Source organism: Chryseosolibacter histidinae, from assembly GCF_018598225.1.
Lineage (GTDB): Bacteria > Bacteroidota > Bacteroidia > Cytophagales > Cyclobacteriaceae > Chryseosolibacter > Chryseosolibacter histidini.
This window is the reverse complement of sequence record NZ_JAHESF010000004.1, coordinates 172,612-287,954: the sequence shown is the minus strand read 5'-3', so window position 1 is coordinate 287,954 and position 115,343 is coordinate 172,612. Positions and strand designations below refer to the sequence as shown.

Below are 115,343 nucleotides of genomic sequence, written 5' to 3'. Positions count from 1 at the left end.
CGCCACGATGATCCTCACCATCTCGAGCATGATCAGCGGGCCTCGGTTGATCTTGCGGTTGAGCCAGAGGCTGGCATAGGCTTCGCGCTGGATCCTGCGGATGGCCAACGCCCATATGAACGGAGTCATCAGCATGAGAATAATGGCAACGGCAATGCTCATGGCGCCGACATCGTGGCCGAAGGTGCTCAGGATGAACGGCAGCAGGAAATTACGCGACAGGATGATGATGGCGATCAAAATAACGGAGTGGATCACCAGGTTGATGGTGTAAGCGCGGAGCAGGATCTTCCAGTCGCTGTAACCGGAAAGCTGCTGCGTGCTGGAGCTGTAACGATTGAGGCTTGTGACCCATTTTTGCGGGAGGCGTTTCTCCAGGAAATTGTAAAACGAGCCGGAGAACCTGATGAGGTAAGGCGTGGTGAAAGTCGTGAACGCAGAGGCTGCTACCGCGATGGGGTAAAGAAAATCGCTGGTCACTTTAAGTGACACACCCAGCGAAGCAATGATAAACGAGAACTCCCCTATTTGCGCCAGGCTCATACCTGCCTGAACAGCATGCTTCAGTGATTGCCCCGACAACAATGCGCCGATGGCAGACGTTGCAAACTTGCCGAAGATGGTAACCAGTGTCACCACCAGGATCGGGAACCAGTATGCTGCAATGATCTGCGGATCGATCATCATGCCGACTGAAACAAAGAAGACCGCCGCGAAAAGGTCTTTGACGGATTTTACAAGGTGCTCGATGCGTTCGGCCTGTGTTGTTTCGGCGAGGATCGATCCCATGATGAAAGCACCCAGCGCCGCTGAAAACCCGACCTCCACAGCCAGCATTACCATGAGCAGGCACATGCCGATGGAAATGATCAGCAACGTTTCGTCATTGAGCAACTTAGTAGTGCGTTTCAGGAAGGTGGGCACGAAGAAGATGCCGGCCAGGAACCACAGGATGAGGAAAAAGACCAGCTTCACGATCTGCCTTACCAGCTCACCGCCGGCAAACTGCTGGCTCACGGCAATGGTGGTGAGCAAGACCATCAGCAAAATAGCCACAAGGTCTTCTACAATGAGGATGCCGAAAACGAGGCTTGCAAATTTTTTCGTCTTCGCGCCTACTTCGTCGAACGCCCTGATGATGATGGTGGTAGACGACATGGAAAGAATGGCGCCCAGGAAAATACAGTCCATCGCCGACCATCCGAGAAACTGGCCCACAACATAACCCACAACGATCATGAGGATGATCTCCACGAGCGCTGTGATGGACGCGGAGCCGCCCACCTTCACAAGTTTTTTAAAGCTGAACTCTAAGCCCAGGCTGAACAGCAGAAAGATGACACCGATCTCGGACCATGTGCTGACAGCTTCGTTGTCTACAACGGTTGGGATAAGCGTAACATGCGGGCCTACCAGGAGGCCTGCCAGGATATACCCGAGCACCACCGGCTGCCTGATCTTTTTAAAGACCAGGGTTGTTAATCCGGCCACGGCCAGAATAAGCCCAAGATCGGCAACAATGTGTGGTAGATGTGTCATCCTGAATTCACGGGAGTAGATCCCTTCTTTAATTTACAATGCAAAAATGGCATACCCAACGACAGCGACGTGAGCAAGGCCAATCAACTGGCGTATTCAAAGGCAAAAAGCTTAAAGATCAAAAAATTCCCGGGAGCAGAACCCGGGATCTTTTAATTTTAATGCCGTTTTAATCTGCTTTTCGACAAACCTTCACCTCGCCGGTCTACCTTTGTGCACGTAAAATGGTTAATTAGTTTTACAGGTTACTTTTTCATTATAGAAGCCCACCTGCGGCCATGCCGGTGGGTTTTTATATTTTCACCTGTGTTAAGATTCGCACTTTTAAGTGAAAAAAGCCGTTTACCTGGAGGAACACCCTTATGAAGATCCTTGTAATTGAAGACGAACAAAAGGTTGCATCCTTCATCAAAAGAGGGCTGGAAGAATTGTCGTATGAAGTTGAGCTGGCGTATGACGGCTTTACCGGAGAAAGGCTCGCGCTGTCCAGGCCTTATGACGTGATCTTGCTGGATATTATCATACCGGCCGTTAATGGCATTGAGCTTTGCAAGGTGATCAAACAAAAGCGGCCCGACATGCCTGTGCTGATGCTGACCGCGTTGGGCACCACTGAAGATAAGGTCATGGGGTTTGAAGCCGGTGCCGACGATTATCTACTAAAGCCCTTCGAGTTCGCCGAGCTCGTGGCCCGCATCAAGGCGTTGTCTCGCAGATCGAAAGCGGCAGGTACATCTGGCACCACGGTGTTAAAGCTTGCAGACCTGCAGCTCGACATCGACAAAAAAATTGCCGTTCGCTCGGGTAAGGAGATCAACCTCACCGCCAAAGAATTTATGCTGCTGGAATATTTCATGCGCAACAAGGGGCGTGTGATCGCGCGCGCGGAGCTTGCCGAAAAAGTATGGGACGTTACGTTCGACACCGGCACCAACGTGGTGGAGGTGTACATCAACATCCTGCGAAAGAAGATCGACCGTGAGTTCGAGCCCAAGCTGTTGCATACCCGCATCGGCCTGGGATACATTCTGAGTCAGCAAACATGAAGATCCGCACCAAGCTTACGCTGATATTTGTGATGATCGTGATGGTCATACTCACAGCGGTGTCGCTGGCCATCTATTTTTTCTCTGCCGATTACCGGGAGCACGACTTCTACATGCGCCTGCGGAACAAAGCCGAGAACACAGCCAAGCTGCTCATTGAAGTAGACGAGGTAGACCTTGCGCTGCTGAAAAGGATCGAAAGGGATAACCCCATCAACCTGCCGAACGAACGCATCCGGATCTTCAACTTCAAAAACGAGGAGCTCTACAGCTCGGATCAGAATGGCGAGCTGCCTGTAGACAGCACACTGCTGAACCAGATCCGTCTTGAAGATGATATACGTTTTACTTACAAGAACTTCGAAGTGCTTGGGTTCATGTTTGCGTACAAGTACGATCGCTTTACGGTGATAGCCGCTGCCACCGACACCAATGGTTTTAGAAAACTGGAGAATCTCAGGCAGATCCTCATTGTTGTTTTCGCTGTGAGCCTGATCATGATCTCTGTTGCGGGATGGATCTATGCCGGAAAGGTGTTGAGTCCCATTTCCAACATTGTGAACGAAGTTGATAACATCTCGGCGGCGAGTCTCAACCTCCGGCTCAGGGAAGGCAATGGTAAAGACGAGCTGGCAAAGCTGGCACAGACCTTCAACCTGATGCTCAACAGGCTCGAGGCCGCGTTCATGGCGCAGAAGAACTTCATCGCCAATGCTTCGCATGAGCTGCGGACACCGATCACTGCCATTGCCGGAGAAATTGAAGTGACCCTGCTGCAACCGCGCGAACGGGAAGATTATATCAAAGTGCTCAAGTCGCTGCTGGAAGACGCCAAAAGTCTGAGTCAACTTTCCACGCAGCTGCTACTGCTGGCACAGGCAAGCTCGGACAATCCGCAACAGCGCCGTAACCCATTGCGCATCGACGAAATACTCTGGGAAGCGAAGGAAGACCTGTTGAAAGCACATCCGCAATACAACATTCACATTGCGTTCGATATCACGCTGAGCGACGAATCGCTTGTGATCCATGGTGATGCACAGCTGATCAAGGTTGTTTTTTCGAACCTGATGGATAACGGTTGCAAATACTCCACTGACAATAAAGTAGTGGTAACGCTGCGCTCGCACGGCACGTCACACATCCTGGTGGAGTTTGCAAACAAAGGTGTTGGCATGAGTGCCGAAGACGCTGCCGGCATTTTCGAACCGTTCTACAGAAGCAAAAGTACGTCGCACATCAAAGGACACGGCATCGGCTTGTCGCTGGCAGGACGCATCATGAAACTGCACAACGGCAGCATCACCCTCGATGAAAGATCGGGCGAGCTAACGCGGTTTACGGTGAGATTCCCAACCACCCTTTGAGGGTTTTTAATTTCCTTTTAATGCTGGATTAATTCCGCCCTTATATCTCACCCGTTCATTTGTATCATTAAACGATGATATGATGAGCACATGGAGTAGTTCCAAAACACAGGCGGTGGTAACTACCGCGCTATTGGTGGCAAGCCTTTTCTGGCTATTGAACACAAAACGGGTAAACCGTTCCCTGGAAGGAGGGTTGAACAACGAACGTTTGAGATCTGAAGCGCTTTTATCTGAAAAGCTCTTGCTTGAAAAAGACCTCGACAAATTCAAAAACCAATTGTTCGCATTAAAAGATAAAAATGATGCACTCAACAACGTTGTGCAGGCAACAGAAGCCCGCCTGAAAGCCCGCGAATCGGAATACGATCGTATGAAAAGGCAGAATCTTTCGCTGCAGCAGGTGAAAAAGCAGCGAGAGGAGCTCATCGCGCTGCAAAAAGACCTCGAGCGCCAGCTGGAAGACATGAAGCTTTCTTACACAACGCTTCAGGCACAGCACCAGGAACTGAACAACACGGTGGCGCTGCTGCAGGAACGTAACAGGCTCCTGAACGACGAGCTGAACAAAGCGATGCTTGCGGCCATCGATCAATCGCAGCTTCAGGCAGTGAAAGGCAAACATGAAAGACTAACGGTAAGCGCGCGCCGAACGAAAAAGCTCATCGCGAACTTCGAAGTGCCGGCCGGTCTCAGAAATCTGAGCTTCCGGGTGGTCGATCCCCAGGGCAGGCCACTGGATGCCGACGAAGGGACCATTGCATCCAACGTGCTCAATACCGATGAGAATTATGTTGCATCCACTGACGGCTCAGGCACATCCGCCAAACCACAGAAAGTGCAGGTGGTCTATATTCCCAAAAGAAAACTGAAAGCAGGTGTTTACAGGGTTGAAATTTTAAGTGAGAACCTGTATGCAGGAAGTTTGAATGTGAAGCTCAGGTAAAACTTCCCTGCATTTTTTTCAGGAGGCCAATCTTCAGTTGAAGGTTGGCCTTATTTCTTTATGAGGAGAAAAAGGAGTAAGGAGTAAGAATTAAGGAGTAAGGAGAAGTGCTTCGAAGATCAAAGCATTGAGTTTAACAAGGTTCTTCTCCTTACTACTTACTACTTGCTCTTACTCCTTTTCAAACTCGAACGTAGATCTTCTTCTTATCCAGGAACCATCCTACTAGCAGGAACAACGCCACATGCGCCAGGGCGAAGAGCAGGGAGCCGAAGTAGTCGCCGCCGATGGGTTGGAATACGTAGCGGTATATGGCGCCGTAGGCACCGCCGTCGTCAATACGGATCAAACCATAGATCTTGACGATGATGCCTGACAGTGCATAGATCAGCAGCGGATTTTTTCCGAAGAGCACAAAAGCGTTGGTCCAGTTACGGCGTCCTTTCATTTCAACCACAAACAGGATGAACGATAACACCATCATGGCCAGTCCTGTGGTATAAAAAACATAAGAGCTGCTCCAGATCGGTTTGTTGATGGGGAACGCCAGGTCCCAGCAGAGACTCACAAACAGAGAGAGCATCGCAGCCACCAGCAGGTGTGTGATCATCTCGTAAGAGCTTCCTTTCTCTTTGATGAATTTTCCTACCAGGAAACCGAAGACCACGGATGCCATGGCTGGAATAGTGCTCAGCAATCCTTCGGGGTCAAAGGCGATATTCTCGTTCAGCACCTTGCTGAAGTATCCATGATACATGTGGGCTTCACCGATGAGCCAGCGGTCGAGCTTCAATACAGCATTGCCTTCCAGCGTGAGGTCGCCAAACGTCACCAGAATGATACAATAGAGCACGAGCAACGAGAGGGCTGCGATGAATGCTTTCAGCGGTTTGAAAAAATGTACGATCAACGCACCACCCATGTATGCCAGCGCGATGCGTTGCAGCACACCAAAAATGCGAAGGCTCTCGAACTGTTTAAAAACGTAGGCGTCGTCCTGGAAGCGAACAAACGGGAACCAGTTCAGGAACAAACCAATGGCAAAGATCAGGGCCGTGCGGGTGAAGATCTTCTGAAGCACCTTGCCGGTTCCCTGGGCCTCGTACTTCGACATGGAGAAGCTCAGCGCATTACCCACTGCAAATAGAAAGAACGGGAACACCAGGTCCGTGGGGGTGCATCCGTCCCAGGGCGCGTGCCGGAGCGGCGCATACACGTACGACCAGCTTCCGGGCGTATTCACCATGATCATCCCGGCAACGGTCATCCCCCTGAAAACATCGAGGGAAAGAAAACGGGTTGCCTTGGTCTGTAACCCAGACCCGGGACTTTGTATTTCGGCAAGGGCTTGCATAACGCGAAGGAAGTTTAAAGTTTAAAATTTAAAGTTCGAAGTTTAAAGTTTTGAGTTTCAGGTTAGGCAAGATACGGTTACTGTTTCCAGGGTGCAAATGCACACTCGCACACTTTTCGAATCAGCTCAACCTGAAACTTTAAACCTTTAACCTGAAACTTCAAACCTTCGGAATATCCACCAGTACCATGGTACCCTTGCCGGGTTGGCTTTCTATGGAGAATGTGCCCTTGAATAATTTTACTTTCGATTCAATGGTGGTGAAGCCGAGGCCGGCGTTGATCTCATCACAGACCATACCCTGGCCATTGTCTTCCACGATCAGGTTGATGACATCCTCGTGATCGATGATCTGAATGCGTACCGTGGTTGCCGCTGCGTGTTTGATCACGTTCTGCACCAGCTCCTGGCAGATCCGGTAAATGCTTACCTCCAGCTCTTCGTCGAGGCGTTGCTCGAGGCCCAGGATCTGCAGGTCGGCAACCAGGCGCTTGTCCACGTTCACCTGGTCGACAAACGTCTGCAGGGAAGGCTTCAATCCGAAACGGCTCAGGGAAACGGGCAACATATTGTGTGTGATTCTCCTGAGCTCGTGCACGGCGTCATCAAGCAGCTTGATGGTATCGTTGAACCGAACAGCCTTGTCGGGCAGGTTCTTCACAAAATCATCCTGCAAGCTATTGAACCTGAGCTTCACGCTAGACAGCATGGAGCCGAGGCTGTCGTGGAGGTCGCCTGCTATTCGCTTACGTTCGTTGTTCTGGGTCTGCACCAGCGCCTTGAGGTGGAGGTCTCGCTGACTCTGGATCTCGCTGGCAAGGCGTTCTTTCTCCGACATTTTTTCGCGGATCTCTTCATTCAGCTTGAGTGTCACTTCATGGATGCGCGCGTTCTCGATGATCACGGCGCCCTGGTTGGCGGTGATCCTGATCCACTTGATGATCTCCTCGGTGTACCAGTTGGCGGCGAAAACATTTTCGAGGTAAATGATCAGTGTATGGTGGTCGCGGATGGTCACGGGCAAAATGATACACGACTGCACATCCCGGCCACGGTGCAGCTGATCGTTCCTGAACGATTCATCGGCCTGCACATTGTTGATCACCACAAGCTTCTGCGACCTGTAGGCCTGCAGCAGCTTGTTGCGGCGGATGAACCCGATCTCTTCGTTGCTGCCCCTGCCCTCGATCGGCAGCAGTGAAAAATCTCCCAGTCTTTTGAAGTCGCCATTCATTTCCACCGACTCGATCACCACGGCGGTAGACCCTGAGATCCGCAGCAGCAACACCATCAGTTTTTTCACAAGCGACTCTATCTCGAGGTCGCCGCTCAGCTCATGCTGGATCATCTCGATGCTGATGTCGGGCGCAACGGTATGCTGCCTGGGCATCATCGCCCTGTACTGTTGTGCCAGTTGGTTCACCTTGGCTACTGCTCCCCACTGTCTATAGAGGTCCTGCGCCTGAAGCAACGCTGACTGGGCTTCCTTGCGCCTGCCCGGATTGGTGAGCAGGTACTTGAACCTGAACTCGGCGATCATGGCGCTCTGGTAGATGTTCGAGCCTGCCGTATTCATCGCATCGTTATAATGCTGCAAGGCCTGCTCCTGCTTGTTTTCGATCCGCATCAGCTCGGCGTTCAGCAGCCACCAGTAGGAGCTGTAATTTTCAGGAGCATGGGTGCGCCACAGGTCCATCTTCGCCAGTATTACACCGAGCACGGGGCGCAACGCCTTCTGCCTGTCAGCCTTATAGTTGAACCAGTGCTGGGTGATGGCCAGGAACCAGATCATATAGTTGGCCGGAAGCATCGGCGACCCCTCCTGCAATTTCCGGTTCGCGTCGGCTTCACGCGCAGCATTCTCTGCAAGTCCATAATAGCCGAACAGCAGGTAGTAGCGTGCCCACACGTGGTTCCGGTAAAATTTTTCTTCTTGTATGGTGAACTTGGCCGCGAGCCATGAGGGCTGAAGCCGTGGTATGGAGAAGATGGTGCTTTCGCCGATGAGGAACTTGATGAGGTTTTTCTGGTAGTGGGTGATATAATACGTAAGCTCTACTTCGGGGTGGGTCTCTTCGAGCTCCAGCTTCATGATGTCGTGCAGCGGCAGGCCCGACAGGATGTGCAGGTTCAGCTGGTGTGTGTTGAGGATGTAGCTGCCGATAAAATCTCCCGCCTTTTTTCCAGCTTCACGTCCCTGCCTGATGTACTCCATGCTGGCATGAAAAGCTTTCTTCCACGGCTGAATGTAAAATGCATAAACACCGTATACCCTGCAGCGCAGCGAGATGTCGCCCAGTGTATTGTTGATCTCCAATGCCTTTAAACCGAACTCATAACCTTTGTCGATCTGGTCTGCGATGATCTGCATGCGGCCATAGGAAACATAACCGATCGCCTTTTCTTCGGAGATCACTGTTTTGCCAGACCGGTGTATGATCTGCAACGCGGCCCACGTCATGAGCACGTCTGATGTATGGTGCAGACTCATGCCACCCACATAAAGCAGCTTGAGGATGGCCTTCTGGTCTTTGGAGTTCTCTTCTGTGGCCAGCATGTTGCCAGCGCCCGATCCGTTGTCGACCAGAAATTTTTTCAGCTGCTCTACTTCGCGGTGCAGCAGGTCGTCTTCGAGGGGAAGGTCCAGGCTAAGCTCGTGAAGGCCTTCTTTCAGGATCTGCACGGCCTTGCGGTAACGGCCCAGGTGGTTGTTGATGATGATCTTCAGCTCGAACGCCTTGGCGCGTTTGTGAATGTCTTTGATGTGCTCGATCAGGTAATCGAGGTGGATCTCCGCAAGGTCGAACTCTCCCAGCTGATATTCGAGCTTGGCGCGCTCCATGTAAACGAGGTAGATCTGTTCGGCGGTCTGATCCCACTTACATTCTTTCAGCAGATCGGCGCTCAGCTTGAAGAAGTACTGCGCCTGGGCAAGGGCCCCCACCTGCTTGGAATAATTGCCTGCCAGGTAATTCAGGTCCGCACAAAGCTGCTGCTCGTTGTTCTTCCGTACCAGTCCCAGCGCCAGATCGAACTGCTGGGTCATCAGTATGAACTCATCGGGAGTCAGTTTCTGCGTGATCCGGTTATAGAGTAATTTGGCGATGCTGTAGTGGATGGCCGTTTTCCGTTCGGGGTGGATGTTCTTATAGATGACTTCCGCCGAAAAAGCTTCAGCGAGCCGGTAGCTGTTACCCTCGCCCGCCAGCAGTCCCGATTGTTCCGCTTCTGTGAACAACTCGTTGAGCTTTGTATGATCACCGCCCAGCCAGTCTGTAAGCACCGCTATGTGAACGGCTTTCATACACGACACCACCAGCAGCATCTCGCGGGTGATGGCCGATACTTCGCTAAGCCTGTCGAGAATATTTTTATCTGTCCTCCTGACATTGTACCGGAGCTTCACGGCCTCCTTGTTACATTTCCATTCGGCTTGCTCGAGCCAGATGAGGTCTGTGGTCTTCAAACTCTCCAGCAGCGCGTGCAGGTGCGAGGGGTTGCCGTCGCTCACCTCGAAGCAGACGTCCACCAGCTCGTGGTGACAGGTGTTACCGAGAATATCTTCCATCGCCGTGCGCACCTCATCTTGTGTAAAATATTTGATGAGGATACCCTCCACGTGCTTTTTCTCCAGCCGCAGCTCCTCCACCATGTGGTAGAGCGGATTCATGTTGCTGTGGTGTTCCTGGTAGGCACCGATCCAGATGATACGGTCGGCCGGCAGCTGCAGCAGCAAATGTTTGAGCAGGTTGATACCAGACGCATCCATCCACTGCACATCGTCTGTGAAGAGGAAGACGGGGTTTTTAAAATAGTCGGCCAGGAAACTGAAGAGTGATTGCATGAGCGAGAAAAGCTGGTTCTCGATCTTCAGTGTATAACGTTGGCCGGTGTGATGGTCTTCGCCTGTGAGAATGGTGACCTCGGGGATGTATTCGAGGAGCAGTGGAAAAGCGGGACCGAAATATTCCTTGAGGCTTGCGGTAAAGCTGTCGATCTCGTTGCGCGACGACCTGTTGCAGATATTAAAAAGGAAATCGGAGATGGCGAGCTTGAAACCGAAGTAAGGGATGGCGGCATTCTGCTCGCGGTGTCTTGCGATGAGCACCGGATGTGTGAGCTCATACCGCTTCAGGTAGTTCTCGATGAAGTACGTTTTGCCGATGCCGGCATACCCTGACAATAAAACACCACACAGATCCTGCTCATGGTTGGTCAGCATCTTGTCTACGAAGCTTTCCAGCCTGATCCATCGCCCATCTTTGGTGAAGTCGGCAGCCAGGCGGGGTGTAATACCGGTGATCTTGTCAGACAGCATTCGGGGAATAGCTCAAAAGGGGCATAAGTTACTGAATTCAGTGCGCATTGTGAAGGCCTGGTCGGGCGATCGATTTTCGCGCCAGACGAAAAACAGTGACATGCCAAATCACCGTTTTCGGGGATGCAACTCCGTCTTTAATTCTGAAATTTTAAAACCGATAATCTTATCACTGGCTTTAACGCAAAATGGACTTCAAAACTCATTTTGTTTTCTCCGAATCGCACTACCCCTTGCCCGAACGACCCACGGCAGCAGGTTTTCGCACCCTCGCGAAATCAGGTTTTGAGTGAGCCAGCCTGCTAAGATTTCTTTTCCTCTGACGTACGGAACTCATTAACCTAAACTTTATAAACGCTTAACAAACCTTTCATAAACTAAACCATTTAATCATGAAACTTTTTTTACGAAGTTCTTTGTGGGTGATAGGGTTTCTCCTATTCCATTTTCAGGGTATTGCCCAGTCGCGGGCGGTAACCGGAACTGTCACCGCGGTGAGTGACAATTCGGCACTGCCAGGCGTAACGGTTGCCATCAAAGGCCAGTCCAAAGGAACCGTGACTGATGGCGATGGCAAATTCGCCATAGAAGCAGAGTCAGGCGATGTGCTGGTGTTCAGCTTCATCGGTATGGAAACGCTCGAGCAGCAGGTAGGCGAATCTTCTGTTGTGAATGTTGCCCTCACAGAATCCATTGCCAGCCTTGCCGAAGTGGTTGTGGTAGGATATGGAAGCCAAAAGAAAACAAATCTTACCGGCGCGGTAGCAACTGTGGATACAAAGGTGCTGGAGTCCAGGCCGATCGCCGATGCAGGCCGTGGTCTTCAGGGCACAACGCCCGGACTGAATATCGTTATCCCCAGCGGTGAAGTAGGATCAGATCCCCGTATCCGCATCAGGGGCCAGTTCAGCTCCATGGAAGGAGGTTCTGCACCTTTGATCCTGCTGGACAACGTGGAGATCCCTTCTATTCAGTTGGTAAACCCTGCGGACATCGAGTCTATCTCGGTGCTGAAAGACGCGGCGTCTGCTTCTATTTATGGAGCGAAAGCTGCGTTCGGTGTGATCCTCATCACGTCAAAGAAAGGCGCTAAAAAAGAAGGCGTAACAGTTTCTTACCAGGGAAACCTTTCTTTCCAGAACATATCCAAGGATATGAAAATGGCCGGGCTAGACGGTATGGAATACACGCTTCTTGCCACTGAACGTATCAACGGTACAGTAGCAGGTGCATTCTATTATGTAACCCGCGAAGGATATGAAAGGGCGAAACAATACCAGGAGCAGTGGGGCAGCGTTGTTAAACCCAACGATCCTACGTTGTATGGCCGCGACTGGTATGTAGATGCCAATAACCGTAAGATCGGCTTGCGGATGTACGATCCATATGAATACATGATCAGAGAGTGGGCACCTACTCAGATCCACAATTTATCGATCAATGGATTGAGCGGAAAAACCAATTATAATATCGGTTTAGGTCTCACTGACCAGACTGGTCTGATCAAACCCGCCAAGCAGGATGACTTCCAGCGCTACAATGCTTCTATTCAGTTGGGTACGGAGATCAACAGGTGGCTGAAGATCAACTACGGAGCACTTTACTCAAAGCGGATCAAGAACTATCCGTACGCCACCAACTCAACCACTGCCGATCCCTGGTTGTACCTCTATCGCTGGGCCGCCACGTATCCTATTGGAACAGAAGATGGCCAGCCGATCCGGAGCCCCTATTCCGAGATGAAAGCTGCTAACACCGCATTCCAGGAAACCAATTATGGAAACTTCAACGGAGGCTTCACGCTCACACCGACGAAGAACTGGACGATCAAATTCGATTACAACCACGCCAACGAAGAATATATCACCAAGAGGCCCGGTACCCGCTTTACGGGCAGAGACTCATGGAGCGCAGCGGTACCCAAGCTCGATGCAAACGGGAACAGGATCTATGTGAACAGTGCCGGTCAGGAAGTACCTTCTACCGATCCGGATGCAGTTCCTGCTTTCCAACTGAATCAGACTACTTATACTGCTGCTGGCTCGAACCCCGACCACGTTTACCGTTATTCGGCCAACAGCCAGCGGAACACCGTCAACCTGTACTCTACCTACGATCTGAATCTTAACGAGGTCCAGAACATCAAATTCATGGTGGGTATGAACAGGGTAGGATATAAAACCGCCTACAACTGGTCACAGGTTACAGCACTGGCAGACTACACCAATCCACAGTTCGATCTGGCCGGCGGAACACAAACGTCCAGCGGCGGCGAAGCATGGGATTCTCAATTGGGATTCTTTGGCCGTGTTAACTACAACTTCAAAGAAAAATACCTGCTGGAAGCCAACCTCAGGTACGATGGAACTTCGAAATTCCCGACAGACCTCCGTTGGAGAACATTCCCTTCGTTCTCTGCGGGCTGGCGTGTTAACGAAGAATCATTCATGGATTTTGCAGATTCTTTCCTCGATGAGTTCAAAGTGCGTGCATCGTGGGGTACCATCGGTGATCAGTCGGTGCCCAACAACCTGTACATGCCCACCATCAATGGTGGCCTGAACAACTGGATCATCAACGGTGCCAAACTGTTCCAGTTCGGTTCTCCTTCATCAGGATACAGCACGCCTCAGGCGGTGTCGCCGTCAGTTACCTGGCAGGATATCACAACACTCGACCTCGGCGCTGATGTGCGTGTGATGAACGGTGCTTTAGGCCTGGCCTTCGATTGGTTCCGGCGCGACACTGAAAATATGATCGTTCCTCAGGAAGGTATTCCGGCAACTTTTGGAAACCTTGCACCGCAGAGCAATTTCGGTTCACTGAGAACAAAAGGTATCGAGCTCCAGCTTGACTACACTCACCAGTTTGACAACGGCCTGCGTCTGAATTTTGTAGCAACGCTTGCTGATGCGGTGACCACCATCACCAAATACGGCAGCACCACCAGCATCGGTACCGTTACCAGCCCGTCATGGTATGTTGGCAGAACGTATGGCGAGATCTGGGGATATGAAACCGACCGCCTGTACCAGAAGGAAGACTTCATCTATGGCTCGGACGGTAAACTCGTTACAGTGGTTTCTTCTGACGGCTTTAATGTTTACCAGCTCGCCGATGAGAACGGTGCAACGCAGGGTAAGCTCCAGTCGGGTAACTTCGTATTCGGACCTGGCGACGTGAAGTTCAAAGACCTGAACGGAGACGGTGTGATCAACGATGGCAAGAGAACACTTGACGATCATGGTGACCTGAAAGTGATCGGCAACTCGACACCACGTTACGAATACAGCTTCCGTGCCGGAGCAGACTTCAAAGGTGTTGATTTCAGCATCTTCCTGCAGGGCATCGGTAAGCGGGAGATCTGGGGCGAAGGCTTCCTGGCCATTCCCGGATTTAACGCAGCAGACGGTGCTATGCCACAGGCGATCGCCGGCAACTTCTGGCGCGAAGACCGCACAGACGCTTTCTATCCGAGGCCTTATAACCTCGCCGGCAGCAGCACTACTTTGAACATGCAACCTCAGTCACGGTACCTGCTCAACATGGCTTACCTGAGGATCAAGAACATCACCCTGGGATACACTTTACCCCAGCCCCTGGCGCAAAGAGTTCACCTGAACAAAGTGCGTGTTTACGGATCGCTGGAGAACTTCTTCACCTTCGATCACCTGAGAGATCTTCCGATCGATCCCGAAGTAATTTCCGGAGTGTCCATGTGGAGGGATGACACCAGCTACAACGGTGGTCGTACCGGCGTGGGTGTGCCCGCTTTCAAGAGCGCGTCAATGGGACTTCAGTTGACCTTCTAAAAACATTAAGCATTAAAGAATCATGAAAAAATATTCGATCATACTGTTTATCGCTTTCGCTCTTGGTAGCTGCGAGGATTTTCTTGACAGGCCACCATTGACACAGATGAATGATGAGACCTTATGGGTAAATGAAAACAACGTAAGGCTTTACGTTAACGGTTTCTATCCGAACTACTTTGTAGGATACAACAGCGGCTTTGGTGTTGATTACGCTCCGCTCCGTGGTTATACCTTCAACGATGACCTCACTTCTTCCGGAAAACAAAGCGGATTTGAAACGCAGGCACCTGCTTCAAGGAACTCTCTTTTGGAAACAGCTGCCTGGCTTGGCACTTATAGCGGTCCTACCTGGGATTTTGCATGGGTACGGAAATCAAACCTCCTGCTCGAACGGGTGGAAAAAATGAAAGACACCTATCTGCAGGAAGAGCCCTATAAGCATTGGAGCGCTGTAGCCCGGTTCTTCAGGGGCTTTGAATACAGCAGGCTGGTAAGCGTGTTTGGAAACGTACCTTATTATGACCACGTACTAATAGAGACCGAGCTGGATCAGTTGTACAAAGACCGTGACGACCGGACCGTGGTGATGGATCATGTGTATGATGATTTTGAATACGTGATGACGAACATGCGCGAGTCAGACGGCAACATTCAGTATCTGAACCGTTACATCGCTGCAGGTTTCATTTCAAGGTTTATGTTGTTTGAAGGCACTTATCAGAAGTATCACTTCGGAAATACTGAGAAGGCGAAAAAATACCTCGACCAGGCCGTAAGGGCAGCAGACATGGTGATCAAATCAGGCAAATGGTCTTTCACCTCTGATTTCCGCTCGCTGTTCGGATCAGAAAGCCTTGCCACCAACAAGGAGGTACTGCTGTACAGAACGTACGATGCTGCGCTGGGTGTAACACACGCCATCGCTTCGTATTCAAACACTACTGAAAGCCAGGGCCCGGCGGCGAATCTCGATCTTATCAGATCATTTATTGCCAGAGACGGTCAGCCTTACAAGTTATCGGCGGTACCGAATGCAGATAAGTTAGATGTGCTTACGCTGCAGACAACCCGCGACCCGCGCTTTGAAGCAACTTTCTGGGATGCTGTAAGGACTACCTCCGCTACCTTGTTGTATGCTGATAAATTCATCGACAGAACAGGACCGACGTTTGCCGGTTCCACCTATCCTCCGCAATACGGCTCAAGCACCAATACAAACGATGCACCGGTGTTGCGCCTCGCAGAAGTAGCGCTGAATTTGGTTGAAGCAAAAGCAGAGCTCGAAACCATGGGCGGTACTGCGCTGACACAAGCAGACATCGATGTAACGATCAATGCCATCCGCAACCGTCCGCTGGATCAGGCCGCGATCGGTAAAGGTGTTCAGAAGACGGCTCCGTTGCTGCTTTCTGCCGTACCTAACGATCCGGACCGCGATGCCACCGTTTCTCCGATCCTCTGGGAGATCAGGAGAGAACGCAGGATGGAGTTTGTGTATGAGCACACACGCCTGCTCGACCTGAAACGCTGGAAGAAGCTTGACTATATGAACGCTGCCACCAACCCTGACCTTCTGCGCGGACCATGGGTCGATTTCAATACTGAGCTCCCTTCATTCCTGACTGGAACTGCCAAAGTAAATATCCTCAAAGTTGAAAAAGCAGACGGAACCGTTGTTACTTTCAACGGAACCAATAAGGCTGAGATGGTAGGTTACTACGTTCCTGAGAACGTTTCTAACCGCGACGCTTTCAATGACAGGGTTTATCTGGCACCCCTGGGCAACAACGAGATCAACCAGTACGAAGAGAAAGGTTATCACCTTACTCAGAACCCAGGCTGGAATTAATTTGATTAAGAACCAAATAATAGTAAGGCCTTCTTCAATTGCTTTTGGAGAAGGCCTTATTCTTTTAAAAAGCTTTTCAGCTTATTACATTAATGGTTGAAGAGCATCCACCATGAATTCGTTACTTTAATCATGAAAAGATCATTTTATTATTTCAGTACGGCGCTCCTTTTTTTCTTCTGCTGCACAGCAAGCGCCCAGCATGCACCACCTTTTCTCAACTACATGAACAGCCCCTGGGTTGATTCCGTGATGAAGACACTCACCCCCGATGAACGCATCGCGCAGCTCATGGTGGCGGCCGCATACTCCAACCGTGGGCCGGAGCACCAGCAGGAGATGCTGAAGCTTATCCAGGAACACAAAGTAGGTGGCCTGATCTTCTTCCAGGGCGGCCCTGGCCGGGAAGCAAGCCTCACCAACGAATACCAGGCTGCATCAAAAGTACCCCTGATCATCGCCATGGATGCAGAGTGGGGCCTCGGCATGCGCCTCGACAGCACCATCAGCTATCCTTACCAGATGACCCTGGGCGCCATCCAGGATAACAACCTGCTCTATGAGATGGGCACAGAAGTAGCACGGCAGGCGCGGCGCGCAGGTATTCACGTGAACTTTGCACCGGTGGTGGATGTGAACAACAATCCCAATAATCCTGTCATTAACTATCGCTCATTCGGCGAGAACAAAAAGAACGTAGCACAAAAAGGCATCGCCTACATGAAAGGCATGCAGGACCACGGTGTGCTTACCACTGCTAAACATTTTCCCGGCCACGGCGACACCGGCACCGACTCGCATTACGCACTGCCACAGATCAGCCATCCGCGTGAGCGCCTCGACACGCTGGAGCTGTATCCCTTCCGCGAGCTGATCAACGCCGGCATCGGCGGCATCATGGTAGCCCATTTAAATATTCCCGCGCTCGACACTTCCAGGGTACCCTCCACGTTATCGAAGAACATCATCACCAGCCTCCTCAAAAAAGAGCTGAAGTTCGAAGGACTTACGGTTACCGACGCCATGAACATGAAAGGTGTTACCGCGGGCAATGAACCCGGTGTGGTAGACCGCAATGCGCTTGTGGCAGGCAACGATGTGCTGGAGTTCACTGAAAATATTCCGCTGGCCATCGCCGAGATCCGCAAGGCAGTGAAACAAGGCCTTATTACGCAGCAGGAGATCGACAACCGCTGCCGTAAGATGCTGGCCGTGAAACAATGGGTAGGATTGAACCGCTATCGTCCTGTTCAGATCGCCCGCATCGCTGAAGAGCTGAATACGCCCCAGGCAAAACTGCTGAGCCGCAAGCTGACCGAAGCATCGCTCACAGTACTGAACAACGAGCGCAACCTCATGCCGCTGCAGGCACTGGATACGCTTCGCATCGCTGCTGTTTCTTTCGGTACTGACAAGGCAACACCTTTTCAGCAAACGCTGAGCCTGTATACAGATGTAAAATATTTCACTGTTTCCAAAGACGCCACTACCGCACAACTCGACGAGCTGAGAACACAATTGGCAAAATACAACCTGGTGATCGGCGCCGTGCATGACGATGGCATCCGGCCCACGAACAGACTGACCCTTTCTGCCCAGGTGCAAGAGTTTGTCAGCGTGCTCGCCGCGAAGCCGAACGTGATCATGGCGGTATTTAAAAATCCTTATGTGCTGGACAAGCTGAAAGACATCGAGCTCGCTGACGGGCTTGTTGTTACTTACCAGGATAATGTCAATGCACAGGAGCTTGCCGCACAGCTCATCTTTGGCGGCATCTCTGCAAACGGGCGCATGCCGGTGAGTGTTGGCACCAAATACATGGCAGGTTACGGCCTTGATGTGCAAGGCGGGATCCGCTTCAAGTACACCCTTCCTGAAGATGCAGGCATGCGCTCAGACATCCTTTTCGGGCGTATCGATTCGCTGGTAGCACAGGCGCTCAACGCCAAGGCTATCCCTGGCTGCGAAGTGTTTGTGGCCAAAGACAAAAAAGTGGTGATGTACAAGGCTTATGGTTATCAGGACTACAGCGATACCGTGAAAGTAAAACGCACCGACCTTTACGACCTCGCCTCCGTTACCAAGGTCTCAACCGGTCTTCCGGCGTTGATGAAGCTGTACGATGAAAAGAAGTACACCCTCGATAATACGCTGGCCGATTACCTGCCTAAATTCAAAGGCTCGAACAAGGCGGACCTTCCCCTGAAAGACATTCTCACGCACCAGGCGCGTTTTCAGCCCTGGATCGCTTTCTGGAAGAACACGCTGCGGAAAAATGGCAGCTACCGGTGGCACACCATCAAAGGCGATTCTTCGAAAAATTACCCGATCAAGCTGAAGCAGAACATGTACCTGCATCACAAATATCCTGATAAGATCGTGAAGGCTATCCGCAAATCGCCGCTGCTGAAAGAGAAGAAGTATGTGTATTCAGATTTCTTCTTCATTCTTGCGCCGCGGGTGGTGGAGAGCATGATCAAGGAAGATTTTTATCCGTACATCCAGCGGAATTTCTACGCACCGCTGGGAGCCACTACCGTGACCTACAACCCTTTTCAGAAGTTCCCCAAGAGCAGGATCGTTCCCACAGAGCATGACTTTGCGTTCAGGCATGAGCCGATCCACGGCCGCGTGCACGACGAAGGCGCTGTAATGATGGGCGGCATCTCAGGTCACGCAGGTTTGTTTGCCAACGCCAACGACCTGGCCAAGCTGATGCAGATGTATCTCAACATGGGTGAGTACGGTGGCAAACGTTATATCAGCGCTGAAACATTAAAGGAGTTCAGCCGCACGCAGTTTCCGGAGCTCAACAACCGCCGGGCGCTGGGCTTCGATAAACCCAACCTCGAATACGCGGGTGAGAATAACAACACCGCGAAGGGTGCCAGCGCTGACAGCTTCGGGCACACCGGTTTCACGGGCACGTTCGTATGGATGGACCCTCAAACCGGACTGGTATATATTTTCCTGTCGAACCGTGTAAACCCAACGCGCGACAACACACGCTTGTACAGACTCAACACCCGCACCAAGATCCAGCAGGTGATGTATGATGCGTTGATCAAATCGCCGTTGTAGGGAAGTGAATAGTCGTCGGACCACTCCGCGCAAGCCTTTCGCACCAGCAGTGGTCTGACGACTTAATAGATCAGGTATTTTTTTCTTGTCTTCTTGAAATTCGTGAGGCCTTTATCCCACTGCTTCACGATCTCTTGCGGAGACTTTCCCGCTTTCAGCTGCTCGCGTACTTTGGAGGTGCCGAGAAGGTTATCGAGGCGTTTGTCGCGAAGCTCTACTTTATCTGGATACAACGTAAGCAATGCATGCAGGATATAAACGCCGGCGCGCGCCGATTCGAAGGCGTTCCTGTCGGTGATCGTCATGCGGGCACTTTCACACTGCTGCCCTACGAACTTGGGTGGATAGATCCTGACACCATCCACAACACTGTCAGGCTTCACGGTAGCCTTTTGGAATGTAACGCCACGGAGCTTGTAGCCGTTCAGTTGTTTCGCCAGCGCTTCACCGTTGATCCAGGGCGCTGCAATGTGCTCGAAGGGATGCAATGTGCCGCGGGCTTCTGATACGTTTGTTCCCTCCAGCAGGCATGTGGCGGGATACACGGCGGCCGTTGTCAGGGTAAGCATGTTGGGCGATGGTTTGATCCACGGAAGTCCTGTCTCGTCGTACCACTGCTTGCGTTTATAATTCGTTACCGGAATTACGGTGAGCTTCGCCTGGGGAAGTTGTTTCAGCTTGCGCTCACCATTGAACATCAGGGCCAATTCGCCCACACTCATCCCATGAACAACAGGCAGCTGCCCCACGCCTGTCACGGGAACTGCGCTCTCATCGTCAAGAGGACCATCTACGTAGACACCTCCGATGGCGTTGGGCCTGTCGAGCACGATGTACGGTATGTTGTTCTCGGCTGCAGCTTCCAGCACATGGTTCATGGTGGCGATGTAGGTGTAGAACCGCGCGCCGATATCCTGGATATCAAAGATCAGCACGTCTACCGCTTTCAGCATTTCTGCCGTGGGTTTGCGCACTTTTCCATACAAGGAAACGACCGGCAAACCCGTAACCTGGTCTTTGCCATCGGCCACATGGTCATCGGCATCGCCCCTGATACCGTGCTCCGGTCCGAAGAGCATCGTCAGTTTTACTTCCGGGTTTTTGAAGAGCACGTCCACCAGGTGACGGCCGTCAGGCAACAACCCGGTGTGGTTGGTGACCAGTCCGATACGTTTGCCTTTGATAAGGGAAAAATATTCCGGTGTGAATAACCGTTCTGCGCCGATGATCACCCGCGGATCAGCGGAAGGTTTGTGATCTGAAAAAGCAGTGCTGCTAAGCAGGAACGCCAGCAGCAGCGGACGATGTAAAAAGGAGATGTTCTTCATTTGAAAAAAGGGGGGGTGGCCTCCACAGCCACCCATTTTAATCCCCTAACCCAATTCTTAGACTAGATATGAGATGAGATTTGAGACTTGGAGCCACCTTGCATTTGTCTCATATCTCACATCCCATGTCTCGCATCTATTTCCTAGCAGTCTCTTCTTCAAGAAGCTCAGCCTGCTTTTTTTCAAATGCCTCGTACTCGGCTATCTTTTGACGCTCGAGTGTATCTTCTGGTTCGAGATGATGCTGCCACTCGAATGTTTTGCGTTCCCAGCGCAGGGTTTCTCCTGCGGTATGGAATACGGTATAGCCGGGCATAAATCCTTTCCAGTTGCCTCCCCACCATGCCGCGCTCACAGACTGGCTTGTGATATACCAGACGCCGTTGTAATAAAAATCTTCGGGCACGTGACTATGTCCCTGCAACACCGCCTTTACATTGTGCCGTTCTATGATCTGGCGGAACTTCACGGTGTCTTCCACCACCATGTGACCGATGGCGTTGAATTTTCCGTCGCCATTCATCTGTGCGATGTGGCAGAAGGCCGCGATGTGCGTCATGACCACCGTAGGCATCTTGTAATGTTTGCCCAGGTCAAAACGCAACCACTCCAGCTGCTGCTCGCCGAAAGCACCTTTATACCCTATTCCATGGTCGGCCTCTACGGGAAAAATGGAATCCATCACCACAAAGTGCCAGCCCTTGTGATCGAAGCTGTAGTAGCTGTTCGGCATCTTCAGCTTGTCCATGATCAGCTTCTTGCCCAGGTCCGGATCATCGAGTGATACTTTCCTGCGTGCGTTCCAGCCGAGCACATCGTGATTGCCGATCGAATTATAGTACGGCATCTTCAGCTTATCGGATGCGCCTTTAAAAAGATCGATCTGGTCAATGAACTCTTCTTTGGCTGTGTAGTTGCCATCAAAGGCACCATCTCCACCCATGAGCACAAAGTCTGCAGTGCGGTCAAATTTATTCACCGCGTCGATACAGGCCTGATAACCGATATGTCCCTGCCGCTTTCTGCGCACGTGCATGTCTGTCAGGTGCAGGAACGAAAATCCGTCCTTACTTTTTGCAGACCATTCCGCCGCAGAAGATGTTGCGGGCTTTAATAAGCCCAAGCTCGCTCCTGCCAGCGACAATGTTTTAATAAAGCTGCGCCTGTTGCTCACAAACTGTGTTGTTTTACGGTCAGGAAAATGTTACGAAAACATTATCGCGTTCAGCGTACTAAATTCCCGAAAGCCAGGGCAAATGTTGGTATTAAGTTGATCAATCCACTCCCTGAAAATAGGGATTTACACGAGTGGAAAATGGCGGTATTTCTCTCAGCGTGCTGTTACACTTCTGATCTTTCCCTTCCTGCCTTTTGTCTTCACCGTATAAGCGCTGCCGCCTTCGCTTTCATTGTGAAGCCTGTCTGCCGCCGTGATCACATACGTGTAAATGGTGCGTCTTTCTGCTTTCGTATCCATCCAGGTTTGTACTGCTGCCGGCTGCCGCGGAACAATGGCAACGATGTTCGTAGGATCGTCAAGGCCTCCGGGAGCTGCGCCTTTGTAACGATAGATGATGTAGTAGCTGGTGGCGCTGTTCTGCGCATCTTTCCATGCAAGCTTCAGTCCACTTGCCGGCGTACCTGCAATGGTATCGAGCTGCGGCGCATACACGGGCTGCCCTTTCATCCACGACATCACGGGCACCAGCGCATGATGCGGATACAAACGTTTTACTTTATCGTTGATGCCCGATTTGTTCTGCATGAAAGTTTTGGTGCTGAAATACATGCTGCCCTGAATGCCCGCAACGGACCGGTTATAGGCGATCTGGTTGTTGATCTCCTCCGGATTCTCCCAACCCTTCTCTCCTACCCTGTAAGCACCCTGGCCGATGTAAACGTGTTTGCCGAAAGCATTTTTGCTCCACCAGTCCACAAGCGTTTTATACTCTGCTTTTTCAAATCCGATCTGCCAGTAGAGCTGCGGCGTCACATAATCGATCCAACCTTCTTTCAGCCATTTCAGCACATCGGCATACAGGTCGTCATAGTTGGTCACACCCGCTCTTGTGTTGGAGCCAAGGGAATCTTTTTCGATGTTCCGCCACACACCGAATGGGCTGATGCCAAACTTCACGTGTGGTTTCTCCTTCCTGATTCTACCGGCAAGCTCTTTTACAAAGAAGTCGACATTATCTCTTCGCCAGTCGTCTTTATGTTCGAACCTGCTCTTGCCATAGTCTGCGTAAGAGCAGCTGTCGGGAAATTCTTCGTTGGCTACACGGTAGGGATAGAAGTAATCATCGAAGTGTACGGCGTCGAGGTCGTAGTGCTTCACGGTCTCCATAATGGATTGCAGCACAAATTCACGCGCTTCCGGGTGACCGGGATCGTAATACATCTTGCCACCATAACGGAGGAACCACTCCGGATGCAGTGTTACCGGGTGACCGGCTGCATGAACAAAATCGGCCTTCATGCTGGCGCGGTAGGGATTGAACCATGCATGGAACTCAAGTCCCCTCAGCCTGGCCTGCTCGATCATGAAGGTGAGCGGATTATAATAAGGTTCGGGGTGCTGACCCTGTGTTCCGGATAAATATTCAGACCACGGCTCGAACGACGACGGATATAACGCGTCGGCTACCGGCCTGACCTGCACGATCACGGCATTCATGCCTATCGATTTGAGGTGATCGAGTATGGCAACAAATTCAGCCTGTTGCTGCTGTGAGGTAAGTCCCTTCTGGGAGGGCCAGTCGATGTTGGCCACGGTAGCGATCCAGGCAGCGCGCAGCTCCCGCTTAGCATTGTACTGGGCGCTGGCGGTGAAGCCACACACCAAAAGGCATAGAAAAAGTATATAACGAATGTTCATCAGTAGCATGTCAGAAAATATACAGAGGCCGTAAGCCTGCTTATCAGTGGCTCACAGACAGGGCACTCTTGTGGTAGCCGATCAGTCCTTCCATGGGATGTTTCAGGATCTTTGCCACTTTGATATCGAGCTCGTTGGCAACTTCCACCAGGTAGGTGTTGAAATGATAAGCCACGGATCCGATGACGCTGACCGTTCTGTTCTTTTGTGATTCCTTGTACCGGAGCACATAGTACTCATAAAAGTTCCTGAAGTTGGAAAGGATGATCTCCTTTACACAATCTTCTTCGGCGTACTTGAGCAGGAAAGGTGTGAATGAAGCCATGAAACGGTTGGCCATTGGCTTGTTGTATACGCTTTCCATGATCTGCATGCGGTTGAGCTGGTACACATCTTCGAAATCTTTCGAGATATGCTGGGGCAATCTGCCTTGCAGCAGCAGCGACAGAAAATCTTTTCCCATCACTGTTCCGCTTCCCCAGTCGGAAAACATATAACCCAGCGACGGCACTCCTTCCTGGATCTCCCTGCCGTTGTAAACACATGAGTTGGCACCGGTACCGAGAATGCAGGCCACGCCCGACTCATGCTGCAGCAGGCTTCGTGCAGCGGCCAGGATATCGCCAGATACTTCAGCACCTGACGCAGTGGGAATGACACGATCGATAGCCCGTTTTACCTGCGCTGCTTTCTGGGGCATGCCACAACCTGCGCCGTAGAAGAAAACGGTTTCAACCTGAGATACTTTCGGGAGAACTTTATTGCTGATGACAACGGCGATCTCGTCTTCGGAGAGGAAGTAAGGATTCAATCCTTCGCTCGTTATGCTGACAGATATTTTTCCAGCTTCATCAATTAAATTCCATTCTGTTTTGGTAGAACCGCTATCGGCGATAAGTATCATCGGTACAAATTAAGGTAGATCACAAAGAAGCACCTCGGTGCTCCTATACCTTACAAATCTGTCATTAATCGATCATAATTAAATCCCTGAAAATAGGGTATAACACAATCCCTGAAAATAGGGATTATAAAAGGCGGTGTTACTGGAAAAGTCTACGCTTATAAGCGTTGGTGATCAGCTCGGCTGTATTGCGGGCTTCCAGCTTGTAGAGCAGGTTTTTGCGATGGGTCTCGACGGTGTTCTTGCTGATAAATAATTTTTTGGCGATTTCCTGCGTCGTCAACCCTGTGGCTATGCATCCGAGCACTTCCATCTCGCGCTCGGAGAGCTTTTCGATGACGTGGGGTGCATTGGTCTTCTTCAGGAAGCTGCCCAGCAAGGTGTTGCTTACTTCTACGCCGAGATAAGAACCGCCCGTTTGCAGGGTTGAGAGGGCATGCACCAGCTCTTCCTTGCCTGTGTTCTTCAGGATGTATCCGTTGGCGCCTGTTTTCAGAATGTCGGCAATAAAATTCCTGTCGTTGTACATAGACAGGCCCAGCACTTTGATATCGGGATGGTTATTCTTGATCACCCTGGTGGCCTCAATACCGTCCATCACAGGCATGCTGATATCCATGATCACGATATCCACATCTCCCTTGTCACAGAGCTCCACTGCCTCCTTGCCATTCCTGGCTTCTCCCACCACCTCGATGCCATCTATTTCTTCGAGCATCGATTTCAGGCCATCAATGAACATCTGATGGTCGTCTGCGATTATAACTTTTGTCATCCCCTTGTCTTTCAGGTATTTCAGGGTAACAAGATAGGGGTTTAAAATGAAAAGTCCACGGTCCACGGTCAACAGTCCACGGACGTGGGATGTTAGGAAGCAGATTTCGCGCTTTTTGTTGTTTTTCCCCAGTAGCCAGCGGCCTAACAGCCTCTATTCCCGGTTTCCTTGAACACGCTAACGAAGCATGCGAGTGTCCTATACACTCACTGCTGTGGACTGTGGACCGTCGACTGCGGACTCAAAACCATTCAGGCCTCAACGGTATTGTTCTCCAAAATATACGGCAAACACGCTTTTGCCACCCGCTCGCAGGCGCTCGCGCACTGTTCGCAGATCTCGTAGCCATAATTGCTGCACTCCCAGGCGCATTCAAGGGAGAGCTCTTCACATACTTCCAGAAAGTCAAAGATGATATGCGATTTGCGTTCTATGAGGATCACCGCCAGATCGCAGGTTGCGGCACAGTCGTTCAGCAGCTGCACAAATTTCGGGATGCGTGAAAATGAAAAACTTCGTACCGCCGGGTTGGTAAGACTTCTGCACGCTTTCGCACATTCTGTTAGCACATTGACGATGTGGTTAACATCCGATGTTGAGGTATAGGCTATCATAACACACGGTAATTAGTTGATTGTGAAACTATGGCCGCTGCGGTCATTCCTCAATGTATTTACGATCAATGGCCGCACGGGCGGTTGAATATCTTTATGCGTCTTTATCACTGCCAGGGCGTAAAATCATAAATTTCTCCTGACAACACCCCGGCTATGGGCCCCCAAAAGCTCACGTGCTGCCAGTCGATCTATGCTGCCATTCAACGGTGATTCGAACGGTGCGCGATCAATTTGCCGGCTAACAACATTGTAGAGACATGAACACTTTCCGTGAAGGAAGATTAGTGCTCGTGGGCAATATGAGTGTTAGCAGGTACGAGATACGAGGTACGAGGTACGGAGAGTCTCGTATAAAAAAGCACGTTTGAACATGCAATTACGGAATAAAAAAGCCGGCAACATTTTTACCGGCTTTCAAACCAACTAATGAAAAAAATAACAAACTCCAATCACAGGTTTGCCGTCATTTTTCCTGTTTTTTTCTCCACCTGAAAACCTGTTTGCCTGAGCTCTTCCTGGATCATGTTCAGGCGATTGCGGTAATAGAAGAACACACCCAAAGCCATCGCCAAAAAAACCAGGATGATGAGTATGGTAACATAATCAACCTGCGGCAGCGATCGTTTTCCCTGGTTCATGATCTTCTTCATGGATCGCCAAAGATGCCACGCCGACCGGTCTTCACGTCATGACGCGGGGGGACAAATAGGGGACAAAGCTCGCTGGTTTAAAGTTTCAGGTTTAAAGTTTAAAGTTGAGGGGGTGCTTCGGCTAAGAAGGGAGCGCTATGGATCGTAGCACAACTTGAAACTTTAAATCTGAAACTTGAAACTGTCCTAGATCGTTGCAACAACCTCCTCCAAACTCTCACCTTCCGGGAGGTTGATCTTTTTGCGCAGCCGTTGCCGTGATTTTTTGATGGCCTCAGTGGTCACGCCCAGCATGTTTGACATTTCACGGTTGTTCAGTCCCAGCTTCAGGAGGGTCAGGAGCCTGATATCGGTTTCCGTTACCTGAATAAACCGCTCGCGCAGGCGCACCAGGAAACCTGCATGAACTTTGTCGAACAATTTTTTGAACTCATCCCAGGTCTCATCGGTCATGATGTTTGCACTCATGAGCTTTTGCAACACGCCGATCCGCTCCTCATCAGGGCCGGCATGCTGCAGCTGCAGGTTTTCAATTTCAGTCTTGAATTCTTCAATGAGCGCATTTTTCTGCCGCAGGTTCTCGGTATAACGGTCGAGCATTTGGGTGGCGTGCTGAAGCTCTTCCATCGTTCTCGCCTTTTCCGATTGCAGCAGGGCTTCCTGTTTTTCAAACAGCTCTCTCTCCTTTTTCCTTTTCAGTACCTGGCGGTTGTAGGTAAGCACCGAGATCACCATCAGCAACAGCAGCATGGCGATAAGCGAATTGCGCTTGTAAACTTCCATGGTCGCCTCCGTTTTAAGCTTGTCTACTTCAGCCTTGTGCCTGTCCATTTCCCACTTGAGCTTGAACCGGTTCACGGCCGCCAGGTCATTAACCACCTGAAGGCTGTCTTTGGCGGCATTGTACTGTTTCCTGTAGGTCAGTGCTACATCAACCTGCCCTCTCTTTTCCGAGAGCAGGGCCATGGTATCGTAGTACGAGATCCACAGCTCCAGTTCATCCACCCGCTCCAGCAACGGCACCGATAGCCTGAGCAACGAATCGGCTTTCGCCATGTTTCCCATGGACAGATGGCATTGGATCATGGTAAGCATTGCCGCGGCAGCACTGCGCCACTGATCGTATCTCAGTGAGAGCTTACAGTCGAGCGCAAGGTCTTTGATGGCTTTGTCGTACTCACCTCTCCTATAATGGATCGCCCCGATGTTGCCGGAGAGGATGCCGATCCAGGCGGAGTCACCCGCGGCACGTGCCACCGCCAGCGCCCTGTTAAAATAGGTAAGGGCACCCTGGTCATCGCCCAGCTTCTGGTAAGTGAGCGCCAGCGTGTTGGTCATATTGGCTTCTTCGGTCGGCGACGACGCTTTGTACTGGATGGCCTCGGAGAGCAGCAAACGGGTATTTTCGAAGTCTTCTATATGATAATAGAAATTGGCCATGGTATGCAGGTGCGTGGTGATCTCGGGCACGTGCTCGAAACCCACCGCCTTGAAGAGGTCGTACGCTTCCAGGATGTAGCGGTATGCCTCAACGTAATGCTTAAAGGTATTGTAAAAGAGTCCTTTCTTGAGGGTGTAGAGGGCGGTTTCCATGGGAAGATCGTACCGGATGGCGAGGTCTATGGCCTGCTGATGGTATACGGGGCTCAGTTTGTTGAAGCCCCTGTTCACGGAGAAATAGTCGGCCTGCAGATCGGGGATGGAACATTCGAGCTGCCGGTCTTTGAGCTTTTGGGCAAGCTTGAAGAGGGTTTCAAATGCCTGGAAGGCCCTTACCGAGTCCACCCTCCGGAATTCTTTTTTGTAGATGATCCGGGCCAGGGCGACACGTTTTTCGGGGGCCACGGTGCTCAGGGTGTCAAAATCGCCGGCCTGACCGGCAAACTGTGCTAACAGCAGTAAGGGCAACAGGAGCGGTCTGCACAGGCTCATCATACTGGCAATATAGAACAGAAATCATCAGGCAGGTGAACCGGGATAAACATTTGTGGACCGTTGCCATCACCGGCGTCAGGGCCTGCGGTGATCAAAGGAATTCTGGCTACCAGGGTAACGTCAGGCGCCCGTCTCGCCCATGGTGGACCGGTTGAAAATGATTTTTGCATTACCTGCACTTATTTCTATTTTTGCAGCTTATCCGGCTCCGTATTTCAATGGATAGAATTTCAGATTCCGATTCTGAAGATGCAGGTTCGATTCCTGCCGGGGCTACAACAGAGCAATCAAAAGAAATCAAAACCGCTTAATCTGAAAGGATGGGCGGTTTTTGTTTTTGTGACCTACAAAAGATTCATCAAAAGTCAATTCATTGGTGAGCGATCAGGTGAATGAAAATAATTTTTAAAATTCATTCACCGGATATCGTCTAACTCGATGAGAATCAAACCTGTCCACTAAATGGACATCTTGATTTGAAGTAATCATTCACCGTAACTTAAACCACGTGGAGGTGACGATGAAGAAGACATTCAATCAAAATTTCCAAGTCTTTCTCGTTGAAAAGAAAATGCGTTGTCGTATTTGGGTTGGATTATGACTTGACCAGTCCTGTCAATAAAGCCATACTTCTTACCGATTTTGACTGGTGCTAGTCCATATTCAAAATAACCAGCATCTGCATAAGCAGGTTTGATAACAATACTTCCGGTCGTATCAATGTAGCCGTAGCGGAAAGACTCCCCACTCTTCACTCCTACAATCGCTAAGCCATCGGAGAAATCTTTGACATCATCATATTTCGCTTCAATGACTTGTTTTCCCTTTCGATCGATGAAGCCCCATTTGCCGTTGATCTCAACAGCCGCATAGCCCTCCGAAAAAGGCCTGATAAACCCGAAAATCCTGTCGAACACAAAGCGACCTGTCGTATCAATGAAGGCAGATTTTACACCTACTTCATCGCTTTCGATCTGTACAGCTGCGAACCCTTCAGAAAAAGGGTCAATGCCATTGTATTTAGGCTCCAAGAGAATTTCACCAGTCCTTTTCATCAAACCAGCGCGACCGTCATTTCCGTGGATAATCGCATGGTTACGGCTTAAGTAAATTGATTGAACAACTTCTGGAAATTGTTGCACGATATTGCCCACGGTATCAATCAAGACGAGTCGACCATCTTTTCTCGCGGTGGCAATTCCATCTTCAAAATATGATATGAAATCAAAGGTTGCAGGAACCACCAACTCACCCTTGGTATTCAAACATCCTGATTTTCCGTTTTGTATCTCTTCTTCATTGTCTGCCACGATGACGGAAATTCGGTTGTTAACGAAAAATGGATAGTCAGGCGTGGTGTTCCATAGTCTTGCCCAATGGTATTTAAAAGGTATTACCAGCTTGCCGGTAGTATCAACAAAACCAATGCGATTGTCTTTCAGTAGACCGGCTAATCCTTCGGGACCGAAGCCACCAGCATAATCGTAAACTGGTTCAATTATAAACTTCCCTTTTCGGTTAATAATGCCCCACTTATCGCCAACTGCAACAGGTGCATACCCGAAAACAAAACAATGTGCGCCATCAAATTTGTTTTGAATAACCTGATTGCCTTTGAAGTCTGTGAAGCCAACCTTGTTGTCCGCGATCGACATAGCCAGGTTGTCTGTAAAACACAAGTTTTGATACATCCCTACTCGATAGCCCTGGTTTAAAATGAAATTGCCCCGCTTGTCAATGATATGCCAGGCATTCTTGTAGTAAACCTGAGCAAACTCGAGGGAATCCTGGGCGCGGCTGATAAAACCTGCAAGAGTCAACGCGAGGATCAGAACAGTCTTCAGCATGTGAATATTACGTTCAAACAGTCTGACCAAAGTTAGCATTAAAATGATTTAATAAAGCTCAAAGTTTGCCATGCTATTGCTGACAGTGGCACTTTAGTTCCAATCTTTATTATCAGGAACAAATAAATTCTCATAAACATCAGCCCAGTCTCTATACGTCTTTGTCATTGGATAGCAGTTGTCGACCAGCTTTGACTGAGACCATGTCAGGTGCACTTTGGCGTACTTAAAGCCAGCGTCAAAAACCGCAAACAAAACATCGTCGTTGTCTTGTCGCCTCGCTATAGTCTTGACATCCCTTCCGTAAAGAACGTGTCCCCTGCCGATTTCTTTTTCAAGTTGATTATTCAATCCGCTGTCAACGAAATGCCAGGGCGGTAAACATGGCAGATTACCAGGAACCAGCTCGACAATAGTATCTTCTTTTAATCTAAAAACTTCGTGATCGTTTTTTAACTTAACTGAATACAAGTCAACATCAGGATCACCGTTTTCCTTTATTTTTCCCGGAATGTCCAGGTGCTTGTCAAGCTCAACGTTGCCCAGGTATGTCTTTTCAGATATCGTGAATTCTTGTCCCGAAACAGTTGGCCGCACAAGTATGTATTGTCCCTGTCCTGCAACGGGCAATATTCTTTCTATTTTCAGTTTAGTTGTCATTGTTCAAAGGGCTGCTCTACTATAAAGAACAATCTGTCCACACGGAATTGATGTTGAGTCAAGCTTTTGGGTACGCCTCTAATATTATAAAAAAAGTTATGTTCTCTTAAGAGGAGTCCTCTCCGCACAACACCGCCCACCCGACAAAACGCACTCCGATATAGAAAAGAACCTCCTCCTTAGGATTAATAGCAGCTTGATTAATTATACGGGTCCATAATATCCTATCAAAGTTTTTTCCGGTAACGTACCCTACACCTTTCGGTAAGCTGTTTTGTATTATTACGTCTAGCCCAGTGGAATCAGTGAACCTGATTCAGCATCAATATACGTGTAAGAATAGTCGGTCAGTGGCGCTTTTCTCGTGTTCTTTTTGTCGGAAATTTCTGTCCGGTTGCAGCTAATTAAAATCAACAGTATGAACGGAGCCGATATTCTCATAAATCTGCAATTAATTGTTATAAAGGCTGCTACACAACGTGGGATGTACAAGATACTAATGTCCCACTTCTTGGCTACGTTATTCAAATAAAAAGATACAACTTTTAAGCCTTTCATGGCTCTATACAAGCCAATTTAAGTCGGTGAAATATAGCTCCATCAAAAGAGGAAGTCTGACAGAAGGGCAAGTTCCCATATGTATGCTCTATATTCTTCTGCGTATGTTGTCCTCATTTTAAAAGATGAGGTATAAATAGGTGCGATACGAATGACCACCTTTTTGCTAACGCGCAATACTTCTTTTGGAGTATTTTATTGCCATGCAGCCTTGCGCAATACTTACTAAGAAGTATTGCCTGAAGGCCCCCAGGAACATACGTTTGTGCATACACAAAAAACAAAATTGTATGATCAAGAAAATCCTTTATGTCGCAGTGATAGCAACTGCGACAGCCTCGTGCAGCGAGCCGGTGGCACCCACCGCACATCGTGATGTCAGTGTCGTAGATGGTCGCCTTGTATTTCGCGACAATGAAAGTTTCAACAACTTATTGGACGGGCTTCAGTCTGCTAACGCGGCAGAGGTAATCCAAAAACTAAATGGCTTTGATTACGTATCGCTTGAACAAACCGTTTCGCCACTTTATGGTAGCAAAGACATGCCGGTTACACTTCAGCGATATAATGATCAACTGCCACAAGTCTATCGCAGGTTACTTAACAGTGAAGGCATTATACAGATTGGCGATGATGTTATCAAATTTCTCGATGGCATCAAATACTATCAAAACGTAAATGAGTTTGGCAAGGCTGAGATAACAAGTTCGAAGAACATCGGTCACTATGGAATGAAATCCCTGGAGAGCGCATCAGGAAATTCCGGTCGCAAAGTATCCGGTTGGCTGAACGGAACGCTCGATTATGGCGGAGATCAGTATGAATTTCTCCTCGGAGATTATAGTCGACGCAAGTATGTAAACGAATGGAATGTTTCGTATGAAACCGGTGCGCACGCCATAGGCTCTTGCGATCCATACTCCACAACGGTAAAACTATGGACCAAAATCAAATTGGAAGGAAGGCCAAACCTGCACACGTCATGGGTGCTTGCCCCTGAGGCACGAACAGTTTCGTGGAGCCTTCAAATCAGCAATGCGTATGTATATTACTACAAGGGTTGCAACGGGGATACGAATAATCCTAATACACACTATTTTACAAATTACAACACCGGGGGCTCGCGGGTGTATACAACAAACGACCCAGGTACGGGCAGTCACGAATTTTATACTCTGTCATTTACGGATGATATGGATTGGCCATTCGCCTTCGACAAGGGAATTCTCCAGGCCTGCGTTGTTGGAAGCATAACGCAAGATTATACAAACCTACCTGCGGGAAACATTGCAAGAAATAAGAAGTTTACTTACGACACCTTTTGTAATTAACATAACCTGGAAGCTGGGGGAGGGTAGTTATTCTAAATCAATCCCTCCGCTTTCTTCGCCGTCACAATCTCCGTATTCATCGCTGCAAATACAAGGTCCAGATATATAGCAACCTCGATCTTCACACATTTGTCCGTGATAACGGTTCATTGGATAGCAGTTGTCGACCAGCTTTGACTGAGACCATGTCAGGTGCACTTTGGCGTACTTAAAGTCAGCGTCAAAAACCGCAAACAAAACATCGTCGTTGTCTTGTCGCCTCGCTATAGTCTTGACATCCCTTCCGTAAAGAACGTGTCCCCTGCCGATTTCTTTTTCAAGTTGATTATTCAATCCGCTGTCAACGAAATGCCAGGGCGGTAAACATGGCAGATTACCAGGAACCAGCTCGACAATAGTATCTTCTTTTAATCTAAAAACTTCGTGATCGTTTTTTAACTTAACTGAATACAAGTCAACATCAGGATCACCGTTTTCCTTTATTTTTCCCGGAATGTCCAGGTGCTTGTCAAGCTCAACGTTGCCCAGGTATGTCTTTTCAGATATCGTGAATTCTTGTCCCGAAACAGTTGGCCGCACAAGTATGTATTGTCCCTGTCCTGCAACGGGCAATATTCTTTCTATTTTCAGTTTAGTTGTCATTGTTCAAAGGGATGCTGCCGGAGTCGGGATATCCGACACAAATGTACCATGGCCTTCATTAATGAATGAGAAAAGAGGCAATTTTAAAACTTTCACCGCTATTGACAGGGTTGCTAAATATACAAGCCTGTTAAGCCATTTCCTTTATCGGATATGCCCTAACAAAACGGTTTCAGGTTGAAATAACGCCGTCCAACAAAAAGGCGCGTTCAACTTAAACTATATTTAATATATTGAGATATAAAATTTTAATAAAATGAATAATCTGAGGGTTTTATTGCTTGCAGGAGTTTCATTGTTTATAAACTTAAATTTATCAGCACAAAAACTGCCACTGCGTTTTGGAATAAAGGCTGGTCTGAATTTGTCAAATGCAATAGTTAATGATGCCGCTGGTACTACTTCAAAATTAGGGTGTCGTATTGGAGGTACCCTTGAATATTCATTGTCAGAAAAGTTCTTAATTCAATCAGGATTATACTACGCTACCAAAAATGCCGAAGTACATGCTCTCAACGGAAGCAAATACATACCATCACCACCGGATGATACGCACACGTTCAATGCGTCATACTTAACTGTGCCCGTATATGGAGCATTCAAGGTAAGCGTTACAAACGGTTTTAACATTGTATTGGGAGTTGGACCTTACGTTGGATATGGTATCGGAGGAAAAACAAGGCAAAAATTAAATAGCGGTACCTGGGGTGACGGCGCCACAGAAACAGACTGGGAAACATTTGGAAATGGTGTTTTTGACGAAAACAGAAGCTGGCTGCGTGGCACAACATTAAAGCGATTAGACATTGGAGTCGGAACCAACATCGACTTCGCGTATCATAACTGTATTTTAAGTGTTGGATATGAACAAGGTTTGAGAAATAGTGCGGCACAAGATTACCATCAGGGCTTACAATATAGAAACAGCGTGATGCAGGTGTCTGTTGGATACAAGTTATAAGAGATAGAACACTGAAGATAGGGAATATTCTTATCATGAAAAGATACCTGATCCTTATTGGCTTTTTAGCTTTCACTTTCTCCGGAACCGCCCAGAACATCAGCAAAAAAGAAAAGCAGATCCTCTCATTCGTAGAGAAGAACCACACCGAGTTCCTGAAGCTCCTTGAGCAAACGGTGAACATCAACAGCGGCACCAACAACCTGGCGGGTGTGAGAGAAGTGGGAAAGATCATGGATGATGCATTCAAAGGGATCGGGTTCGAAACACGCTGGATCGACATGCCGGAAGAGATGAAGAGAGCCGGGCACCTTTTTGCTGAACATAAAGGCAAGAAAGGAAAGCGATTGCTCATGATCGGCCACCTCGATACTGTCTTTGAACCGGATAGTCAGTTCAAAGAATGGAAATTTCAGGACTCGATAGCTTCCGGTCCGGGTGTTAATGACATGAAGGGGGGAAATGTTCTCATGCTTTTTGCACTGAAGGCGTTGATGCAGGCGCATGCTATCGATGACGCACAGATCATTGTAGCCCTGCATGGTGATGAAGAGAGCAGTGGAAATCCGAAATCGATCAGCCGAAAAGATATAATTGATGCCGCTATGCGCAGTGATTATGCACTGGCCTTTGAAACGGCAACAGGCTTCAATTACGGAACCGTTGCACGCCGCGGTTCAAGTGGATGGACGTTGACCGTTACAGGCAAACGCGCTCACTCTTCAGGTATTTTTTCACCCAGTGTCGGCGCCGGGGCAATCTATGAAGCCTCTCGTATCCTTCAGGAGTTTTATACGCAGTTGCCTGAGCAGTATCTTACGTTTAATCCGGGAATGATTGTTGGCGGCTCAACGGCGGAGATAAGCCCTAACGAAGGAAAGGCTTCCGGCAAATCTAACGTGGTGGCAGAAACGGCCATCGTGCAAGGTGATCTCCGCTTCATCTCGGAAGCGCAAAAGATCAATGCACGAAAGAAGATGGAAGCGATCGTGGCGAGGCATCTACCGCAGACTGATGCAACCATTACATTTGAAGACGGTATCCCAGCTATGCCGCCTACAGAAGGAAACTATAAGTTATTAGCCACGCTCAGCAAAGCCAGCGTCGATATGGGACTTGGTGAAGTGAAGCCATGGGATCCAGGATTGCGCGGTGCGGGCGATATATCCTACGTAGCTTCTTATCTCAGTGGCATAGATGGTCTCGGTGTCAATGGCGGCGGAGCGCACAGCCTGACAGAGTCTATTGATCTGCGTACACTGAAAGATCTGACCAAACGCACAGCGCTTTACATCTACCGGCTCACCCAGGAGAAAAATATGGAAGTTCAGGTCCCAGCCAAATAACTTTATTGCCTCTCAAATCCATCTGACTCCCCTAATCCATTCTCAAACTATTCACCGGATTCATCTTCGCTGCCCTGATCGACTGGTAGCTCACCGTGAGCAACGTGACCACAACCGCCAGCAAACAAGTGATGACGAACACCCACCAGGAGATCTCCGTGCGGTACTCGAATTTGGCGAGCCACATCTTGGTGAAGTGCCACGCTACCGGCATGGCGACAAGGCACGAAATAATGGCGAGCACAACGAAATCCATTGACAACATGCGCCACAACGTGGTGACGCTTGCGCCCATCACTTTACGGATGCCGATCTCCTTCGTGCGACGCTCGGCCACATAAGAAGCGAGGCCAAACAAGCCGAGGCATGAGATAAAAATAGCCAGCACTGCAAAGATGCCTGCCAATGTACCCACACGTTCCTCCTGGCTGAACTTGGCAGCATACTCGTCATCGACAAACTTGTAGGTGAAAAGCGCAGCGGGCACGATCGACTTTACGACGCGTTCGATCCGGGGAAGTGCATCGACCGCGCTCACAGCAGGATCGATCCTGATATTCATCAGCGCCGCCGACTGACTCTTGAAGTAGAAAATAGTTGGGCTTACAGGTTCATAGGGCGACTCCATCACCATGTCCTCCACCACGCCGATAATGGTCTTTGACCACCTGACGGCACCATCCTCGGCGTTGATGTCGACGAGGGTCTCTCCCACGGCATGTTGCCACCCCATATATTTCACCGCCGCCTGGTTAAGGATCACGGCGTCTATCGTGTCGGTTGCAAGGTCAGCGGAAAAGTCGCGGCCCTCCACCACCTTCCAGCCAAGTGTTTTACCAAACTCGGGCGTGACCTGACAAACCGCAAACTCTGCATCGAAGTTCGGGTCTCTTCCTTTCCAATCATAACCACCCGTCGAGCTCCAGATCGCCGTCACCGGACTGGAAGAAAATGAGACCGCACGCACTACACCAGAAGCCAGCAGTTCGTTACGCAACACATGCTGCTTGCCCTTATACTCCTGGTCACTCAGGTCGATGGAGATCAAGCCCTGACGGTCATAACCAACGGGGCGATTTCGCGCATACTGAACCTGTTGATAAACCACCAGTGTACCAATGATCAGCGTTGTCGAGACGGCGAACTGCACAACGACCAGCACCTTTCGCGGCCACGAGGCGAACCGCCCCGCATTGACAGCTCCCTTGACCACTTTTGCCGGCCGGAAAGAAGACAGGTAAAAAGCCGGGTATATTCCCGCCAGCAACGTTGTCACTACCAGGAACACCAATCCAATACCCCAAAACACCGGGTTGTCGAACGGCAATGCGATCTTTTTCCCCGAGACAGTGTTGAAAAGATCTTTTGAAAAAGTTACCAACGTAAGCCCTATCACGAAGGCAAGAACGGTGACAACGAAGGACTCACTCAGGAACTGTGCCACGAGCTGCCCGCGCATCGAGCCGACAGTTTTTCGGACACCAACCTCACGTGCCCGCTTTTCCGAACGCGCCGTGCTCAGGTTGGTGAAGTTGATGCAAGCCAGTAAAAGTACAAATGCACCGATGATGCCAAAGAGCCAGACAAAGACGATTCGTCCTCCGGCAGGTTTTCCATTTTCGAACTCCGAATAGAGATGCCATGTGCTCATGGGCACGACCTGGAGAAAGGGCGCATACTTATCACGGTAAGCTCTCAGATCGTCAGGAAGATACTTCAGGTACACGTCCTTAACCCCTGCGTTGACGGATTCCACTGTCACATTCGGCTGAAGTTGTGCGTACAATTGCAGATAGGTGTTTTCCCAGTCCGACGGGTCTTTGCCAATCCATGGCTTGAGTTGCTGGATCTGCGCAAACGTGCCGATGAACTGCACATCGCCGAACGTACTATTCGCCGGAATATCATCGTACACACCGGTAACATGCACGTCAATGTTGTTGTCTATCCTGAGCGTTTTGCCGATGGGATCTTCCGGACCAAAAATAGCCGCTGCCGTTGATGCTGAAAGTATGAATCCTTTGGGATCGCTTAAGCTTGCGTTAGATCCCTTTTGCATGCGGAGCGATAAAACCCCGATGGCGGCTGGCTCCATGAACTTGCCTTTTCGCCGGAATTTCTTGTCAGCAGTCGCCAGGGTATAGTCGCCGGTCCACCACGATCTGACAACATGCCTGAAGTAGTGCTGATAGTCGTCTTTGAGAACACCCGCGGGCGCAAACTGCATCGCCAGCCCACCGGAGATTTCCTGCGTATCAGGATTTGTTTCACCATGCCACAACTGTACAATGCTGTTGTAGTTGCTATGGTACCTGTTGAACGACAGCTCATCGTGCACCCATAAGCCTATGAGAGTCGCAACCGCCATGCCGATCGCCAGACCGCCTACGTTGATAGCAGAATACCCTTTTGTACGGAGCAGCATCCGCCACCCAACTTTGATGTGATTCAGGATCATTGTTTAACTGGTTTGCGTTTCTGATTTTTTTTGGCGGTCGCTCGATTCCAGGCCACGACAGCAGCAGGACATCGATATGCCAATTCATTATTTAAGTACTCACGTTTTGGGCGAAGGTTTCGGGGCAGGAGAAAGAAATTGCCGAACCCTTACTCCTGACCGTTGAGCTCCTGAATGGCTTTCCGCGCCTGCTCGTCGGAGGCTCTTAAGCGCAACACTTTCCTGTACGACTCAAGCGCCATGGCCTTGTCTCCCTTTGCCTGATAGGCTTGTCCTAAACTGGAGTGGATAGCGGGTGAGTTGGGGTAATAAATGGCATCCATCTGCAACAGGTCAATCGCTTTATCCACCTGTTTCTCGTTGTTGAGCAAAAAAAGTCCCACCTGGTGAATGACCTTGCCCGGAGGCAATAGATCAACCTGCCATTGATCAAATAATTTCTGATAATGCCTGATCACGCCATTGCTTCCATTGGCAAAAAAAATCTGAAAGGGAAATTGATAGTTCTCAAACACGGACAAGAGGCCGTCACGAAGACTTTCGAAAGGCACAGAAAAATGTGTTTCGTCTTCATAATATGCATAACGGTAGAAGACCTGCTGCGACCTGCTGTTCGCCAACGCTTCGCGGAAAGTATCAAAAGCTTTTCCTCTTGTTCCCGCATGCTGGCCGGGCTCAAAGGGGTTACTGGCCTGGCTTAGATAGAGTCTGCCACGAAACGAGAGGTTTCCTTTCAAAACAGAATCTGCTTTTTTAAGTATGAAATCATTATTCCACCGCAAGGTAGGGTCAATAGCAATGCAGGCGTTAAATTTATTTTGATCCAGAAAACAGTTCAGCGCAAATAATCCGGCCAGAGAGTGCCCTACCAGCACCCGGTAAGGAGCAGTGCGATAATGCTGGTCGATGTAGGGCAATAATTCCTTCACAAGAAAATCCAGGAAATGGTCGGTCTTGTTCGCCAGGCCCGATGTCATGTCACGTGTACGGTTTGTATTCCGCACGGCGACCACGATCATCTCCGGAATTTGTTCGTTTGATCCGTCACTCATGAAGTGGACCATGCCGCTGGCGTATTCAAAATGCGTATCGGCATCCAACAGGACCATCACAGGATAACGCTTCCCTCCATAGAATTCATCGTGCTCATACGAAGCGGGAAGGGTTATGAAAAAGGATCTCTTCTCGGATAGGATCTCCGAATACAGCGTGTGCTCTTTTCTGAGTATGGTCTCTTCAGATTGACCCCTGCCCTGCTGTGCCACGTTCAGGAAAACGACAAATAAACACAGGCGGTAAAGGTATTGTCGAAGCTTTATGTGTACCATGATTCCAAAGTATTGACCTGCTACGTCATGTGTCGCCGGGACGAAACTTTATTCTAAACCAAGCTACAAAATTTAAACCGAACCGTTGACAACCAAATATCTCGCCTTAATAATGTCAGTCGGATATTGCATTAGATCATGGCCGACTGATAAGCCAGGTCACAAGACCTCCGATAATCCATTCCTGCAGATTGAGAATTGTAGCAACGTGTGGCCAGATCAGCTTACCCGTTCTTCAAAGGACTCAGGCATGTTTTTACCGTCTGGAAAGTATCCATTGAGTCCGCTGATGATCAACAGGCTCGAATTTCCCTTCACTTCCACTGTATGACTGTAGCTGAGACAGGCGGGAATAACGGCCACGTTACTGTAACCAGAACCCTGCGGCATTCAACAGTGGAATATTGTGCACTGAAAGAACGCTTCTGAAACCAACCTTATGCAATTAGCCGGCGCCCGCCCATAGCCGTCTGAGGTAGGAATTATATTTGTAGCCTCACTGTTCAACAGTTTTATGGTGTTTTGACTGACCACCAGGACGGCCGTTAATCGCCGCCTGAATTATAAGTGTGAATAAAAGATGAGGAGAACAGCCGATGACCATATAGCTTATGAAAAGATCAGCCGTAATGAAGTAATTTTAGAGGGACAGAAACGGGCGCTTGAGCTTGCAGTCAATGGCAGCCGGCTCTCTGATGTGCTGGACGTCCTGACCTTATGTGTGGAACGGCAATCTGAAGATCAGATCTTTGCTTCCATTCTTCTGATAGACCAGGACGGAAAGCGACTTCTCCATGGCTCTGCGCCCAATCTCCCCTTAGCATACAACCAGGCAATCACCGGATCTGAAATTGAAAGTAATGCCGGGTCATGCGGAACAGCAGCGTTTACAAAAAAAGAAGTTGTTGTAAGCGATATTTCCACCGACCCATTGTGGCAAAAATATAAACATCTCGCGCTTCAGCATGGGCTCGCAGCATGCTGGTCAACACCCATTCTGTCACGATCAAATGATCTTTTAGCAACTTTTGCGCTATACTATACAAAACGCCGAAGGCCTTCTGAAGCGGATCGAAACGCCGTGGAATTGCTTTCACGCACAGCCGGAATTGTAATAGAATGGTTTTCCGATATCGCAAAAAAACGCGAAGCGGAAAACGCGTTGAAAAAAACCGATCAGCATTTGCGGGCACTCATGACTGCCACATCGGATGTTATCTACAGGATGAGCGCCGACTGGAAAACGATGTGGACGCTTTACGGACAAAATTTCCTGGAAGACACCAGCAATGCCATTGACGAATGGCAAAGCAAATATCTGTTGCCTGAAGACAGAAAACCCATCGAGGCCGTCATCAATCATGCGATTAAAACCAAAGGAACTTTTCAGCTGGAACACCGGGTGATCCAGGCGGATGGCTTCATCGGGTGGACTTTTTCACGGGCCATCCCAATCCTGGATGATTCAGGAAACATCGTGGAGTGGTACGGCGTGGCCACCGATGTCACTAACCGAAAACGCAATGAAGCCTCCCTGGTAGAGAGTGAAAAACAATTCAGGGATTTCAGCAACAGTATTAAAAACCTCGCATGGATGGCGCACGGCGACGGATGGATCTACTGGTACAATCAGCGATGGTACGATTATACGGGAACAACCCTCGAAGACATGCAGGGATGGGGTTGGGCATCGGTTCATCATCCGGATCATGTGGCACGGACTACTGAATTTATCCGCACGGCGTGGCAAACCGGCAAGGAGTGGGAACTTACCTTCCCCTTAAAATCGAAGGATGGAACTTATCGCTGGTTCCTGACCCGTGCCTATCCGATCAAAGATGACCAGGGCAAAGTCATCAAGTGGATTGGTACCAATACCGATGTTAACGAAAAACTGAGGATCCAGGAAGAGCTCAGACAAAGCGAAGACAGGCTGCGCCAGATCTCCGACTTCATGCCACAGATCGTCTGGTCAACAGATGCACACGGCGATCACGATTTTTTCAACAAACGCTGGTACGAGTTCAGCGGACTTACCTTTGAGGAATCAAAAGGTGAACAGTGGAGCCGGATCGTTCACCCGGATGATGTTGAAAGAATAACCAGCACCTGGCAACGAAGTTTACAAACGGGGCAACTGTACGAGGTAGAATTTCGCTTTAGAAGATACGATGGCGAGTACCGGTGGATCCTGGCCCGTGCTATGCCGTTAAGACAGGCGAATGGCACCATTGAACGGTGGTTCGGAACCTCTACTGACATCCATGATCAAAAAACAATGTCTCAGAAACTTGAAACGCTGGTCTACGAAAGAACAAAAGAACTGAAAAGATCAAACGAAGACCTTCAGCAATTTGCCCATGTTTCGAGTCACGACTTGAAGGAACCGGTTCGAAAGATCCAGGTCTTTTCCAATATGATCAGTGACCGGTTTCAACAACATCTCCCCCAGCAAGTCAATGTCAATATCGAACGCATAAAAAAATCCGCTAACAGAATTGCCTCTATGATCGAAGGAGTGTTGTTATACTCGTCACTTGAAGGCTCTTCCATGATGTTCGAAGACATCGATCTGGCGCACATCATTTCGGAGGTGGCAACCGAGCTGGAGCTGGTCATCGCCGAAAAGAATGCAAAGATCAACTATGCTGACCTGCCCATCATTCAGGGTGTTCCGACAATGATCTATCAGCTATTTTATAACCTGATCAACAACGCTATTAAGTTCTCTAAATCCGGAAGACAACCCATTGTAACGATCACATCCCAGCTTACCGTCCGTAACGGAAGATCGTTTCATCAGATCATCATAGAGGACAATGGAATTGGATTTAGCAATATTTATTCGGAAGCGATCTTCACCACTTTCACCCGTCTGCACTCAAAAGACGATTACGAGGGCACCGGCCTGGGCCTCGCGCTCTGTAAAAAAATTGTAGAACGCCACGGCGGCACCATTTCCGCAACCGGCGTCGATGGCGAGGGTGCGAAGTTTATGATACAGTTGCCTGTTGATAAGTAATGATGTTCTTAAGACTCATTCCCCTTCATCAAAGGCCGCGCTGCCAGCAACGCTGCAATGCTGATGAAGGCGCCATACGATAAATAGTAACCCACATAAGAAAGACCGTAGCTCGTTGCCAGCGTGGTGGCCAGGTAAGGCGTGAGCGATGCCCCCAGGATACCGGCCAGTGTAAAACACAACGATGCTCCGGTGTAACGAACTTCAGCGGGAAAGATCTCGGCGAGGGCAGTACCCACTGGACCATAATTCAACCCCATTAACAACATGCCGATCGATTGAAACGCAACCGTAATGATCAGGCTGCCGGTGCTGAAGAATGGCGCGAAAAACAAACCGAAAATGAAAATACCCACGCTAGAGGCGATGAGCATGTTGCTTCTGCCCTTCCGATCTGCAAACACCGCTGAGAAGGGAATGCCCAACGCGAAAAACAACATGGAGATCATTTGAGCGATCAGAAAACTTTCTCTCGGATAATGCAAAGCAGAGGTTCCCCAGCTCAGGGTAAAAACTGTCATGATGTAAAACAGCAGGAAGGTTGTGATGGTGGCCACCGTACCCAGGAGAATAGCTTTCGGATGTTTAGCAAAGACGGCAACAACCGGTACTTTCACACGCGCCTGACTGTTCATTATTTTTATAAAATCAGGTGTCTCCGTTATTTTCAGGCGTATATAAAGCCCCACCCAAACGAGCAGCGCGCTGGCTATAAAAGGAATGCGCCAGCCATAGTCTAAGAACTGTTCATCGCGCATCGTTTTGCTGAGGATATAAAACGTACCGCTCGACAACAAAAAACCAATGGGTGCACCCAGCTGAGGGAACATGCCATACCAGGCTTTTTTATTCTTCGGCGCATTTTCCGTGGCCAGCAAAACGGCACCACCCCATTCACCACCAAGCCCTAAGCCCTGACCAAAGCGAAACACCGCCAGCAGGATCGGCGCTATAATGCCGATGGTTTGGTACGAGGGCAGAAGTCCGATGGCAACGGTTGATGGACCCATCGTCATCAGGGCAGCTACCAGCGTGGCTTTACGTCCTTTCCGGTCGCCGAAGTGCCCGAAGAGCGCGGCACCCAGTGGTCTTGCGAAAAAGGCCAACGCAAATGTTGCGAGCGATGCCAGTGTCGATGCCACGGGATCATCCGCCGGAAAGAACAGCTTGGGAAAAACCAGCACGGCTGCAGTGGCGTAAATATAAAAATCAAAAAATTCGATGGTGGTTCCGATCAGGCTGGCTGCCAGTATGCGTGTTGCCGGATTTGCTACACTGTGTTGTTGGGTCATACGGGAAAGTGGGTATATAAAATTGTCTGTAAGATCACATTTTATATTAAAATTTTAAGCAGCGCGGGAATGAAAAAAGAGCGGTTAATTCCTGTACAGCTCCCACGCCGACAGCTGGAATAATGCTGGGAAACTATTCCCGGAGATTCAGTACGTTTCTGTTAGGTGGTAGAGCGGATGCGTCATATAGACACTTCCATTTGGATCCCTGCTCCACGCCCTCCACTGTTTCTCCATTGAGGATCACAGAACCGTATCCAAAAATATAATGACCATAGGAGCTCAACAATCCCGCTATCGTGCTGGGATCATGGTCTTTGAACTGGAATTGAAAGTCGGGCAGGCCAAATGCATGCAACCCTACGGTGTCCATCAGCATCGACTGATCGGGAAGGTTGAACAGACGAACGTTCAGAAGTCCGTAGAGGTACTCCACACCATCAAGGGCCATCATCGAAAGATAAGTACTGGTCTCTACAACCTTTTCACTCGTGGGGAAATAAATGGCCTTCGGCTGCATCGCGGTAGCCACAGCAATGACAAATTTCTGAAACAACTCGTTTCGCTGCTTATACGGCAATGTTCGCGACATCAGGTCAGACACAACAAGCTCATACCTGCAATTGGCGGTCGCCTCTTTTGCTTCCCTCCAATGCCACAACTGCTGATACGCTTTCTCCAGGCTTTTCTGAATATCGGAAGCCGCGGGCCTGAAGATAGTACATTGCGCCGGCAACGATCCTTCCTTGAAGCTCGCCATATAGTCGCGGAAAAAATATTGCCGCGCGTCGTCACGATCGTTGGGAGCAGGCTCGACCTGAGCGAACTGCTTGCTTATCTCCTGGAGCAGGATCTTATCATCGAATTGAGGATTTGTCTCAAACAACAATCTTGCAAAAAGCATCTCATCGTTGTTGTAGAGACGCTCGGGCTCAGGCGCCGGTTCCTCTTTCTTTTTCCAGTTGAATAAAGACATAAGCGGGGCTTTTATCAAACCCCTAAAATAAAATGTTTATTTTGATTTCGCTTTGTCACACGCAAATGTTGTCCATAATTGATGAAGGTCTTTCCAAACGTTGCTTGTCAGCGGTTGGGGTGAGATTTCATAAAACACAAAAGTGTGGTTCTTGTCGGGGCACGCTTTTACGTGGACGATACAATGGAGGGTCATCGGCTTCTGCTCCATGTAATCGAGCATGTAAACTGTTCCGGAAAAGGTCTTCAGATCGCCTTCAACCGTATTCGTTTCCCTGATGGTGGCCTTCAGGGGTACCAGTTTCTCGGCGGGTATTTTTCGTTGTTCGATATTCCTACCCACCAGTCCTGTGTAATAATCCGCCAAATTTTTTTCCGTGATCTTCGGGTCGATCTCAGGTTTGCCTTCCAGGTACCATAAGAAAGCGTAGGCCCAGTATTCATTGCTCCTGGGATCAGACCAACCCGGCGCAAACCGCAGGTCTTCCACACCCTTATAAGGAATGGAAGGAGCAAATTCGATGGGAATGGCAAAACGTTCAACGCCCCATCCCTGGGGAACAGCAAGGTCATAAGGCGGGTTGTATTTTTCTGCGCCAAATTCTGTGGCGGCAGTTTGCGCCCGGGTAGTTACTGACACGAGCAACAGGATACCTATGGAAAAGAGATTAATTTGCGCGTTTGATTTCATATTGACTATATTATTTATAAATGTATATAATATATTCAGCTTCCACAAGCGACTCCGTCTAGAGCACCTTTTCGTGCAGTTTGTTGGGTAGGCACCGGACTATTCATAATTTCAGGGCCTGAAACCGGTATGCTGCCGCTGAGTCGATTCGAAACAGGGAACATATGCACAACCATTCATGTAAACGGGCGCTAACCCATGAACTTTAAAATACATTCAACGCTTACAATGGATCTGAATATCAAACCAATATCAACACTATAAATATGGAATATCGACTTTTGGGAAGCTCAGGATTAAGGGTTCCTGTCTTAAGTTTTGGAACCGCCACCTTCGGCGGTGGAAACGATTTTTTTAAAGCGTGGGGCAATACGCAGGTAGACGAGGCGAGGCGGTTGGTAGACCTGTGCCTGGACGCCGGTATTAATCTTTTCGATACGGCAAATGTCTATTCCCGTGGCGCAGCGGAAGAAATTCTTGGCAAGGCGCTGGCCGGTAAAAGAGACAAAGTGCTCATCTCCACCAAAGCCACGTTTCCGATGAGCGACGGAATAAATGATCACGGATCATCACGCGATCACCTCATCAGGGCGTGCGACGACAGCCTGAAACGATTGGGCACGGACTATATCGACATCTATCACATGCACGGTTTTGATGGCAACACCCCGATCCAAGAAACGTTAAGAACCCTGGAGTACCTGGTCACAACGGGCAGGGTACGCTACATCGCCTGTTCTAATTTTTCAGGCTGGCACCTGATGAAGGCCTTATCCATTTCAGAACGTTATGGCTGGTCCAGGTACATTGCCCACCAGGCATACTATTCATTGCTCAACCGCGACTTCGAATGGGAATTGATGCCGCTGGCCATCGAAGAGAATGTAGGTACCATTGTATGGAGTCCACTCTCGGCAGGAAAGCTCAGTGGCAAGTACCGCCGCAGCAAAGAAGCGCCCAAAGATGCCCGCGTAGCCCAGGGAGGAAGTCCGGTGAGACACGCACCCACCGATGACGAACGTCTTTATAAGATCGTAGATGTTCTCGATGAGATCGCGAAAGAAACGGGCAAGACGGTCACGCAAATATCACTGAACTGGGTATTGCAACGCCCCACGGTCTCTAATATCATTATCGGTGCCAGAAATGAGGAACAACTGAAAGAGAACTTCGGCGCCACGGGCTGGAACCTGACTCTTGAACAAATAAAAAGGCTGGATGCCGTAAGCGATATACTGCCTTCTTATCCATACTGGCATCAACGGCAGTTTCCGATGCTGAACACCGATCCGGACTTGTATGGCGAAAGAAAGTAAAATTTATTGTCCCCGTCCCGGGCTTTCAGTCGTTATGGGGATGAAACATAAATTTTACAGTATATGAAAGAGTTCGTATTGATCTTCAGGGTCAACGGTAATTCAGATGTGAAGCCGTCGCCGGAGCAGATGCAGGAAAGGATGAACTGGATGGCCGGTATTGCTGCCCAAAACAAACTCGTCGATAAGGGAAATTCCTTATCTCCCGTGAGCGCCAAAACCGTGAAGCCCGGCAACGTGGTCACAGACGGTCCCTACACAGAGATCAAGGAGTTTATCGCCGGTTACATCATCGTAAAAACCGCCACCATCGACGAGGCCGTTGAGCTGGCAAAAGCCAATCCCATCTTCAAAACAGGTGGCAACATAGAGGTAAGAGAAGTGATCAAACGTGACTAACGGCCTGGTGCCATGGCAGCGCAGGGTAATTCATACCGGGAGCTTTTACCGCATCTGTTCAGGCTGGAGTATTCCAAAATGACGGCAGTATTATGTCGTCATTTTGGTCTGCAGCACATTGAAGTGGCCGAAGACATTGCCAGTGAGACATTCTTAAGAGCAACGGAGGTCTGGGGCATCGATGGAATACCTGAAAATCCAACGGCCTGGCTGTATACAGTGGCCAAGAACAAAACCAAAGATTATCTCAAACACGTCACGGTCTTTGAGACACAGGTGAAGGACAAAATCAAACCGGACACGTTAACAACGGAGGAGGATTTCGATTTTACCCAGCAGGCCATTACCGACAGCCAGCTGGCGATGATCTTTGCCGTTTGTAATCCGGCCAACGTTGCTGAAGCGCAGATCTGCCTGGCCCTTCAGATCCTTTGCGGGTTCAGTTTACAAGAAATTGCCGATGCGTTTCTCACAAAAACCGAGACCATTAAAAAACGGCTGCACCGGGCAAGGGTCAATCTTCGCAATGATACTTTTCAGATCCGGCTTCCCGACGAAGAAAGCATACGTTCGAGGCTCGACGCCGTGTTGAGCACACTGTACCTGTTGTTCAACGAAGGGTATTTCTCACGATCCAACAATCATTTGGTCCGGAAGGACCTTTGCTCAGAGGCCATCAGGCTTGCCGTTGTTCTGACCGGGAGCCCCTTGACAAATACAACCCAGGTCAATGCCCTGCTTGCGCTCATGTGCTATCAGAGCTCACGGCTCAATGCACGGGCGAACGACGAAGGTGAAGTGATCCTGTTTGAACAGCAGGATAAAAGTTTGTGGAGTCAACCGCTGATCGACAAAGGCAATTACTACCTGGTGAATGCCTGTTCCGGAAACGAAATTTCGAGATACCACCTGGAAGCCGGTATCGCTTACTGGCATACAACTCCGGCCGACGCAAGTAAGTGGCAGCACATTTTACAGTTGTATAATCAGCTTATTATCATGGCTTACTCTCCCGTCACAGCCCTGAACCGGACCTTTGCTTTTGCCAAAGTTTATGGGAACGAAAAAGGAATAATGGAAGCGGAGAAGCTTGGCCTGAGTGGCATCACCTATTACCATTCTTTGCTCGGTTACCTGTATGCAGACACGAACGCTGAGAAAGCCATCGCCCACTATACACAGGCAATTCATTTGACAAAATCAGCTTCGGAGAAAAGAACGCTGACGAAGGAGATCGAACGCCTCCGCCGCGCCTTTCCCTCACCTGGAAGCGGTTGTGACCAACTCGTTGTTTAAAGCCTATTTGGTCATCGCTTCCGGCGGCGTTTATTCTGATGGTCCCATGAAATCGCGTGACTTTACGGAAAGCTATTTGCGCACAGTGCTCGGGTTTATGGGAATGACCGATATTACCGTGATCCGGGTAGAAGGTGTTGCCATGCCCGAGGTACGGGAGAACGCGTTATCAAAAGCGATTCAAAGCATCGGTGTATAACACGCTCACCCATTACCGTTGAACCCTATGACCAGATGGTCAGGATGGTTGCTACCACCAGCGAACCCAGTGCCCGTTCGGATACATCTATAAAAAACAATTTTCTCTTTCCTGTGAAGAAAAGATGTCCCGAGTGAATGGGCGCGATGAAAAGCACGGTTATGATCATGCCGACGGCTGCGGCTCCGGCTATCCCGCCTGTCCCGGTTATTTTCAAAAGAACAGCAATCCCGAACGTATAAAGCCATGTTGAGATAAACTGCCCAATGAGTGAGCTGGCCTTCGGTTTGGATCCAGGCTCAGCAGGCAACCCGTTTGCTGGCGCCAGACCGTGCCAAAAAGTTTGGTATACCAGAAAAATCCGATCATGTAATAAACCACCGTTGCCACTACGACAGCCAGGTAGTTGATGTTTGTAAAAGAGCTCATAATGATATTTTTCACCTACTACGATCAGCCCTGGTGGTATTGGACAAGGGTTGAATAAAAAAATTGCGCGCTAATCCTGCCTAACTCACTCATTATCAAGTGAGATCTCTGATGTATGCGGATGAGATCTCACCCAATCATGGCTAAAGAACAAGAACGGCCGCTTTTTACTGTAAATGAAGGAAGAAGATTGTATGTAACTTGATACTTTTGATCTCCGATTCATAGCAGGTTAACAAAGGATGGCCGAACTTAAACTTTTGAAAGTAGAGCGATCTCCTTCCGAAGAGATCCTGAACATACTCACCAACAACATCATCGGTACCCCGGGCCACGGAATGCTGTATCAGCACATGGGCGTGCATGATAAGATCCACAAGATACAGGCACCTTATTACATCAACCTGTCGAAAGGAAACAAGGTGATCGGAACCTGTTGTTTTTGCAGCAGGATAATAACCAATGCCGGTGAAGCGATCCGTTCGTTTTACGTGCGTTATTTTTCGTTCAGGAATTCCTATCGGCGAAAGAACATCAATCCCAGGCAATCCGCCGGAAGCAGCGTGGTACGAGAAGAAGTAAAAAGTGTTCTCAATGGCCAATCCCTCGACGTAAAGCCCCAGGAGAAATTCTTCCACTACGCCTATGTCGATCCGCGCAATCTCCGGTCAGTGATGCTGTGTGACCAATTCGGGTTTGAGACCGTGCGGGAATATACCACTGTCATATTCAACAGGATCAAACCCGTTGAAGACGTTGAAAAGAAAGTTGCTGAAGTATCGCCCTCCGAAATAACGGAGATCAAACAATTGCTTTCCGGGTTCTATCATGACTTCAATATGTTCTCCTTCGACAACCTGTTCAACGGAGCCAAATACTACATTATCAGAAGCGCCGAAGGAAAGATCGTGGCGGGAGCCCAGGCCAACCCAGACCGGTGGACAATATCTTCCTTACCGGGATTTTCCGGAAAGATCATCCTGAATACATTTTCACATCTTCCGTTCCTGAACAGGCTGTTCAATAAAGACTACAGGTTTCTGACACTGGAAGGCATTTACTGTGCTGCGGGATATGAACATTACCTCGAATCGCTTTTTGAATCACTGCTGGCGCGTTACAACCTGAATTCGGCCATTACAGTCGTTGATGCCGATACACCCTTGTACAAAACCTTACGATCGCTGAAGCTCGGATGGGTTGACAAGCTCAACAAGGAAGTGAGGGGCAATGTGATCTGTAAATTCATCAATTTTTCGGCCGCGGAAAAAGCGTTGTTCAAAAAACATCCGGCGTATATTTCCGGTATTGACGTAACTTAAGACCCATGTTCTCAAAATCTTCTCTATGAAACAGTTACTGGAACAGTCAAAAAAGCAGCTGTTGACTCCGCTGGGAAATGCACGAAGGAAGCTTCTGATCATCCTCAATATTGTTTATTGCATTTTAGCCCCGTCTTTTCTCATCTCTGAAAAGATAGCGACCGGAAATTTTGTTAACGATTCGATCATGTGGCTGGTCTACGGCACCGCCATACTGTTCAACGCGCTGTCTGCCGTTTATAACATTCTCATTTTTTCAGAAGCCAAAATAGACCTGAAGAATTCCTCCTCCCGGATCATCAGGTTTCTCTATGACCGGCAAAAGAATCTCGACGTCTTCTTCGGTTATGCCAGCATCATACCGGTGTTGTTCATGAGCTTCTGCAACATGATGGGATTGGGAAACCCTTTCAACGATTCCATTATTACAGACTTTGCACTGGCGCAATCGTTAATGATCGTTGTGGTGATCATCACAGGGCGGCTCCCTGTACTGGTCTGGTTCCTGATAGTGGTTGCCGCCTTGTTCTGGAATGTTTCAAAACGTGGGTGGGACTATGAATACCATTACTCCACACCCACCGAAGTAGCGACCTACAAAAAAGCGCTGGATAATAAAGAAGCATGGGCGTTGAAAAGACAGGCAGAGCTTGCGGACAACAATCTCAATCCCCCGAAGGTCACACGGTACTTCAATATCTGGATGGTCTTTATCATCGTATCGTTTCTGGTGGCGTACTTCTATTCCGGCATCACCAACGATATCTTCAAGATCGTGCCCGCGGTAGTGCACAACATAGAGCAGGTTTCAGAAGAGAGCACGCGAATGGAGCTGGCACAAAAAACCAATGAAGAAAAAGCGAACACCTTCATCAACCTGGCGCATGAAACCAAAACGCCGTTGACCCTCATCAATAATTATCTCGATGAGTATATCAAAAAACATGGCAAGACCGAGGAGATAGAGATCATCAAATGGAACGTACAAAGACTCACAACCGATATCATTAACTTTTTTGATCTCGAACGATTCAACCGGGGCATCAACATCTATGATCACAGCCAGGCGTCTGATTTCGGACTGATCGTATCCAGGAAGCTTCCGCTTTTCAAAAGCCTTGCGCACACGAAGGAGGTCGAGATCCGCGAAAAAATTCAGGGCAGCTGTTTTGTTCTCGCGCATCCCTCCGCCATCGAGCGCATCGTCAATAACCTGTTAGAAAACTCTATCAAATACACGGAACGGGGAACGATCAATGTAGCCCTGTTCGCGCAAGCCGATCAGATCTGTTTTTCAGTAACTGATACCGGCATAGGAATTCCCCCCAGCCTGCACTCCAGGGTATTTGAGCCTTATATCCAGTTGGAGAAAAGTTTAAAATTCAACCAGGGCATGGGCATGGGCCTTTCCATCGTGAAGAAGATCGTCAACGATCTGAAGGGAACGATCAAGCTCGAAAGTGAGCCGGGGCATGGCACCACCATCTCCGTCTATCTTCAAAGGCATGTTTTAACAGATGGTGAGCAGCCCGTTCAGCATGATGTTACGATCGATGAGGTGAGTCCTATCATATTGACGGAAACCCTGGATAAGGTCTCAGACTCGTCGCGCCCCGTCATTATGGTGGTTGAAGATAACCAGGAGATGCTGAGTTATCTGGTGAAGAACCTGGAAGAAAAATACAACGTGTATGTAGCGGCAAGCGGCGCGGAAGCGTTGGAGAAACTAAAATTCATCGCGCATATCGATCTGATCGTGTCAGACGTAATGATGAACGGTATGGACGGGATGGAGTTTTGCAGGGTATTGTCGATGAGCGAATTTTACCGACACATTCCTTTCATTTTCTTAACGGCTAAAACCACGGCCACCGACAAGCTCACGGCCCTGAGGCTCGGCGCCATCGATTATATCGAGAAGCCTTTTATCGTCGATCATCTCATGCTGAAGATCGAGTCGTTGTTAAGCAACATCCGGAAACAAAAGGCGGCGGTTATTCAGGCTTACCACCTGTTCCTGCAGGATCCGGCCACACCTGTCTCAGGACCGGGATCGCGCGAGTTCGAAATGAACTGCAAGAAATACGACCTCACGCAACGGGAGATCGAGATCATCAGCCTGTTGATGAAAGGCCAGCCCTACAAGGTTATCGGAAGCAGCCTGGCCATTTCAAGCAAGACAGTTGCCCGCCACGTGGCCACTATTTTTGCCAAGCTGGATGTCAACAACAAAATCGAGCTGATCAACAAACTGATGCCCGGGAAGTCTCCGGCCGTGAGTGATGAAGTTTAGAGTCGTGGCCCTCTACATCGCAGCCTTCAGCTCCCATTTTTTACGCAGATCATATTTTGTCTTTCTGGTACCGACAAAAATGGGTGGGCCGGCAATCCCAAGTAATATTCCTTCGAACTCGGCCCAGTTTTTAACACCCTCCTTTCCGTCATCAATTGCAGCTGCCGGAAGCAGAGCAACACCTACGACAGGCCCTATTAATATCCATCCAAATGGCTGAAGCCACTGCCTGTTTTTGAACCAGTCTTTTTTGATCATTTGGATCTCAGAAAAAGCGATGGCCGTTGTGTCGTCGCGATAGAGTGGCGCCACGGTCTTTAGCGTGATCGTAGTGTCTTTCGCATGGCCTACCGGGAAGAACCTGCTCTTCGGATATACCTTCTGTGTGTAAGTGTAACTGTAAACCGTGTCCTTGCCTGTTTTTATTCTGACCGGGATCATCACTATTGAACCTGTAAATCCAATGATCGTTGTAGAATACGTGGTGTCAATGGTCCGGATCTGATACGCTTTGCTCAGGTCGAGCGCTTCACCCTAGTGGGATTTCCTTTTATGCTGCAAAAGCAATTTAGTTTGTGCCTTGACAGCAACAGCCTGCAAAAGAAAAAGTAGTGTTATTAAAAACAAACGCTTAGTGATCATGGTAACAATGATGATGCTGCAGGGTTAGCGGGCAAGAAATGACATCGAAGAAGCCAGGACATCAAAACAATGATATAAAAAATTCACTGGATCATTTTTAGAAACAACACAATATGGTAGCGCTATTTTTTCTACGGTATGTGCAATAAAAAATCCCGGGCTGGAGACTGGCAACAATCCGGGATTTCATTCCTCATCTTAAATATCAGTGTTCTCGGTTCACCTTAATTTCCTGCTTCTCTTCTCTTTTCGGAAGACGTTTTTTCATCAACAGGATCTGGCCCAGGTGACTGGACTGGTGCTCCATCACATGGAACCAGCAAAAATGATTGTTGATGTCAGAGCCGGGAACTACCTGTGCAAGCCACTCGTCATTTCGTTTTGCCAGTTCCGCGATCGTCTTCTTCCGCACTTCCCTGTAAGCGTTCAGGTAATACTCGATATCGTGTCCCTTGAGCTCCGTGCGTCCCTCTTCCCCAAGGTCGAGCGCAGCGCCCCATTTTTTCTTTTCCTCTTCATTGAACTCCCGGTTCTCAAAAGTAAAAACCTGGTAATACGCTTCGGCGGCGGCCAGGTGCATGACCAGCGCCCCGATGCCGTTAGCTTTATCATCCATCAGGTGATCTGTTTCCTTCTGGTTCAACATGCTCACGGCAGACTCCACCCGGTTGCTCAGATTGTTGAGCATGGTGATCAGCGTTCCGATCTGCGGTGTATAACCTTTTACAGGGCCGATGAGATAACTCGTATCTCTTGCGATGCCCTTGCCCTCCACCATGAGGGAAAGATTGCCGTGTGCTTTGTCGCTGGAAGAAGTGAATGTGAATTCCCTGATCCGTACCGGGTTCAGTGGTTTTGTGCCCTCCGACCATTTGGAAATGGTATTTTTTTCCACGGCCACTTCAAAGCTTGGGTTATCGACATTGGCCTTCTGAAATTTGCCCTTGTCATTTTCAACGTAGAACTCAAAGTTGTCGAAAAAGAACCTGCCATTGTTCATGCACAGCCCGCCGAAATTGATCTTGTCAGCGTTCTCATCCATAACACCTTCTACAGTGTAAGATTTCCATTCATTGCTGCGAATGGGGCGCTGGCCCATATTCTCAAAAAAACCCGTTTCTCCGTTCTTGTTATCTACCCGTACCCAGATGCCGGCCCAGGCTGTTGAGTCAACCAGGTCTGCCTTGGCGAAAGCAGTAACTTTGAACTTTACTTTTTTCTTCAGGAACGAAGCATCGGCCGTTTGAACAAAAGAGGTCCAGTTGCGTGAGATCTCTTTCGTTTGACAGATAGCGTGGAGGTTGATTGCCAGCGCAAAGAGCAGCAGAACATTTTTTTTCATGGTCTTTATCAAATGGTGAGGAAACAAATTTACATCCTGTCTTCAACGAAAAACAATAACCGGTGTTGCTTTTCTTTGTCACCTATTCCGTTGCGTTTTAAATCCCGGTACGCCTGGGCGCAGCATCCGACAAGAATTTACAAGGCCCACAGATTTTCCAAACGCTCAGGAAGCGGGCTGGCATCAATTCCTTACAAGAGATACGCTCCGATAGCTTCTGCAGCAACACACCTGAAATCAGCCGCAGTTGGCCTTGGTTTTTGTCGTAAACACACCCTGCCCATAACAAATTACTATAACACCTTTGTATCAAAACAAACACAAGAAATCATGAGAAAAGTAATCCTTGCTATGCAAATGACCCTGGATGGGTTTGTCTGCGGACCGAACGATGAAATGGATTGGCTCATCGGAAGTGATGAAGAATGGGCGGAGATGTCTAAAGACCTCGAGTCGGTGGATACATGCCTGCTGGGAAGCAAAATGTATCCCGGATATGCTGCCTACTGGCGATCGGTGCTCACCAACCCGAATGCGCACCCAGGGGTTAAAGGTTTCAGGTTTAAAGTTTCAGGTTTCAAGTTCAAAAGTCCAGATCTATGGTTAAGAATTCAAACCGTATGCCTCAACGCTCTCCAACTTTAAACTTTAAACTTCTAACTTTAAACTCACTTGTTGTTCTTGTTCGCAGATTCATTTAGTTTTAGCCATGATCTATCAACAGCGCCAGCCGCCTCCAGCGTTAGCACCGTACATCGATGCTTTTTGGATCTCGGCGGGCGACTCCGGTGAGACAGAACGTGTGAAGATCCTGCCCGATGGCTGCGTTGACATCATCATGAATTTCGGTGAAGACAGTAAAACCGATAACGGAGCCACATCGATCAGGCATGGAAAAACCTACCTCGTTGGCACCATGTCTCAGTACATTGTGGCGGACGTCCATCCCGAAACAAGGCTGTTGGGGATCCGCTTCAAACCAGGTGCGTTCTCTGCTTTTTATCCATCCACATCGCTGCACGAAATTGTCAATCGAACGGTAGAGATCCCGGGAAGTTTTTTGCCTGATCACGGTAAGCTCATCACCGATCCCGTTAGCCATCTTTCAAAGTTCTTTCTTGACAAGCTTGAGCAGCCCAGGCATCGTTTATTACACATCATTGCCGACATCAAACATCACAAAGGCCTGATCAGTGTAACCGAATTGACAAAGCGGCATTGTACCACCGCCCGGCAACTGGAACGGGCCTTCAAGCAGCACGTGGGCATCACACCCAAAGAGTTCACCAATTTCGTACGGTACCAATCCGTGCTTCCGGCCATCAAGCATAAGCCTTCAGAAAAAACGCTGGCCGACATCGCCTTCGACTACGGCTATTACGATCATGCCCACCTGGCCAATGAGATCAAGCGGTATACGGGTACTGTCCCTTCGCAGCTCTGATTTTGTCGTTTTTTTCCAAACACGGAAGCGCGCTGCCTCGTAAGTTTGCAAAAAGTATAAACACATGGCAGATACGCAATCACAAAAAAAATTAAAGCACGAGCAGGTCCAGTATATCGAATTCCTGTCGAAGGATGTTCGCAAAGCCAAAGCGTTCTACACTAAAAGTTTTGGCTGGAAGTTCACCGACTATGGACCGGACTACACGGCCTTTGAAGGCGATTATGTAGACGGTGGATTTACAACGGGGAAACCGGTAAAAGGCACCGCGCTGGTCATTCTTTATTCAGATGATCTTGAAGGCACCCAAAAAAAGATCGTCAAAGCTGGTGGAACCATCGTAAAAGAGATCTTTAGTTTTCCCGGCGGAAGACGTTTCCACTTCACAGATCCTGACGGTTACGAGCTGGCGGTCTGGTCTCTGTAAACATCAGCGCCATGAATCATGCAGTAATACACATAACGTGGATCATGTTGATCCTGGCGGGCTGTGAACACCCATCTGCCGATCAAAAGAAAATAACAACAGGCACCATGACTTACCCCGTAAAGAACATCAGTGTGTCGATCAACAGGCCCGCGGATGAAGTTTATCAGTTCGCTTCCCGGGCTGAAAATTTCCCGAAGTGGGTGGCCTTCGTTCGTTCCATCAGCAAACAGGGAGACCTGTGGATAGGCAAAACCGACCAGGGCGACATCCAGATAAAATGGCCGGCCCCCAATGCGTTCGGCATTCTGGACCATGAAGTAACATTGGCAAACGGGCAAACCGTGAACAACCCCATGCGGGTGATCGCCAACAACAAAGGCTGCGAATTTGTGTTTACTCTCTTCTGGATGCCGGGCAGAACGCAGGCGGAATTTGAGGAGGATGCAAAACTTGTAGCCGCAGACCTGCAAACCTTAAAAGAGACGATGGAAAGATCAGAATAAAAAATAGCAACAAAGAACGGGGCACAACAACGTCTGCCGGGTCACAACGGAATTTGATCAAATTCAATCGATTGAATTTGATTTTTATTTGTACATTCCATTGAATCCGGACGACCAATGAGTAAAGGGCAGATCGACAGCACCATGGTTAAATTTTGCACGCTGTCTGTTTTAAAATACCGCTGTTTATTATCTGTTCTTTTTGTATCCATTACCCTGCACGCCCAGTTTCCGGAGTATTCGTTCAGGCACATCAACAGGCAAGAGGGGCTTTCTCAAAGTAACGTCACCTGCATCGTACAGGATGAAAAAGGGTTCATGTGGTTTGGAACGCGTGACGGCCTCAACAAATACGATGGTTACGAGATCACGGTGTATAAAAATGATGCAGCGAACGAGCGCAGCTTATGCCACAATTACATCCGATCTGTTTTTGAGGATAGCAAGGCAAGACTGTGGGTAGGCACAGAAGACGGTGTGAACCTGTACAACCGTGATACGGATTCCTTTTCCAGGTTCAGGCAGGATCCGAAGTCCGGCGTGAGTGCCAATAAAATAAAAGTGATCCGCGAAGATAGCCGGGGACGGATCTGGATCGGGACAGGAAGCGGACTGAATGTACTACACCCGGAAACAAAAACTTTTTTGAGATATGACTTTCCCGGTGTCGCGGACGATGAGCGTGATATAGAAGACATTCTCGAAGATCAGGAAGGAAATATCTGGGTGGCTACCTGGAATGCGGGCCTGATCTCATTTCATCCGGAAAAAAATAAATTCGAACGGTACCGGTACAACAAAAATGACCCGCATTCTTTAGGATCTGATTTTTTAAAGAAACTTTTTATCGATCGCGATCATACGCTGTGGATCGGCACCACGGAAGGTGGACTGAACCGCTATGACAGAAGTTCCGGCACGTTTACGCGATATCAGTACACTCACGGCAAAGAGGACGGGATCAACAACAACGATGTTTTGTCCATAGCGGAAGATGGTAAGGGATATCTGTGGGTGGGAACACAGAACGGCGGCATCAATATTTTAAACCGGCACGCCAACAAATTTTCTCACATCGTTCATGAAGAAGCCAACCCTGACGGCCTGAACAGTGGATCGATCTACACCATTTACAAAGACCGGCAGGCCAATATGTGGGTGGGAACCTTTAGTGGCGGCGTAAATTTCTGGAGCAGTGTGACCACTAAATTCCATGTATTAAAAAAGGAGGCGAACCATCCATCGCTTAACAACAACAATGTGCTGTCGGTTTATGAAGACGAAGAAGGCGATCTGTTCATAGGTACTGATGGAGGCGGACTGAATCTTTACAATAAGAATAGCCAGACTATAAAATATTTGCTCCCGGATGCCACCGACAAAACCAGCGCCCGCGGCAGTTATCCGCTCTGCATTTATCATGACAGGAGAGGCAACCTTTGGGTGGGTGGTTTCTACGGAGGTGCTTCTGTTTATGACAAGCAAAAAAACAAATTCTATCCGCTTCAATTTGATACCGACATCAATCACGTGGCGGCTATCCGTGAAGATTCTCAGGGTCTGCTCTGGATGGGCACGTGGGGCCAGGGTCTTGTTGCTTACAATCCCACTAACAAATCGTTCAAACATTATCTGCCCTCGACAAATGATGGCAGCATCAGCCACACGATCATTTTTGCGATCTATGAAGACCGCAGCGGCAATCTCTGGGTAGGCACAGAAGGAAGTGGATTGAATTTGTACGATCGCGCAAAAGACAATTTTTCGCGGTTCACCTCCGATCAGACACCCGGCTGCATCAGCAACAATATTGTCAACTGTATTTTTGAAGACTCAAATGGAGATCTATGGATCGGCACGAGTGGAGGATTGAACCAATTTCACCGGAAGGAAAAAAAGTTTACGGTCTACTCCCTGAAAGATGGAATGCCTAGCGATGTTGTGCAGGCCATTGCCGAAGACAAAGCAGGCAACCTTTGGATCAGCACCAACAATGGTGTTGCGAAGTTTGACGTGCGTAAAAAAACTTTCCGGAATTACGGGGTGTCTGATGGTCTTCAAAGCAACTCCTTTAACCGTTTGTCATGTTACACCAACAACAAAGGCGAGATCTATTTTGGCGGGGTAGACGGATTGAATTTTTTTCATCCCGATAGCATGAAAGATAACGCGGTGGTGCCTCCGGTTTACTTTACGGAACTGCAGATCTTCAACAAACCGGTGCATGCAGCACAGGAGAATTCCCCGCTCAATAAAAACATCACCGAGGTTCGTGAGCTCACCTTGTCTCACCGTCAATCGGTTTTCTCTTTTGAGTTTGTGGCGTTGAACTACACTTTCCCTGAGAAGAATCAGTATGCCTACAAATTGGAAGGCTTCGATCAAGACTGGAATTATATCGGATCACAGCGGAGGGCAACGTATACCAACCTCGATGCCGGCACCTATGTGCTGAAGGTGAAAGCGGCCAACAATGATGGCGTGTGGAACGAAGAAGGTGCTTCCATGACATTGATCATCACGCCGCCGTTCTGGAAAACCTGGTGGGCCAAAACGTGTTATGCGCTTGTCGCGATAGCCCTGCTTTTTATACTTCGGAGAGTATTGGTGCAGCGTATGAAGATCCGGAACCGCCTGGAGATGGATGAGATGAAGCTTCGGTTTTATGCCAATATCTCCCATGAATTCAGGACACCGCTGACGCTTATACTGGGTCCGCTGAACCAGCTCAACACCGCTTCAGAAACATGGCAGGGTGAGAACAGAAACCTGCTGGGGCTGATGTATAAAAATGGCCAACGCCTGCTGAAGCTCATTGACCAGCTCATGCACATTTACGAGCTGGATGCCGGTTTCACAAAACTGAAAGTGGCCGAAGGAGACCTCGTGGCATTTTGTAAAGTGCTGAAAGATGCGTTTCAATATCACGCCGAAAGGAAAGCGATCCGGTATTCTCTCGATGCCGCGGAGCCAGAGACAAAAGTTTTTTTTGATCATGACAAGCTGGAGAAAATACTGCTCAACCTGCTTTCCAACGCATTTAAATATACCGGCGAGCGCGGAGTCATCCATGTGAAGATCGAGTGGCATGCTGGTGATCTCTCGCGGGTGCCGCGTCACCTCCAAAAAAAGAAAAAAGGCAACATTGTTTTTGCCGCCATCAGTGTTCAGGATAGCGGCCTCGGCATCCCTAAAGAGCTGCAGGCAAAAATATTCGACAGGTTTTACCGCATCGAAAGTAAACAATGGCCGAAAGATGGCTCAGGCATAGGTTTGTCTCTTGCCCGGCAACTTGCACTATCGCATTATGGTGACATTGTTCTGGAAAGCGAAGCCGGCAGAGGCAGTACGTTTACAGTCTGGTTGCCCGTGAACAATGACTTTTTTCAGGCGCATGAGATCCAGCGCGGTGAGTACGACCTCCCGGTTAAATTTTCCGGATTGCACGTCCCGCACGACATCGATGCTGAAAACCATATACCACAAGCTTCGGAACAGAGAGCAGAAAAATTGCCCGTGTTATTGATCGTGGAGGATAACGCAGACATACGCGGTTATCTGCGGCAAAACCTGGAGCCATTTTTTCAGATAGCGGAAGCAGAGAACGGAAGAAGAGGATTGGAACAAGCGCTTGATCTTTTCCCCGATATCGTGATCAGCGACGTGATGATGCCAGACATGGACGGCGTGGAAATGACACGGGCATTGAAGAATGATATCCGCACCAGCCATATCGCCGTGATCCTGTTAACCGCACGGGCCGATGAGCATTTTCAGCTGAATGCGTTTGAACATTCGCTGGCCGATGATTACATCACCAAACCTTTCAGTGTTGCCATTCTGCTCGCCAAGCTCAGGAACATGGTGGTGTTGCGGGAGAATCTCAAACGCAAGCTGTATAACAACTTCATCACCAGTCCGGCGGCTCCTGCCGTGCCTTCCATGGATGAGATCTTTCTGAAAAAGGCGGTGGAGGTTGTTGAAGACAATATGGATAACTGCCAGTTTAACATAGAACGGTTTTGCCGGGAGATGGGTATGAGTCAAACCAATCTTTACCGGAAGCTGCAGGGTTTGCTCGGGATCTCCGGCAATCAGTTCATCCGCGACATTCGTATGAAACGGGCCGCGCAGCTTTTATCCGCCAGGCAATACCCGGTAAGCGAAGTGGCCATGATGGTAGGTTTTGCGGACCCCAAATATTTCAGCCAGGCTTTTAAGAAGCAGTTCGGTGTTTTACCAACCGAGTTTACCGGAACACCGGCGGATCCACAAAAATTTGAAACCAAAGCCGTACGCTGAAAAACGCAGGTTTTGGATGATATTTCATCCCCTTTGGAAGATATTTCACCCCCCTATTCTACTCCCTACGCGAGATTTGATTTAATAAAACACGGTCTGTGATTCCAACAAGCAGATCGCTTTCATCTACCTAATGTTAAGCCCAATGAAAAATTTTACCAGGGAATGTGTCACCCGGGCGGTTTTAAAACGATCGCCCAAACTATGCCTTATTGGCATCGTGCTTTTGTTCATGAGCACTTTCGCCGTTGCCCAGAAGCCATGGCTTCATGTGGACGGTAATCAGATCAGGGATCCGGAGGGAAATCCGGTAACCTTGCGCGGCGTTTCTGTGCTTCCCAACGAGCACAACAACGAATGTAATTATTGCAACCGGAAGCCCCTCAGCGAGATCATCGCCTGGCAGGCCGATTCAACCCGGGGCTGGTACTCACGCATTGTGCGGTTGCCCATTACCACAGCCAAGGTGCAGGACCCGGCCACCAGTTTTGCTACACACATCGATCCGTTCGTGCAGCAGGCCGTTGCCCTGGGGCAATACGTGATCGTTGACCTTCAGCTCGTAGCCAATTTCAGCTATAACGGCAGCAGCGGCATCCCGCAGTCGAGGGTTATGGATTTTTGGAAATACGTGGCACCCCGTTATGCCAATAATCCCAACGTGATCTTTGAGGTCTTTAACGAGCCCATCAGTCCGGATTGCTGGACCTGCTGGAAGGAATACATTCAGCCCGTGGTGGATTCCATCCGTGCCGTTGCACCCAACAACCTCATCTTCATGGGCAACCCCCAATGGAGCACACGGGTAAACGAAGCCGTAACCAATCCCATTGCCGGCAACAACATCGTTTATGTTTATCACCTGTACCCCAACCAGGGCGCAGCCAGCGCAACCAACCTCGATGCGAAGTTTGGCAATGCGTCACAAACCATACCCATTACGCTCACCGAGTTCGGCTGGAATTCAAGCGCGGAATTCTCCAACAGCGTCACCTATGGAACAACTTCAGGATGGGGCCAACCCTTCAGGGAGTACATGGACGCCAATCCGCAGATCAGCTGGCAGGGTTTTATTTTTGATAATTTCTGGAAGCCACAGGTTTTTGATTACGGCTGGAACCTGATGAGTGGCGAGAACCAGGGACAGTTCCTCAAGGACTGGCTGTATGAAAAGCGGTATCATCAACAGCCGGGTGGCGCTTTTGCCTATCCGCCCACAGCAGCCTTCACCCACAAGACCACAGGGCTCACTACAAATTTTGATGCCACAAGAAGCTCGGACGGCAATAATCCTATTGCGACCTATACATGGGATTTTGGCGACGGCACTCAGGGCACTGGTATTACCGTGAATCATACATATGCAGCGAACGGCACCTATACTGTGACGTTAACGGTGGCAGACAGTGTAAACACGGCTGATGATCAGCAGCAAATTGTTTCTGTGGATGGTCAGGGAAGGTCGCCCTTCACAACACATGTTATCCCCGGGGTGATCCAGGCAGAAAATTATGACTATGGTGGCGAAGGTATTGCCTACCATGATACCGACTCTGTCAACAATGGAAGCGTCTATCGATCTAACGGTGTGGATATCAGTGCTCCCACAGATTCGGTGGGTGGGCATCATGTGAATGCGATTGCCGCCGGTGAATGGCTGGAGTATTCCGTTGCCACAATCACAGCCGGCACGTACGACATCAAGTTCAGGATCTCCAGCAGCAATTCTTCTATTCAAACTAAAAGTATCACCGTTATACTGGGCGGTACGATTTTAGGAACGGTGGTTCCCGGTTATACCGGCGACGCCTATGACTGGGGAACGATCACATTGCGGAATGTGAGTCTCGCAGCAGCAAGCAACCAGATACTGCGTCTCGAGTTTGGCGGCGGATCTTTCAGCCTGAACTATCTTTCATTCACCCCTTCCACACCTCCCGTTGTTCCTTCCAGGCTGAAACCCTGGCTGCACGTGGATGGCAACAAGATCAAAGATCCGCAAGGAAACCTGGTGACCCTCCGCGGTGTCTCTGTACTTCCTAACGAACACAACAACGAGTGTGAGTATTGCAACCGGAAGCCACTGGACGAGATCATTGCATGGCAAGGTGATACAACCCGTGGCTGGTACTCACGTGTGCTGAGACTACCCGTTACTACCGCGAAAGTGCGCAACCCTGCCACCAGCTTCGAGCTGCACATCGATCCCTACGTTCAGCAGGCCATTGCCCAGAACCAGTATGTGATCGTGGACCTTCATTACGTTTCTAACTTCGATTACAACGGAAGCGGCGGAATTACACAGGCCAGGGTAATGGAGTTTTGGAAATACGTGGCACCGCGTTACGCCAATATCCCCAACGTGATCTTTGAAGTGTTTAACGAGCCTGTGAGTCCGGATTGCTGGAGCTGCTGGAAAGAATACATCCAGCCTGTGGTAGACACCATCCGTGCCTACGCTCCCAACAACCTCATTTTTATGGGCAGTCCGCAGTGGAGCACACGCGTGAATGAAGCCGCAGCCGACCCGATAGCTGGTGGTAATATCGTTTATGTGTATCACGTTTACCCGAACCAGGGAGCGGCAAGCACCGCCGGCCTCGATGCAAAATTCGGAACTGCCGCCAATACCGTACCCGTTACACTGACGGAGTTCGGTTGGAATTCAAGCGCAGAGTACTCCAACAACGTCACCAACGGAACAACCTCCGGGTGGGGACAACCTTTCAGAACTTACATGGATGGTCACCCGCACATCAGCTGGCAGGGATTCATCTTTGACAACTTCTGGAAGCCGCAGATCTTCGACTATAACTGGAATATTATGAGTGGCGAGAACCAGGGACAGTTCATGAAAGACTGGTTGTATCAGATGCGGAATTATCAGCAGCCTGGTGGTGGAGAGAATTATCCGCCAACGGCATCATTCACCCAGACAGCATCGAATCTGACGCTGACCTTGAATGGTTCAGCAAGCGCAGATGTGGATGGCACGATCACAAGTTATAGCTGGGACTTTGGTGATGGCTCCGCTGGCAGTGGTGTAACGGTGAGCCACACATACAGTGGTTGCGGCACTTATCCTGTTACGCTCACCGTTGTGGATGACGACAATGCCACGCACACCTTGAAACGTATCGTTACAGTTTCTGCGGGCGGCAGCTTACGCGAAGCAGAGGTGCAGAGCCGGTGGCAAAGCGGGGCAACTGCTACGGTTGTCAACGACATAGCAGCGGCCAGTGGCGGAAGCTGGGTCAGGATCAACAGCGATGGCGTGGGAGATTTTGTAGAATATTCATTTACACATTCGGGTACCGTTGTCTATGATGTTTACCTGCGTTATAAAGCAGGACCGGACCGGGGAAATTTTCAGATGTACGTCAATGGCTTCGCAAAAGGATCGGTGGTTGACCAGTACAGCGCCACCGAGCACTATAAAGAAGTATTGCTGGCCAGCAACGTCACCTTATATACAGGTCAGCAGAAGCTCCGCTTTACCGTTGCCGGAAAGAATGCCAGCAGCGCGGGCTATCTCCTCACACAGGATCTTATCCACCTGAAAGTGCCTGGCTCCGGCAGTTGCCATACGCCTCCGATCGCATCATTTACCGCTTCATTGACCGGGCTGAACGCAACGTTTGACGCATCGGCCAGTGCAGATTACGATGGCACCATCACGGGTTACAGCTGGGACTTTGGTGATGGCACTACTGGCAGTGGTGTATCCGCCAGTCATACCTACAGCAATTGCGGTACCTATACCGTTGCGCTCACGGTGACAGATAACGATAACGCCACGCACACTGTTCAACGCACTATTTCAATCTCGGCAGGCAACACCATCCGCGAAGCAGAGGTTCTGAGCCGGTGGCAAAACGGAGCAACTGCCTCCATTATCAACGATGCCGCAGCCAGTGGCGGGCGCTGGACCAGACTCAATAGCGATGGCGCCGGAGATTTTGTGGAGTATACCATAGCACATTCGGGCGTTGTTACCTATGATGTTTACCTGCGTTACAAAGCGGGGCCGGACCGCGGAAATTTTCAGCTCTATGCCAATGGCTATGCAAAAGGACCGGTGGTTGACCAATACAGCGCTACCGAACAGTATAAAGAAGTATTCCTGGCCGGCAATGTCACGTTGTACACGGGTCAGCAAAAGCTCCGCTTAACCGTTGCCGGTAAGAATGCCAGCAGCTCGGGCTACATGCTCACCCAGGATTTTATCAACCTGAGAGCAACGAGCTCCGGCTTTTGCCAGGCATCTTCAAGCGCACTGGCACCAACGGCGAAGTTAGCTTCAGAGCAGTCAGACGAAACCGGGGTTGCATTGTATCCCAATCCTGCCAGCCAAACTGTTTCCATAGACCTGTCTTACTTCCGTGATGCAGAGGTTGAGCTGAGGATCCTCGACCTCGTTGGCAACCCTGTAAAAGCACAGGGTATAAAGGGAGGCAGCAAATATGAGATCAATATTTCATCGCTGCGAAGCGGTTCTTATACAGTGATTGTAAAAGGAAAAGGTAAAACAGTATCGAGGAAGCTTCTGATTAAATAGAGTTTCGCCAGTGTGCTTATTAAACAGGCAGTCTCTGAATTTGAGGCTGCCTGTTTTTTTTGCCCGTTGTTGATTGGGTGTGTTGTTGGCGAGGAACAACAGCACCGGGGTTGTTGGTGTGCCGTTGTTGGTGTTCTTCTGCGCCGTTGTTGGTGTTCTTCACCAACAACTCTTTTCTTGTCTTGATGTAAATGATATAAATCCTTCCCGTTTATGTGTAACGTTGGGCCTAAGCGATCATGGTATCTTTCATACATTAAATCAAAGGCCATGAAAAACATCAAAACGACACTCAAACCGATCCTTCAGCGATCATCTCAAGCCACCTTTAGGCAAAAACACCTTAAAAAGTCGATCATCTGACCGGGCAACAAAAGGCCGGTTCAGCCATAAAAACCCCTAAATTCTTGTGTTTAAGGCCTTTTTAAAGATTTGTAAAATATTTTTGATCAGATATGTAGCCAAATAGCTTCATGTTATTATATTTGTAGCCAGATAGCTACACGTTTTGACAAAACATTTGAAACTATGAAGCTGAGAAGAGATCCATTTCAGGCAATCGCTGACCCTACCAGGAGGGCGATACTAATGTTGCTGGCGGCGCAGACATTGTCAGCCGGCGCTATTGCAGACAACTTCGATGTGGCCCGGCCCACCATCTCGAAGCACATGCAGGTTTTAAGTGAGTGTGAGCTCGTCACGGCAACGCAGAAGGGCCGTGAGATCTTCTACGAAATTAAAGTCGACAAGATGAAAGAAATAGATCATTGGCTGGCCCAATTCAAAAAAATTTGGGAAGACCGCTATAACCAGTTAGACAACTTATTATCCATCCTAAAAAAGAACGAAAAATGAAAAACACCATGCAATTCGACTTCATCGTCGACAAAGAAAAGAACACGATCACTGTTAACAGAGAGTTTGCTGCCGGTCGCCAACTGGTTTGGGATTGCCACACCAAAAGTGAGCTGCTGGACAAATGGTTCGCACCGAAACCTTTCACGGCCAGAACCAAATCCATGAGCTTCAAAGAAGGCGGCAGCTGGATCTATGCCATGGTTGATCCTGAAGGACAGGAATTCTGGGCACGTATGGATTACACGAAGATCAATCCCATCGATGGCTACTCATTGCTAGACGGTTTTTGTAACAAGGATGGCGAGCTGAACCCTGAGCTTCCACGCGCCCGCTGGGTTGCTACTTTCAAAGACCTGAACCAGAATACGCTTGTGCAGACTGTTGTTACTTACAACTCACTGGCAGACCTTGAAACCGTGATCAACATGGGTATGAAAGAAGGACTGACCATGACCCTGGAAAATCTCGATGACTTATTGCTCACGCTAAAAAAATAATGACCCATGAAAAAGAATAAAATCATCTTCTGGGTAGCCACCATCTTCCTGTTTCTGTTTGAGGGAGTGATGCCTCTATCAGCGCTGATCTTCGCGCCGCCTGCTGCTACCGCGGGAACCATCTACCTGCACTACCCGGAGTACTTTGCTTACGTGATCATCTTCTTCAAAGTATCGGGTTCGATCCTCCTGATGATCCCCAGGCTTCCAAGGCCATTGAAAGAGTGGACCTATGCGGGATTTGGTTTCAATTTCATTTGCGCCAGCATCAGCCACGTTGCGGTCGATGGATTTACATTCGTAAGCTTCTTCCCGCTGATCATCTTCGCCATTGCCGTGGTGTCTTACATTAACTATTTCAAAGTGTATGGCGACGCTCAGACAAAAGCGTTTCCCCATGGTTCGCTGGCGACAGCGTAGTATCGATAACTTACATACGGCTAATCAAAAAAAGGCTAAGGAGTTAAACTTCTTAGCCTTTTCATTTTACTGCAATGCGCCACGAATCGTTTTTATTTTGCCAGCACGTTCCGGATCTCTGCGGCGATACGGTCAAGATTACCTTCTGTATTACCGCTCGAAATAAACCTGATCACTCCGTTCTGATCGATCAAAATGTTTTTGGGAATGGGACTTGAGGCATACTGATCGAAAATAGTTTGCTCGGGGTCGATGCCTGCATTGAAGTCGATGCCATCATTTTTCAGCTTCGACATCTTCTTCTCCACCTTTTCACGGGCTTCACCGATCGAGACTGGAATAAAAACAAAATTCTCATTCTTAAAGGGTTTCAGGATCTTCGAAGGAACTTCGTAAAATTCCATTAAACAAGGTGCGCACCACGTAGCCCAGAAGTTGAGCAGAACAACCTTGCCTTTCAAATCTGCGAGATTGATCTTTTTTCCATCGATCATCTGAACCGCAAAAGCTTTGGCCGGGTCATTCACCTGTACCTTAAAACCATCGGCCATTACGGAATTTTTGCTGACAGCGTTCTCTGGCTCGGCAGCTGCCTGAACCGTTTTGGCTTCACTCACCGGATGCAACGATACAATCACTATAAATTCCTTTTCACCGATCTTGTCGCCGAACTTTTTTGCCAATGCGTCGCGCTCTTCTTCTGAAACTCCCTTGGCCATGGATTTAACGCGACCCTGTTTCGCATACCCATCAACCTTTGCCCTGTCGGCGAGCTCACCGTCAATGATCACCACATATTCTGGCTTCTTCGGTGTTTTTTCCTGTGCGTATAAAAAGCCGGTTGTACAAACGAAGAGTAAAATCAATATCTTTTTCATCGTATGACGTTTGTCTAAAAGATCTGCTTCTATATGACAAGAAACCGGGACAATTTTTTGTACTTCTGGCAAAGAACTACCCGATCTTCATCATGACAACGCACCCCTGAGCGTTTTTAACACTGGTTTGTTATTTGATTTTTCAATGACAATCTCCTTACACTGGTTGAACTTGGCAAAATCCAGGATCGCATCACCCATCTGGGCCACCATGGCCTTCGTCAGTTTTACGGACTCGAAGTGCAGGTTATGAACGATCAGCGTCTGCTGTTTCCGGTCGGCTTTTGAATCCATGCGTGCAACAAAGGTGTCGCCGATCAACACGGGTAACGAGAAGTATCCGTACTTACGCTTGGCCTGGGGCACAAAACACTCCACCTGGTAATCGAAGTCGAAGAAGTTCTTCAGCCGGTGCCTGTAAACGTTCAGCACATCGAACGGTGAAAGAATAAAAGCATCGCCCGACAGGTTGATCTTCTTGTTCCTGTATTCGGAAAGCATGTAGAGTGGCGATCCCTTGAGGTCGGTCACCTCCACCCTGCGCAGCTCGCCTTCTTCCACCATCTTCTCCAGTTCTTCCTTGATTGAATTCTTTACATAACGTCCTCTGAAGGCAATGTCTTTCGCATAACCTATGCCGAGCGCTTTTAACGACCGCCTGATCACGTGCCTTGAATATTCTTCACCGGTTGGCATCGTAGTATCGGTGCTGCTGGGGATCACATTCTCCGCGAGGTCATATACTTTCCTGAAATCTTTCTTTCTGAGCGTTGCCAGCCTCCCGTCAAGGTGCAGTCGTTCGAGGGCGATCTTCGACGGGCGCCAGTCCCACCACCCTGTGCTTTTGGTCACGCGGTCGTTTTCAAAATCGCTGGCCATGAGCGGACCTTCTCTAGAGATCCTGTCGAGCACTTTGTTCATCAGGTTAACCTCGGCCGAGGTCAGTGGTTTTCTCCGCGAGAGGAAGCTTGCTTTTACGGGCAACGAAAAACGGAAGTCGTGCATGGGGATGTATCCTGCGGCGTAGGTCCAGAACTCGAAGATCCGTCCCTCTGACTGAAGGTCGTCCAGCCATTCAGGTTTGTAACCAGGCACCCGCGCTGCAATGGCATGGTGGTGCGCGCGCTCTACAACGTAATTGGTATCGATCTGCAGAAAACCGAGATGGTCAATGAGCTTGTACACGGCTTCCTTGCCTTTGCCAAACTGAGCAGGTTTCGCCAACCCGGCTGCGTGTAAGATGATCTTGCGGGCTTGTGCTTTTGTGAGAATGATGCGGTCCATGGAATGAGTTACGACGTGGTCGCAATATTGTCAATATTTCGAAAGGGAGTCAAGAGTCAGCCGTCCGCAGTTCAGGAGGCTCCTAACGGAGCCGGGCGAATAAATTTGATCCATTGTCTATAAACAGAACGCTCCATCCGGAGCGGAATGCATTGAGCTCCGGATGGAGCTCCCTGTTTATAGAATGGAAAGGTGGTTCCATATTCGGCTCGATAGGAGCCACCTGAGATGGTAGCGATGAATGCGGTAGCGTGTGCGGAGCGAGAAATCTCCTTAAGCGAAGTACACTTCGGGAATCCTTCGCTCGCGTAATCTACCGCGCCACCATCGCTTCAGACGGTCTTCGAAGCAACCATGCCGGGCCACAACCCTTTGAGGGCTTTTCAGAGGGCAGCAATGCCGGATCAAGCACAGGCACCTGCAAAACCCTCAAAGGGTTTCTTCGAAAGGGAATGACGCGGACTACATAATTATTTTACCAGCTCCAATATCTTCTTTAACTGACGGAGATGCCGCTGCACGTGGCAGGCAGTGAACTTGAACCACTCATAGCGCGTAAGGAATCCCGTCTTCGGCAGCTCAAAATCGAGGCATAATGCATGCAGGTCTCGCTGCCGGATGGATTCCAGATGTCTGCTCTTGATGGAACGAAGGTCGTTCAGCGACTTGCTGACGGTAAACGGTCCGCGTTCTGGAACAATAAACTCCGGCGACTTCATCTTGATGGTATCGTCTGAGAACACTGCCAGCACAGGCGCGATGAGGCCATTGTATTCACGGTCTGCCGGCCTGGTGTTGGCATCCGGAATACCACCCGTTGCTTTCAGCACGTGATCAACCACCTGGCCACCCGTCCAGCTTCCTTCGAACGGCACCCTATTGAGCTGCTGGTCAGTGAAGCGAGCCAGCGTTTCATAAAATTCCGAGTATGCTGCTTCAATTTCCGCAGACAATTCCTCGCTGTCGTGCTGCATTACCAGCGCGGCATCCAGGGGCACACTGCACCGTAAATCGTGATCACCCACGTATTCTTCCAGGCAATATCCTTTTGGATCGATGCGCGGATCGGCGAGCAACGTCTGAAAAATTCCCTGGATCTGATCCATTTTTTTCTGCCAGTCCTGAACATATTCCGACAGAAACAACCCATGCCTGATGGTGAACTGTTCGCACTTCAACTTTTCAGCCTCGCTGGCGTACCGCTCTGATACTGCGGCTTTGTAGACGATCTCCTTCCCTGATGGATGTGAGATACCATAACGTTGTCTTTCCGCGGCGGATGACACTTTCGCGGCAAGCTTCTCATGAGCTTCCATCACACCTTGCGGGAAAGAAGAAGCCCTTACGCAGATCACTTCAATATCATTTTTCAAATACCTGATCTCCATTGCAATTGGGTTAAGTTTAACTTTGCAAAGATGCCGTGCAATTCACTTTAGGGCAGGGGCTGAACGCGACGATTTAGGGGGGTGATGGCGGCGCTGTTTAAGGGGTTTCTTCGAAGACAAATGGCCGTGGACTGTCGACCGTGGACCGTGGACTATAACAGCCCCTTCTCTTCCAGCGTAACCCTGATCTTCTTATGCGTGTTCCAGAAACGGGTTTCGATCTCGTTCATGGTCTTCTTGAATTCAGGATTGTTTTTGATGGTCTCGGTAATGGGGTCGTCATCATACAAAAGGATCCAGTACTGAAAGTTATCTTCTTTGGAAAAGAGCTTCATGTGTTCGAGCGATTTTTGTGTATCGCCCAGGTAAGCATAATATCCCGCAAGGTTCAGGTGTTTGTAGATAGTCCGGTCGTTGTCGGCATATTGCTTGAAGATCTTAAGATACGCTTCTGACTCTTCCTTCCGCCCTACCTTATCCAGCACATACGCGATCTTCATACTCTCATGTCTGTAGATGTCGAGCTTGAGGGCCTGCCTGAGCGCGATGAATTTCTTATAGTAACGATAGGCGTCATCATAATCACGCGTGAGGTAATGAACCTTGGCTACCTCCTGAAGGATATCCAGCCGTGTGGTATCCTTGCTCAGCGCCTTCAACAGCAGCTGTTTCGTTTGTTCCACATCCTTGTATTTGGCGAAGAGAATGTAGAACCTCACATAACCATAAGGATTTTCTGGGTTGTAGGCAATCGCCTTATCGATGTTGGTGAGTGCCTCGTCTATGAACCCGGTCTGGATGAGCGCATTGCTCAGGTGCAGGTAGTTGTAACTTGCGCTCACAGAATCAAGCGATGCAATGTTGAGCCGCACACCTTTCAGCGCATACTCCACGTACTTGCCCGTATTGGGTACATAATTGTTATAATAATCCGAAAGGAAATTGATCACCATCACCGAGTTGGGATTGTACTCCAGCGCCTTTTCAAAGTAAGGGCCCGCCTGATCGTATTGTTTCTCGTGCATGTAGTACACGGCTTTCGCCACCAGGCTGTTGGCGAGTTTTGAATCGAACAGCAACGCTTTGTCCGCATAGTTGTTGATCTCGCTGGTGTACTGCTTCTCGGCCTTAAAATAATCCAGGTAGAAATAAGCGATGGCAATCTCCGCGTAAGCGAGGGCAAATTCAGGATCTTGTTCTATCGCCTTTTTGTAGTACGATATGGCCATGTTCAGGTTGGCGCTACCGCCCTTGTTGGACACATCTCTGCCTTTCAGAAACAGGTCGTAGGCCACCAGGTTATCCGTTGGATTTTTTTCAATGCGTTGTGCTTCTTCCGGTGTGATGATGGCCTGGATCTCTTCAGCGATATTTTTGGCGATCTCGCGCTGCAGCTCGAAAATGTCTCCCGCTTTCCGTTTGTATTGCTGACTCCACAGGTGCTTGTCCGTGGTCCCTTCGATCAGCTGAATGTTCAGCAGTATCTGGTCGCCGATCTTCTGTCCGCTTCCTTCCACAAAATAATTGGCATTGAGCTCCTTCGACATTTCGGGGATGGTCCTGGAAGTATTCCTGTATTTTTCAGCCGAGGTTCTGCTGATCACTTTCAGGTCTTCTATTTTCTGAAGGTTGTTCAGGATGGATTCCATCAGCCCGTTGATCAGGTATACGTTGGTAGAGTCGTTGCTATCGTTCTTGAAAGGCAGCACGGCAATGGATCTTTCAAGCGCGGGAGCATCAGACGATGGCCACATAAAATACGCTGTGGTGCCAATGCCCAGGACGATGGCCAGGGCCACTGATATTTTCACCAGCAGGTTGCTCCTGGTAGCTGCCGGGATGCCTTCGGGCCAGGTAACAGGAGCGGCATCATTTTGCTGCTCATCCCGCTTTCCGGCTTCACCCGGCGGATAACCATAAAATTCACGGAAACATTTGATGAAATAAGAGGTGCTGTTGAAGCCCACCTGGTGCGACACTTCAGAAACGTTGAGGGAAGTGGTTTTGAGCAGCTCCATCGCACGTTTCAGCCGCACCTGGCTGATGAGCTGACTTACCGACAGGCTGGTGTGCTTCTTCACCTTGCGCAGCAGGTTTGACCGGCTCATGTTCATTTCATCGGCCAGCTCCGAAACCCCGAACTGCTCATTGGACATGTTCTTCTCAACAATGGCAGTGATCTGGCCCAAAAAGTCGTTCTCTATGGCATGGGTATCCGGCATGGAGGCAAGCGCTTTTTAAAGGCCTAATTTACCGTTTATACCACCCATTTGCATCAAAATTTATATCGATGCGTCATAATTTATACTGTTTCAAGCAAAGTTGATGGTTTTCTCAGCATATCTGCTTAGTGCTCCCGCACCGTGAACCGTTCTTTACACCATCAAAAAACACGGAACATTAAACCAAAAAATTTTATGAAAACACTGATCAGCACTTCAGGCTGCCTTATTTTTCTGGCCCTCCTGTTAATAACTGTTACGGCCTGTAACGATAAAAAGGAATCCGCTTCGGAAAACAACGCCACAGCTTCTCAACAAAAGGTGGAACCGCCCCAGATCGACATCCACACCGCAGTGGTCACCGGAAACCTTGACGCCGTGAAGCAACATATTGCCGCTGGCACCAACCTTAACGAAAAAGATCCGTTCGGCGGCTCAAGCCCCCTGATCTCCGCGGCAGTGTTTGGTAAAACGGCCGAGGCCCAGGCGCTCATCGAAGCCGGTGCCGACCTGAACTTCAAAAATAACGATGGCTCAACCGCGCTTCACTCTTCCGCCTTCTTCTGCCGGCCCGAGATCGTAAAAATGCTGCTGGACAAAGGCGCCGACAAAACGATCAAGAACAATTACGGCGCCACCGCTTACGAGACGGTTGCCGGACCGTTCACCGATGTAAAAAGTATTTACGACATGATGGGAAAAGTGCTCGAGCCGATGGGACTGAAGCTCGACTACGCCTATCTCGAAAAAACACGGCCCGAGATCGCTGCCATGCTGAAATGATCATTACCAAGCGCATCAAAGCCATGTCATCAGCAAGAAGATATGATATTGACTGGATCAGGGTGATCGCCATAGGCCTTCTCCTGGTCTATCACGTGGCCATAGGTTTTCAGGCCTGGGGCGTCATGATCGGGTTCATTACCAGCGACAAAACCTGGGACTCGTTATGGGTGCCCATGACCATGCTCAACGTGTGGCGGATACCGCTGCTGTTCTTTGTTTCCGGGATGGGTGTTTATTACGCCCTCCGGAACCGGAGCTGGAAAGAGCTGATGGCGGAACGGGCAGGGAGGATCCTGCTTCCCTTTTTCTTCGGCGCTATCGCCATTGTTCCCATTCACGTGTATCTCTGGCAGCGTTACTATCACCTCAACACGGCCTACACACCCAACCCGGCACACCTGTGGTTTCTCGGCAACATCTTTGTGTATGTAGTGGTACTGTCGCCCCTCTTCTTCTACCTGAAAAGAAATGAAAACGGCCCCCTGGCCAGGGCGATAAAATGGGTGATGAGCAATCCGCTGGGGATCCTGCTCGTCATGGCCGCCTTTATCGTTGAAGCCTGGATCCTGGACCCGAGGCCGTACGAAATGTACGCCATGACCTGGCACGGGTTCTTCCTGGGGCTGCTGGCGTTTCTCGCAGGTTTTTGTTTTGTGCTGAGCGGCGACGGCTTCTGGGAAATGATCAAAAAATGGCGATGGCTTTTTCTGCTCACCGCCGCGATATTGTTCACGCTCCGGCTCGTTCACTTCAAGTTAAACACGCCGTTCTACCTGCTGGTGGCCGAATCGCACTGCTGGATCATCTCCGTTTTTGCATTCGGTTATACTTACCTGAACCGTCCCGGCAAAGCGCTGCGTTATTTAAGCGAGGCTGCTTACCCGGTTTACATCCTGCACATGATCTTCCTGTATACGGCCTCATGGCTGATATTTCCGCTGGATGTTGCCGTACCCCTTCAATTCATCATGGTGCTGCTGTTCACTGGCGTGGGATGCTTCGCTGTGTATGAGCTGGTGATCCGAAGGGTGAATGTTATCAGGCCGTTGTTTGGATTGAAGCGGAAGTGATCAAACTGGATCGGGAATGTTGGTAACGGTTATTGGGCCGTGGTTGTTGGTGAAGAACACCAACAACGGCACACCAACATTGGCACACCAACATCGGCTCAAATGAATTCTTTCAAACGTGCTTCGCCAAGGAAAGCCCTTGTTTTTTTGGCTTGCTTCCGGAGCGCATGTTTTTGCTTGTTGTTCTTCTTGATCTTGTATCTCGGCTTGTTCGACTTGTAGCTATAGGTGGCCTTTGCCGATGAAGTGTTGTGGGGCCGTTTCTGGGCTGAGGCGCTGAAAGCCAACCCTGCTATTAAAATACCCGTGATCAGAATAATGGTTCTGAGCTTTCCCATATTTATTTGAAGGTTTGATTAAGTCTTGATAGGATCAACCGGCAAGGCGTATAATAAAAATATGCCAGCCTTTTTTGAAAAGGAGCCAGAAGTCAGGAGCAAGGAGCCAGGAGCGGATCCTGCCAATAGCATCACGTCACATAAGTGTGAACGTTTGAATTTTTTGATGTTTTGGGGATATGCGGAAAATAATTTAACAGCGGATGCGTGTATGGTACTGAAGGGCCGGGATAAAATATGGGGTATGATCGATTTGGGCTGTTAAGGATTCGTTAATTTTGATGAGCGCCACACAGGTCTATCCGGTAAGCGAAGGGCATGGCTGGCGGATTGGCCGTGTCGTAGATCCGTACGGGTCACCACTGAGAGATTGGCAAACAGCTCACATCATAGAACAACAAATGCACATGGATACAGCAAAAAAAATCAAAGTGATCGTTACAGGCGTCACCGGCATGGTGGGCGAAGGTGTCATGCACGAGTGCCTGCAACATCCCCAGGTCGAGTCTGTGCTGGTGATCAACCGCCGCCCCTGTGGTGTTACTCATCCCAAGCTGAAAGAGATCATCCACCAGGACTTCCTGAATTTCGCACCCATCGAAAGCCAGCTCAGCGGTTATGATGCCTGCTACTTCTGCCTGGGCATCTCATCGGTTGGCGTGGATAAGGATACTTATTACAAGATGACGTATACCCTGACGCTGCATGTGGCCGAAACGTTGAGCCGGCAAAACAAGGGCATGACCTTCTGCTACGTTTCCGGCAAGAGCACCGACAGCACCGAAAAGGGAGGCCTGATGTGGGCAAGGGTGAAAGGTAAAACAGAGAACGACCTCATGAAGTTACCTTTCAAACAGGTATTTGCTTTCAGGCCGGGATTTATGAAACCTACCGAAGGATTGAAGAACGCACTGAAGGCGTACCGCTATATGGGCAGGCTGTATCCCATCGGCCGCGCCTTGTTCCCCAACGCATTCTGCACTTTAAAAGACGTGGGCATCGCCATGATCCACACCACCACACTGGGATACGAGAAGAGGATCCTGGAAGTGCAAGACATCGTTGCCCTGGCAAATAGAAGCAGGCAGTAGGCAAAGGGCAGTAGGGCAATAGCAACAGGTTTCAAAAAACTGGAATAAGTTTGTTAAGGCGCGTTCAGAAGCTGAGGGTGTTGCTTTTAAAATTGATGGCGATGCCGTAACGGTTGAAAATATCGGAGCCGATGATGCCGGCGATCTCGATGTTCTCGTGGGTCTGGATGACGGACACAAAACTGTCCATATGTTTGGTGCGGAAGACCACATTCTTGAGCTTGAGCGGCCCCATCTCAACCGTACAGTTAAAAGCCTGGTTTATCCTGGCTTCACCGTGCAACCCCATTACATGGTCGTCATTTTTAATAAACGACTTGAACCCGAAACGGTCAGAAACGGACTGGTTTAGTATGGAACAGGATGCACCTGTATCGATAATAAAATAAGCGCGCTTGCCATTGATCTTGCCTTCAACCACGGGGATCCTGCCCACGGTGGTGAACCGAAGCTGTTTGTTTTCTCTGAGCGTTGCAGTTGACGCACAACTGCCTAACGTCAGTAACACCGCGAGACCGAGCATCACCCGGTGCGCATACGATATCCTCGGAAAGTAGCTCATGTTAAAGACTGGTAAAGTTTGATCATCATAACACTGTGTGTGTCGTTCTGACCATAAGACGTGCCTGTCGATACGGATTGTTTTCGACTGTTACAATCTTTTACAACCTTTTACATATCTCAACAGGTGGTGAAATTCCGTGACACAGTTATATGCACTGATCCCATAACCGGTCATTATTTCGGCGAATGCGGGCAGCTGATGTATTGACTCAAGCATGTATAAAGACGGGGTTTTGAAAAGGACTGACCGGAAAAACGTTCAGTCTGTCCATTTCTGCACATCCACCAACTCAGTGGTAATTGGTAACCGGTAATCAGTATTCAGTAATCGGTTTTGAGAGTTTACAAACCGATTACCATCACCTCGAGGCTATGCGCACAATAATTGCGTACAGGATGATGATCACGCCAAAGGTCAGCAAATAGCCATAACCATGTGACGCATCCGGCGCAGCAACTTTTCCATCGAGCATCTGGTATGATGGCACCGTCCATTTGATAAAGTAAGCCTGTGCCAGCACAATGAAGCTGATGAACGTCAGCATGAGGAAGCTGTGTTTCACGGTGAAACGGAACAGGTCGGATTCCTTTCCCACCAGCTGGCCCGCGGCGGCGGCAACAGCGATGGATTGTGGTGAGATCATTTTGCCTACCACGCCACCCGATACGTTGGCCGCTACCGTCACCACGGGATCAACGCCGATGGTGGTAGCCGTCTCACGCTGAAGTTTGGAGAACAACGCATTGGCGGATGTATCGGAGCCGGTGATGAACACACCCAGCCAGCCCAGCACCGGAGCAAAGAACGGAAAGAGCACACCCGTGCTGGCAAGGATCTCTGCCAGGGTGATGGTGATGCCGGAAGCGTTGAGGATGTACGCGAACGCCAGCACAGAAGCGATGGTAACGATCGGAAATTTCAGCTGACGAAGCGTGGCAAGAAAGACGCTTACCCCTTCGCTCAACTTCAGGCCCACCAGTGGTACCGCGATGGATGCAGCGATGAGCACTGCTGTACCGGTGGCCGACAGGTAATTGAATTTAAAAATCTGCGGCAACGCATTACCGTTTGTGTCAAGGATGGCACTGTGGATCAGGGGGATCTCGAACTGCACCATGCCCCATGCGTTGAGCACGCCTTTAATGGGCTGCATGCCCCAGCCGATGATCATCAGTGTTAATAAGATGAACGGAGACCAGGCCCGGAGTACCTGTGCGAATGAATATTTGTTCTCAACGTGGGGAGCCGTTGCCACTTCGCCATCGAAGCGCCATGGTTTGGCCGGTTTCCAAAATTTTAAAAGAATGACCAGACTGATGAGCGATCCGATCCCAGCGATCACGTCTGGCAGCGCCGGTCCCAGGTAGTTGGATGAGAACCATTGCAGCAACGCAAAGGAGATCCCTGAGACCAGGATCGCGGGAGAGATCTCCAGGGTCTTTTTGAAACCCGACATCAGCACCACGAGATAAAAGGGCAACACGACAGACAGCACTGGAAGTGTTCTGCCAACCATCTGCGAGATAGCCATCTCCGGGATGCCCGATACCTGCGACGCCACCGTGATGGGAATACCCACCGACCCGAAAGCAACGGGTGCGGTATTGGCGATGAGGCAGATGCCCGCCGCGTAAAGCGGATTGAAACCCAGTCCCACCAGCATGGCTGCCGTGATGGCCACGGGCGCACCAAAACCTGCCGTGCCCTCCAGGAACGACCCGAACGAAAATGCGATCAGCAATCCCTGCAATCTTCTATCGGCAGTGATGGAAGCCATAAAGTGTTTGATGATCTCGAACTGCCCGCTTTTAACAGTGATGTTGAAGAGGAACACAGCGGTGATCACGATCCAGCAGATCGGGAACAGACCATAGAGCGCGCCATGTACTGCTGAAAGCGCGGCGAGCCAGAGCGGCATACCGTACACAGCAACAGCGATGATCACAGCAATGAGCGTGGCGATCAGGCTGGCCTGGTATCCCTTCATCTTCCGGATGATCAAAGCCCAGAAAACAAAAATGATGGGGATCAGCGCCACCAGGGCAGATAAAACAATGTTATTAAATGGATCGATGACCTGTGTCCAATGCATGTTATACTGGTTTCGTGTATTGCGGCCTTCTCAAGTTAACGAATTCTTGCGCTTTTAATAATCCGTCTGACAAGATCACAACCCGGATCTTGCGGCGCCAGTCCTTTCGATAAGGGAAAAAATCATGCGGCCGGGTAAGTTATTTCCAACCCGCAAGAATCAGGTTTCACCCGGACTGTTGTCATGCCAATTTCGGGCATTCAAATGACAGAAGCCATGAAGAACATTAACATCTTATCGGCGCAGATGATCTTTCAATTCATTTTCATTTCATCCATGCACAGCGCACGCGCGCAGGATATTTTCCCACCCGCCGCAATGAAGCCTGTTGTACATGCGAGACACACCGGAAGCAAAATCACAATTGACGGACTGCTCAATGAAGACGCGTGGAAGACAGCCGACTCGCTCGGAGATTTCACACAGATAGAACCCCTGCAGGGAGAACCGTCAAAAAATAAAACCACGGTCAGAATTCTGTATAACAATGAATACCTATATGTAGGCGTGTGGTGCCGGGACTCCCTGGGAAAAAAAGCTGTCAGGGCACCCAACATGGCCCGCGACTTTGATTGGCGGGCGCACGATACTTTTGCGATCGGCATCGACGGATTTAACGATCAGCGAAACAGCGCTTCCTTTGTAACAAATCCATATGGTGCGCAAAAAGATTACCTGTCCTTTGATGCGATCCTTTTTGATTCAGACTGGAATGGTCTCTGGAAAGTCAGAACCTCCATGAACGAAGAAGGGTGGCTGGCAGAATTCGCGATCCCGTGGAAAACCCTTCGTTATCCCAGGCTATCAGCAGCAGCGGACAGTAGTCGTTGGGGGATCAATTTTCTCAGGTTAAGAAGGGCAAGCAACGAGATCTCCGTATGGTCACCCTATCCACGCTCATTCAGTTTCAATAGAATGGAGTATGCAGGCGTGGTCGATCAGATCATTCCGTCGCCTCCTTCCACCAACATTCAGATAAACCCTTACGGATTGCTGTCGCATCACCGGCGCAGGAATGCCGACCAGACAGAAGCCCGTGAATCACAATACAAGATCGGAGGGGAGATCAAGTGGGCCATCAATTCCAACACCGTTGCCGATCTGACGGTGAATACCGACTTCGCCCAGGCCGATGCTGATGTGCAGGTAAATAATGTGAGCCGTTTTTCGGTGCTGTTTCCTGAAAAAAGACAATTCTTCCTGGAGAACGCATCGCTCTTCGGTCCGGGTCTGGTAACGGATGGCGACATCGGTGGCGACATGCAGATGTTACCGTTTTTTAGTCGCAGCGTTGGGTTAAGCAATCAGGGCCGGCCACTACCAATAACCGGTGGACTTAGACTGGTGAATCGTTCTGTAAAACAGAATTACGGTTTGATGGCTGTGCGGCAAGGTTCCATCGACTCATTGCACGCCACGAATGCCGCCGTGGGCCGGTACTTCAGGAACTTCGGTAAACAAAACCGGATCGGTGCCATTGCCACCATGAAGCTTGACGATAAAAATAATAGCGCAAACCTGGTGGGTGGTGTAGATGGCTTTTTACGATTTGATGCCGCACAATCACTCAACGTTATGGTGCTGAGATCAGTGAACACAAATAACAACAGCCATGGCATGGGTGGCTACGCGCAATATTTCTACGCCAGTAACAAAATTACCGCATGGTTGACGGAATCAATTTTCACCAAAGGTTTTAATCCTGCCCTGGGGTTTCTTTCCAGAACAGATGTTATCGGCACCACGCCAGGGTCGGTTGCAAACATCAGGGGGAAACATCTTCCATTTAAAAAATATATACGCGCTTATCAGCCAGGCATCAGAACAAGCTGGTATCATCAGGCTTCTACTTCAAGGTTGACAGAAAGGGAAATTAAGATTACACCTTTCAGAATCGACATGCAGGATGGCGCGTACTATGCGTTCAACATCAGCGACATTTACCAGGACCTGGTTTCGGATTTCAATCCACTCGGTGTGCTCATTGCAAAAGGCGCGTATCGTTACAGAAGGTATTCGCTGGCAGCGGGGAGTGATCCTTCAAAAAAAATATCGTATACCGCGAGATATGACTTTGGCGAATATTACAACGGATCGCTTCAAACCCTCGACGCCTCTGTTTCCATCATCCCTACGCCACACGTTTCCATCAAGGCAGGTGTTAACCGAAACCGGTTCAGCGAAGTAGGGATCGAATCTGAGAAAACAGATGTCGCATTGTATACCATCCAGGCGAGATTTGCGCTGAATCCCCGAGTTCAGTTCACTACTTTCTTTCAACGGAATTCACTTACGAAGCTCGATCTGTATAACTTGAGGTTTGCCTGGGAATACAAGCCGCTCGCCTATATCTACCTCGTCTTCAACAGCCAGGAAACGTTGACAAGTGATGGGGCGATCAATACGGAGCAACAAGGGATCTTCAAGATCAGTTATCTGAAGCAGTTCTAGATGCTCTGATCTGGCGTATGCGTTACGTGCCAGAAAAAGCGTACCCCGATCCAGATTGCCTATGGCACGTGAAATACCAATGCACAATAGCGTCGGGCTGCACCCGACGCTATTGATATTCAGCCCCTTCAGGGCTCAAAACTACAACAATCAATTTTTTGTTTCTGTCCTTAACTTAATGACATTGCCCCGAAGGGATATGGGCATTGAAATATCTTACTTGGCCGGTGTAATGATGATGTTCCTGAATTCGATGGGACCATGATCTCCCTGCAGCTGAATGGGGCCGGGCTCTCCTTCATTGGAATCCAGCGCGCCGCCGGTGATGCCGGGGATCTCCTGGTTGCTGATAATGGTTTTTCCATTGGCGACAAGGGTGAGCATTCTTCCCACCAGGGTGATGTCATAGGTTTGCCATTCGCCCGGAGCTTTTGCAACCTGCTCACTAGGCGCAATAAAGCCGTAGACGCCGCCCAACTCACCGGGCAGTGGCTCGAGGCCCTGGCTGTCGCTGATCTGAACTTCATAACGGCCCCGCAGGTATACGCCGCTGTTGCTGCCTTTGGGATATCTGAACTCAATGTGAAGTTTGAAGTCTGTATAGCTGTTGTCTGTTACGAGGTTAGCGCCTGACTTCGCACTGCGGAGAATTCCCTGCTCTACCACCCACTGGTTTTCTCCCAGGGCATGCCAGCCTTTGAGGCCACTGGCAGGGATGAGCGCAACGGGTTTACCCCAGGCCACTTCCTTCTGCCTGCGAAGCGAAGGGGCACGAACCGCCGTCCAGGTATAGCTTTGGCCATCGGGAAATACCACGGAGCCCGATAAACCTTTGCCTTCGAAGCTGCCCTCGAAAGTCATGTCGCCAGTGCCTCGCTCCCACTGCGGGGGAATGGCAAAGCTGAATTTATTTCCGTTCACGGTAATTTTGGATATAGGCCGCGCGCTGCCAACAACTACCACAACGTGCCCTACCAGCGTGCTGTGACCCGAGTGCCGTACCTCCAGCCACGCAGGACACTTTTTGCCCGACATCATGATGGTAAGATCCCACCTTCCTTCGAGGGAATCAGCGGCAAGTGAACGATCTGCATGGGCAATCGCCGTCAGCGCCATGAAACAAAGAACTGCGAAGAAACGATTTAATGCTTTTTTCATTGCTTGAGTGTTAACCCTATAAATTTACACTCCCGCACATGAAGTACAAACGGATCGGCATGCATTTGATGGACGATCTGATGAGCGGTTAGGCCTGGATCTCCCGAAGCAAACGGTCATAGCCGCCGCCTGGCTTGGCGTATTGCGGGTTCTGATATTGGAATAACGAAAGTTTCCGGGATTACTGCTTCACCTCGCGTGGCTCTGCCAAAGGTTGAGTCGATGGGCTTTTCTCCCGCAATCTCCACAAGCCGAACAACGAGAAGGCCAGGATGATACCACCCACCACGGAGGTTACTGAACCGCGCTCCGAGAGGAAACCGAGCACAAGGATGCCGAGACCTACTGCAGCAGATGCCAGCACGATCACCCTGACGCCGAAAGCATTCTGACGTTGGGCTTCGCGATGATCGTGATTGTGATGGGTTGTCTCGTGATGTTCAGCCTGTCGCCTTTCAAGGGCTAAAGCCTCTGGTGAGTACTGGTTGCGCGAGCGGTAGTACAATTCGAACAGGCCCAGCACCAGCAGCGGAAGGCCAACACCCATGATGGTTTCGGCGGTGCGGCTGAGACTGAGACCGAGCAATGAAGGGCCAAGCACTTTGAAGAAAAGATTGATACCGAGCGCACACAATGTTGTGGTCATCACCGAGAATGAAGTCTGGCGTTTCGAGAAGAGTGACCAGATGATGGGTGCAAACAACGCACCACCCGCCACCGCCGCGATGCTCAGCACTACGTTAACAATGCCACCCACATACGGCACCAGCATCGCCACGGCAATGGTGCCGGCACCGAATACCAGCGTGAACAGGCGCGCTATAAGCACGAGTGTTTTATCGGATGCATTTTTAGAGATCACCTTTTTATATACATCGTTGGCAAACACAACAGCAGCGAGGTTCACAGTAGTGTTGGCTTTGCTCGAGGTTGCCGAGATCATACCCGACAGCACCAGGCCGATGAGTCCGGCGGGCAGCACCTGCTGGCAGAGCATCATGTAGGCACCTTCGGCTTCAAGTCCCTGCAGGCTTGGATTGATCACCCGGTAGACCATGGGTGGCAACATCCAGATAATAGGGCTCACCAGGTAAAGCAGTGAGAACAAGTACGCTACTTTTTTTGCATTGCGTTCGCTGGAGGTGCTGGTGTAACGCTGCACGTATGACCAGTTGCCTCCGATGTAAACCGTTTGGTAACCGATGAAGGCCAGCATGAACCCGGCCGTGTAATCCTGGCTGAAGGGTTCGAAAAAATCTTTCGGTGTGCCGGATAAAAAGTTGTTGACGCCACCCACTTCCCCGAACGCCGCGGGGATCACGATGAGCACCGCCGCTGTAAGCACTACGAACTGCACCACATCTGTCACCAACACCGCCCACAATCCGCCCGCAGCGGTGTACAACACAATAGTAATGCCGATGGCGATGATGCAGGCGTTCAGTGAGAACGGCGTGGCCACATAAACCATTTTGCCCACAGGGTACAACACTGCGCTGGTATTCACCAGGCTGAGGAGCAGGATCAGGTACGTATAAAACTGCTGAGCGGTGGTGCCGAACCTTAACCCAATATACTCGGCGGCAGTACGGGTGCCCGTACGTTTCCACCGTTCAGCAATGAAGTGCGCCGTGAGCAAACCGCTGATGGCCATCGTAAGCTGGATGGTGTTGGCAACGAGTCCGTGCTTGTAGGCAATGGATCCCCACACCACAAAAGTACCTGCGGAAAAATAGCTGATGAAGAGTGACAGGCCATTGATCCACCACGGTGTTTCACCACCCGCCTCAAAAAAAGCCTGGCTGCTTTTACTGCCAACCCTTGTGAACGTCACCCCAATCGTAAAGATCAGCAGGGCAAACACCGCCATTACCCAAAAATCCAGTTGCGCCATAATTCCTTTATATCTCGTTCGCCCTTTATTCTCCGATCGCTGAAGGCAACAGCGATTATTTTACAATTTCCATCGCGTACACCTGAATACCATAAGGCGGTAGCTCAAGTGAAAACGCTCCGGGTGTTGCAAGTGCATTGCCCGACATCAGCTCAGTGCCGGCCTGCAGTTTGCTCCCTGCCTGCAATATAGCGCTGTTCACCTGGATCTTGCTTTGCTGTGCTTTGTTTAGATCGTTCATGATGATCACGAAAAGCTTTTTGCCATCCTGCGAGCGGGCAGTGATGTGTTCAAGGTTCGGATTGTCGAGCTGCACGAGGCCTTCGCGGATCACGAGCGACGCCGCGGTTCCATCGATCTGACCGGGTTCGAAACCATACGACTGGTGTGGTCCGACTTTCGGCGTGACGAAACCTCTCGGGAATGTTACTTTACCATTCGAACGGAGGGCCGCTTCTGACATCAGGTAGTCGGTGATCCATCCGATCTGCCACCATGCGTGGTGCGGATAAGGACCCGCGCCCTTGCCCATCGCATTCCAGTAGTACGATGCTACTCTGGTTTTTTCGTCTACGAAGGCATCGCGGCCAATGGCAGCCGCACGTGCAATATCTAAGAAGATAGAGTCTTGCGTGAGGCCGAACAGCCTGACAAACAAACCGGCGTGACTGGCCAGTTGAATGGGACCGTGACGCTGGGCAGATCCCATGATGCCGCCGTGCTCGAAGCTCAGGCCAGCTTGAGAGATCTCCCAGTCTTCACGTTCCGCATCCCGCACAATTTTCTTTTCATGTGATGGTATCGGATGTGTATAGATCGAAGCTGTATAGAATTTTCCTGCTTCGATCGCAGCTTCCTTATATTTTTCGTCTTTGGTGATGTCGTACAGATCAAGATAAGCCTGTGATGTTTGCGCGGTGGCAAAATCAGGTGCATAACGCGCGTCGCCACATACACCGATAAAGTGCCCAGGCTTCACACCGTTTTCAATCAGCCAATCGGCACCTTTCCTAGCAGCATCCAAATAAGCCTGATCTTTCAGGATGCGGTGCGCTACAATGAGTCCATAAAATGTAGGGCGCAGGTCCTTGAGATCAGTGAACAGTGGTTTCTCGGTGTGACGATCATATGCCACCTCCCAGCGGCCATCGCTCTGCTGCCACTTGAGCAACAGGTCGGCACCCATCTTCAGGCGCGCGCGCATTTCCTGGTTCTGCGGCTCGAACAGCAGAATGTTGCCCACGTCGAGCATCGTGTAATAGGTAAGACTCACGGGCTCTACAAATTCTCCCCACTCTTCCACAAACACTTTGCGCTTGGCCAGGTAATATTGTCCCACAGCGGCGCCTTTGAAGAATCCGTCAGATGTTTGCTGCTGCGTGAGCTTGAAGTTGGCAGCATAGGGCAGCACGTTCTTCATGAGCTTGTCATCCCGCGTGGCTGTGGCAAGCATCCACATGGCGCCATAGTCAGAGTTCTTCATGGCATCGCCGCTGGAGCCCACAACACCGCCGAGGTACGACTGTCCGCCGATCTTTTTGCCCTGGAACGATTCAATATTCCACATTGAAGTTTTAGGATCGATCAGGTAACGGTGCATGGCCTCGATCCTGCCCATCAGCGATTGCTTGTTGGTGCGCAGGTCAAGCGTCTCGCTGAATTTATATACATCGTTGGCCACGTGCTTCAGGTGATCGAACCAGTTGCCGGTGTTCACGGTATACCTGAATTCATAGTGAATGGTATCACCCGCATTGATCCTGGAAAGTTTCTGACCGAGCACCGGATAATACACTGTGGGGAAAACTGCTCCCTTCCGGTTCATGTGCGAGAGGCCAATGCGCGATTCTTCATGCGTGTTCCTGTCTTTCTCCCAGGGGTCCCTTGCCAGGCCGGGTTTCGGAGAAACCGAAAACGACACACCGTCTTTTGTGGTCACCACGGGCGCCAGGGTGCTGGCACAACGCTCGGTGTAGAGCACAGGAAGCTTCGGAATGCCCTGGCCATACGCGTAGGCCAATACAAAGTTATCCTGGAAAGAATTTCCCTGAAAATAACCCGGCACCGTGGCCCATGTCACATCTTCGTTCTTCACATCTGACAAGGCCGGCGTAGCCAGTGAATAATATCCGTCTTTTTTCGCCACCAGGGTCTGCGACACGATGATATCTGAAGGGTAACGCGGGTCAAGTTTCCACGACGATGACAGTGTTCCTACCGGAAGCTCATGCGAAAAACTGATCGCGTTCTTCTCTTGTGAAAGGTTTGAAGGATAAAAATGAAAGGCCTCACCTGCCGTGTTGAGCATTACGGGAGAAGTGGAGCGCAGCCAGTGGCCGATCTGATATTTATAGATGGGCTCCGGAAACTGCACACCCGTTATCGTTTTAAAAGGCACAGCGGTGCTGTCAGGTTTCTGCTCACTATATAACAGCGTGTATTCGCCCGATGGCACTGAAATGTTCTTCCATTGCCCGTTCTCTTTAACGCCGAGTCTGGCGATCTTCCAGCCGGCATCGTCTGACCATGCGATTTGAAGCTGCTCGTTCTCAAGCGTAACATCTTTATTACAGGCCACCAGGGCTGTTGCGAAAAGAAGGAAGAAATATTTTCTGAAACGCATGTATTTTACTTTGATTGATTAGGTATTGGAAAATTAAGCATGGCGTCGGCCGCCATCGCTAACACGGAATGCGTGTGGCAGCAACGGCGGGATCATGACAACAGTTATTCATAACATTGAACTTCGAAAACCGATGCTGGCACGTCTGCCGAAGGATGTTTCACCTCCAGTACAAGTTTGCGGGTGGCCAACGGTGTTTCAAAATTGACACGGTTGATGGTCTGATAGTTTCCTGTTTTTTCATAAACTACTTTTCCGGCATCGTCGTAGAGCTTGTAGTCGCGCACACAGAACGGCATCACGTTCTCCGGGTGTCCCATCAGCACACTTTCCATCGGGTGATCGAAATCCGCGTCGAACTTCAGGGTAACCGCCTTGATCTTTTTCTGATCCTGCCATGAAAGCTCGAGCCGCGGGTTCGGATCAGAAAAATCCGCCACCCAGGCATTGGGCTGCGTGGTGGGGCGATCGATACCATTGCGCACATTGTCAGCGCCGAAACAAGCCAGGGCCGGATTCATCTTGATAGCGATGTTATGGCCATTGGGTCTGCGCTGCGGGCACCAGAACTCGAAAGCATCAACGCCGATATCGCCGTCAGGCATCTGTTTACCATAGTTCGACACCGCTGCATTCACCTGGTTAAATACAGAGAGGATGCCGGTAATACGTTTCTTCGTAAAATGAAGCTCCACATCCGGGTTCTTCCTGAAGAGCACAAACACATACCGGCTGCCTGCGATGGCTGCGTTGAAGGTAAGCTGCACACAATTCCTGCCCGGCACCAGGTCGATGGTCTTTGTCTCCAACACCACGTCGGGTGTAAAGTTGCCCGCGCGTTCACTGGCGCAAAGTTCCACCTGAAGCTTTGTATTGACAGCGGTTTGTGCATGCACCACAAGCTGGGGCACTTTGCCTTGCTGCAGCGGAAGAAGCTGGGCAACAGCCGGGTCAAGTTTTTTCAGGAATGCCTGCTCCGGCAGCTCATCCAGCACCAGCTCGCTTGAAGCACTTACGGTGGCTGAACGTACAAGATCTTTGGGATCTGAGAAAGCATACCCCGGAACATGGTGCCCTTCTTTCAACAACGCCTGCTGAAGCTGTGGCACCTTTCCCTTTGCCAGCAGCTCACCCGGCAAAAGACCTTCTTTCTTACAGAGGGCCGCAGCCATACCCACAACCTGTCCACCATACGCGGCAGTACCCATCACACGGCTCGATCCGAAAGCCACGTGGCTTACGCTGATGATGCGGCCGGCGAAGAAGAGATTTTTCACATTGCGGCTATAGTAACAACGGTAAGGGATCTGATACAGGCCTTTGCTGTGCCACTGGTTGCAGCCGGAGCGTTCGCTGAATACACCATCGGCAGGGTGAAGGTCTACCGACCATCCGCCATACGCAACGGCGTCACTATGCGTGCGTTGCTCGATCACGTCCTGCTGCGTGAGCATGTAATCGCCTTCAAAACGCCTGCTCTCCCTTTTGCCGGGAATTGTTCCCACCCACTCCAGCGTGAGGTTCTTTGCTTCCGGGAATTTCCCGGAGTTCTTGATATAGTTCCATACGCCGTACACCACTTTCCACAGCTCCCATTTGATGGTCTCCGTTTCATGAACAGTATCGAGCCGGCCACCATATTCTATCCACCAAAGCTGGCATCCATGCTCTTTGGCATTGAAGTTCCGGTAGCGGGGAATTTTTGTAATGTCTTGCAACGCATAAGAAGGAGGAACATAGTTCACAGGTTTCCCGATATCTTTCGTGTAAAAATAAAGGGAATGGCCTAGCAGCTCGCCATATTCCTTCGATGGTGCGAATTTTTCTCCGAACTCTTCTTTCGATTCTGCGCCCATGCGAAAAGCTGCGCCGGAAAGAAAACCGACCACGCCATCGCCAGACGCATCACAGAACAACGGCGCCGTAAGGCTGTACGATGTTCCGTTCTGGCTGCAGAAAGCGATCACAGACTGGATGGTATCGGGATCGGATTTGATCACCTCATGCACCGCCGTGTTCAGCAGCAACGTAATGTTGGGCTCCTGCATCACTTTATCGAGCACCACCGTATCGAAGATCACCGCATTCCCTTCGGGGTTCCGGTACATATTCTCCACGAGGATCTCATCCACCACACCACCTTCGCGGGCCCACCGGTTGTTGTTGCCCATGTGAGAGGTTGCGCCCAGCACCCAGAGCCGTACTTCACTCGAAGCGTTACCACCCAACACCGGCCTGTCCTGCACCAGCACAACCTTAAGTCCCGCACGCGCCGCCGTGATGGCACAGCAGGAGCCAGACAATCCTCCACCGGTAACGATCAGGTCTGCCGTTAACGAAACTTTCTTTAATTCCCGCTTCGCACTTACTTCTCCTTTAATCATAGTTCAGGTCTACATTAATTTCAACAATCGAAAAACCAGTGGGCTTAATGATCTCAACTTTTACGGAAGGATTAAAACCTGTTACGGGTATTTTCACCTCTGTTGTCTGGCCGGGTGAAAGGTCAGGGATGGCAACCTCGCGCTGCGTCGTTCTCAACTTATAATTCCGGGTAGGATACGCCGGAAAATCGGCACGGCTCTTCACTTCAAGCACCAGCTCATGATTGCCCTGCTTGCCAACGGTGAAAGACTTCTTCGTCACCACAAGCGGCGACATCTCCACCTGGTGAAGGGCATACATCTGCCGTGGCGTGCGGTCAGGACCCACAACGCCCCAGGGACGGTAACCGTTTTTATTAGTGCCCCAATGCCGGCTCTCATAATCGTTGAAGCTCCACCACGAAGCACCCACCACGTAAGGTCTCGAGCGGATGTCGTTCAGATAATTCTTCAGGTAATCCACCTGGCCCTGCTCACCGTTCTTGTTATCAACACGAATGCCGTATTCACTGACGAGAATAGGTTTATCCGGATACAGCCTGTGGATATTGTCCAGTATCGCTGCCTGGTTACCGTAGATATTCGCACAAACAAAATCAACGTACTGGCTGGCCTCATCTTCAGGATTCTTTGGAAGGGGACTCTGACGCATGGTAGCAAAAGTGTACAACCGTGTGGGGTCAACTTCCTTTGCATGCGCGATCATGTCTTTGGTCCAGCGCTGGCCAGATGGCGTATCAGACAGATATTCATTTCCAACACTGTAGGCGATAACACTGGGATGGTTCCAATCACGTTTCACCAACTCATCGAACTGCTGGCGGAACTTTGCGCGAATGGAATCAGTATCCATCTGCTCAGGCGTGAGCTGCCAGTTACCGGCTTCCGCTACAATCATCATCCCGTTGCGGTCTGCCCAGTCCAGTACAGCCTCCGTTGTGGTGTAATGAGTAAGGCGCTGAAATTCCATACCCGCTCTTTTCATCAGCGTAAAGTCTTTCTCCACCAGCCAGTCCGGCTCAAGGCTGCCCAGGCCGGGATAGTCCATCACGCGGTTTGCACCTGCCATTTTAACGGGCACGCCGTTGAGGAGCAGCTGCGTGTTCTTCACTTCCACTTTACGAATGCCGAACGTGGTGGTGATGGTATCTCCGGGAACAATAGCCTGAAGCTGGTAGCAGACCGGCTCATCTAGGCTCCACAATTTCACATCGGCAGGTTTGAGCGACGCAAAGGCCTCCACTTCAACAACACCATCGGCCTGGTTTTGCGGATTGCTGAACTTCCACGAAACAGCAACTTTCCGTTTGTCCAGCAACACCGACAAAGAAGGTGTGACGGTTGCAGCCGATCCCGCTGATTTTTTGATGAACACTTTTGCTCTCAGCTGCGCGGTGCGTTTTGCAAGGTCTGGCGTAGCCTCAACTTTTGTATTCTCGATGTAAGTAGCGGGCTCAACCGTGAGATAAACGGGGCGTGTAATGCCACCGTAGTTAACCCAGCCTGGCACAAAAGTGTTTGGTCCTTTGTCTTTTGCGCCGGGAATGGTACCGGGCTTCCAGGTATCATTGGTCACCCGGATAACGATCTGATTTTCGCCTGCCTTAAGATGATCCGAGATATCGAAACTAAAAGGAGTGTAGCCGCCTTCGTGTGTTCCTACTTTCTTATCGTTCAGCCAAACAGAACATTCATAATACACAGCATCGAAATGCAATATGGTTCGTTTGTCTTGCGATGCCTGCCAGTGGAAAGACCTCCTGTACCACGCTGTGCCGTTGAAATATCTGTAACGTGGATCCGCCGAAAAGCAATGCGGCACCTCTACCTTATCCCAGGTCTCATAAGTTCTGTAAAACGTTTTGCTGCTCAGGTACCATTCTTGCTTTTCACCGGCATCGAGCGGGTCAAGCGCAAACGACCACACCCCATGCAAGGGCACAGCATCCGGATAACGGATACTATACTGGGCCCTCAATACCGGAGCAGAACAGAGAACGATCGCAAAAAACAACAGGAATTTCTTCATTATCCAAAAAGTGTTATAACGTCATTAACTTTTACCAAAGTCCGCTTTACTTCCAGGGATCGTTCTGCTGCAGCTGAGGGTTGGCGTTCAGCTCATCCTGGGGTATCGGGAAATATTTATGTTTGGGCTGCGGCGTGCGAACGGGAAATACATCGTTGACAGCCAGCGGAATCACCGTCAGAAATTTGTCGGTGCGGGTAAGATCGTACCAGCGATCACCTTCCCCAAAAAATTCCCACGAGCGTTCCTGGATCACAGCATCCACAAATTGTGTCTGGCCCAGGCCAGGCGTGAGCTCCGGCAGCCCCGCGCGATCACGCACAACTTTGATGTATCCATAAGCAAGCGTTGTAGCACCGTTCAGGCGTGCCTCTGCCTCCGCGGCGATGAGGTACACATCGGCCAACCGCAGGATTGGAATATTGTTGGTATTACCGCTTACTGAAAAAGGATCCTGATATTTTTTCACCAGCACCGCTTTTTTGGTGATGGGTGTTATGTCTTTCTGTTTCACCTTTTGCCCTGCTTTGTTCACATACGTAGTGTCGAGCAGCTGCCTTCTTTTATCGATGGGATCAAAAGAGTCGAAGAATGCCTGGTACGCGAAGAACGATCCGAACGATGTTACGGCATAGGCAGGAGCGGCACTTCCGGCGGGTCCGAAAAGTCCCGGCAGCTGATGACTACGCGAAGAGGTAGAGCCTGAAACAGAAGCCGTAGACTCAGATTCATACGCAAAAATGTTTTCTGTACGCGCGGCATCCTCTTTGGTAACATCATAAACATCGAGCACATTCACCATCAGCTTCAGGTAAGAATTGGTCATTACTGCCTGCGCCTTTGCCAGCGATGTGGCCCAGTCTTCATTGTAAAGTGCTGCCTTGGCATACAACGCCAGCGCTGCTTCTTTCGACGCTCTTCCTTTCACCAGGCTGGCCGTGTGAACCGGTAATTTGGCTACGGCTGAGTCAAGGTCTTTATAGATCTGTGCATAGATCTCCGCCTTGGGACTCTTGTTTTTGTAGGCGTTCTCCTGAACATCGCTGGCCTTGGTCTTCACGATCACCTCGTTGAAATTTTTGGTCAGCATCCAGTGATAGTACGCCCTTAAGAAATAAGCTTCGCCGATGATCTCTTTCTTGCGGTTCACATCCATGCTGGCCTGGGGCACTTTTTCGATCACCCAGTTTGATTTCTCGATGCCATCGTAGCACGAGATCCAGATCTGCTGCGGCGACTCGAACAAACGCCCCGCCGTGATCTGCCCCGTGTAGTTCACGTCGTAGGTGAACAGCGTCAGCGTGTTGCGCGATACGGCCACGCGTGGATACATCTGGTCTGCGCTGAAGTCAGAGGCCAGCGTTGCCGCGGGGCCTCCATGCATGTCTGCGATCGGGTCGTATGCAGCGGTGATGGCAGCCTCGGCATCAGAAGCGGTTTTGTAAAAGTTCTCCGTATAGATGGATGAGTAGACGGTCTCATCCAACTCGCACGACGATACCACCAGCATCATCATGAGCAGTACAGAGAGCGGAAAAATATAATGCTTTTTCATGATTGTAATATTTTTGATGATGTTAGAAAGTCAGCTGGATCCCTGCCAGGAAAGATTTTGCTGCCGGATACACAAAGTTGTCGATACCGATAGCAGTGTTCGAGTTGGCGTAGGTGTTAACCTCCGGATCCAAGCCGCTGTAGTTCGTGACCGTGAACACGTTGTTGGCACTTACATAGATGCGGGCGTTGGTGATGCCCTTGATGTGAGGCAGCCTGTATCCCAGCGTAATATTCTTGCATCTCAGGTACGAGCCATCTTCAACGAAACGGCTGCTGATGGGAAGGCGTCCACCCTGCAGGGGGCTGGAGTATTCATTGTTTGCGTTCTCCGGTGTCCACCGGTTCACTACACCCGCCAACAGGTTGCGCTGGCCGAGCGGGTTCTCAAACGATGCACGGCTCACATTATAAATATCGTTGCCCTGCGAGCCACTCAGGAAAATACCGAGATCGAAGTTCTGATAAGTGAGTGAAGTAGAGAAGCCGAAGATAAAATTGGGATTGGGATTTCCGGTGATCACCTGGTCGCCAGAAGTAATGGTGCCGTTCTGATCGTAGTCGAGCACTTTGGTTCCCCCCGTGCGGCCGTCAGAACCCGGGATGATCGCCTCGCCGGTCTGGTAGATGCCGTCAAAGATGTAAGTTTTGAAGAGGCCCAACGGTTCGCCTACCTTCAGAATGGTGTAGTTGGTGATGAACCGTTCCTTCGTGGTGCCGCCGTCGATATCTGTCACTTTGTTTCGGTTAGCCGTGAAGTTGGCGTTCACCGTCCATTTGAGGGGACCTTCCTGCAGGATGTTGGCGTTCGCAGAGATCTCTATACCCTTGTTCTCGATGCCACCGAGGTTCGAGATGATCGATCCGTAGCCTGATGAATACGGCAGCGTTTTTTCGTAGAGCAGGTCATCTGTTTGTTTGCGATAGAGGTCTACCGTCATGTTCAGCCAGTTGAAGAGGCTCACATCCAAACCGATGTTGGTTTGCAGCGAACGCTCCCAACGGAGGTCCGGGTTGGCGATGCCTGAAGGGCTGATACCTTTTGTATACACGTGGTTGAACTGGTAATCACTTCCCGTGGTCTGCAGCGAAAGCGATCTGTAGGCATTGATGGCGCCCGCATTTCCGGTGAGTCCATAACTTGCCCGCAGCTTGAGGTCGGTGATCGCTGAAACGTTGCTCATGAAGTCCTCTTCAATGATGCGCCATGCGGCAGAGGCTGCAGGGAAGTATCCGTATTTGTGGTTCTTGCCGAACTTGCTAGAGCCGTCAGCACGCATCGTGATATCGAAGAAATACTTGTCTTTGAAGCCGTAGTTGACCCTTGCCATATAAGAGTCGAGCCGGTCTCTGCTCCGCGAGCTGGAGGCAGCAACAGTGGTGGCCAGCTGAAGCGCTTCATTGCGCGTGGCATCATTCGGGAAACCATTTCCGCTGATGAGGTTCTCGTTGGCCATACCGCTCTGCGTAGCGAACACACCTGTAAATTTCAGCGTGTGATGCTCCGCCAGCACCTTTGAATAGGTCAGTATGCTCTCATGCAACAAAACGGCATTGTTCGTATTTCTTTTTGAAGCGCTTCCCGACTGTGCGTTCTGATCTTTGAGCGCAATAATATAGCGGGGTGAGTAGTAATTATTGATGCTGCTCTGGAGGTCTACGTTGAAAGACGCCCTGTATGTGAGGCCTTCTGCAAGCTTCGCTTCACCATATACGTTGGTGAGTACCCTCCTGATATCGGTTTGATTGGAAACTTCTGCCAGCCCCAGCGGGTTGGTCACTTCACGGTAACGTCCGTCGCCCTGCTCGGCAAACGGGAAGATCGAGCCATCGGCCCGATAGGCTTGCAGCGTCGGCGGTGCACCGATGGCAGCACCTACGATAGACGAGAGCACCACGCCACCATCGCCCACCACGGTAGAGCCAGTGGGGATGCCGCTGTTCACGTTATAACTTCCCATGATGCTGGTGCCCATCTTCACACGGTCGCTGATCCTGTGATCGAGGTTCAGGCGCATGGAGTAACGTTTGAAGTTGGAGTTGATGATGATACCATCCTGGTCGAAGAAGTTGGCTGAGAGCGCCACTTGCGTTTTGTCGTTGCCGCCGTTCACTGACAGCTGATGGTTCTGGATGGGGGCTGTTCTGAAGATGATGTCCTGCCAGTTCACACCTTCTCCCAGCGAAGCGGGATCGGGATAGACGGCGGTCTTGAACACTTCGTTCTCGAGCTGGGCAAATTCAGAGGCGTTGAGCAGGTCGAGGGTTTTACGCACCTGCTGCCAGCCATAATAACTTTCAATGGATACGCGGGTGGCACCACTCTTACCACGTTTGGTGGTGATGAGCACTACACCGTTGGAACCGCGTGCGCCATATATCGCCGTAGCTGAGGCATCCTTCAGTACTTCTACTGATTCAATGTCGTTGGGGTTGATGGTTGACAGCGGGCTCACATCGTTGATGCCGCCGCCATTGGAGATCTGGATGCCATCGATGATATAAAGTGGTTCTGAGGTTCCGTTGATGGAGTTGGTGCCGCGGATGCGTACGCTGATGTTACCACCGGGCGCGCCTGAGTTCTGGTTGATCTGCACACCGGCGATCCGCGCTTGCAAACCCTGCGCCACGTTGGTGACGGGAGTCTGAACAATGTCCTCGGATTTTACGGAGGCGATGGAGCCAGTGGTCTCGATCTTGCGCTGGGTACCGTAACCCACCACAACAACTTCATTTAAGGTCTGGATGTCGGCGGCCAATACGATGTCTACCGTGCTGCGGGTGCCGACAACGATCTCCTGTGTGTTGTAACCGATAAAGGAGACCACCAGCACATCTTCCGGTTTCACGGATGAGAGCACATAAATGCCTTCAGCATCTGTAACGGTGCCAGCAGATGTGCCTTTTACCAGCACATTCACTCCGGGCAGCGCTTCTCCGGTTTCTGTGCTCACTTTGCCGCGAACGGTAAAGGTCTGTTGTGCTTGTGCGCTGTTAAAACCTAATGCGATCCACATCAGTACGCCGGCAAGGAAGCGTAACTGAGTGGCGGGCTTCGTAAATATTTTCATAGGCGTAACAATTTTGACCTGAAAAATATGGGAAGCCGAAGCAGAAACAATAGCAATCGTTTGAAACAGGCCAACAAGAAGTATCGGGAACGCTTTCGCAACCGGTCACGATAGGTTTGAGGTGGAAAAAAGTTAGCATCGCAACGGTTTTAGATGGGATTTATAACGTTGCCGGGCGGCTGGTTCGAACCTAAGTGCATTCCAGCTGAAAGGACGACGATAAGAAAACGCAGGATGTCAGCCCTGCGTTTGAATGACAACTTCTTACCCAGCCCTGAAGGGGCGTGATTCTCGGGAGCACTATTCACGAAAGAAAGAACGCGCGTTCATCGATAGACGACCTTAGTAAATTTAGCGCTGAATAATGTACATCGGATGTATTTCGCTCTTTCAGAGCTATCGATGCTCTGTGCTCATCTAACGCAGGGCTGACACCCTGCGTTAGGCGATTACGGCCTTTCCAGGCCTTGGCATCCTTGCAACCTCATCACAATCCTCTGAAAAATAAGAGGATACAACCCTGCAATGGTTTGCAATAGTGTGATGGTATGATTAATTTTTGAGAAAATTTTCAGGCTATTGTCATGATCAAGTGTGTGAAATGCGGGGAGGTAGATGCGATCGCAAAATCCGGCATTGTTCGTGGCAAACAGCGCTATTACTGCGGCAAGTGTGACTATTACTTTACGCTTTCGAGCGAGCAGCCGCTCACCATCAACCACAAACGCCACCCCGCCACCATCCTTGACATCGCGCGCGAGCTCCAGATCTCAAAGTCAACTGTATCGAGAGCGCTGCATGGCCATTCGGATATCAATGAGCAAACACGCAAGGCCGTGCTGGAAACCGCCAGGCGAATGGAGTACCAGCCCAACCTGCTCGCCTACGGACTGGCCAAGAACAAGAGCATGACCGTTGGCATCATTGTGCCGGAATTCATCAACAGCTTTTTTCCTTTCATTATCATCGGCGCGCAGGAAGTGGCGAACCCCGCCGGCTACCACGTGCTGATCTGCCAGTCTAACGAATCGTACCCGACAGAAGTGGCCAACACCAATGTGCTGCTCTCGAGCCGGGTGGATGGACTGCTGGTCTCGCTGACCGGAGAAACACCCAACATCGATCACTTTAAAAAATTTGAACGCGCCGGCATCCCCGTGGTATATTTCAACAGGGTATGCAAAGACACCAACGTCTCACAGGTTATCGTCGACGATTATGATGGTGCCTTCAAGGGTGTGGTGCACCTGATCGAGAACGGATGCCGCAGGATCGCGCACATTGCCGGGCCGCCCAACCTGCAGATATCGCAGAACCGGCTGAAGGGTTATCTCGATGCGTTGGCACAGCACGGCATCGAAAAAGACGATTCGCTCATCGTTAGCTACGATCTCAATCCGCAGCAGGCTACGCTGTGCGCAAAACAATTATTCGATCTTCCCACGCCGCCCGACGGACTTTTCGCTGTGAACGATCCTGCCGCCATTGCAGCCATGCTGGTAGCAAAAGAGCGGGGCATCAAAATACCGGAAGAACTTGCTGTGGTAGGTTTCAGCAATGAGCCAACCTCGGCACTGATCGAACCCGGCCTCACCACCCTGGCCCAACCCATGGGCGACATCGGCAGAACCGCGATCAAGATGCTGTTCGACCAGATCGAATCCGAAGACCACGAAACCATTGAACCCGAGACCCGCGTGCTCAAGACCACGCTCATCGTGAGGGGATCATCACTCAAACATAAGTAACAAGAGATGACATCCTTCTGAAGATGTCATCCCTTACCCGCAACATCAATCTGATTGATCGGGATGAGGTTCACATTGAATTTCTGTACGATCATGTTCATCAACGGATCGTTCTTGATCTTCTGCACGATCCTGCCGGTCTGGTGAACATCATAACCCATCACCATCTGATCGGTGAGGTTCAGGTGTTTCACAGCAAAGAAAAATCCCGCGATCACATAGGGGCCGAATGGTGTGTGCGGAATATCGAAAGAGGTACCCGTCATATTGAACAATGTGTTGGGCAGGTAATCGCCATTGTGGGCAATTCCTTTTAACGTCATGTAATAGTTGGCAGCGGAGATGCGTGAGGCCTGCCGCGGGTCGCTCATGCTTAACAGGCCTGCCAGCGGTTTTTGTTTCTGCGATTGCGCGATGAGCAGGTCTTTGGCATTCCGGTCGCTCTTCACATGTTTACGGATGTAAGCCTGCACCGAATCCCAGAACTCAACTTCGGGTTCGCCATCATCTACCCTGATCAGCGCATGGATGGCGTAGTCCATGATACCGCAGGTGATATGGATATCCAGCATCTTCAGCTCAGCATCATGCTCAATAGCCCGCTCCAGAACGGTGCGCTGATGACGCGGGTGGGTTCTCAGCAGGTCGATGCTGGTGATCCAGTCGCCGGCAAGGTACCCATCATACGCGTACACTTCGCTCAGCAGCAATTTGATCTTCGTGTCATTGTAAATGCGTATGCGCTTGCCGCGCACTTCTATCTCGGGCTTCTCATCCACGATCATGCGCTCTATCTCCACCCCTACTGCCGACGCGCCAAGCATACCACAGTTCAGCGGAGAGCCGTCTACGATCTTCAGGTCGTGTACATGGCTCACGTAACTGTCGTTCGAGTCTTCGGTAAGGTGGCCGTGAGTCTGTATATGAACAAAGTAGTGAATGGGAACATTCAGGTCTGTGGTGTTGCGCTGCGCCTGCTCGAAGGTGCGCTTGATATCCATCACCACATCAGGGGTAACAAACGACCCTGCTGCGCGGATCACGTGCATCTCCACATCAATGCCCCGCTCGTTGCGGAATTGCTTCGTGATATGGTCGATGGCATCGAGCTGGATCTGATTCAAATCACGTGCATCGGCACAACCGATGAGCACATGTACCTGTTTTTCTTTCATGAGGCCTAGATACGTATTATTTTGATTTCCAAGGTATTTTATAAGGGATTTTCTAATTGTTTCCGGCAGATTAGCGACCGCTCCCGAGCACTTGTGAAACGATCTCCATTCACCGTGTACTTCATAATTTCTGTAAATTGAGGCCAAGATAAAGATTCTGACCGGCATGGTAAACCCCTTCCACGACGAGATCCTTCAGCTGATCAAGGAACATTCAGGCACCCCTACACAGCACACTTTTCTCGACAGCTACCTGGGAAACGAACATCCACGCTACCCCATCAGCGCGCCCAAGCTGCGGAAGATAGCCCAAAGCTGGATGCGCGAGCATCGTACACTTACCGCACCTGAATTTACCGCCATGCTCACGAGCCTGATCGAAGGAAAGTCTTCTACGGAAAAGTGCATGGCCGGCATCATGATGGATTACGCTACCGCGGATCAGCGCCGCTTCGATCCAAAACTTTTTGATCAGTGGCTCGACCACCTCGAAGGATGGGCTGAAGTAGATGCTGTATGTACGGGCAAGTACACCATACACGAGCTTCCTGCCGACTGGAAAAAATGGGCACCGTTGCTGAAGCGGTTTTCTAAAAGCAAGAACATCAACAAACGCAGGGCTTCTCTTGTACTGCTGTGCTCTCCGGTACGGCACAACGATGATGAAAGCATGGCTGATGCAGCGCTGGAAAATATCATGACGTTGAAAGCAGAGAAGTCGGTGCTGATCACCAAGGCGATCTCATGGATACTGCGCAGCATGGTGAAGCACCATAAAAAAAAGGTGGCAACATTCGTGGACAAGAACAGCGATACACTGCCTGCCATCGCCGTGCGCGAAACGCGGGTGGTGCTCAAGACAGGAAAAAAGACCAGGACGGTGTAGTTTTGTTGGATTTTTTTATCATTATCGCACATCCTTTCAGCGCAAACTGCTGCGATCACTATGGACGATCTCAGGCCTTTACTAACCGTATATGCTTATAACATCCTTGGCTCCTACGAGGATGCAAAGGATGTTGTGCAGGATACTTTCCTCAAGTTCTCGCAGATCAGCCACGAACAGATCAACGACAACAAGTCGTACCTGATCCGCATGGTGGTGAACCTGGCCATCGATCAGAAAAGAAAACAGAAGAAACGCCGGGCCGGGTATCCGGGTGAGTGGCTGCCCGAGCCCGTGGCCACCGAAGATGCCGAGAGCTCCATACACAGGCGCGAGATCTTATCGTATTCGCTGATGGTGCTGCTGGAAAAACTCAATGCCCGGCAACGCGCTGTCTTCATCCTGAAAGAAGCTTTTGACTACGAGCACGAAGAGATCGCCGCCATTCTGGGAATCACCGTTGACAATTCACGGAAGACGTTAAGCCGTGCCAGGCAACAGCTGCAGTCAGACAGTCCTTCAGATACCGTCAACATTAAGCCTGAGCATCTGGCCCGCTACCTGGAGACCATTCAGCACGGCGATATCAAACAACTGGAGCAGTTGCTCAGCGAAGATGTAGACTTCATCTCTGACGGTGGCGGAAAAGCGAAGGCTTCGATGAACACGGTGTATGGCAAACAGCCGGTGGTGCTGATGATCACCGGGCTTTACAGAAAGTTCCACAGTCAATGGCGCGTTGAAAGAAAATGGGTCAATCATCAACCGGCGTTGTTCTATTATGAGAACAACAAGCTGGTCTCCTGCGAGATCCTGACCCTGAGCGAAGGGCGGATAGCACATGTGTACATGATCCGAAATCCTGATAAGCTGGCATCGCTTTAAAAATTTCCTCAAAAAGTGTCACGCCGGAAAGACCCGTTTCGTCTTTAGTGCAAATCAAACATTTTTATGGAAAGAATTTCTTATAAAGAAATGCCGAACGGCTTTTACGAGGCTTTAAACACGGTGCAAAAGTATGTCGATCACTCAGGACTGGATTACAGCTTGCTCGAGCTTGTCCGAATGCGGGTATCGCAGATCAACAGCTGCGCGTATTGCCTGGATATGCATTTGAAGGAAGGTGTACAGGCAGGTGATACAGCTTTGAGATTATTATCGGTATCAGCCTGGAGAGAGACCACTTACTATTCGCCGAAAGAGCAGGCTGCGCTTGAGTTCGCAGAAAGACTTACCCGCATGCGCGAAGAGGAGCATAGTGACAACATCCACGAGGAGCTTTTGAAACATTTCACCAAGCAGGAGATCGCACACCTGACACTGGCCATCATTCAGATCAATGCCTGGAATAGAATGGTAAGGTCATTCGGTTCAGTGGCCGGAAATCACAAGGTGAAAGCGGTAGCTGCAGCGATCTAAACCGTTGCCAGTTGCCGGTTATCAGTTGCCCAGTTAGGTGTAGTGTTGACTTCACTTCGGGTTCAGTTGCGGGAGATAGATAAGTAAGGGAATGAACCTGAGCCGAAGCCGGTAAGTGTTGCTGTATGCTTCGCTAAACCGGCAACTGGCAACTGGTAACCGACAACCATGCATTAGTCAAAAAGGACTATGAATTCCATGCCTTTGTCGTGGCAGGAACACAACCGTGAGAAATACAGCCCGATCTTACATTACGCGGCAAGCCACAAAACTACAAGGATGAAGACTAATGCCTGCAATTTGATTGTATAGGGCACAAAATGCCGCTGCATATTACACGGTTCAAAGAATGGTCATCCTACCTGAAATTATCTTACAGCCGCTCGCAATCTTTGCGTACAATTTTTTTCCACCATTCATTTTTTTAACGCATGTACCTGAACAAACCTAAAAGACTATCCCTATTCTTTTTTTTACTACTGCTGAGCGAAGGTATTTTATTTCACTCCTGCTCTGAAAAAGAAAAAGATCCGACCCCTTCCGGTCCGGTGCCTGTTATCAACAGCATCACACCCTCTTCAGGACCGGTTGCTTCACCTGTCACCATCTCCGGCCTCAACATGACCGAGAACAGTAAGATCTATTTCCCAGGCCCTAACAACACCACGATCCAGGCATCGCTGGCGGGCACGGGATCTATCTCCGGAGAAAAAGTATTGTACACACATGTTCCCGCTGGCGCTGTTACGGGCAAGATCAAGGTTGACCTGAAGGGCGCTGTCGGTACCAGTACCATTGATTTCACGGTTATCACACCCACAGCAAACCTCACCATCAGTCCCACCAGCGGCGCCGCCGAGAGCACCGTGGTACTGACCGGTACAACGTTCGCCACGACCGCCTCTGGTAACGCGGTAACGTTCCTGCATTCGAGCGGTGGAAGGACCACAGCACTTATTTCGGAAGTAAGCCCTACCGGAAATTACCTCGTTGTGCGAGTACCAGAAAATGTTACCGAGGGTGATATCCAGGTAAGGATAGGTGACAATATTTATGCGAGCACTGTTCCGTTCAAGATCAGGCCCTGCAATGTATCAACACTTGCGGGCGGTGCAGCAGGATACGCTGACGGTCAGGGCACAGCGGCAAAATTTCAATGGGGCGAAGGCATGGCCACTATCGGAACCACCCTGTATGTTGCCGATGCAAATAACAACCGTATTCGCAAGGTTGACCTCGCCACGGGTCAGGTCACTACGTTTGCCGGAAGTGACTATGGCTTTGCCGATGGTGTAGGCACAGCTGCAAAATTCAGCAGGCCTTCGGGCATCACCGTTGGCACCGATGGACAACTGTACATCACTGACTCAAACAACAACAGGATCAGGAAGGTCGATCCGCAAACAGCACAGGTAACAACGGTAGCAGGTAACGCCACCAGCGGCACAACCGATGGAACCGGTACAGCTGCAATACTCAGAAACCCTGCAGGCATCACCACTGCAGCGGATGGTACCCTGTATTTTACGCAGGGCTCAGATAGTCACGCCATTCGTCAACTGAATCCTTTAACCGGGCAGGTCACCACCATTGTGCCTTCAGGCACAGGCGGTTATGTTGATGGTCCTGCAGCCACAGCTAAATTTTCTTTTCCTGTAGCCATCGCCGTAGCCAACGGATACATTTACGTGGCCGATGAAGCGAACGAGCGCATCAGAAGAATAAGCCTGACAGACAAGACCGTAAGCACCTTCGCGGGTGGTACCTCTACGGGATTTTCTTCAACTGACGGACTGGGATTGAATAGCTCTTTCAATGAGCCTCATGGCATGATCACAGATGGCACCTTTCTTTACATTGCCGATGCCAACCTCATCCGCCGCGTAGACCTCGCCACCGCTGCAGTGTCTACCATGGTGGGATACAATACGATCAGCTTTTCACCCAAGAATGGCGCCTGCGGAGATGCAGAGTTCGACGAGCTGAAAGGTATCGCCAGGGCTGCTGATGGTTCTATCTATGTGACGGAGGCCACAGGTTTTTCGGTTGACCAGGAGCTCATCCGGAAAATAGTACCGTAAGCCTTTAGATGTTTTAGTAACCTGAGAAAAGAACCCCTTAGGACCTTGACGTCTTAAGGGGTTTATTTATGTCTGAAATTATCGACCGAAATATCCGACGCCACGCGACATCAATCCCGCCAGCAGCGGAATGATCACCAGCAGTGTCAGCTCGAACCTGAGCATCCAGACCACCGCCTTCGGTACCGATACCATCTCTGCCGGATCCCCCTTCCGGCTTCTGATAAAAAACATGGTGGGATAGATCGACAAAATACCGATCAACGCAAAACAGGTGATCTTCAGGTGAAAGATCCAGTTCTTGGTGTAATAGACAGAAGGTTTTGTAACGCCACCCAGCCACATAGTAAGCCCGGCCGCAAGCAGTGTGAGCGCGGCGATTCCATACACGGCATCGATGCGCGACAACTTTCCTATCTCACCGCGCGTCAGCTGCGGTTTCAGCAAAAGGTGCTCCGATACAAGCGTGCCAACGATGGTAAAAATGGAGATGAAATGAACATAACGCAGCAGGATCTCGGTTGTCATGAGGCGGACTTAAAATGGTTAAATAAATCCTTCAAAGATATAAACCTTTTGTTATAGCTGAAAGGAGAAGTGATCGACGAGGTCTCAACAACGGAACATCCCATGGCCTGAACATAAGTACGCTGAACGCCAATAATGTGCACGCTCATTGCTTTGTCCGCCGTAGCCTTGGCGAAGGAGGGCCTACTATTCCTGCGTGGGAGCCGAAGCACATGCTCCATCTCCAAAGCTTACGGTTTTTGTATACTGAATCGTTTCAAGGGTCACTTTGCCTGAAACCGGTAGATGCAACCTGGCGGCACATTCGCCGTGGATCTGCAAAGGTGTTTTGATCTCGGCTTCGCACGGGCCGACCGATGGTATGGTGATGAAGTAATCTCCCGATACAACCTCCAGCCTGTCGTCATCCGGTGCAGGTGTCTGTCTGCCCTGCAGCCACGAATATTGTTTATTGGCTGTGAAGGTAATCGAGCGACCATCCTCCGTCCATTTTCCGTTCAGCACAACCAGTTTGGTATACGCTTTCTGATCCTGTGTCACGGGCTGGAAGCTGAAGATGCCTTCAAGGCTATGCGCATCACGAACGAGCGTTGTGGTTTGGATCATCACCTCCAGCGTGCCCTGGTTTACAGCCACGCGCAGCTGCCCCGACCGTTTCCTGTTATCGGCGCAAGCTCCCCCAGAGAACGTTATGGTGTAGACCTTGTCCGCGCCATCGATGGTGGTCTGAATGTTTGAGCAAGTCAGAAAAGAAGTGAATGTACCGGTCAGTGCCTCGCGTGCAATGAATTCCATTTCGTTGGTAAGCTGCTCGATGTTCACCAGCGCACCACCATACTGATCTAACGCTTTGGCTGGCAGTGATGACGGATCCTTTGTATTATCATCATCGCTACAGGCCAGGCAAAGGAACAGAAGGGCGATGAGCGATGCGGAATAATTCTTTTTCATATACATGCGTACAACGGTCAGGTGTGATCAAGGTTACAATCTTTTATGGGCGGATAATTCCGACACTCAATCACCTAACAGCGAAAGAATTTCCTCATTGCTTACCGCGTGATCTGCCAGTGTATTCTTCGATACCTGGTTGAGCCAGGTCTGCCCCGGACTTCCTGCTACCTGAAAGCTCTGCCTCGTTTTTTTGAATGTTATAAAATCCACGGTAAGCCTGAAGTCGACTTTACCCAGATGATCGAATATTTCTGAATTGAACCTGAACGGGTCGCCCCAAAGTATATTGCCGGGAACGGCCATGCTGTTGGTGTAGGCATTGAACCCCACCTGCAGCACGGGTGGCCAGTCTGCTATATAAAACCTGTCTTGTACAGTCCATGCCTTGTCATTGTCATATTTCGTCAGCAATATGAACGCATGCCCTACACGCACTATTCGGAGGGTGATCCAGTCGGCCTTGGCATCCCTCAGCTTCAGGTTTGAACGGCTGTTGAGGGTATACTTCGTTTCCACAACCTGCTTGCCTGGCACTTCGGCAACGCCTGTGGTCATAAACAACCAGTTCTCATCCCTGGGAACCCAGTTGTCTTTTTTACTTTTTTTAGGCACCCGTACCATCAGGCCGCCGAGAGACCACGTGGTTTGAGCAACATCAGCAGTGAGCCCGGTTGCCTTAACACGCGCCCTTACATCAAAATCACCGTTCACTTCCTTGAACAGGAACGGGGCATTTTTATCGGCAAACCAGCCTGACGTTCCCGGCTCGATCACCAGGTTTCCATTGCTGATCTCTGTCTTGCGCACCTTGTCGGGCCATCCTTCCACCGAATGCAGCCACTTCCAGTTAGCCATGGTGGCCGGGCTGGAAAAGTCATCGTCGAGCGGGTCTGAAGCACCCTGCGAAAAGCTGCTGACACCCATACAATTCAAAACAAACAACACAACAACGGTTTTACATTTCATAGATCCCTGCATTAGATGATACGATTCATAACATGGATATAAGATCGGGAATGGCCCGCCAGTATTTCACTGGTCGGTACCCAAAGCTTACTCCGCCCAGGTAAAGTACGGGCAACCGGTGTCCCAACGATGGGCTGTTGCTTCGGAATATAGTGATGGGGGCGCGAAGTGTAGTGAAGCAGGTTTGAAATGTAGTCGTGACTCGCTCATTTATTGGATTCCTGTCCCGCCTTCAGCAGTGAATGCGTGCTTTGATCGTTGCGCGCTGCAACAGCGCTTCGTTTGATCTCCTGCGCACCGGGTTCAAACTTGTCAGGGTATTCGATGGGCATCACGAGGCAAATGCTTTGCAGTGGCAGCACTTCACGCCAGTCGTGAATAAGTTGCTGATAGGCCCTCCCTACGGGGCGGATGTTCCGGTTGAGGTCATACAGTCCCAATGGGTTCACGGTGCCGTTGTTTTGCCGAAGCGCGGTATCCCAGTCAACCTGGTCGGTTAACGAATACCAGGTAAAGCCAACGATGGGCACACCGTCATTCCTGACACGAAGTACGTTGGCCCACTCCTTCCACAACCAGTTTACGGACTCGTCACCACGGGCGCCTTCCCAGAAGTTGGTCTCCGTATGCATCACCGGAAGCTGGTATCGCTGATAGTACTGCAGGGTTATGGCGTAATATCCGAATACTTCACCCGCCGATTTGGTGGAACCGTCCTGGCAAACGCGGTGCTCATTGGTAATATAATAGTCATTACCCATCACACAATAACGTTTGAGGTTGTTGGAATGAAAGAAGTGATACTCCTCGCGCGTCATTCCGTTGTCCATGAGATATTCGTACATCTCGGATTCCACACGTTTGCCATAATTCAGGTCGAGCGAAAGAAACCGCCGCGCATTCATCAGCTCGGCGGGTTTGATGGCCCGGGGATTTTCGGCGTGAAAGTATTCTGTTGATTCACTTTGGATAAAAATGGCATCCGGCCTCACTTCGATGATCCTGCGCATAGCCAGCACATTGGCTTTGACAATATGTTTCAAAGCTGTAACGAACGATCTGTCGGTGGTAAGCTGCTCATTCCACCATCCGTAGTAGGCGGAAAAAAGTGCGCAGATATACATTTCGTTTACCGGCGTGTATAGCTGCACCCAGGGGTACCGTTTGGCAAAATCGGCCGCGTAGGTTGCAAACAATTCAGGGAAATCGGGGTTCTGAAAATTCCCAAGCCAATCGGGCAATCCGAAATGACAAAGGTCAACGATCGGGATGATCTTTCTTCTCCGCAGGTCGCCGAAAGTCTCATCTGCAAACGACCAGTCGTAGCGGCCAGGACTAAGAAATGTTTTGTGGATCGGAGGACCGTATCGCAGGAAGTGGATCTTCAGCTCCTGAACGAGCTCGAAATCAGTTTTCCAGTATTTGTAATGGCCGCATTTTTCGTACTCATCCACGCGAAACCGGCCGCCGTCAATGGTTGGATTGCTGTTCTCAATGCCGGTTGCAAACATGAATCTGTGCGCCATACCAGTGCCAATAACAAACCCATGCCCGGTGCAATAAGCAAGGGTGGTATTGCTGCCTATCTTATAAACGGCCCCGGATCGCGATAAATATTGGCCAGATAATTTTGCAGAGACTGCGGAGGATATATTTCGATGAAATCCACGCTGTCTTTGTGTGTAGAAACTGTAATACCTTGTTCAGCAAAAACTATTTGATTGGAAGTTTTCCCTGCCCTGGAGCGAACTGTTTCTTCGGTAGTGCTGGCAGCAATGCTTTTGAACTCAGTCCAGATCTTTTTTGCCAGGGCTTCATCCGAGATGTAGATCATTTTTAATTCACCGTCCTTGAAGTAGAGCCACTGGTTATTGCCAAGTTCGATCCGGTCCACGTCCGTAAGTTTTTTGTAACGAACGTTTTTGCTGATTTGACTATCCTGGATGTTATGCTGCGTGATGAACTGGTTATAACTCACACGAAAATATTCTCTGTATTCTTTTAAAGTCATAGTGGCGAATAATTTTAGCAAAGCCAAGCCTGCCCTCAATATAGAGAATTCTCAGTCACAAAAAAGCTTCACTCTTCTCCCGCAAAAAGACTCAATAACGCGCTCACCTTATCCTGATCCGCGGCCTCAACAAGATACAGCACATCCCCATTAACCGTCCATCGCGCATGCAGCAATTCAGGAAATGCATTTGCGCTGGCGATCTCATTGGCATCGAGGTAAGAATCTGCAAACACCACCACGATGGCAATGGATCGATCTTTCGTTACAAGCTTAGCCGCTCCACTGACAACATCTGCTCGTTTTAGCTTCTGCCAGTCGAACGGGATCTGCACCAGTTCCTCCTCAACGCGGTTCAGGAAATGTTCTGTTCGTTTGGCACTGGGGTGACTGACGTGCAGGCTGATAGCATTCTTCATACCGGCAAGTTAGCTATTTCACCTTTTGTTTTAAGGCCTCACTTAATTCCCGCACCACAGCCGATTTATCCTTTTTGATCTTCTGCCCAAGCTCTTTTCTTGGACAGTTCTTGTTATACTTTGCCCCCCAATCCATCAGCTCGATTATTATCGGTAGCAGGTCTGCGCCTTTCTGGGTGAGGCTATAGATGTATTTGGATTTATTCTCCGGCGATACGTTCTTCACCAGGATCTTCTCCTCTTCCAGAACAGTAAGCCGGCTCACAAGAATGTTCGTGGCGATCTTCTCTTCCGAATTTAAAAACTCGCTGTAAGACATTTTACCCCGCAGCATAACGTCTCTGATGATCAAAAGCGACCATTTGTCCCCAATCACATCAAGGGTACAGCTTATCGGGCAATCGGATCTTTGTTTGCTCATACAATACAAAGCTATTGCAAAATGCAATAACTTCCTATATTTGTACTTGCATTTTGCAACAACATCTAAACTAAAACTTCTTTATTTATGGAAAATCACGCACGCACAAAGCAACTCCTTGACACTTATTACAAGGGTTTCGCCGCAAAGGCCAATTGGGAAGACACCATTGCTGACGACTTTCAATATGTAGGCGGTGATATGAATAACACGCAGCCTGTAGTGGGCAAACAGGCATATGTTGAGATCATAAAACGCTTTTCACAAAGATTTCAATCGATGAGAGTTAAACAAATGATCATCGAAGGCGATAAGGCGAGTGTCATTGGGAACTATGACTTTCAGTTCCCGAACGGCCAGAAAATAAACGGGAACGTTTCAGAGAATTGGACGGTAAAAAACGGCAAGCTTCAATCCCTGACTTTATATTTCGACACATTAACTTTCATGACCAATTTAAAGTGAAGTTAACGGTCTATAATACAAAGTTGGTGGAGCGTAGGAATATTCTTGTTACGGAAATAAAAAGCCCACCGTTGGTTAACCAGCGGTGGGCGTGAGTGGAGCCGCAGAGAATCGAACTCTGGTCCAGAGAAGATAACACCGTACTTTCTACATGCTTAGTTGATTTTAATTGTCGGGAGCAGCAAGGCAATCAACAGCCTAAACTTCTCCTTAGTCACTGTGTCTTAGCCGCGTTTAGTAACCTCACACGGAGCAGTTTTGCTGAACGACACCGCTATACCAGCGCCCACAAAACAAAGGCACTGAGCGATGATGGCCGGGGAGCTCTTAGCTCGACCCTAAGCGTTAACTAACAATTAGTTAATTAAGCAGCCATGGCGTAGTTAGACTCGCCAAGTATGGTTTAGGACTATCTTTCAAGGCTCTCATCCCATGAGCCTGCATGCTTGCATACGTCATTACGCATCCTGTCAAAACCGGTCGGCCCCGTTATTAACAAAAAAGCAATTGACAATAGGCAAATTGACAACTGGGAGACAAATATAACGGGAATTTGGTTCCATTGGATGCAAGCCGACCACCGGCTGCAGAACATTCGTGCATCTTGCTTTCTCTCAGAACATTACGCAGAATTTCGAAAGACGGGGCCAAATTTATTGTCAACTGCATTCTTGTCAATTGTCAACTGAATTCTATCTTGCAGCCGCATGGATAGTTTTGTTGTCTCGGCGCGTAAATACAGACCCACAGGCTTTGATGAAGTGGTGGGACAGGAGCATATTACCACCACGCTCAAGAACGCCATTGACAACAACAAGCTTGCGCAGGCCCTTTTATTCTGCGGGCCGCGTGGTGTGGGCAAAACGACCTGTGCCAGGATCGTTGCCCGCCTGATCAACGGCTTCGAAGAAAAAGCCGAAACCAATTCGCTGAACATCTTCGAGCTCGATGCGGCGTCCAACAACTCCGTGGAAGATATCCGGAACCTGATCGACCAGGTCCGTTACCCTCCTCAGTTCGGAAAATTCAAGGTTTACATCATCGACGAAGTTCACATGCTCTCGAATGCAGCTTTCAATGCATTTCTGAAGACGCTGGAAGAACCGCCGTCATACGCCATCTTCATTCTGGCTACCACTGAAAAGCATAAAGTGATCCCTACGATCCTTTCGCGCTGCCAGATCTTTGATTTCAACCGCATCCAGATCAGCGACATTGCCAATCACCTGAAGAAGATCGCGCAGCATGAAGGTATCCCCGCTGAAGATGAAGCGTTGCACCTGATCTCCCAGAAAGCAGACGGTGCCCTGCGTGATGCGCTCTCCATCTTCGACCTGATGGTGACGTACTCGTCGGGTAAAGGTGTTACGTTCAAGTCAACGCTGGCCAACCTTCACATCCTTGACTACGATTATTACTTCAAGGTTATCGATTCGCTTTTATCACAGAACCATACCCAGCCGCTGCTGTTGTTCGATGAGATCCTGAAAAAGGGTTTTGACGGACACAATTTTATCGTCGGCCTCAGCGAGCACCTGCGCAACCTCCTCGTTTCGCAAGACGCCCGCACTGTTCAGCTGATGGAAGTGCCCGATAGCGTGAAGAAAAAATACGCCGAACAGGCACAGACCGCTCCTCCTTCGATGTTGCTCACCTGGCTGAACATCGCCAACCAGTGCGACATCAACTACAAGGCCAGCAAGAATCAGCGACTCTCCGCCGAGCTTGCCCTCATGAAGATGGCACATGTTGGCCACGTGCTCAACCTTCAGCAAAATGGTGCGTCTGCAGAACAGGCATTAAAAAAAAAATTAGTGTAACGCCTGAAAATCCTGAACAGGTCGCTGAAGATCAGCCTGTCATCATTAATGCTCCCGCGACCAATCCGGCTCCCCAGCCTCCTCCGCCACCACCTCCTCTACCGCCTGACACAAGAAAAGAAACACCGCCTGCACCGCCATCACAGGCACCCGCAAGCCAGGGCCAGAAGAGCGCACCTAAGACGCTGAAGCTGACCGACCTGCTCAAGACCGATCGCAAGCTCGAAGAGCAGAAGGCTGCAGAAGCAGAGCGGGTATTGAGCGAACCGTTCACGGAAGAGCAGCTGCGCGCCGCATGGGATGAGTTTGCCGCAACACGTAAAAAATATCAGGCAGAATTCCAGATGTTGTCTCAGCCTTATAAGCTGCTGGAAGGCAAGCACATTGTTGTGAGCCTGCTCAGCCCTGTGCATGAGACCATGCTTGCCGCCATTAAAATTGACCTTACCGCCTTCGTTCGCGAAAAGTTAAGGAACACTTCCATCCAGGTAAGCGGCGAGCTCGCCACCAGCGACGAAAAAAAGATCATCTACACCAACCGCGACAAATTCGATTACCTCGCAGAAAAGAACCCGATCCTGAAAGAGATGAAGGATCGACTTGGGTTGGATACCGATTTCTGAGTTGGTTACCAGTTGCCGGTTGCCAGTTACCAGTTCTTTTCGGGTTACGCTCAACGAGAATTGAAAACACAAATGTGAAAGCCGTGCCCGCTCCTAAACCGGCCATCCGGAAACCGGCAACTGGCAACGAGACTCTCCCAACTTTAAACTTTAAACTTTAAACTTTAAATTTTAACCAACCTCATTCCTCATCAGGCACAAAAAGTCCCCACCCATCGCCCTCCTTCGTAGTATCGATCTCAAACGACTGGATCCATTTCTTGAACAGGAGCCGGAAGGCTTCGATCTCGTCGCGCAACAGCTGGAGATAACGTTCGTCCTGCAGGTCGAGGTATTTGGCAGAAGAGGTTTGCGTGAGCAGGCTTCGCGCGTGGATCTTGATGATGGTGGCATTTTCCATCTTCAAAATATAATCGTCCATGGCTTCTGCGCCGGCGATCTTGGCGGGAATGATCATGGCATCCTCCAGCATGATCTGCCGGTGAATCTTCGCCGTATCTTCATCGTTGAAGGTATCGACGATCTGCTCGGTGAGATCGAGGATCTCGAGGGCCTTCTTGTAAATGGGCAATGCCTCAAGCTTCTTACGCTCCTCTTCAGGATCGTAGCCACCGTCGTCGTTGTCATCATCGTCTTCCCACATAATTCAAATTTTTATTTCCTGCCTGACGCAAAGCCGAACAGGTTCAAACAAATTAGCATTTGTCAGTGAAAAAAACCACGTTCCCGGTCACTATCAGGACTGTGACACTCTATCTTTTTAGAAGATACTTTTTCTGCGTGATGACCTTCTTCCTGTGGAAGTTCCGAATAAAAGACCAAAAACGCCCCGCACAAGCTCACGGCCTACCTGTTTGGCCACGGGCGACCCCATCACCTCCTCGAAAGTGGATTTCTCCTTCCGTCTTGATGTGGAGGTTTTCGCCGGCTTCTTTTCGGTTTCTTCTTCTTCCTCGCGGTGCTGTAGCAAGCGTTCTTCCAGCAGCTCAAAAGCGCTCTGCGGGTCAACCGCGTTGCTGTACTTGCCGAATATTTCCGATGCGCTCAGCAGGTCCTGGCATTGTTGCGCAGAGAGTGGTCCCATCACAGACGCGGGGGGCGCCAGGTGTGTTACCACAGTTTCAGTAGGGATGCCTTTTTCGTTCAGCACAGTGATGAACGCCTGGCCTGTTCCCAGCTGGGTAAATTGTTGTTCCATGTTATAGAACTGCGATGCCGGAAAAGTTTTGATGGTCTCTTTCAACGCTTTTACATCGTTAGGAGTGAAAGCGCGGATCACGTGGTGTACGCGGTTGCCGAGCTGCGAAAGCACGGTGGGTGGAACATCGGAGGTAAGTTGTGTACAAAAGAAAATGCCTACGCCTTTCGAGCGGATAAGCCTCACCACCTGCTCGATCTGGTCCATAAAAGCTTTCGAGGCATCTTTGAACAGGAGGTGCGCTTCGTCGAGGAAGAACACGAGCCGAGGTTTGTCAAGGTCGCCGGCTTCGGGAAGGGACTGATAGATCTCCGCCAGCAGCGCCAGCATGAACGTTGAGAACACGGCTGGCTGATGCTGGATGTCAGATACGTTCAAAAGACTGATCACCCCGCGGCCATCTACTTTGGTGAAAAGATCTTCAACTTCGAACGATGGCTCACCAAAAATATGGTCAACACCCTGCTGTTCCAGCGATACGATCTTGCGCAGGATGGTGCCGGCGGTAGCGCTGGAGATCTTTCCATAATCGGCCTTGATCTCTGCAGCCCCGGGGCCTTCTGTGAGGTAGTTCAGAACTTTTTTAAGGTCTTTGAAATCGACGATGGGAAGGTTCTTGTCGTCGGCGTATTTGAAGAGCACGTTCAGCACACCGGTCTGCACCTCGTTCAGCTCGAGGATCTTGCTCAGCAGCACGGGCCCGAATTCTGTGACCGTGGCCCGCATCTGGGCACCACCCTTGCCTGTCAGCGAATACAGCTCTACCGGAAATGCCGAGGGTTGATAGCTGATACCGAGCGCAGCTGCCCTTTCCCTGATCTGATCGCTTGCGGAGGCCTCCTTCGCCATACCAGAAAGATCGCCCTTCATATCGGGCATGAAGACAGGCACACCTGCCGCGGAAAGCTGTTCGGCAAGCAATTGCAATGTGCGTGTTTTTCCTGAGCCCGTTGCGCCCGTAACCAGGCCGTGGCGGTTCATCATGCGCAGGGCGAGGTTCACCTTTGCATCTGCCAGGATCTCGCCTTCGAGCACACCGGCGCCGAGATAAATGGAAGCGTTGTTAAAAGTGTATGACCGTGTAACGGCTTCTGTGAACTTGTTCTTATCCATAGAAGCCAAACTTAAGAAAAACTGCGCTGAATTTAAGAGGTTCTATGTTACCAGCTGCCGCCAAGCCCCGGGCCAGCGCGTTTACGGCTTCTTCGGTTCCTCGTAGTTCTGGAAATTGTATAAAAAACCCAGCGAGAACACCTGGCTCAACTGAACACCGAGGTCCTGGTCATAGTCGTACAGCAGAATGCCGCCAATGCTCACATTGATATACTTGTTCACTTTGGCCACAATGTCGAGGTCGATGCGGTGGTCTATGGTCTTCAGATCCAGCGTCTCGTAGTTAGCGTAGAGCAGGTAACGCCATTTCAGGTTCACATTGGGAGCGATCTCCTTGTTGAATTCGGCCAGCATCTGGAACGCGAGCCATTCGAAACGAGCAGTCTTGGTGGAGTCTACGCCATAGGGTTCAGGACCTACTGATTTTGTAAACCTTGTGGGGTCACGCACAATGGTAACGCGGGGCGCAAAGGGTGAGAAGCGCACTTTAAAATATTCCAGGGGATGATATTCCAAACCCCATGCAGACGTGATGAACGCCGGCGCGAACGAATCGGAGATCAGCTGGCTTGTGTTGTCATCGAGGTAATTATACCCCTTGGCAAACTGGGTGAGCAAATTAAGGGAGGTGAACAATCCCCAGTTCTTGCTCAGCTCATACCCGTATTTTGTGTCGAGGTAAAGGCGGTCAAGCGTTTTACGGTAGCCCTGGCCGGAGTTGTTGACGAAACCGAATGCCAGGTCGATCTCATTATCCCACGAGGCACGCTCGCGTTTATAATTGGCTTTGTAATTGAACAGGCTGTTGAACCCGATGGAATTGACACCCCCCGCCTTCCAGTTGGAGGAGAACGAGGCCTGGTTGAAGTTCACGG

General features: G+C 49.9%; 84 protein-coding genes, 1 tRNA gene, 1 other RNA gene and 1 pseudogene (2 of these 87 only partly in view). 38 read left to right on the top strand and 49 right to left on the bottom strand.

Going from position 1 to position 115,343, the window contains the following annotated elements; translation table 11 throughout:
* Positions 1-1,539, bottom strand: partial view of a monovalent cation:proton antiporter family protein gene (locus KK083_RS06080; RefSeq protein WP_254161716.1) — the 5' portion only. Its footprint begins 678 nt before the window's first position; only the first 1,539 of its 2,217 coding nucleotides appear in the window; its start codon is at positions 1,537-1,539; its stop codon lies beyond the left edge, outside the window.
* A gap of 362 nt (positions 1,540-1,901) precedes the next feature.
* Here KK083_RS06080 and KK083_RS06075 point away from each other — a divergent pair, with 362 nt between their 5' ends.
* From KK083_RS06075 to KK083_RS06065, 3 genes are all read left to right on the top strand, one after another.
* Complete coding sequence (locus KK083_RS06075; protein ID WP_254161715.1) at positions 1,902-2,585, top strand: response regulator transcription factor; 684 nt, start codon at positions 1,902-1,904, stop codon at positions 2,583-2,585.
* A complete protein-coding gene (locus tag KK083_RS06070; RefSeq protein ID WP_254161714.1) occupies positions 2,582-3,952 on the top strand; it encodes an ATP-binding protein in 1,371 nt (456 codons plus the stop codon). Before KK083_RS06075 ends, KK083_RS06070 begins: the two co-directional genes overlap by 4 nt.
* Positions 3,953-4,031: 79 nt before the next feature.
* Entirely contained in the window at positions 4,032-4,898 is an 867-nt protein-coding gene (locus tag KK083_RS06065; protein WP_254161713.1) for a DUF8428 domain-containing protein, read from the top strand.
* Between the two features lie 181 nt (positions 4,899-5,079).
* On the opposite strand, the gene KK083_RS06060 is transcribed toward KK083_RS06065, so the two are convergent.
* Positions 5,080-6,252: an acyltransferase family protein gene (locus KK083_RS06060; RefSeq protein ID WP_254161712.1), complete on the bottom strand. Its 1,173-nt coding sequence runs from the start codon at positions 6,250-6,252 to the stop codon at positions 5,080-5,082.
* A 160-nt stretch (positions 6,253-6,412) separates the two neighbouring features.
* On the bottom strand, positions 6,413-10,570 hold the full coding sequence (locus KK083_RS06055; RefSeq protein ID WP_254161711.1) for an AAA family ATPase: 4,158 nt from the start codon (positions 10,568-10,570) through the stop codon (positions 6,413-6,415).
* 392 nt (positions 10,571-10,962) lie between these two features.
* Between KK083_RS06055 and KK083_RS06050 the strand changes: the two genes are divergently transcribed.
* The 3 genes from KK083_RS06050 (at position 10,963) to KK083_RS06040 (ending at position 19,315) form a co-directional block, all read left to right on the top strand.
* Positions 10,963-14,382 (top strand): SusC/RagA family TonB-linked outer membrane protein, encoded by a 3,420-nt coding sequence (locus KK083_RS06050; RefSeq protein ID WP_254161710.1) that lies wholly within the window; start codon positions 10,963-10,965, stop codon positions 14,380-14,382.
* Between the two features lie 22 nt (positions 14,383-14,404).
* Positions 14,405-16,234 carry a RagB/SusD family nutrient uptake outer membrane protein gene (locus KK083_RS06045; RefSeq protein WP_254161709.1) on the top strand — a complete coding sequence of 610 codons (1,830 nt, stop codon included), beginning with the start codon at positions 14,405-14,407 and terminating at the stop codon, positions 16,232-16,234.
* 132 nt (positions 16,235-16,366) lie between these two features.
* Complete coding sequence (locus tag KK083_RS06040) at positions 16,367-19,315, top strand: serine hydrolase domain-containing protein (protein WP_254161708.1); 2,949 nt, start codon at positions 16,367-16,369, stop codon at positions 19,313-19,315.
* A gap of 62 nt (positions 19,316-19,377) precedes the next feature.
* On the opposite strand, the gene KK083_RS06035 is transcribed toward KK083_RS06040, so the two are convergent.
* From KK083_RS06035 to KK083_RS06000, 8 genes are all read right to left on the bottom strand, one after another.
* On the bottom strand, positions 19,378-20,643 hold the full coding sequence (locus KK083_RS06035) for an exo-beta-N-acetylmuramidase NamZ family protein (RefSeq protein WP_254161707.1): 1,266 nt from the start codon (positions 20,641-20,643) through the stop codon (positions 19,378-19,380).
* 136 nt (positions 20,644-20,779) lie between these two features.
* Positions 20,780-21,817 (bottom strand): metallophosphoesterase family protein, encoded by a 1,038-nt coding sequence (locus KK083_RS06030; protein ID WP_254161706.1) that lies wholly within the window; start codon positions 21,815-21,817, stop codon positions 20,780-20,782.
* A gap of 156 nt (positions 21,818-21,973) precedes the next feature.
* Positions 21,974-23,521, bottom strand: coding sequence for a glycoside hydrolase family 10-like protein (locus tag KK083_RS06025; protein ID WP_254161705.1), 1,548 nt, complete (start codon positions 23,519-23,521; stop codon positions 21,974-21,976).
* 43 nt (positions 23,522-23,564) lie between these two features.
* Positions 23,565-24,425, bottom strand: a complete 861-nt coding sequence (locus KK083_RS06020; protein ID WP_254161704.1) for an N-acetylglucosamine kinase — start codon at positions 24,423-24,425, stop codon at positions 23,565-23,567.
* Between the two features lie 139 nt (positions 24,426-24,564).
* Positions 24,565-25,200 (bottom strand): response regulator transcription factor, encoded by a 636-nt coding sequence (locus tag KK083_RS06015; RefSeq protein ID WP_254161703.1) that lies wholly within the window; start codon positions 25,198-25,200, stop codon positions 24,565-24,567.
* A gap of 251 nt (positions 25,201-25,451) precedes the next feature.
* Positions 25,452-25,814 carry a four-helix bundle copper-binding protein gene (locus KK083_RS06010; RefSeq protein ID WP_254161702.1) on the bottom strand — a complete coding sequence of 121 codons (363 nt, stop codon included), beginning with the start codon at positions 25,812-25,814 and terminating at the stop codon, positions 25,452-25,454.
* 452 nt (positions 25,815-26,266) lie between these two features.
* Positions 26,267-26,467 (bottom strand): hypothetical protein, encoded by a 201-nt coding sequence (locus KK083_RS06005; protein ID WP_254161701.1) that lies wholly within the window; start codon positions 26,465-26,467, stop codon positions 26,267-26,269.
* 186 nt (positions 26,468-26,653) lie between these two features.
* Positions 26,654-28,402, bottom strand: coding sequence for a tetratricopeptide repeat protein (locus KK083_RS06000; RefSeq protein ID WP_254161700.1), 1,749 nt, complete (start codon positions 28,400-28,402; stop codon positions 26,654-26,656).
* 204 nt (positions 28,403-28,606) lie between these two features.
* On the opposite strand from KK083_RS06000, the gene KK083_RS05995 reads away from it, so the two are divergent.
* Positions 28,607-28,678: transfer RNA gene (locus KK083_RS05995), tRNA-Arg, on the top strand.
* A gap of 257 nt (positions 28,679-28,935) precedes the next feature.
* Here KK083_RS05995 and KK083_RS05990 read toward each other — a convergent pair.
* Complete coding sequence (locus KK083_RS05990; RefSeq protein ID WP_254161699.1) at positions 28,936-30,249, bottom strand: WG repeat-containing protein; 1,314 nt, start codon at positions 30,247-30,249, stop codon at positions 28,936-28,938.
* 93 nt (positions 30,250-30,342) lie between these two features.
* The gene (locus KK083_RS05985; RefSeq protein WP_254161698.1) at positions 30,343-30,909 is read right to left on the bottom strand and encodes a hypothetical protein; all 567 of its coding nucleotides are present in this window, start codon (positions 30,907-30,909) and stop codon (positions 30,343-30,345) included.
* An 848-nt stretch (positions 30,910-31,757) separates the two neighbouring features.
* Between KK083_RS05985 and KK083_RS05980 the strand changes: the two genes are divergently transcribed.
* Entirely contained in the window at positions 31,758-32,798 is a 1,041-nt protein-coding gene (locus KK083_RS05980) for a hypothetical protein (RefSeq protein ID WP_254161697.1), read from the top strand.
* A 27-nt stretch (positions 32,799-32,825) separates the two neighbouring features.
* Here the strand turns inward: KK083_RS05980 and KK083_RS05975 are convergent, their stop codons facing one another.
* Positions 32,826-33,440, bottom strand: a complete 615-nt coding sequence (locus tag KK083_RS05975) for a hypothetical protein (RefSeq protein ID WP_254161696.1) — start codon at positions 33,438-33,440, stop codon at positions 32,826-32,828.
* A gap of 256 nt (positions 33,441-33,696) precedes the next feature.
* Here KK083_RS05975 and KK083_RS05970 point away from each other — a divergent pair, with 256 nt between their 5' ends.
* Positions 33,697-34,401 carry a porin family protein gene (locus tag KK083_RS05970; RefSeq protein ID WP_254161695.1) on the top strand — a complete coding sequence of 235 codons (705 nt, stop codon included), beginning with the start codon at positions 33,697-33,699 and terminating at the stop codon, positions 34,399-34,401.
* A 35-nt stretch (positions 34,402-34,436) separates the two neighbouring features.
* Positions 34,437-35,747, top strand: coding sequence for a M20/M25/M40 family metallo-hydrolase (locus KK083_RS05965; RefSeq protein ID WP_254161694.1), 1,311 nt, complete (start codon positions 34,437-34,439; stop codon positions 35,745-35,747).
* A gap of 31 nt (positions 35,748-35,778) precedes the next feature.
* On the opposite strand, the gene KK083_RS05960 is transcribed toward KK083_RS05965, so the two are convergent.
* The 3 genes from KK083_RS05960 to KK083_RS05950 form a co-directional block, all read right to left on the bottom strand.
* The gene (locus tag KK083_RS05960; RefSeq protein ID WP_254161693.1) at positions 35,779-38,205 is read right to left on the bottom strand and encodes an FtsX-like permease family protein; all 2,427 of its coding nucleotides are present in this window, start codon (positions 38,203-38,205) and stop codon (positions 35,779-35,781) included.
* Between the two features lie 149 nt (positions 38,206-38,354).
* Positions 38,355-39,533, bottom strand: a complete 1,179-nt coding sequence (locus KK083_RS05955) for an alpha/beta hydrolase-fold protein (RefSeq protein ID WP_254161692.1) — start codon at positions 39,531-39,533, stop codon at positions 38,355-38,357.
* Between the two features lie 219 nt (positions 39,534-39,752).
* On the bottom strand, positions 39,753-39,923 hold the full coding sequence (locus KK083_RS05950) for a hypothetical protein (RefSeq protein WP_254161691.1): 171 nt from the start codon (positions 39,921-39,923) through the stop codon (positions 39,753-39,755).
* Positions 39,924-40,113: 190 nt separating this feature from the next.
* Here KK083_RS05950 and KK083_RS05945 point away from each other — a divergent pair, with 190 nt between their 5' ends.
* Entirely contained in the window at positions 40,114-42,555 is a 2,442-nt protein-coding gene (locus tag KK083_RS05945; RefSeq protein ID WP_254161690.1) for a PAS domain-containing protein, read from the top strand.
* Positions 42,556-42,563: 8 nt separating this feature from the next.
* Here the strand turns inward: KK083_RS05945 and KK083_RS05940 are convergent, their stop codons facing one another.
* From KK083_RS05940 to KK083_RS05930, 3 genes are all read right to left on the bottom strand, one after another.
* Entirely contained in the window at positions 42,564-43,847 is a 1,284-nt protein-coding gene (locus tag KK083_RS05940; protein ID WP_254161689.1) for an MFS transporter, read from the bottom strand.
* Between the two features lie 133 nt (positions 43,848-43,980).
* Positions 43,981-44,823 (bottom strand): DUF4261 domain-containing protein, encoded by an 843-nt coding sequence (locus tag KK083_RS05935; protein WP_254161688.1) that lies wholly within the window; start codon positions 44,821-44,823, stop codon positions 43,981-43,983.
* A gap of 36 nt (positions 44,824-44,859) precedes the next feature.
* Positions 44,860-45,513: a hypothetical protein gene (locus KK083_RS05930; protein ID WP_254161687.1), complete on the bottom strand. Its 654-nt coding sequence runs from the start codon at positions 45,511-45,513 to the stop codon at positions 44,860-44,862.
* Between the two features lie 266 nt (positions 45,514-45,779).
* Between KK083_RS05930 and KK083_RS05925 the strand changes: the two genes are divergently transcribed.
* The 4 genes from KK083_RS05925 to KK083_RS05910 all read left to right on the top strand — a co-directional run bounded on the left by KK083_RS05925 (position 45,780) and on the right by KK083_RS05910 (position 48,723).
* Positions 45,780-46,829 carry an aldo/keto reductase gene (locus KK083_RS05925; RefSeq protein ID WP_254161686.1) on the top strand — a complete coding sequence of 350 codons (1,050 nt, stop codon included), beginning with the start codon at positions 45,780-45,782 and terminating at the stop codon, positions 46,827-46,829.
* Between the two features lie 63 nt (positions 46,830-46,892).
* Positions 46,893-47,228: a YciI family protein gene (locus tag KK083_RS05920; protein WP_254161685.1), complete on the top strand. Its 336-nt coding sequence runs from the start codon at positions 46,893-46,895 to the stop codon at positions 47,226-47,228.
* 12 nt (positions 47,229-47,240) lie between these two features.
* Complete coding sequence (locus KK083_RS05915; RefSeq protein WP_254161684.1) at positions 47,241-48,524, top strand: RNA polymerase sigma factor; 1,284 nt, start codon at positions 47,241-47,243, stop codon at positions 48,522-48,524.
* Positions 48,505-48,723 (top strand): NAD(P)H-dependent oxidoreductase, encoded by a 219-nt coding sequence (locus KK083_RS05910; protein ID WP_317195212.1) that lies wholly within the window; start codon positions 48,505-48,507, stop codon positions 48,721-48,723. Before KK083_RS05915 ends, KK083_RS05910 begins: the two co-directional genes overlap by 20 nt.
* Positions 48,724-48,748: 25 nt before the next feature.
* Here KK083_RS05910 and KK083_RS32735 read toward each other — a convergent pair.
* Positions 48,749-49,092: pseudogene (locus KK083_RS32735) on the bottom strand (DUF1761 domain-containing protein).
* A 302-nt stretch (positions 49,093-49,394) separates the two neighbouring features.
* Between KK083_RS32735 and KK083_RS05900 the strand changes: the two are divergent.
* Complete coding sequence (locus KK083_RS05900) at positions 49,395-50,474, top strand: hypothetical protein (RefSeq protein ID WP_254161681.1); 1,080 nt, start codon at positions 49,395-49,397, stop codon at positions 50,472-50,474.
* A 25-nt stretch (positions 50,475-50,499) separates the two neighbouring features.
* On the top strand, positions 50,500-52,767 hold the full coding sequence (locus KK083_RS05895; RefSeq protein WP_254161680.1) for an ATP-binding response regulator: 2,268 nt from the start codon (positions 50,500-50,502) through the stop codon (positions 52,765-52,767).
* A 12-nt stretch (positions 52,768-52,779) separates the two neighbouring features.
* Here the strand turns inward: KK083_RS05895 and KK083_RS05890 are convergent, their stop codons facing one another.
* Together KK083_RS05890 and KK083_RS05885 are read right to left on the bottom strand one after the other, a co-directional pair.
* On the bottom strand, positions 52,780-53,208 hold the full coding sequence (locus tag KK083_RS05890) for a hypothetical protein (RefSeq protein ID WP_254161679.1): 429 nt from the start codon (positions 53,206-53,208) through the stop codon (positions 52,780-52,782).
* A 406-nt stretch (positions 53,209-53,614) separates the two neighbouring features.
* Entirely contained in the window at positions 53,615-54,751 is a 1,137-nt protein-coding gene (locus KK083_RS05885) for a mycothiol transferase (RefSeq protein WP_254161678.1), read from the bottom strand.
* A 330-nt stretch (positions 54,752-55,081) separates the two neighbouring features.
* Between KK083_RS05885 and KK083_RS05880 the strand changes: the two genes are divergently transcribed.
* From KK083_RS05880 to KK083_RS05840, 9 genes are all read left to right on the top strand, one after another.
* Positions 55,082-55,396: a dihydrofolate reductase family protein gene (locus KK083_RS05880; protein ID WP_254161677.1), complete on the top strand. Its 315-nt coding sequence runs from the start codon at positions 55,082-55,084 to the stop codon at positions 55,394-55,396.
* Between the two features lie 64 nt (positions 55,397-55,460).
* A complete protein-coding gene (locus tag KK083_RS05875) occupies positions 55,461-56,195 on the top strand; it encodes a helix-turn-helix transcriptional regulator (protein ID WP_254161676.1) in 735 nt (244 codons plus the stop codon).
* A gap of 64 nt (positions 56,196-56,259) precedes the next feature.
* A complete protein-coding gene (locus KK083_RS05870; protein ID WP_254161675.1) occupies positions 56,260-56,622 on the top strand; it encodes a VOC family protein in 363 nt (120 codons plus the stop codon).
* Between the two features lie 11 nt (positions 56,623-56,633).
* A complete protein-coding gene (locus KK083_RS05865) occupies positions 56,634-57,128 on the top strand; it encodes a hypothetical protein (protein WP_254161674.1) in 495 nt (164 codons plus the stop codon).
* A 117-nt stretch (positions 57,129-57,245) separates the two neighbouring features.
* Positions 57,246-61,430, top strand: a complete 4,185-nt coding sequence (locus tag KK083_RS05860; protein ID WP_254161673.1) for a hybrid sensor histidine kinase/response regulator transcription factor — start codon at positions 57,246-57,248, stop codon at positions 61,428-61,430.
* Positions 61,431-61,575: 145 nt separating this feature from the next.
* Complete coding sequence (locus KK083_RS05855; protein ID WP_254161672.1) at positions 61,576-65,988, top strand: cellulase family glycosylhydrolase; 4,413 nt, start codon at positions 61,576-61,578, stop codon at positions 65,986-65,988.
* 528 nt (positions 65,989-66,516) lie between these two features.
* Complete coding sequence (locus tag KK083_RS05850; RefSeq protein ID WP_254161671.1) at positions 66,517-66,843, top strand: metalloregulator ArsR/SmtB family transcription factor; 327 nt, start codon at positions 66,517-66,519, stop codon at positions 66,841-66,843.
* Positions 66,840-67,343 carry an SRPBCC family protein gene (locus KK083_RS05845; protein WP_254161669.1) on the top strand — a complete coding sequence of 168 codons (504 nt, stop codon included), beginning with the start codon at positions 66,840-66,842 and terminating at the stop codon, positions 67,341-67,343. The genes KK083_RS05850 and KK083_RS05845 overlap by 4 nt, the downstream gene beginning before the upstream one ends.
* 6 nt (positions 67,344-67,349) lie before the next feature.
* Positions 67,350-67,763 carry a DoxX family protein gene (locus KK083_RS05840; protein ID WP_254161667.1) on the top strand — a complete coding sequence of 138 codons (414 nt, stop codon included), beginning with the start codon at positions 67,350-67,352 and terminating at the stop codon, positions 67,761-67,763.
* A 92-nt stretch (positions 67,764-67,855) separates the two neighbouring features.
* Here KK083_RS05840 and KK083_RS05835 read toward each other — a convergent pair whose 3' ends face one another.
* The 4 genes from KK083_RS05835 to KK083_RS05820 form a co-directional block, all read right to left on the bottom strand.
* Complete coding sequence (locus tag KK083_RS05835; protein WP_254161665.1) at positions 67,856-68,641, bottom strand: TlpA family protein disulfide reductase; 786 nt, start codon at positions 68,639-68,641, stop codon at positions 67,856-67,858.
* 90 nt (positions 68,642-68,731) lie between these two features.
* Positions 68,732-69,925 (bottom strand): winged helix-turn-helix domain-containing protein, encoded by a 1,194-nt coding sequence (locus tag KK083_RS05830; RefSeq protein ID WP_254161663.1) that lies wholly within the window; start codon positions 69,923-69,925, stop codon positions 68,732-68,734.
* Positions 69,926-70,395: 470 nt separating this feature from the next.
* Complete coding sequence (locus KK083_RS05825; protein WP_254161661.1) at positions 70,396-71,313, bottom strand: DinB family protein; 918 nt, start codon at positions 71,311-71,313, stop codon at positions 70,396-70,398.
* 152 nt (positions 71,314-71,465) lie between these two features.
* On the bottom strand, positions 71,466-73,535 hold the full coding sequence (locus tag KK083_RS05820) for a helix-turn-helix domain-containing protein (RefSeq protein WP_254161659.1): 2,070 nt from the start codon (positions 73,533-73,535) through the stop codon (positions 71,466-71,468).
* A gap of 195 nt (positions 73,536-73,730) precedes the next feature.
* Between KK083_RS05820 and KK083_RS05815 the strand changes: the two genes are divergently transcribed.
* Both KK083_RS05815 and KK083_RS05810 read left to right on the top strand, forming a co-directional pair.
* Positions 73,731-74,318: an ankyrin repeat domain-containing protein gene (locus KK083_RS05815; RefSeq protein WP_254161657.1), complete on the top strand. Its 588-nt coding sequence runs from the start codon at positions 73,731-73,733 to the stop codon at positions 74,316-74,318.
* Complete coding sequence (locus KK083_RS05810) at positions 74,315-75,391, top strand: acyltransferase family protein (RefSeq protein WP_254161655.1); 1,077 nt, start codon at positions 74,315-74,317, stop codon at positions 75,389-75,391. The genes KK083_RS05815 and KK083_RS05810 overlap by 4 nt, the downstream gene beginning before the upstream one ends.
* 98 nt (positions 75,392-75,489) lie before the next feature.
* On the opposite strand, the gene KK083_RS05805 is transcribed toward KK083_RS05810, so the two are convergent.
* On the bottom strand, positions 75,490-75,729 hold the full coding sequence (locus tag KK083_RS05805) for a hypothetical protein (RefSeq protein WP_254161653.1): 240 nt from the start codon (positions 75,727-75,729) through the stop codon (positions 75,490-75,492).
* Positions 75,730-76,136: 407 nt separating this feature from the next.
* Between KK083_RS05805 and KK083_RS05800 the strand changes: the two genes are divergently transcribed.
* Positions 76,137-76,820 carry an NAD-dependent epimerase/dehydratase family protein gene (locus KK083_RS05800; RefSeq protein ID WP_254161651.1) on the top strand — a complete coding sequence of 228 codons (684 nt, stop codon included), beginning with the start codon at positions 76,137-76,139 and terminating at the stop codon, positions 76,818-76,820.
* A 64-nt stretch (positions 76,821-76,884) separates the two neighbouring features.
* On the opposite strand, the gene KK083_RS05795 is transcribed toward KK083_RS05800, so the two are convergent.
* Both KK083_RS05795 and KK083_RS05790 read right to left on the bottom strand, forming a co-directional pair.
* Complete coding sequence (locus KK083_RS05795) at positions 76,885-77,382, bottom strand: retropepsin-like aspartic protease (protein ID WP_254161649.1); 498 nt, start codon at positions 77,380-77,382, stop codon at positions 76,885-76,887.
* Positions 77,383-77,743: 361 nt separating this feature from the next.
* On the bottom strand, positions 77,744-79,477 hold the full coding sequence (locus tag KK083_RS05790) for an L-lactate permease (RefSeq protein WP_254161647.1): 1,734 nt from the start codon (positions 79,475-79,477) through the stop codon (positions 77,744-77,746).
* Positions 79,478-79,693: 216 nt separating this feature from the next.
* Here KK083_RS05790 and KK083_RS05785 point away from each other — a divergent pair, with 216 nt between their 5' ends.
* A complete protein-coding gene (locus KK083_RS05785) occupies positions 79,694-81,928 on the top strand; it encodes a carbohydrate binding family 9 domain-containing protein (RefSeq protein WP_254161645.1) in 2,235 nt (744 codons plus the stop codon).
* 216 nt (positions 81,929-82,144) lie between these two features.
* On the opposite strand, the gene KK083_RS05780 is transcribed toward KK083_RS05785, so the two are convergent.
* The 7 genes from KK083_RS05780 to KK083_RS05750 all read right to left on the bottom strand — a co-directional run bounded on the left by KK083_RS05780 (position 82,145) and on the right by KK083_RS05750 (position 96,641).
* Entirely contained in the window at positions 82,145-83,086 is a 942-nt protein-coding gene (locus tag KK083_RS05780; protein WP_254161643.1) for a 3-keto-disaccharide hydrolase, read from the bottom strand.
* Between the two features lie 181 nt (positions 83,087-83,267).
* Entirely contained in the window at positions 83,268-84,980 is a 1,713-nt protein-coding gene (locus tag KK083_RS05775) for a sodium:solute symporter family protein (protein ID WP_254161641.1), read from the bottom strand.
* 55 nt (positions 84,981-85,035) lie between these two features.
* Positions 85,036-87,603 (bottom strand): YyaL domain-containing protein, encoded by a 2,568-nt coding sequence (locus tag KK083_RS05770; protein WP_254161639.1) that lies wholly within the window; start codon positions 87,601-87,603, stop codon positions 85,036-85,038.
* Positions 87,604-87,707: 104 nt separating this feature from the next.
* The gene (locus KK083_RS05765) at positions 87,708-89,987 is read right to left on the bottom strand and encodes an FAD-dependent oxidoreductase (protein WP_254161637.1); all 2,280 of its coding nucleotides are present in this window, start codon (positions 89,985-89,987) and stop codon (positions 87,708-87,710) included.
* On the bottom strand, positions 89,980-92,016 hold the full coding sequence (locus tag KK083_RS05760; RefSeq protein WP_254161635.1) for a glycoside hydrolase family 2 protein: 2,037 nt from the start codon (positions 92,014-92,016) through the stop codon (positions 89,980-89,982). The genes KK083_RS05765 and KK083_RS05760 overlap by 8 nt, the downstream gene beginning before the upstream one ends.
* 46 nt (positions 92,017-92,062) lie before the next feature.
* Positions 92,063-93,571 carry a RagB/SusD family nutrient uptake outer membrane protein gene (locus tag KK083_RS05755; protein ID WP_254161633.1) on the bottom strand — a complete coding sequence of 503 codons (1,509 nt, stop codon included), beginning with the start codon at positions 93,569-93,571 and terminating at the stop codon, positions 92,063-92,065.
* 22 nt (positions 93,572-93,593) lie between these two features.
* On the bottom strand, positions 93,594-96,641 hold the full coding sequence (locus tag KK083_RS05750) for a SusC/RagA family TonB-linked outer membrane protein (RefSeq protein WP_254161631.1): 3,048 nt from the start codon (positions 96,639-96,641) through the stop codon (positions 93,594-93,596).
* 584 nt (positions 96,642-97,225) lie between these two features.
* On the opposite strand from KK083_RS05750, the gene KK083_RS05745 reads away from it, so the two are divergent.
* The gene (locus tag KK083_RS05745; protein ID WP_254161629.1) at positions 97,226-98,389 is read left to right on the top strand and encodes a LacI family DNA-binding transcriptional regulator; all 1,164 of its coding nucleotides are present in this window, start codon (positions 97,226-97,228) and stop codon (positions 98,387-98,389) included.
* A 26-nt stretch (positions 98,390-98,415) separates the two neighbouring features.
* Here KK083_RS05745 and KK083_RS05740 read toward each other — a convergent pair whose 3' ends face one another.
* Positions 98,416-99,564 (bottom strand): hypothetical protein, encoded by a 1,149-nt coding sequence (locus tag KK083_RS05740; protein WP_254161627.1) that lies wholly within the window; start codon positions 99,562-99,564, stop codon positions 98,416-98,418.
* 166 nt (positions 99,565-99,730) lie between these two features.
* Here KK083_RS05740 and KK083_RS05735 point away from each other — a divergent pair, with 166 nt between their 5' ends.
* The 4 genes from KK083_RS05735 to KK083_RS05720 all read left to right on the top strand — a co-directional run bounded on the left by KK083_RS05735 (position 99,731) and on the right by KK083_RS05720 (position 103,950).
* Positions 99,731-100,450 carry a DNA alkylation repair protein gene (locus KK083_RS05735; RefSeq protein ID WP_254161625.1) on the top strand — a complete coding sequence of 240 codons (720 nt, stop codon included), beginning with the start codon at positions 99,731-99,733 and terminating at the stop codon, positions 100,448-100,450.
* Between the two features lie 60 nt (positions 100,451-100,510).
* Positions 100,511-101,335, top strand: a complete 825-nt coding sequence (locus tag KK083_RS05730; RefSeq protein WP_254161623.1) for a sigma-70 family RNA polymerase sigma factor — start codon at positions 100,511-100,513, stop codon at positions 101,333-101,335.
* A gap of 66 nt (positions 101,336-101,401) precedes the next feature.
* The gene (locus KK083_RS05725) at positions 101,402-101,869 is read left to right on the top strand and encodes a carboxymuconolactone decarboxylase family protein (protein ID WP_254161621.1); all 468 of its coding nucleotides are present in this window, start codon (positions 101,402-101,404) and stop codon (positions 101,867-101,869) included.
* 431 nt (positions 101,870-102,300) lie between these two features.
* The gene (locus KK083_RS05720) at positions 102,301-103,950 is read left to right on the top strand and encodes an IPT/TIG domain-containing protein (protein ID WP_254161618.1); all 1,650 of its coding nucleotides are present in this window, start codon (positions 102,301-102,303) and stop codon (positions 103,948-103,950) included.
* Between the two features lie 78 nt (positions 103,951-104,028).
* Here KK083_RS05720 and KK083_RS05715 read toward each other — a convergent pair whose 3' ends face one another.
* The 7 genes from KK083_RS05715 to KK083_RS05685 form a co-directional block, all read right to left on the bottom strand.
* Complete coding sequence (locus tag KK083_RS05715; protein WP_254161616.1) at positions 104,029-104,478, bottom strand: DUF2214 family protein; 450 nt, start codon at positions 104,476-104,478, stop codon at positions 104,029-104,031.
* A 186-nt stretch (positions 104,479-104,664) separates the two neighbouring features.
* The gene (locus KK083_RS05710) at positions 104,665-105,429 is read right to left on the bottom strand and encodes a hypothetical protein (protein ID WP_254161614.1); all 765 of its coding nucleotides are present in this window, start codon (positions 105,427-105,429) and stop codon (positions 104,665-104,667) included.
* A gap of 66 nt (positions 105,430-105,495) precedes the next feature.
* Positions 105,496-106,398: a DUF1349 domain-containing protein gene (locus tag KK083_RS05705; protein ID WP_254161612.1), complete on the bottom strand. Its 903-nt coding sequence runs from the start codon at positions 106,396-106,398 to the stop codon at positions 105,496-105,498.
* Positions 106,399-106,604: 206 nt separating this feature from the next.
* Positions 106,605-107,924 (bottom strand): family 1 glycosylhydrolase, encoded by a 1,320-nt coding sequence (locus KK083_RS05700; RefSeq protein ID WP_254161610.1) that lies wholly within the window; start codon positions 107,922-107,924, stop codon positions 106,605-106,607.
* Positions 107,925-107,980: 56 nt separating this feature from the next.
* On the bottom strand, positions 107,981-108,409 hold the full coding sequence (locus tag KK083_RS05695) for a hypothetical protein (RefSeq protein ID WP_254161608.1): 429 nt from the start codon (positions 108,407-108,409) through the stop codon (positions 107,981-107,983).
* A 68-nt stretch (positions 108,410-108,477) separates the two neighbouring features.
* Complete coding sequence (locus tag KK083_RS05690; protein ID WP_254161606.1) at positions 108,478-108,828, bottom strand: hypothetical protein; 351 nt, start codon at positions 108,826-108,828, stop codon at positions 108,478-108,480.
* A gap of 13 nt (positions 108,829-108,841) precedes the next feature.
* On the bottom strand, positions 108,842-109,249 hold the full coding sequence (locus KK083_RS05685) for a winged helix-turn-helix transcriptional regulator (protein ID WP_262899456.1): 408 nt from the start codon (positions 109,247-109,249) through the stop codon (positions 108,842-108,844).
* Between the two features lie 87 nt (positions 109,250-109,336).
* On the opposite strand from KK083_RS05685, the gene KK083_RS05680 reads away from it, so the two are divergent.
* On the top strand, positions 109,337-109,714 hold the full coding sequence (locus tag KK083_RS05680; RefSeq protein WP_254161601.1) for a nuclear transport factor 2 family protein: 378 nt from the start codon (positions 109,337-109,339) through the stop codon (positions 109,712-109,714).
* A 93-nt stretch (positions 109,715-109,807) separates the two neighbouring features.
* On the opposite strand, the gene ssrA is transcribed toward KK083_RS05680, so the two are convergent.
* Positions 109,808-110,202, bottom strand: a transfer-messenger RNA (tmRNA) gene (gene ssrA / locus KK083_RS05675).
* A 219-nt stretch (positions 110,203-110,421) separates the two neighbouring features.
* Here ssrA and dnaX point away from each other — a divergent pair.
* Complete coding sequence (gene dnaX, locus KK083_RS05670) at positions 110,422-111,534, top strand: DNA polymerase III subunit gamma/tau (RefSeq protein WP_254161599.1); 1,113 nt, start codon at positions 110,422-110,424, stop codon at positions 111,532-111,534.
* A 257-nt stretch (positions 111,535-111,791) separates the two neighbouring features.
* On the top strand, positions 111,792-112,157 hold the full coding sequence (locus KK083_RS05665) for a DUF8439 domain-containing protein (protein WP_254161597.1): 366 nt from the start codon (positions 111,792-111,794) through the stop codon (positions 112,155-112,157).
* A gap of 181 nt (positions 112,158-112,338) precedes the next feature.
* Here the strand turns inward: KK083_RS05665 and KK083_RS05660 are convergent, their stop codons facing one another.
* From KK083_RS05660 to KK083_RS05650, 3 genes are all read right to left on the bottom strand, one after another.
* Positions 112,339-112,800, bottom strand: a complete 462-nt coding sequence (locus tag KK083_RS05660) for a hypothetical protein (RefSeq protein ID WP_254161595.1) — start codon at positions 112,798-112,800, stop codon at positions 112,339-112,341.
* A 117-nt stretch (positions 112,801-112,917) separates the two neighbouring features.
* Entirely contained in the window at positions 112,918-114,468 is a 1,551-nt protein-coding gene (locus tag KK083_RS05655) for a helicase HerA-like domain-containing protein (protein WP_254161593.1), read from the bottom strand.
* 81 nt (positions 114,469-114,549) lie between these two features.
* Positions 114,550-115,343, bottom strand: partial view of a DUF3078 domain-containing protein gene (locus KK083_RS05650; RefSeq protein WP_254161591.1) — the 3' portion only. Its footprint extends 112 nt past the window's final position; only the last 794 of its 906 coding nucleotides appear in the window; its start codon lies off the right edge, out of view; it ends in the stop codon at positions 114,550-114,552.

Bases quoted from the DNA above. Each gene is read 5' to 3' on its own strand.
- KK083_RS05655 (WP_254161593.1), bottom strand. From the start codon at position 114,468: ATGGATAAGAACAAGTTCACAGAAGCCGTTACACGGTCATACACTTTT.
- KK083_RS05865 (WP_254161674.1), top strand. From the start codon at position 56,634: ATGAATCATGCAGTAATACACATAACGTGGATCATGTTGATCCTGGCG.
- KK083_RS05825 (WP_254161661.1), bottom strand. From the start codon at position 71,313: ATGGAGATCAGGTATTTGAAAAATGATATTGAAGTGATCTGCGTAAGG.
- KK083_RS06060 (WP_254161712.1), bottom strand. From the start codon at position 6,252: ATGCAAGCCCTTGCCGAAATACAAAGTCCCGGGTCTGGGTTACAGACC.
- KK083_RS05895 (WP_254161680.1), top strand. From the start codon at position 50,500: ATGAAACAGTTACTGGAACAGTCAAAAAAGCAGCTGTTGACTCCGCTG.
- KK083_RS05840 (WP_254161667.1), top strand. From the start codon at position 67,350: ATGAAAAAGAATAAAATCATCTTCTGGGTAGCCACCATCTTCCTGTTT.
- KK083_RS05660 (WP_254161595.1), bottom strand. From the start codon at position 112,800: ATGTGGGAAGACGATGATGACAACGACGACGGTGGCTACGATCCTGAA.
- KK083_RS06055 (WP_254161711.1), bottom strand. From the start codon at position 10,570: ATGCTGTCTGACAAGATCACCGGTATTACACCCCGCCTGGCTGCCGAC.
- KK083_RS06025 (WP_254161705.1), bottom strand. From the start codon at position 23,521: ATGAACATTCGTTATATACTTTTTCTATGCCTTTTGGTGTGTGGCTTC.
- KK083_RS06035 (WP_254161707.1), bottom strand. From the start codon at position 20,643: ATGAAGAACATCTCCTTTTTACATCGTCCGCTGCTGCTGGCGTTCCTG.
- KK083_RS05700 (WP_254161610.1), bottom strand. From the start codon at position 107,924: ATGGCGCACAGATTCATGTTTGCAACCGGCATTGAGAACAGCAATCCA.
- KK083_RS05990 (WP_254161699.1), bottom strand. From the start codon at position 30,249: ATGCTGAAGACTGTTCTGATCCTCGCGTTGACTCTTGCAGGTTTTATC.
- KK083_RS05730 (WP_254161623.1), top strand. From the start codon at position 100,511: ATGGACGATCTCAGGCCTTTACTAACCGTATATGCTTATAACATCCTT.
- KK083_RS06050 (WP_254161710.1), top strand. From the start codon at position 10,963: ATGAAACTTTTTTTACGAAGTTCTTTGTGGGTGATAGGGTTTCTCCTA.
- KK083_RS05705 (WP_254161612.1), bottom strand. From the start codon at position 106,398: ATGAAATGTAAAACCGTTGTTGTGTTGTTTGTTTTGAATTGTATGGGT.
- KK083_RS05915 (WP_254161684.1), top strand. From the start codon at position 47,241: ATGGCAGCGCAGGGTAATTCATACCGGGAGCTTTTACCGCATCTGTTC.
- KK083_RS06000 (WP_254161700.1), bottom strand. From the start codon at position 28,402: ATGATGAGCCTGTGCAGACCGCTCCTGTTGCCCTTACTGCTGTTAGCA.
- KK083_RS05780 (WP_254161643.1), bottom strand. From the start codon at position 83,086: ATGAAAAAAGCATTAAATCGTTTCTTCGCAGTTCTTTGTTTCATGGCG.
- KK083_RS05725 (WP_254161621.1), top strand. From the start codon at position 101,402: ATGGAAAGAATTTCTTATAAAGAAATGCCGAACGGCTTTTACGAGGCT.
- KK083_RS05720 (WP_254161618.1), top strand. From the start codon at position 102,301: ATGTACCTGAACAAACCTAAAAGACTATCCCTATTCTTTTTTTTACTA.
- KK083_RS05935 (WP_254161688.1), bottom strand. From the start codon at position 44,823: ATGTCTTTATTCAACTGGAAAAAGAAAGAGGAACCGGCGCCTGAGCCC.
- KK083_RS05690 (WP_254161606.1), bottom strand. From the start codon at position 108,828: ATGAAGAATGCTATCAGCCTGCACGTCAGTCACCCCAGTGCCAAACGA.
- KK083_RS05795 (WP_254161649.1), bottom strand. From the start codon at position 77,382: ATGAGCTACTTTCCGAGGATATCGTATGCGCACCGGGTGATGCTCGGT.
- KK083_RS05790 (WP_254161647.1), bottom strand. From the start codon at position 79,477: ATGCATTGGACACAGGTCATCGATCCATTTAATAACATTGTTTTATCT.
- KK083_RS05890 (WP_254161679.1), bottom strand. From the start codon at position 53,208: ATGATCCCGGTCAGAATAAAAACAGGCAAGGACACGGTTTACAGTTAC.
- KK083_RS05980 (WP_254161697.1), top strand. From the start codon at position 31,758: ATGATCAAGAAAATCCTTTATGTCGCAGTGATAGCAACTGCGACAGCC.
- KK083_RS05880 (WP_254161677.1), top strand. From the start codon at position 55,082: ATGAGAAAAGTAATCCTTGCTATGCAAATGACCCTGGATGGGTTTGTC.
- KK083_RS05735 (WP_254161625.1), top strand. From the start codon at position 99,731: ATGGTAAACCCCTTCCACGACGAGATCCTTCAGCTGATCAAGGAACAT.
- KK083_RS06075 (WP_254161715.1), top strand. From the start codon at position 1,902: ATGAAGATCCTTGTAATTGAAGACGAACAAAAGGTTGCATCCTTCATC.
- KK083_RS05695 (WP_254161608.1), bottom strand. From the start codon at position 108,409: ATGACTTTAAAAGAATACAGAGAATATTTTCGTGTGAGTTATAACCAG.
- KK083_RS05745 (WP_254161629.1), top strand. From the start codon at position 97,226: ATGATCAAGTGTGTGAAATGCGGGGAGGTAGATGCGATCGCAAAATCC.
- KK083_RS05685 (WP_262899456.1), bottom strand. From the start codon at position 109,249: ATGAGCAAACAAAGATCCGATTGCCCGATAAGCTGTACCCTTGATGTG.
- KK083_RS05820 (WP_254161659.1), bottom strand. From the start codon at position 73,535: ATGCCGGATACCCATGCCATAGAGAACGACTTTTTGGGCCAGATCACT.
- KK083_RS05925 (WP_254161686.1), top strand. From the start codon at position 45,780: ATGGAATATCGACTTTTGGGAAGCTCAGGATTAAGGGTTCCTGTCTTA.
- KK083_RS05835 (WP_254161665.1), bottom strand. From the start codon at position 68,641: ATGAAAAAGATATTGATTTTACTCTTCGTTTGTACAACCGGCTTTTTA.
- KK083_RS05785 (WP_254161645.1), top strand. From the start codon at position 79,694: ATGAAGAACATTAACATCTTATCGGCGCAGATGATCTTTCAATTCATT.
- KK083_RS05810 (WP_254161655.1), top strand. From the start codon at position 74,315: ATGATCATTACCAAGCGCATCAAAGCCATGTCATCAGCAAGAAGATAT.
- KK083_RS05945 (WP_254161690.1), top strand. From the start codon at position 40,114: ATGAGGAGAACAGCCGATGACCATATAGCTTATGAAAAGATCAGCCGT.
- KK083_RS05770 (WP_254161639.1), bottom strand. From the start codon at position 87,603: ATGCGTTTCAGAAAATATTTCTTCCTTCTTTTCGCAACAGCCCTGGTG.
- KK083_RS05975 (WP_254161696.1), bottom strand. From the start codon at position 33,440: ATGACAACTAAACTGAAAATAGAAAGAATATTGCCCGTTGCAGGACAG.
- KK083_RS06010 (WP_254161702.1), bottom strand. From the start codon at position 25,814: ATGATAGCCTATACCTCAACATCGGATGTTAACCACATCGTCAATGTG.
- KK083_RS05900 (WP_254161681.1), top strand. From the start codon at position 49,395: ATGGCCGAACTTAAACTTTTGAAAGTAGAGCGATCTCCTTCCGAAGAG.
- KK083_RS06005 (WP_254161701.1), bottom strand. From the start codon at position 26,467: ATGAAGAAGATCATGAACCAGGGAAAACGATCGCTGCCGCAGGTTGAT.
- KK083_RS05870 (WP_254161675.1), top strand. From the start codon at position 56,260: ATGGCAGATACGCAATCACAAAAAAAATTAAAGCACGAGCAGGTCCAG.
- KK083_RS05850 (WP_254161671.1), top strand. From the start codon at position 66,517: ATGAAGCTGAGAAGAGATCCATTTCAGGCAATCGCTGACCCTACCAGG.
- KK083_RS05715 (WP_254161616.1), bottom strand. From the start codon at position 104,478: ATGACAACCGAGATCCTGCTGCGTTATGTTCATTTCATCTCCATTTTT.
- KK083_RS05710 (WP_254161614.1), bottom strand. From the start codon at position 105,429: ATGAAAAAGAATTATTCCGCATCGCTCATCGCCCTTCTGTTCCTTTGC.
- KK083_RS05955 (WP_254161692.1), bottom strand. From the start codon at position 39,533: ATGGTACACATAAAGCTTCGACAATACCTTTACCGCCTGTGTTTATTT.
- KK083_RS05765 (WP_254161637.1), bottom strand. From the start codon at position 89,987: ATGATTAAAGGAGAAGTAAGTGCGAAGCGGGAATTAAAGAAAGTTTCG.
- KK083_RS05860 (WP_254161673.1), top strand. From the start codon at position 57,246: ATGAGTAAAGGGCAGATCGACAGCACCATGGTTAAATTTTGCACGCTG.
- KK083_RS05755 (WP_254161633.1), bottom strand. From the start codon at position 93,571: ATGAAAAAGCATTATATTTTTCCGCTCTCTGTACTGCTCATGATGATG.
- KK083_RS05930 (WP_254161687.1), bottom strand. From the start codon at position 45,513: ATGAAATCAAACGCGCAAATTAATCTCTTTTCCATAGGTATCCTGTTG.
- KK083_RS05855 (WP_254161672.1), top strand. From the start codon at position 61,576: ATGAAAAATTTTACCAGGGAATGTGTCACCCGGGCGGTTTTAAAACGA.
- KK083_RS05760 (WP_254161635.1), bottom strand. From the start codon at position 92,016: ATGAAGAAATTCCTGTTGTTTTTTGCGATCGTTCTCTGTTCTGCTCCG.
- KK083_RS05750 (WP_254161631.1), bottom strand. From the start codon at position 96,641: ATGAAAATATTTACGAAGCCCGCCACTCAGTTACGCTTCCTTGCCGGC.
- KK083_RS06070 (WP_254161714.1), top strand. From the start codon at position 2,582: ATGAAGATCCGCACCAAGCTTACGCTGATATTTGTGATGATCGTGATG.
- KK083_RS05805 (WP_254161653.1), bottom strand. From the start codon at position 75,729: ATGGGAAAGCTCAGAACCATTATTCTGATCACGGGTATTTTAATAGCA.
- dnaX (WP_254161599.1), top strand. From the start codon at position 110,422: ATGGATAGTTTTGTTGTCTCGGCGCGTAAATACAGACCCACAGGCTTT.
- KK083_RS05875 (WP_254161676.1), top strand. From the start codon at position 55,461: ATGATCTATCAACAGCGCCAGCCGCCTCCAGCGTTAGCACCGTACATC.
- KK083_RS05815 (WP_254161657.1), top strand. From the start codon at position 73,731: ATGAAAACACTGATCAGCACTTCAGGCTGCCTTATTTTTCTGGCCCTC.
- KK083_RS06015 (WP_254161703.1), bottom strand. From the start codon at position 25,200: ATGACAAAAGTTATAATCGCAGACGACCATCAGATGTTCATTGATGGC.
- KK083_RS05985 (WP_254161698.1), bottom strand. From the start codon at position 30,909: ATGACAACTAAACTGAAAATAGAAAGAATATTGCCCGTTGCAGGACAG.
- KK083_RS05885 (WP_254161678.1), bottom strand. From the start codon at position 54,751: ATGAAAAAAAATGTTCTGCTGCTCTTTGCGCTGGCAATCAACCTCCAC.
- KK083_RS05680 (WP_254161601.1), top strand. From the start codon at position 109,337: ATGGAAAATCACGCACGCACAAAGCAACTCCTTGACACTTATTACAAG.
- KK083_RS06045 (WP_254161709.1), top strand. From the start codon at position 14,405: ATGAAAAAATATTCGATCATACTGTTTATCGCTTTCGCTCTTGGTAGC.
- KK083_RS05775 (WP_254161641.1), bottom strand. From the start codon at position 84,980: ATGGCGCAACTGGATTTTTGGGTAATGGCGGTGTTTGCCCTGCTGATC.
- KK083_RS05740 (WP_254161627.1), bottom strand. From the start codon at position 99,564: ATGAAAGAAAAACAGGTACATGTGCTCATCGGTTGTGCCGATGCACGT.
- KK083_RS05940 (WP_254161689.1), bottom strand. From the start codon at position 43,847: ATGACCCAACAACACAGTGTAGCAAATCCGGCAACACGCATACTGGCA.
- KK083_RS06020 (WP_254161704.1), bottom strand. From the start codon at position 24,425: ATGATACTTATCGCCGATAGCGGTTCTACCAAAACAGAATGGAATTTA.
- KK083_RS05970 (WP_254161695.1), top strand. From the start codon at position 33,697: ATGAATAATCTGAGGGTTTTATTGCTTGCAGGAGTTTCATTGTTTATA.
- KK083_RS05960 (WP_254161693.1), bottom strand. From the start codon at position 38,205: ATGATCCTGAATCACATCAAAGTTGGGTGGCGGATGCTGCTCCGTACA.
- KK083_RS05800 (WP_254161651.1), top strand. From the start codon at position 76,137: ATGGATACAGCAAAAAAAATCAAAGTGATCGTTACAGGCGTCACCGGC.
- KK083_RS06065 (WP_254161713.1), top strand. From the start codon at position 4,032: ATGATGAGCACATGGAGTAGTTCCAAAACACAGGCGGTGGTAACTACC.
- KK083_RS06040 (WP_254161708.1), top strand. From the start codon at position 16,367: ATGAAAAGATCATTTTATTATTTCAGTACGGCGCTCCTTTTTTTCTTC.
- KK083_RS05830 (WP_254161663.1), bottom strand. From the start codon at position 69,925: ATGGACCGCATCATTCTCACAAAAGCACAAGCCCGCAAGATCATCTTA.
- KK083_RS05950 (WP_254161691.1), bottom strand. From the start codon at position 39,923: ATGCCGCAGGGTTCTGGTTACAGTAACGTGGCCGTTATTCCCGCCTGT.
- KK083_RS05845 (WP_254161669.1), top strand. From the start codon at position 66,840: ATGAAAAACACCATGCAATTCGACTTCATCGTCGACAAAGAAAAGAAC.
- KK083_RS05965 (WP_254161694.1), top strand. From the start codon at position 34,437: ATGAAAAGATACCTGATCCTTATTGGCTTTTTAGCTTTCACTTTCTCC.
- KK083_RS05920 (WP_254161685.1), top strand. From the start codon at position 46,893: ATGAAAGAGTTCGTATTGATCTTCAGGGTCAACGGTAATTCAGATGTG.